Source organism: Gilliamella sp. Gris1-4, assembly GCF_001690335.1.
In the GTDB taxonomy this organism is placed as follows: domain Bacteria; phylum Pseudomonadota; class Gammaproteobacteria; order Enterobacterales; family Orbaceae; genus Gilliamella; species Gilliamella apicola_P.
In genome coordinates this window covers 1-82,277 of sequence record NZ_LZHA01000058.1, presented here as the reverse complement: position 1 = coordinate 82,277, position 82,277 = coordinate 1, and the positions used below count along the sequence as shown (strand labels likewise).

Annotated in this window: 81 protein-coding genes, 6 pseudogenes and 2 CRISPR repeat arrays; of the genes and pseudogenes, 18 read left to right on the top strand and 69 right to left on the bottom strand. The window is 35.2% G+C overall.

Features of this window, described 5'->3' with window-relative positions; genetic code table 11:
* The 6 genes and pseudogenes from A9G31_RS07905 to A9G31_RS07880 form a co-directional block, all read right to left on the bottom strand.
* A pseudogene (locus A9G31_RS07905) lies at window positions 1–521 on the bottom strand (hypothetical protein); the annotation flags it as partial.
* A 369-nt stretch (window positions 522–890) separates the two neighbouring features.
* Window positions 891–1,259 carry a hypothetical protein gene (locus tag A9G31_RS07900; RefSeq protein ID WP_065561184.1) on the bottom strand — a complete coding sequence of 123 codons (369 nt, stop codon included), beginning with the start codon at window positions 1,257–1,259 and terminating at the stop codon, window positions 891–893.
* Between the two features lie 3 nt (window positions 1,260–1,262).
* Window positions 1,263–2,798, bottom strand: coding sequence for a VENN motif pre-toxin domain-containing protein (locus A9G31_RS07895; RefSeq protein WP_176700377.1), 1,536 nt, complete (start codon window positions 2,796–2,798; stop codon window positions 1,263–1,265).
* A 345-nt stretch (window positions 2,799–3,143) separates the two neighbouring features.
* Window positions 3,144–4,727 carry a glutamine-hydrolyzing GMP synthase gene (gene guaA, locus A9G31_RS07890; RefSeq protein ID WP_065561182.1) on the bottom strand — a complete coding sequence of 528 codons (1,584 nt, stop codon included), beginning with the start codon at window positions 4,725–4,727 and terminating at the stop codon, window positions 3,144–3,146.
* Window positions 4,728–4,816: 89 nt separating this feature from the next.
* Window positions 4,817–6,967, bottom strand: coding sequence for a phosphate acetyltransferase (pta, locus tag A9G31_RS07885; protein ID WP_065561181.1), 2,151 nt, complete (start codon window positions 6,965–6,967; stop codon window positions 4,817–4,819).
* A gap of 66 nt (window positions 6,968–7,033) precedes the next feature.
* Entirely contained in the window at window positions 7,034–8,239 is a 1,206-nt protein-coding gene (locus A9G31_RS07880) for an acetate kinase (protein ID WP_065561180.1), read from the bottom strand.
* A gap of 195 nt (window positions 8,240–8,434) precedes the next feature.
* Here A9G31_RS07880 and yfbV point away from each other — a divergent pair, with 195 nt between their 5' ends.
* The 3 genes from yfbV (at window position 8,435) to cysK (ending at window position 10,866) form a co-directional block, all read left to right on the top strand.
* A complete protein-coding gene (yfbV, locus tag A9G31_RS07875) occupies window positions 8,435–8,899 on the top strand; it encodes a terminus macrodomain insulation protein YfbV (RefSeq protein WP_065561179.1) in 465 nt (154 codons plus the stop codon).
* 5 nt (window positions 8,900–8,904) lie between these two features.
* On the top strand, window positions 8,905–9,411 hold the full coding sequence (gene priC / locus A9G31_RS07870; RefSeq protein WP_065561178.1) for a primosomal replication protein PriC: 507 nt from the start codon (window positions 8,905–8,907) through the stop codon (window positions 9,409–9,411).
* Between the two features lie 489 nt (window positions 9,412–9,900).
* The gene (cysK, locus tag A9G31_RS07865; RefSeq protein ID WP_065561177.1) at window positions 9,901–10,866 is read left to right on the top strand and encodes a cysteine synthase A; all 966 of its coding nucleotides are present in this window, start codon (window positions 9,901–9,903) and stop codon (window positions 10,864–10,866) included.
* Between the two features lie 93 nt (window positions 10,867–10,959).
* Here cysK and ruvB read toward each other — a convergent pair whose 3' ends face one another.
* The 6 genes from ruvB to A9G31_RS07835 form a co-directional block, all read right to left on the bottom strand.
* Window positions 10,960–11,964, bottom strand: coding sequence for a Holliday junction branch migration DNA helicase RuvB (ruvB, locus tag A9G31_RS07860; RefSeq protein ID WP_065561176.1), 1,005 nt, complete (start codon window positions 11,962–11,964; stop codon window positions 10,960–10,962).
* 13 nt (window positions 11,965–11,977) lie between these two features.
* Window positions 11,978–12,586: a Holliday junction branch migration protein RuvA gene (gene ruvA / locus A9G31_RS07855; protein ID WP_065561175.1), complete on the bottom strand. Its 609-nt coding sequence runs from the start codon at window positions 12,584–12,586 to the stop codon at window positions 11,978–11,980.
* A gap of 181 nt (window positions 12,587–12,767) precedes the next feature.
* Window positions 12,768–13,106 (bottom strand): YbaB/EbfC family nucleoid-associated protein, encoded by a 339-nt coding sequence (locus tag A9G31_RS07850; protein ID WP_065561174.1) that lies wholly within the window; start codon window positions 13,104–13,106, stop codon window positions 12,768–12,770.
* A 31-nt stretch (window positions 13,107–13,137) separates the two neighbouring features.
* Window positions 13,138–15,345 (bottom strand): DNA polymerase III subunit gamma/tau, encoded by a 2,208-nt coding sequence (dnaX, locus tag A9G31_RS07845; RefSeq protein ID WP_065561190.1) that lies wholly within the window; start codon window positions 15,343–15,345, stop codon window positions 13,138–13,140.
* 580 nt (window positions 15,346–15,925) lie between these two features.
* The gene (locus A9G31_RS07840) at window positions 15,926–16,381 is read right to left on the bottom strand and encodes a DNA polymerase III subunit chi (RefSeq protein ID WP_065561173.1); all 456 of its coding nucleotides are present in this window, start codon (window positions 16,379–16,381) and stop codon (window positions 15,926–15,928) included.
* 16 nt (window positions 16,382–16,397) lie between these two features.
* Window positions 16,398–17,876, bottom strand: coding sequence for a leucyl aminopeptidase (locus A9G31_RS07835; protein WP_065561172.1), 1,479 nt, complete (start codon window positions 17,874–17,876; stop codon window positions 16,398–16,400).
* Between the two features lie 137 nt (window positions 17,877–18,013).
* Between A9G31_RS07835 and lptF the strand changes: the two genes are divergently transcribed.
* Window positions 18,014–19,117, top strand: coding sequence for an LPS export ABC transporter permease LptF (lptF, locus tag A9G31_RS07830; protein WP_065561171.1), 1,104 nt, complete (start codon window positions 18,014–18,016; stop codon window positions 19,115–19,117).
* Window positions 19,118–19,127: 10 nt separating this feature from the next.
* Window positions 19,128–20,192 (top strand): LPS export ABC transporter permease LptG, encoded by a 1,065-nt coding sequence (lptG, locus tag A9G31_RS07825; protein WP_065561170.1) that lies wholly within the window; start codon window positions 19,128–19,130, stop codon window positions 20,190–20,192.
* 60 nt (window positions 20,193–20,252) lie between these two features.
* Here the strand turns inward: lptG and msrB are convergent, their stop codons facing one another.
* Genes msrB through msrA form a run of 3 tightly spaced genes read right to left on the bottom strand, consistent with a single transcriptional unit; the run spans window position 20,253 to window position 21,818 of the window.
* Entirely contained in the window at window positions 20,253–20,696 is a 444-nt protein-coding gene (gene msrB / locus A9G31_RS07820; RefSeq protein WP_174798341.1) for a peptide-methionine (R)-S-oxide reductase MsrB, read from the bottom strand.
* A 48-nt stretch (window positions 20,697–20,744) separates the two neighbouring features.
* Entirely contained in the window at window positions 20,745–21,272 is a 528-nt protein-coding gene (locus A9G31_RS07815) for a cytochrome b (RefSeq protein ID WP_065561168.1), read from the bottom strand.
* A gap of 15 nt (window positions 21,273–21,287) precedes the next feature.
* Window positions 21,288–21,818, bottom strand: coding sequence for a peptide-methionine (S)-S-oxide reductase MsrA (gene msrA, locus A9G31_RS07810; RefSeq protein ID WP_141671414.1), 531 nt, complete (start codon window positions 21,816–21,818; stop codon window positions 21,288–21,290).
* Window positions 21,819–21,980: 162 nt separating this feature from the next.
* Between msrA and A9G31_RS07805 the strand changes: the two genes are divergently transcribed.
* Window positions 21,981–22,253: a DksA/TraR family C4-type zinc finger protein gene (locus A9G31_RS07805; RefSeq protein WP_065561166.1), complete on the top strand. Its 273-nt coding sequence runs from the start codon at window positions 21,981–21,983 to the stop codon at window positions 22,251–22,253.
* 63 nt (window positions 22,254–22,316) lie between these two features.
* Here A9G31_RS07805 and A9G31_RS07800 read toward each other — a convergent pair whose 3' ends face one another.
* From A9G31_RS07800 to ilvI, 4 genes are all read right to left on the bottom strand, one after another.
* Window positions 22,317–22,967 (bottom strand): DUF421 domain-containing protein, encoded by a 651-nt coding sequence (locus A9G31_RS07800; RefSeq protein ID WP_065561165.1) that lies wholly within the window; start codon window positions 22,965–22,967, stop codon window positions 22,317–22,319.
* Window positions 22,968–23,690: 723 nt separating this feature from the next.
* Window positions 23,691–25,868, bottom strand: coding sequence for an IgaA/UmoB family intracellular growth attenuator (locus A9G31_RS07795; RefSeq protein ID WP_065561164.1), 2,178 nt, complete (start codon window positions 25,866–25,868; stop codon window positions 23,691–23,693).
* Window positions 25,869–26,041: 173 nt separating this feature from the next.
* Window positions 26,042–26,536: an acetolactate synthase small subunit gene (gene ilvN / locus A9G31_RS07790; protein ID WP_065561163.1), complete on the bottom strand. Its 495-nt coding sequence runs from the start codon at window positions 26,534–26,536 to the stop codon at window positions 26,042–26,044.
* The gene (ilvI, locus tag A9G31_RS07785; RefSeq protein ID WP_065561162.1) at window positions 26,536–28,254 is read right to left on the bottom strand and encodes an acetolactate synthase 3 large subunit; all 1,719 of its coding nucleotides are present in this window, start codon (window positions 28,252–28,254) and stop codon (window positions 26,536–26,538) included. The genes ilvN and ilvI overlap by 1 nt, the downstream gene beginning before the upstream one ends.
* 284 nt (window positions 28,255–28,538) lie before the next feature.
* Here ilvI and ygfZ point away from each other — a divergent pair, with 284 nt between their 5' ends.
* Window positions 28,539–29,414 carry a tRNA-modifying protein YgfZ gene (gene ygfZ, locus A9G31_RS07780; RefSeq protein ID WP_065561161.1) on the top strand — a complete coding sequence of 292 codons (876 nt, stop codon included), beginning with the start codon at window positions 28,539–28,541 and terminating at the stop codon, window positions 29,412–29,414.
* Between the two features lie 68 nt (window positions 29,415–29,482).
* Here ygfZ and A9G31_RS07775 read toward each other — a convergent pair whose 3' ends face one another.
* The 5 genes from A9G31_RS07775 to ppdD all read right to left on the bottom strand — a co-directional run bounded on the left by A9G31_RS07775 (window position 29,483) and on the right by ppdD (window position 34,353).
* Complete coding sequence (locus tag A9G31_RS07775) at window positions 29,483–30,640, bottom strand: M20 aminoacylase family protein (protein ID WP_065561160.1); 1,158 nt, start codon at window positions 30,638–30,640, stop codon at window positions 29,483–29,485.
* A 211-nt stretch (window positions 30,641–30,851) separates the two neighbouring features.
* Complete coding sequence (locus tag A9G31_RS07770; protein WP_065561159.1) at window positions 30,852–31,601, bottom strand: prepilin peptidase; 750 nt, start codon at window positions 31,599–31,601, stop codon at window positions 30,852–30,854.
* Complete coding sequence (hofC, locus tag A9G31_RS07765; RefSeq protein ID WP_065561158.1) at window positions 31,601–32,776, bottom strand: protein transport protein HofC; 1,176 nt, start codon at window positions 32,774–32,776, stop codon at window positions 31,601–31,603. Before hofC ends, A9G31_RS07770 begins: the two co-directional genes overlap by 1 nt.
* Window positions 32,773–33,882: an ATPase, T2SS/T4P/T4SS family gene (locus A9G31_RS07760; protein ID WP_065561157.1), complete on the bottom strand. Its 1,110-nt coding sequence runs from the start codon at window positions 33,880–33,882 to the stop codon at window positions 32,773–32,775. The genes hofC and A9G31_RS07760 overlap by 4 nt, the downstream gene beginning before the upstream one ends.
* Before the next feature lie 39 nt (window positions 33,883–33,921).
* The gene (gene ppdD, locus A9G31_RS07755) at window positions 33,922–34,353 is read right to left on the bottom strand and encodes a prepilin peptidase-dependent pilin (RefSeq protein WP_065561156.1); all 432 of its coding nucleotides are present in this window, start codon (window positions 34,351–34,353) and stop codon (window positions 33,922–33,924) included.
* 200 nt (window positions 34,354–34,553) lie between these two features.
* Between ppdD and ampD the strand changes: the two are divergent.
* Together ampD and A9G31_RS12230 are read left to right on the top strand one after the other, a co-directional pair.
* A pseudogene (gene ampD, locus A9G31_RS12235) lies at window positions 34,554–35,102 on the top strand (1,6-anhydro-N-acetylmuramyl-L-alanine amidase AmpD); the annotation flags it as partial.
* Window positions 35,103–35,123: 21 nt separating this feature from the next.
* Window positions 35,124–35,432 (top strand): annotated as a pseudogene (locus A9G31_RS12230) (YqcC family protein); the annotation flags it as partial.
* Between the two features lie 74 nt (window positions 35,433–35,506).
* Here A9G31_RS12230 and mltG read toward each other — a convergent pair.
* From mltG to A9G31_RS07735, 3 genes are all read right to left on the bottom strand, one after another.
* On the bottom strand, window positions 35,507–36,529 hold the full coding sequence (gene mltG, locus A9G31_RS07745; RefSeq protein WP_065561154.1) for an endolytic transglycosylase MltG: 1,023 nt from the start codon (window positions 36,527–36,529) through the stop codon (window positions 35,507–35,509).
* A 16-nt stretch (window positions 36,530–36,545) separates the two neighbouring features.
* A complete protein-coding gene (alr, locus tag A9G31_RS07740) occupies window positions 36,546–37,631 on the bottom strand; it encodes an alanine racemase (protein ID WP_065561153.1) in 1,086 nt (361 codons plus the stop codon).
* A 206-nt stretch (window positions 37,632–37,837) separates the two neighbouring features.
* Window positions 37,838–38,167, bottom strand: a complete 330-nt coding sequence (locus A9G31_RS07735) for a nitrous oxide-stimulated promoter family protein (protein ID WP_065561152.1) — start codon at window positions 38,165–38,167, stop codon at window positions 37,838–37,840.
* 70 nt (window positions 38,168–38,237) lie between these two features.
* Here A9G31_RS07735 and A9G31_RS07730 point away from each other — a divergent pair, with 70 nt between their 5' ends.
* The gene (locus tag A9G31_RS07730) at window positions 38,238–39,068 is read left to right on the top strand and encodes a shikimate 5-dehydrogenase (RefSeq protein WP_065561151.1); all 831 of its coding nucleotides are present in this window, start codon (window positions 38,238–38,240) and stop codon (window positions 39,066–39,068) included.
* Between the two features lie 76 nt (window positions 39,069–39,144).
* On the opposite strand, the gene ycaO is transcribed toward A9G31_RS07730, so the two are convergent.
* Window positions 39,145–40,911: a 30S ribosomal protein S12 methylthiotransferase accessory factor YcaO gene (ycaO, locus tag A9G31_RS07725; RefSeq protein WP_065561150.1), complete on the bottom strand. Its 1,767-nt coding sequence runs from the start codon at window positions 40,909–40,911 to the stop codon at window positions 39,145–39,147.
* A gap of 125 nt (window positions 40,912–41,036) precedes the next feature.
* On the opposite strand from ycaO, the gene A9G31_RS07720 reads away from it, so the two are divergent.
* Entirely contained in the window at window positions 41,037–41,366 is a 330-nt protein-coding gene (locus tag A9G31_RS07720; RefSeq protein WP_081299382.1) for a DUF4282 domain-containing protein, read from the top strand.
* Between the two features lie 114 nt (window positions 41,367–41,480).
* Here the strand turns inward: A9G31_RS07720 and tsaD are convergent, their stop codons facing one another.
* The 4 genes from tsaD to coaE are packed head-to-tail and all read right to left on the bottom strand — an operon-like array spanning window position 41,481 to window position 44,103.
* A complete protein-coding gene (gene tsaD / locus A9G31_RS07715; RefSeq protein WP_065561149.1) occupies window positions 41,481–42,506 on the bottom strand; it encodes a tRNA (adenosine(37)-N6)-threonylcarbamoyltransferase complex transferase subunit TsaD in 1,026 nt (341 codons plus the stop codon).
* On the bottom strand, window positions 42,506–42,721 hold the full coding sequence (yacG, locus tag A9G31_RS07710) for a DNA gyrase inhibitor YacG (RefSeq protein ID WP_065561148.1): 216 nt from the start codon (window positions 42,719–42,721) through the stop codon (window positions 42,506–42,508). The genes tsaD and yacG overlap by 1 nt, the downstream gene beginning before the upstream one ends.
* A 29-nt stretch (window positions 42,722–42,750) precedes the next feature.
* Window positions 42,751–43,488 (bottom strand): cell division protein ZapD, encoded by a 738-nt coding sequence (zapD, locus tag A9G31_RS07705; RefSeq protein WP_065561147.1) that lies wholly within the window; start codon window positions 43,486–43,488, stop codon window positions 42,751–42,753.
* Between the two features lie 12 nt (window positions 43,489–43,500).
* Window positions 43,501–44,103, bottom strand: coding sequence for a dephospho-CoA kinase (gene coaE / locus A9G31_RS07700; RefSeq protein ID WP_065561146.1), 603 nt, complete (start codon window positions 44,101–44,103; stop codon window positions 43,501–43,503).
* 256 nt (window positions 44,104–44,359) lie between these two features.
* On the opposite strand from coaE, the gene lexA reads away from it, so the two are divergent.
* On the top strand, window positions 44,360–44,986 hold the full coding sequence (gene lexA, locus A9G31_RS07695) for a transcriptional repressor LexA (protein ID WP_065561145.1): 627 nt from the start codon (window positions 44,360–44,362) through the stop codon (window positions 44,984–44,986).
* Between the two features lie 75 nt (window positions 44,987–45,061).
* Window positions 45,062–45,454: a hypothetical protein gene (locus tag A9G31_RS07690; RefSeq protein ID WP_141671413.1), complete on the top strand. Its 393-nt coding sequence runs from the start codon at window positions 45,062–45,064 to the stop codon at window positions 45,452–45,454.
* 119 nt (window positions 45,455–45,573) lie between these two features.
* Here A9G31_RS07690 and hisM read toward each other — a convergent pair whose 3' ends face one another.
* The 3 genes from hisM to A9G31_RS07675 are packed head-to-tail and all read right to left on the bottom strand — an operon-like array spanning window position 45,574 to window position 47,775.
* Window positions 45,574–46,293 carry a histidine ABC transporter permease HisM gene (gene hisM, locus A9G31_RS07685; RefSeq protein ID WP_065561143.1) on the bottom strand — a complete coding sequence of 240 codons (720 nt, stop codon included), beginning with the start codon at window positions 46,291–46,293 and terminating at the stop codon, window positions 45,574–45,576.
* A gap of 6 nt (window positions 46,294–46,299) precedes the next feature.
* The gene (locus A9G31_RS07680) at window positions 46,300–46,983 is read right to left on the bottom strand and encodes an ABC transporter permease (protein ID WP_065561142.1); all 684 of its coding nucleotides are present in this window, start codon (window positions 46,981–46,983) and stop codon (window positions 46,300–46,302) included.
* A gap of 3 nt (window positions 46,984–46,986) precedes the next feature.
* Window positions 46,987–47,775 (bottom strand): lysine/arginine/ornithine ABC transporter substrate-binding protein, encoded by a 789-nt coding sequence (locus tag A9G31_RS07675; protein ID WP_065561141.1) that lies wholly within the window; start codon window positions 47,773–47,775, stop codon window positions 46,987–46,989.
* 1,521 nt (window positions 47,776–49,296) lie between these two features.
* Here A9G31_RS07675 and A9G31_RS07665 point away from each other — a divergent pair.
* The gene (locus A9G31_RS07665) at window positions 49,297–49,689 is read left to right on the top strand and encodes a hypothetical protein (RefSeq protein ID WP_065561139.1); all 393 of its coding nucleotides are present in this window, start codon (window positions 49,297–49,299) and stop codon (window positions 49,687–49,689) included.
* 899 nt (window positions 49,690–50,588) lie between these two features.
* On the opposite strand, the gene A9G31_RS07655 is transcribed toward A9G31_RS07665, so the two are convergent.
* Window positions 50,589–51,143 (bottom strand): hypothetical protein, encoded by a 555-nt coding sequence (locus A9G31_RS07655; RefSeq protein ID WP_065561137.1) that lies wholly within the window; start codon window positions 51,141–51,143, stop codon window positions 50,589–50,591.
* A gap of 330 nt (window positions 51,144–51,473) precedes the next feature.
* Here A9G31_RS07655 and A9G31_RS11830 point away from each other — a divergent pair, with 330 nt between their 5' ends.
* Together A9G31_RS11830 and A9G31_RS07650 are read left to right on the top strand one after the other, a co-directional pair.
* Window positions 51,474–51,707, top strand: coding sequence for a hypothetical protein (locus A9G31_RS11830; protein WP_176700376.1), 234 nt, complete (start codon window positions 51,474–51,476; stop codon window positions 51,705–51,707).
* 17 nt (window positions 51,708–51,724) lie between these two features.
* Window positions 51,725–52,297, top strand: coding sequence for a serine O-acetyltransferase (locus A9G31_RS07650; RefSeq protein WP_065561136.1), 573 nt, complete (start codon window positions 51,725–51,727; stop codon window positions 52,295–52,297).
* 6 nt (window positions 52,298–52,303) lie between these two features.
* Here A9G31_RS07650 and A9G31_RS07645 read toward each other — a convergent pair whose 3' ends face one another.
* The 10 genes and pseudogenes from A9G31_RS07645 to A9G31_RS07605 form a co-directional block, all read right to left on the bottom strand.
* The gene (locus A9G31_RS07645; RefSeq protein WP_065561135.1) at window positions 52,304–52,909 is read right to left on the bottom strand and encodes a tail fiber assembly protein; all 606 of its coding nucleotides are present in this window, start codon (window positions 52,907–52,909) and stop codon (window positions 52,304–52,306) included.
* 213 nt (window positions 52,910–53,122) lie between these two features.
* Window positions 53,123–53,366, bottom strand: a pseudogene (locus A9G31_RS12225) (phage tail protein); the annotation flags it as partial.
* Window positions 53,367–53,948: 582 nt separating this feature from the next.
* Window positions 53,949–54,305: pseudogene (locus A9G31_RS12220) on the bottom strand (prophage tail fiber N-terminal domain-containing protein); the annotation flags it as partial.
* Window positions 54,306–54,363: 58 nt separating this feature from the next.
* Window positions 54,364–57,375 (bottom strand): annotated as a pseudogene (gene gpJ, locus A9G31_RS07635) (TipJ family phage tail tip protein); the annotation flags it as partial.
* A gap of 253 nt (window positions 57,376–57,628) precedes the next feature.
* Entirely contained in the window at window positions 57,629–58,186 is a 558-nt protein-coding gene (locus tag A9G31_RS07630) for a tail assembly protein (RefSeq protein ID WP_065561133.1), read from the bottom strand.
* Window positions 58,129–58,842 carry a C40 family peptidase gene (locus A9G31_RS07625; RefSeq protein ID WP_218056418.1) on the bottom strand — a complete coding sequence of 238 codons (714 nt, stop codon included), beginning with the start codon at window positions 58,840–58,842 and terminating at the stop codon, window positions 58,129–58,131. Before A9G31_RS07625 ends, A9G31_RS07630 begins: the two co-directional genes overlap by 58 nt.
* Window positions 58,843–58,848: 6 nt before the next feature.
* Window positions 58,849–59,553, bottom strand: a complete 705-nt coding sequence (locus A9G31_RS07620) for a phage minor tail protein L (RefSeq protein ID WP_065561132.1) — start codon at window positions 59,551–59,553, stop codon at window positions 58,849–58,851.
* Entirely contained in the window at window positions 59,550–59,879 is a 330-nt protein-coding gene (locus A9G31_RS07615; protein ID WP_065561186.1) for a phage tail protein, read from the bottom strand. The genes A9G31_RS07620 and A9G31_RS07615 overlap by 4 nt, the downstream gene beginning before the upstream one ends.
* An 89-nt stretch (window positions 59,880–59,968) precedes the next feature.
* Window positions 59,969–60,271, bottom strand: coding sequence for an addiction module antidote protein (locus tag A9G31_RS07610; protein ID WP_065561131.1), 303 nt, complete (start codon window positions 60,269–60,271; stop codon window positions 59,969–59,971).
* A 2-nt stretch (window positions 60,272–60,273) separates the two neighbouring features.
* Window positions 60,274–60,567 (bottom strand): type II toxin-antitoxin system RelE/ParE family toxin, encoded by a 294-nt coding sequence (locus tag A9G31_RS07605; RefSeq protein WP_065561130.1) that lies wholly within the window; start codon window positions 60,565–60,567, stop codon window positions 60,274–60,276.
* 112 nt (window positions 60,568–60,679) lie between these two features.
* Here A9G31_RS07605 and A9G31_RS07600 point away from each other — a divergent pair, with 112 nt between their 5' ends.
* Window positions 60,680–60,952 carry a helix-turn-helix domain-containing protein gene (locus A9G31_RS07600; protein ID WP_218056417.1) on the top strand — a complete coding sequence of 91 codons (273 nt, stop codon included), beginning with the start codon at window positions 60,680–60,682 and terminating at the stop codon, window positions 60,950–60,952.
* Between the two features lie 109 nt (window positions 60,953–61,061).
* Here the strand turns inward: A9G31_RS07600 and A9G31_RS07595 are convergent, their stop codons facing one another.
* From A9G31_RS07595 to A9G31_RS07575, 5 genes are all read right to left on the bottom strand, one after another.
* Window positions 61,062–62,708: a hypothetical protein gene (locus tag A9G31_RS07595; RefSeq protein ID WP_065561129.1), complete on the bottom strand. Its 1,647-nt coding sequence runs from the start codon at window positions 62,706–62,708 to the stop codon at window positions 61,062–61,064.
* On the bottom strand, window positions 62,705–63,712 hold the full coding sequence (locus A9G31_RS07590) for a hypothetical protein (RefSeq protein WP_065561128.1): 1,008 nt from the start codon (window positions 63,710–63,712) through the stop codon (window positions 62,705–62,707). Before A9G31_RS07590 ends, A9G31_RS07595 begins: the two co-directional genes overlap by 4 nt.
* Window positions 63,713–63,992: 280 nt before the next feature.
* Window positions 63,993–64,535, bottom strand: coding sequence for a BRO family protein (locus tag A9G31_RS07585; RefSeq protein WP_218056416.1), 543 nt, complete (start codon window positions 64,533–64,535; stop codon window positions 63,993–63,995).
* A 73-nt stretch (window positions 64,536–64,608) separates the two neighbouring features.
* The gene (locus A9G31_RS07580) at window positions 64,609–65,487 is read right to left on the bottom strand and encodes a KilA-N domain-containing protein (protein ID WP_065561126.1); all 879 of its coding nucleotides are present in this window, start codon (window positions 65,485–65,487) and stop codon (window positions 64,609–64,611) included.
* A complete protein-coding gene (locus A9G31_RS07575) occupies window positions 65,474–65,656 on the bottom strand; it encodes a hypothetical protein (RefSeq protein WP_065561125.1) in 183 nt (60 codons plus the stop codon). The genes A9G31_RS07580 and A9G31_RS07575 overlap by 14 nt, the downstream gene beginning before the upstream one ends.
* Window positions 65,657–65,758: 102 nt before the next feature.
* Between A9G31_RS07575 and A9G31_RS07570 the strand changes: the two genes are divergently transcribed.
* A complete protein-coding gene (locus tag A9G31_RS07570) occupies window positions 65,759–66,421 on the top strand; it encodes a helix-turn-helix domain-containing protein (RefSeq protein WP_065561124.1) in 663 nt (220 codons plus the stop codon).
* 54 nt (window positions 66,422–66,475) lie between these two features.
* Here A9G31_RS07570 and A9G31_RS07565 read toward each other — a convergent pair whose 3' ends face one another.
* The 18 genes from A9G31_RS07565 to A9G31_RS07485 form a co-directional block, all read right to left on the bottom strand.
* Complete coding sequence (locus A9G31_RS07565) at window positions 66,476–66,949, bottom strand: hypothetical protein (protein WP_065561123.1); 474 nt, start codon at window positions 66,947–66,949, stop codon at window positions 66,476–66,478.
* Between the two features lie 38 nt (window positions 66,950–66,987).
* Window positions 66,988–67,452, bottom strand: coding sequence for a DUF4041 domain-containing protein (locus tag A9G31_RS07560; protein WP_065561122.1), 465 nt, complete (start codon window positions 67,450–67,452; stop codon window positions 66,988–66,990).
* 122 nt (window positions 67,453–67,574) lie between these two features.
* Window positions 67,575–67,902: direct repeats of the CRISPR family, unit length 28 nt.
* 67 nt (window positions 67,903–67,969) lie between these two features.
* A complete protein-coding gene (locus tag A9G31_RS07555) occupies window positions 67,970–68,536 on the bottom strand; it encodes a hypothetical protein (protein WP_065561121.1) in 567 nt (188 codons plus the stop codon).
* 125 nt (window positions 68,537–68,661) lie between these two features.
* Window positions 68,662–69,050: a CRISPR direct-repeat array (repeat unit 28 nt; unit sequence TTTCTAAACCGCCTATTCGGCGGTAAAC).
* A gap of 229 nt (window positions 69,051–69,279) precedes the next feature.
* A complete protein-coding gene (locus A9G31_RS07550; protein WP_065561120.1) occupies window positions 69,280–72,279 on the bottom strand; it encodes a tape measure protein in 3,000 nt (999 codons plus the stop codon).
* A 12-nt stretch (window positions 72,280–72,291) separates the two neighbouring features.
* Complete coding sequence (locus tag A9G31_RS07545) at window positions 72,292–72,879, bottom strand: DUF6246 family protein (protein WP_065561119.1); 588 nt, start codon at window positions 72,877–72,879, stop codon at window positions 72,292–72,294.
* A 1-nt stretch (window position 72,880) separates the two neighbouring features.
* Window positions 72,881–73,360 (bottom strand): phage tail tube protein, encoded by a 480-nt coding sequence (locus A9G31_RS07540; protein WP_065561118.1) that lies wholly within the window; start codon window positions 73,358–73,360, stop codon window positions 72,881–72,883.
* A 10-nt stretch (window positions 73,361–73,370) separates the two neighbouring features.
* Window positions 73,371–73,754: a phage tail termination protein gene (locus tag A9G31_RS07535; protein ID WP_065561117.1), complete on the bottom strand. Its 384-nt coding sequence runs from the start codon at window positions 73,752–73,754 to the stop codon at window positions 73,371–73,373.
* The gene (locus tag A9G31_RS07530; RefSeq protein WP_218056415.1) at window positions 73,751–74,125 is read right to left on the bottom strand and encodes a hypothetical protein; all 375 of its coding nucleotides are present in this window, start codon (window positions 74,123–74,125) and stop codon (window positions 73,751–73,753) included. The genes A9G31_RS07535 and A9G31_RS07530 overlap by 4 nt, the downstream gene beginning before the upstream one ends.
* Before the next feature lie 23 nt (window positions 74,126–74,148).
* Window positions 74,149–74,502, bottom strand: a complete 354-nt coding sequence (locus A9G31_RS07525; RefSeq protein ID WP_065561115.1) for a hypothetical protein — start codon at window positions 74,500–74,502, stop codon at window positions 74,149–74,151.
* Complete coding sequence (locus tag A9G31_RS07520; RefSeq protein ID WP_065561114.1) at window positions 74,495–74,878, bottom strand: DUF7370 family protein; 384 nt, start codon at window positions 74,876–74,878, stop codon at window positions 74,495–74,497. Before A9G31_RS07520 ends, A9G31_RS07525 begins: the two co-directional genes overlap by 8 nt.
* Before the next feature lie 2 nt (window positions 74,879–74,880).
* Window positions 74,881–75,060, bottom strand: coding sequence for a hypothetical protein (locus tag A9G31_RS07515; RefSeq protein ID WP_065561113.1), 180 nt, complete (start codon window positions 75,058–75,060; stop codon window positions 74,881–74,883).
* Window positions 75,061–75,063: 3 nt separating this feature from the next.
* Window positions 75,064–76,134, bottom strand: a complete 1,071-nt coding sequence (locus tag A9G31_RS07510) for a major capsid protein (protein WP_065561112.1) — start codon at window positions 76,132–76,134, stop codon at window positions 75,064–75,066.
* Between the two features lie 9 nt (window positions 76,135–76,143).
* Window positions 76,144–76,572, bottom strand: a complete 429-nt coding sequence (locus A9G31_RS07505) for a hypothetical protein (RefSeq protein WP_065561111.1) — start codon at window positions 76,570–76,572, stop codon at window positions 76,144–76,146.
* Window positions 76,572–77,744: a DUF2213 domain-containing protein gene (locus A9G31_RS07500; RefSeq protein ID WP_065561110.1), complete on the bottom strand. Its 1,173-nt coding sequence runs from the start codon at window positions 77,742–77,744 to the stop codon at window positions 76,572–76,574. The genes A9G31_RS07505 and A9G31_RS07500 overlap by 1 nt, the downstream gene beginning before the upstream one ends.
* Window positions 77,745–77,804: 60 nt before the next feature.
* Window positions 77,805–77,978: a hypothetical protein gene (locus A9G31_RS11825; protein WP_176700375.1), complete on the bottom strand. Its 174-nt coding sequence runs from the start codon at window positions 77,976–77,978 to the stop codon at window positions 77,805–77,807.
* Window positions 77,975–79,525, bottom strand: a complete 1,551-nt coding sequence (locus tag A9G31_RS07495; protein ID WP_065561109.1) for a phage minor head protein — start codon at window positions 79,523–79,525, stop codon at window positions 77,975–77,977. The genes A9G31_RS11825 and A9G31_RS07495 overlap by 4 nt, the downstream gene beginning before the upstream one ends.
* 37 nt (window positions 79,526–79,562) lie before the next feature.
* Window positions 79,563–81,011, bottom strand: coding sequence for an anti-CBASS protein Acb1 family protein (locus A9G31_RS07490; RefSeq protein WP_065561108.1), 1,449 nt, complete (start codon window positions 81,009–81,011; stop codon window positions 79,563–79,565).
* A 2-nt stretch (window positions 81,012–81,013) separates the two neighbouring features.
* Complete coding sequence (locus tag A9G31_RS07485; RefSeq protein ID WP_065561107.1) at window positions 81,014–82,243, bottom strand: PBSX family phage terminase large subunit; 1,230 nt, start codon at window positions 82,241–82,243, stop codon at window positions 81,014–81,016.
* Between the last annotated feature and the right edge of the window lie 34 nt (window positions 82,244–82,277).

Below are 82,277 nucleotides of genomic sequence, written 5' to 3'. Positions count from 1 at the left end.
CTAACCGCCATGTCAATGCCTTGACGGGTGTCACTGCCCATCGTTGACATCCCTTCGTTCATCGCTTTTTTGTAGGCGTCTTCGTAGATTTTTTGTTGCTCTTCTTCTGTTAGTCCCTTGTTTTTACTTTTTTCTTGTTCTTTTTCAACTGCTTCTTTTGCCTTGGATTCGGCTCTTATCCGGTCAATATGATTAAGCATCGTTAACGTTTCACCACCAATTTCACTCACTAATTGCGTTTGGTCGATGATGTCTTGCTCTTTTTGTTTGTTAAAAATGTGTTTGAGTTCGTTATTCGCCTGCTCAGTATCTCGGCTTAGTTCGTTGATATCTTGTTTTTGCTCATCCTTATTGCGGATAATTATCGTCCCTTCTGATACCGCTGAATGTGTCGTCGAATGTTCGCTTTCGTTTTTATTGCGACTGGTTGGCATCGATGGCATGCCACTAGAGCTTACCCCTGCACTGCTGCTACTGACTTGGTATTTCGATATCACTAAAGCTGATTGTGCCTGTGTCAAGGCGGTTTTGGCTCTTGTCTTTCGCTTCTGAGGCTATTATCGCCACGGCTAGCACAAAAACATCAAGAAAAACTCAAATAAAATCAATATCTTTCCTTACTGATTTTTTGTAAGTAAAAAATAGTAACTTAATGTATTTTTTATGTTTTAGATAGAAGGAGATATGACACAATGCGCAATGCAACAAGTAGGCTTTATTTTCTACAATAGTGTATAAAAATAATAATGGCTAAAGTGATGCTAAACTGAAATTAGTAACTAAAAAATTAATTATAGAATTTAGTGACAGTATTAACTGCCACTTTTAATAACGAATACACTAAGTAAGATACTGTTAGAATTGTCGGGTTAAGTTTGAGCTACTAGAGCTTAACCATGATTGATATATATTGCATCAGCTTTTGTTGGTACAATATTTTCCCAATTCATGATGAGTAATATATCAATAGCCATTTTTCTCATTTTTTGCCACTCAGCACTTTCACAAAGTGCGTCATTATTCCAATATTGAATATTAGAGGCTCCACTTATAGATAACATATAATCATCTAATTTTTTTACTGCTAGTTTTTGTTCTGATGTAAGAGAAGATGCTACTAGAGGATCATTAAGTTCATCTAAGGCCATCTCCCACTCAACTGCTAATTCATCAGCTATATTTACAAAATCAGGAAATAAACTCTTTTGTATTTCACAAGGTTGTGCTATTGCCTGAGTTACCCATTTAATCTTATTCATATTCTATCTCTTTGGTTTATTAATAATTATCGCTTTTTCTCCCACACTTGGTTTATAAGTGTTTGGATCAACAACTTTTATTGTACCTTGTGTTGTTGTTGATACTTTATAATAGCTACCTCCATGACGTCCTCCGCCTGGGTGTATCTGTATCTGGCTAATTTCAGGATGACCTTTAACTTCAATAATGACCACCTTTCCCGAACCTCTTGTTGATTGTCTAACATTAACTTGATAACCAGCTGCCTGAAAATCTTTTGCAATATCATCAGCAGATCTTCCCCAAATAGATTGGGGCGATTTTGTAAAATCATTTGCAACATTAATTTTTATAGGTGGTGTTAGAGTGGTTTTCCCCTTTCCAGCTCCTCTAGGAATCGATTTTGAAACAGCTACAGGTATAAATGTAAAACCAGCATCGATTAATTTCATCGCCATTTCAGTACTAAATTCTTCACCATTATTCAATCTTTTGGTTACATCAAATAACGCACTTGCTGATTCTACTGTATCCATCGTATTATAAATAAAACCTACTCCTCCAGGCAAAAAGTTCATTACTGGACGACCGACTTGTCTCTCCCATTCCGTTGCTTGAAGATACTTCTGAATATTATATTGTTCTCGATAATATTCTTCATTTTCATCCATTGCACGAGAGCTAAATAATTTTTCAAATAATGATTTATTTCCGATAGATTCCCAGTAAGCATCATTATATTGCTCTTGCTGCTCTTTTGTTCCTAAATATGGATAATCATAATTATGAGGCCTATATCCCCAGTTACCTGTTAATAAATCGTTAACTGATTGTCTGGCGGCTTCTTCTCCGCTCATTCCTTCCACTTGTTGGTAATAACGTGATAAAGATACAGCTAGTTGTTGAACCTCTGCTTCCGTTAATGAGTTCGGATCTTTATAATATTTTCCAACTAGATAATCTCCTTTTTGATCTAACTCATCAAGCATAAACATTTCTATTTTTTCTTGTTGAGTTAAGAATCCTTTATTTCGTTTATTTCTTAACTCTTCTAAACGATGCTGATCTTTTGGTCCCAAAAAGTTATTCTCAACCGCATTTTTCCCCGCAGCAACCCCTGTATTGACATCTTGGATATCACCGCCGGCAGCAGCTATTGCTAGGCCTGTGGCGAGTTGGGTTAGAGCGCTGATTTGTTGTCTTTCTTCTTGGCTTAGGTTTTTGATGTCTTTATCGGGGTAAAGGATGCCCGCAATCACTTCAGCACCACGTTCACTTGCAGCAGCACCCAAGCCACCCACTAGTGCAGAGTTGCCTTGCAGCTCGGCTACCACCGCACCGAGTATGGCATGGCTGACGGTGTTGGCGAGGGTGTTTCCTTCGGTCTGTTGTTTGATAATAGTCGCAATTTTTGAGGGGCAGTTCAATTTTAATGAATCCTCTAGCGCTTTTTGACGCTCTTGCTGGTGAATTAACTGCTGATCGCTAAGAGTTTGGGTTTGAGCTAGCAATGCAAACAAAATAGATACAGGAAAGATTACTAATACAAAACTTAACAAATATTTTTTCATCAAAACACTCTTTTTAGCTCGATATTTACATAAATATTATTTATTTTATATTTGTTTGTTCTGCGATTGTCGATAGTACTTTATCAAATACCTAATTTGAAAAAGGGTTTATCCCAATTTTAGAAAATGCAACATACAATCAAAATGGAATTTTTATTTTTTCCTTTTGTTTTACTAATTTAAACTTAGTTTTTGTTAGTGTATTTATTCCTGATTAAAGATACCTCTAAAAAAGTTGAGTCTAAGTGGGATTAAATGAGGTTAAAAAGCCTTGATAAACAAGGCTTAAAATAACAAAAAAGACAATATGAGATTACATGATATTAAATACAATTATTCCCATTCAATAGTCGCTGGCGGTTTTCCGCTTATATCATATACGACACGAGAAATACCATTAACTTCGTTGATAATTCGATTTGAAACTCGTCCTAGGAAATCATAAGGTAACTGAGCCCAATGAGCCGTCATAAAGTCGATGGTTTCAACTGCACGCAAGGATACAACCCAATCATATTTACGACCATCCCCCATTACACCTACTGAACGAACAGGTAAGAACACAGTAAAGGCTTGACTTACTTTGTGGTATAGATCAGCTTTATAAAGTTCTTCAATAAAAATGGCATCAGCTTGACGTAACAAGTCGCAATACTCTTTTTTAACCTCACCAAGTACACGCACGCCAAGACCTGGGCCAGGAAATGGATGACGGTAAAGCATGTCATAAGGTAAACCAAGTTCTAAACCAACTTTACGGACTTCATCTTTAAATAATTCGCGCAGTGGTTCAACTAAGCCCATTTTCATATCTTCTGGTAATCCGCCTACATTATGATGTGATTTAATTACATGGGCTTTGCCAGTATCAGCAGCAGCCGATTCAATAACATCTGGATAGATAGTACCTTGAGCTAACCATTTTACATCTTTTAATTTTGCCGCCTCTTCATCAAATACAGCAACAAATTCACGCCCGATAATTTTACGTTTTGCTTCAGGATCTGCTTCACCTTTTAGTGCAGCTAAAAAGCGGTCTTCAGCATTTACAGCGATGATATTTAAGCCAAATTTATTACCAAACATATCCATAACTTGTTGTGCTTCGTTCAAGCGTAACAAACCATGATCAACAAATACACAAGTTAATTGATCTCCTATAGCTTGGTGTAATAACAATGCTGTAACAGAAGAATCAACCCCTCCTGATAAGCCAAGTAATACTTTGTCATTGCCAACCTGTTCTTTAATTCGAGCAATAGCATCGGTAATAATTGAAGATGGTGTCCAAAGTTTTTCGCAGTGACAAATATCAATCACAAAACGTTGCAATAACTCGAAACCTTTTACAGTATGAGTTACTTCTGGATGAAATTGAACGCCATAAAATTGTTTTTCGTCATTAGCCATAATAGCAAATGGGCAAGTTTCAGTACGCCCAATCAGTGTGAAACTATCAGGTAATGCTGTTACTTTATCACCGTGGCTCATCCAAACATCAAGTTGATTAACGCCTTGTTCACTTGCGCTATCAAAAATACCATCAGTTAATTTTGACGATCCAACAAGATCCACTTTAGCATAACCAAATTCACGTTGGTTAGAACCAGTGACTTGACCGCCCTTACCAACTTGAATTGCCATAGTCTGCATGCCATAACAAATACCCAAAACAGGTACGCCAGCATTAAAAACATACTCGGGAGCACGAGGACTATTAGCATCGGTAGTACTTTCAGGGCCACCTGATAAAATAATACCCTTAGGATTAAATTGTTTGATTTTCCCTTCTGATACATCCCAAGGCCAAAGTTCACAGTACACACCAATTTCACGAATACGGCGAGCAATTAATTGAGTAACTTGTGAACCAAAATCAAGGATCAATATGCGCTGTTGATGGATGTCTTTTTTCATCAATTTTATTCCTAAAGTATGAAATAATATAAAAAATAAGAGGTGATATTGTATCACCTCTTATTTGTAGTTAGAACGCCTTGCTAAACTTATTTTGCAGCGTTTTGTTCTTGTGCTGATTGAATTGCGGTTAATGCAATAGTGTAAACAATATCATCAACTAATGCACCACGAGACAAATCATTCACTGGTTTACGCATACCTTGTAGCATAGGACCAATCGAAACAAGATCAGCAGAACGTTGTACTGCTTTATATGTGGTATTACCTGTATTAAGATCAGGGAAAATAAATACAGTAGCTTTACCTGCAACTTGTGAATTAGGCGCCTTTGATTTAGCTACATCAGGCATTACCGCTGCATCATATTGTAATGGGCCGTCAATCATTAGATCAGGACGTTTTTCTTGAGCAATGCGAGTTGCTTCTTTCACTTTTTCAACATCAGCACCTTGACCAGAACTACCTGTTGAGTATGAGATCATCGCAACGCGAGGTTCAATACCAAAGGCGATTGCTGTATCAGCCGACTGAATGGCAATTTCGGCTAACTCTTGTGCATTTGGATCTGGGTTAATTGCACAGTCACCATAAATATATACTTGATCAGGCATTAACATAAAGAACACCGATGAAACAAGGGAACTGCCTGGTGCAGTTTTAATTAATTGTAACGGTGGACGAATAGTATTAGCTGTTGTATGCACCGCACCTGATACTAAGCCATCAACTTCATTAGCTTCAAGCATCATAGTGCCCAATACAACATTATCAGCCAATTGCTCACGAGCAATAACTTCAGTCATTCCTTTATTTTTACGTAATTCAACTAGGCGAGGAACATATTTTTCACGGATATTTTCAGGATCAACGATCTCAACACCTTGACCTAAAGTCACACCTTGTGAAGCGGCAACTTTACGCACTTCGTCAGGATTACCAATAAGTACACATTTTGCAATGTTACGTTCAGCACAAATTGCTGCTGCTTTAACTGTTCTTGGTTCGTCACCTTCAGGTAATACCACCACTTTTTTCGCATTACGCGCAAGCTCAGTTAATTGATAACGGAAAGCAGGTGGAGACAAGCGACGTACAGAATTCACCACTTCATTTAATGATTTAATCCATTTAGCATCAATATGATCAGCTACATAATTTTGGGTGTTTTCCATACGCTCTTTGTCATCAACAGGGATTTCTAAATTAAATTGTTGTAGACTGATCGATGTCTGGAAAGTGTTGGTTTTAACCGTAAATACAGGTAAACCAGTATCAAAAGCTGGTTGGCATAATTTTGCGACTTTATCGTCGATTTCATAACCACCAGTTAGGAGTACACCACCAATTGCCACACCATTCATTGCCGCTAAACTAATAGTAACTAGCACATCAGCACGATCAGCAGAAGTCACTAAAAGTGCATTTGGTTGTAGGTGGTTAATAATATTTGGTACGCTGCGAGAGCAGAAGGACACATGTTTAATACGACGATTTTTAATACAACCTTCGTTAATGATTTTTGCATCAAAATGCTTAGCAATATCTATAGCACGACAAGCACTTAGATCGATATTCCATGGAATACAACCAAGAACAGGCAATGGACTGTGTGCATTTAAATCATCGATAGTAATTTTCTTATCGTCAAATTTAGGTGTATGATAAATCTCAGCAACATCAGGACGAGCAAGATTCTGCTCTTCAACTGGCGCATTGACTTTATTAACAATCACCCCAATAATTTTTTCATTTTTAATACCACCAAAATTAGAACGCGCAATTTCAATACGATCTCTAAGTTGTTCTGGCGTATCTTTGCCCATATTAACTACAAAAATAATTTCGGCGCCAAGCGTTTTAGCAATGTTATTATTAAGTTCATTAGCGAAAGGATAATCTGATGTCGGTACAATACCTTCAACTAAAACAACGTCAGCACCTTTCGTGTTTTCAGCATAAAGTGCAACAATTTCTTCCATTAACACATCTTGTTGATTTAAACCTAATAGGTTTTCAACATGGCTCATTTTAAGCGGTTTTAGTGTTGGAATTGATGTATTGTTGCTCACTAGGGTTGTTGTATTATCTGGCGCATCGCCACCAGCTCTTGGTTGCGCGACAGGTTTAAACACATTTAAATTAATACCTTGACGCTCCATAGCTCGAATAACGCCCAGACTCACACCTGTTAACCCTACATTAGTGCCAGTTGGGATGAGCATAATTGTACGAGACATAATTATTACCTCTTAAATCTTTATTGTATAAAAACAAACCGCCATTTAGGCGGTTTTGAATATTTATTAAGCAGTTAGACGCGCAGCATCTTGAGCAATAACAAGTTCTTCATTCGTTGGAATAACCATCGCAATAGTTGAACCATCTTTAGTAATTGTACCACCATTACCAAAACGAGCTGCAAGGTTACGTTCTTGATCTAGTTCAAAACCAAGAATACCTAATTTTTGTAATGTCATACGACGCACTTCTTCTGAGTTTTCACCAATACCACCAGTAAACACGATAGCATCTAAACGACCATCTAAAAGCATAGCATAACCGCCGATATATTTTACTAAGCGATGAACAAAAACATCTAAAGCATTTTTAGCATTTTCGTCTTTATCGTAATTATCGGTTACATAACGGCAGTCGCTGCTCACACCAGTCAAACCTAATAAACCAGATTTTTTGTTTAAAAGGTTATTAATATCAGCAACAGACATTTTTAAGTTATCATGTAAGAAGAACATAATCGCTGGATCAATATCACCACTACGTGTACCCATTACTAAACCTTCAAGCGGAGTTAAACCCATTGAAGTTTCAACACATTTACCATTTTTAACAGCAGTAATTGATGCACCGTTACCTAAATGACAAGTGATAACATTAGTTTGGTCAACTGGTTTATTTAATAATTTAGCAGCTTCGCGACTAACATAATAATGGCTTGTGCCATGCGCACCATAACGACGAACACCGTGTTTAGTATAAAGTTCGTTTGGAAGAGCATATAGATAAGCTTCTTTTGGCATTGTTGTATGGAATGCAGTATCAAAAACAGCAACGTTTTTAGTTTTTAGGTGCGGGAACGCTGCAAATGCTTCACGAATACCGATTAAATGTGCAGGATTATGTAACGGTGCAAAAGCAGATGCTTCTTCGATTCCTTTTAATACTGAATCATCGATAACAACTGACTGGGTATATTTTTCACCACCATGAACAATACGATGACCAATCGAGTTAATGCTATCTAATAATTCTGGTTTTTGTGGGAAGATGCTATTAACAATAAAACGAATTGCTTCACTGTGTGCTGCGCCAGCCCCTAAAGACGCTTCGTTCTTAACACCATCAAGCTTCCACTTAATACGAGCATCAGGAAGATGAAAACATTCAGCTAAACCAGATAAAAACTCATCACCATTTTCAGGGTTTATAATGGCAAATTTTAATGATGAACTTCCGCAATTAAGAACAAGAGCGTTATTACTTGATGACATAGTAATTCCTATAAATTGAATAAAAAGACATATACCAATCAAAGTTGGTAACTTTACACATGATTTAAAATCAATGTGACTACGCTAAGGTGACTTCTGATATCTTGCTTTTTGAGATAAAATAGAGAGAGTCCCCAATTTGAATGGGCTCTATTTTAAGACAATAAGAAGTGAATGTCGAGGAATCACAATAATATGAATTTAATAACCACATTTAAAGCAGGTCAAAGGTATATGAAGCTTTGCCCAATGGACAAACAACTAACACATTCATTTCCTGAATTAAAAATTATTAACCACATAAAAACCGCAAATAAATACTTGCCTCCTATCATTATTGGCTTGCTCCTTTGGCAATATTTCATGCCAGCACAAATTGCTGTAACAATAATAACCATACTATTCACCTTAAGCATGCCTTTGCAAGGAATATTTTGGCTAGGAAGACGTGCACTATCGCCCTTACCGCTTAATTTAATTGACTGTTATAACCAATTAAAAATAAAATTAATTGCTAAAAAAATTATTGCCGAAAAAAATAGTATAGAAGACAATAAATTAACATTTGAAGCATTTATGAAAATTATCAACCTAGCAAAATTGCATTTAGGTGATTATTTCGGTCAAGACAATAATAGCTCAACTTATTATAAAGAATAATCACAATGGCAAATTTACTCACTATACTACAAAAGCAAATTGACAAATTAGAACAGCAAATTAATTTAGCAAACGAGCAACAATTTCAAGAACCTTATTTTAACGAGCAGTTATTTCAAACTAATAAAATAGTAACAGATAAAACGTTTTATCTTGAAAAAATCAAACAAACTTATCAAGTGCTAGTTGCTAATATAAAATTAGAAAAAGTTGAACAAATAACTTTTTTATCTGACAAGTTAGTTAACCAAATTGCTGCCCTAACGCGTGAACTAGCAACCCAAAACCTACGCAAAAAAGGGTTCCAGAATATTATTACAGAAACCTTAGTCCAAAAACATATGCGTCACCTAGATTACTTGCGCCGACTACAAGATATGAAATACGAGCTAGACCTATCGTCCGAAATTATCAATCAAAGCAAAATAGCCGCACTTGATAACCGAATTTACCGCTGTGAACAGGCGATTAAAAGAATTGAATATGAAATGGAAAGTGATATTTTTGAATAAATTAATACATAATTACATCTTAAAGTACTTTAGTTTCATCATACGAATAAAAACCGGTTCCAAAATCAGCACTCTTATTAAATACAATAAAAAGAATATCGTGCTAAACATCATAAAGCGATTTCGTGAAAAACACCTTATAAGTTTTTAGAGAATTATTTTAATCATGAAGTATAAACAACTCGGTGTTATCCTACAGTTAGATTATATAATAATATAATGAAAAAGGTTTTTTATAGTAAGATTCGGTTGTTAGTGGATGAAAATATTTTAATGTCATTAGGTTTCTGCATTTTATTTTGGGTGAATAAAAATGACTATTGCTTTAACTTATCAGTAAACAGCAGTTTCCCTTATATCTTAAATGAATATCATTATAATAATAAATTAGTACCATCTTTTTAAGATGAATTTATAATAGCAAATATAATTAAGTAATTAGAAAGATGGGGCTCTCCTATCTAGCTTTGACTAAATAAGGATTCTAATATGAGTAAAATCTTTGATGATAATTCGCAAACTATTGGATATACACCATTAGTCAGATTAAAACATTTTGGTAACGGTAATATTTTAGCCAAAGTTGAATCTCGCAATCCAAGTTTTAGCGTCAAATGCCGCATTGCCTCAAATATGATTTGGGATGCTGAAAAGCGTGGTTTATTAACTACTGATGTTGAATTAATTGAACCAACAAGTGGTAATACTGGGATTGCACTTGCAGCTGTAGCCGCTGCTCGAGGCTATAAACTAACGTTAACCATGCCTGAAAGCATGAGTATTGAACGCAGAAAACTACTAAAAGCCTTAGGTGCTAACTTAGTATTAACTGAAGCTGCTAAAGGTATGAAAGGCGCAATCGAAAAAGCAGAGGAAATGGTGGCAAGGGATCCTAAAAAGAACCTGATGCTACAACAATTTAGTAATCCTGCTAACCCAGAAATTCATGAAAAAACAACCGGTCCTGAAATTTGGCAAGATACCGATGGAAAAATCGATATTTTTATTGCTGGAGTAGGAACTGGTGGCACATTTACTGGTGTAACACGTTATATCAAAAAAACACAAGGTAAAAATATAACTGCAGTTGCCATTGAGCCAACCAACTCACCAGTAATTAGTCAAGCACTAGCTGGTGAACCAATTAAGCCAGGACCTCACAAAATTCAAGGTATTGGAGCTGGTTTTATTCCTGCAAATCTTGATTTAAGTTTAATTGATGTGGTAGAAAAAGTATCAAATGAAGAAGCGATCGAAACAGCCCGCAAATTGATGGAAACAGAAGGCATCTTAGCAGGAATTTCATCTGGTGCCGCCGTTTATGCTGCCGATCGATTAGCAAAATTACCAGAAAATGCTAATAAAACTATTGTAGTCATTTTACCTTCTTCTGGTGAACGCTACTTAAGTACTGACTTATTTAGTGGCATGTTTACTGAAAAAGAGCTCGGTTAAATTCCAAATAGAATTAAACTTGATTAATAAAAAAGCGTGGCTGAGCAAATAGCCACGCTTTTTGTTAACATAAACTAGTATAATTTTAACTGTTCAATTATCCTGAATAATCCCAAAATGGTGATACGCATGAGGTGTAGCAATTCTACCGCGTGGCGTTCTTTGGATATAACCTTGCTGAATTAAAAAAGGTTCAAGTACATCTTCGATCGTTTCACGCTCTTCACCAATTGCCGCGGCAATGTTATCTAAACCAACAGGACCACCCATAAATTTTTCTATAATAGCCAGTAATAATTTGCGATCCATATAATCAAAACCTTCATTATCAACATCAAGCATATCTAGCGCTTGAGTAGCAATTTCTTTGTCGATAACACCTTTTGATTTTACATCGGCATAATCGCGCACACGGCGCAAAAGTCGATTTGCAATTCGGGGGGTACCGCGTGAACGTTGGGCAATTAAATGCGCACCTTCGTCTGACAGATCCATTCCCAAAAATTTAGCGCTACGGCTAACAATATATTCCAAATCCTCAACCCGATAAAACTCAAGTCGTTGTACAATACCAAAACGATCTCGCAATGGTGAAGTTAACGATCCTGCACGGGTTGTTGCACCTATTAATGTAAAGGGGGGAAGATCAATTTTGATTGAACGTGCTGCAGGCCCTTCACCAATCATAATATCTAATTGATAATCTTCCATAGCTGGATATAAAATTTCTTCAACCACAGGTGAAAGCCGATGAATCTCATCAATAAACAGCACATCGTTTGGCTCTAGGTTAGTCAGCATAGCGGCTAAATCGCCGGCTTTTTCTAAAACAGGGCCTGATGTAGTGCGTAAATTTACATTCATTTCGTTTGCGACAATATTAGCCAATGTGGTTTTCCCAAGCCCAGGAGGGCCAAAAATAAGCACATGATCAAGTGCATCACTGCGTTGTTTAGCGGCTTGAATAAATATCTTCATTTGCTCACGAACTTGCGGTTGACCAATGTATTCGTCTAAATATTTTGGACGAACTGCACGATCTAATGACTCTTCTTCCTTTTGCGCTTGTGGTGCAATCAAACGATCCGCTTCAATCATAATAAATCTCTATTTATAATGCTGATTTTAAGGCTTCACGAATCAGCGTTTCGCAATCCATATCAGGATTAATTACTTTATTAACAATACGGCTAGCTTCTTGTGGTTTATAGCCTAATGCAATTAAAGCTGAAACAGCCTCGCTTTCAATTTGATTAGCTGACTTTTGAACACTATCTATATCAGAAACCAAGCTAACATTTGATGATTGCTCACCAAAATGTTTAAGGCGATCTTTCATTTCAACAATTAATCGTTGTGCAGTTTTATTACCTACGCCGGGCAATTTAACTAGTGTTTTAATTTCACCTTGTTCAACAGCACTAATGAATTGTGCTGCTGACATGCCCGATAAAATGGCTAACGCCAACTTAGGACCAACTCCATTAACTTTAATGAGTTCTCGAAACAATTCACGCTCTTGTTCTTGATTAAAACCATACAGGATTTGGGCATCTTCACGCACGGAGAAATGTGTTAACACAATGACTTCTCGTCCATTTTCGGGTAATTCATAAAAACAGGTCATCGGCATAAACACATCGTAACCGATGCCACCGACTTCTATCAAGACTTTAGGAGGTTGCTTTTCAATAATGGTACCACGTAAACGACCAATCACAATATATCCTTAATAATAAAGCATAACAAATAAGCAAATAATAAGGTGTAGTTTACCCGATAGCAAAAAAATAATAAAGAAAAACTGTATAAATAGACAGGCAATAAAAAAACAATATTGCCGACTTGATACTCAAAGTCGGCAATATAAAAAGTTTAACTAACTAAATTAGTGCGTTAACTTAAAACGGCATTTTAAAACCTGGTGGTAATTGCATACCACCAGTAACCTGAGCCATTCTTTCTTTTTGTGCTTCATCTAAACGGCGAGCCGCATCATTATAAGCCGCAGCAATAAGATCTTCTAACATCTCTTTATCATCATCAGCCATAAGCGATGGATCAATTTCAACGCGCTTACAGCTGTGAGTACCATTAATAGTGACTTTAACTAAGCCAGCACCTGATTCGCCAGTAACTTCTAATTTAGCGATCTCCTCTTGTGCTTGTTGCATTTTAGCTTGCATTTGTTGGGCTTGTTTCATTAAATTGCCCAAACCACCTTTTCCACCTGAAAACATAATAATTCCTCATTAAAAAATATAGTCCGCATTATACAGGACGAATACTGGCTTCATCAATCTTAGCATCAAAATATCGACAAATTGTAGCCACTTTTGAATCTTCGGTAATGGCTATCTTCGCCTGCGCAAGTTTTTCTTGGTATAACTCTTCGCGCATTTCAACTGGTGTTTTATAATTCACATCATCAATAATAATATCTACATCAAGCTCTTGGTTACGATGTTTGCATAGCGCTTTTTTTACCTTGATCACATTCGATACCGAATTAATTAAATGCTTAACGGTTGAACGCAAATGCAACACAATCGTTCCACTATCTACTTGTTCAAAAGCTGAATTAACTACGATTTGCTTAATTAACGGCGGTAAATCTAATTGCTCAATCTCGGCACACCAGGCATCTTTTTGCGCCATTTCGGTAATTAATTTCTTAGTCATTTCAGGAGTTTTATCACCATTTAGTGACTCACGAAAAGCCTTAGTATCGACCAACAATTCTTCCTTCATTGCAATTAGACCACTGGCTTGCCATCGATAATTTTCAGCGGTAATTTCTTCTTTGCTATTGCCGTTATCGTTGTTATCGATATTGTTTACTGACACAACGCTCTGTTTAATTCGTGTTAATGATTTGTTTATTATTAAATTTTGTGGTTGATTTGCATCAACCGATTCAGACTTTTTTGGATTTTGTTCCTCTTTCATCAACTGCATACGCATTTCTAAAACACTTTTAGTCACTGACGACACATCATCAGGAATCGTTAGATCCGCCGTTACTGGTTTAGCTTTAGATGTTGAAGCTGTTTTTGAAGACAAAACAGTTAAATCGTTTAAGTCGTGGTGCTGACTTTGCTCATTTGTTAATGGCGAACTTACCACTGGTTGTGGTGTATTCTGTTCGGTATGATTAACTGGCTGGCTCACTGTTGCAAGTATAGGATCAGATTGCTGAATTCGAGATTGTTTTTTAGTTTGATTTACAGCCTGATTATTAGCTTCTGCTTGCCTTGATACATTCGCATGCATTACTGCTTGTGATTGCGATTGGGTATTAGGCGGCTCTTTAGTTTGCTTTTGAGTTTGAGTCTGCTTATTGCCTTGAACAGATGCCGAACTAGCCATAACTGGTGGTGTAACAGCATCAACCACCTTTGGCATAAAGGCTAAAGCGCGTAAAAAACTCATCTCGACACCAATTTTTTTATCAGGCGAAAAAGAAAGCTCTTTACGACCCATTAGCAAAATTTGATAAAACAACTGCACATCGTTAGGCGCCATATATTGCGCTAAAAAACGTATGCGCTCTTCATTATCAGTATAATCACCCAAAGCAGTTGGCACTACTTGTAATAACGCAATTTGATGCAATAAGGTAATGGTTTCAGCTAACAGATTATCCCACTCAGCGCCCTGTATAGCAGCTATTTCAACTTGTTGCATTAAGGCATTACCATCACTATTGTGTAATGCTTCAACAATTGCAAAAGGAACCGACTTATCAAGTGTACCAAGCATAACCGACACTGATTCTGCATCGACCTTACCATTACCAAAAGCAATCGCTTGATCGGTTAAGCTCAGCGCATCACGCATACTACCATTAGCGGCTTTAGCTAATAACCCAATGGCTTTCGGATCGCTGCTGATTTGCTCTAATTTCAAAATATGTTCAAGTTGCTGACCAATTAATGTTGTATCTAATACATTTAAATGCAAATGCAAACAACGTGATAAAATCGTTATAGGTAATTTTTGCGGATCTGTAGTTGCCAATAAAAACTTAACATGCTCAGGTGGCTCCTCTAGAGTTTTAAGAAGTGCATTAAAGCTACTGCGCGATAACATATGCACTTCATCAATCAAATAAACCTTAAAGCGCCCTTTAGTTGGTAAATATTGGATGTTATCAAGTATTTCACGAGTGTCTTCGACCTTGGTACGAGATGCAGCATCAATTTCAAGTAAATCAACAAAACGACCTTGTTCAATATCACGACAATTATCACAAACTCCACATGGTGTAGCTGTAATGCCAGTTTCACAATTCAGTCCTTTTGCTAACAAACGCGCAATTGACGTTTTACCTACGCCTCGAGTGCCTGAAAACAAATAAGCATGATGAACTCGCCCTAGCGAAAGTGCATTAGACAAAATTTTAAGGACATGTTGCTGCCCCACAACCTCAGAAAATGATTTTGGTCGCCATTTGCGTGCCAGAACTTGATAACTCATAATCACCATAACTCATTGCCATTGAATTTGGCTCTAATTATATCATAAACTGGCAAAATAGTCTTGATACAGTCAATAATCGATGCAATATTAATCAACAAAATTTAGCTTGAGAAAACCTAAATTTGCTATTAAAAAATAGAAGTGTAATAGTGCTAACCAAAACATACCTAACAAATTATAAAAGGGAATATATAAGAAAGCACAACTAAAAAGAGCATTTTTCTAAACAGCCTATACGGCGTTAATCCTCATCGATATCTTTTAAATACTGTTCAAATGTTTCTAAACAGCCTATACGGCGTTAATCTAGAAGCAGATATACTATAAACATAGTTTTGCAAAAGCAAAACAGGTTTTCTACTTTAAAATACCCTTTTCTACAAGATGATTTTAATTTATTGTTTTTCATTAATTTTTACCTGTCAATAAAAAAACGGTTGGCGTGAATTTTGAGTTTTTGGATAATGCGCAGATTTCACCATTAAAAAACATTCCAGTATATTATTGATTTTATTTAATTTTTATATTAGCTTTTAGAAAAAACAATCAGTAAAGAAATAAAAAAACTTCCCTAATATTATTCGCAATTAATTGAAATCGTTTTAAGATTAAATCCTGCCTCTTTATACAACCTGTATCGTTCCCTTGCTAATGACTTTAACTGCTCATCAACTGGCACAAAATCGATAATATCACGATAAACACCTGCAAATTCAGGAAATTGTTCTTGTAAATTAATAAGTAGCTGACGTGTGCCGCTACTGCGTTTTTGTGGCCAGCTAATTTCAACAGGTGATCCCCCTTTCATGCCTTCACCGGCCAAATTATGCGGAACAAAATTGTCGGTTTCGAGTTGCCATAGGTACTCGTCTATTCGTTCTGCTTGAGCCTGATCTTGACAAGCAACTTGCACACGCTGATTGGCATGCCATGCTTCAATTATTTTTTGGCATGCTAGTTTTTCATAAAAAAGCACGCCAGACTCGTTAGCTTCTGTTTGGTTTTCAAGTAAATAGAAGATCACTTTTTTCATAAAATCTTAGCTCGATTTATTGATCTAGCAGATATTGAATCAACATGGCAACTGGACGACCCGTTGCACCTTTTTTCCCACCAGATTTCCACGCTGTGCCAGCAATATCTAGATGTGCCCATTGATATTTTTCGGTAAAACGTGATAAGAAGCATGCCGCAGTAATGGTGCCGCCATCTCGACCACCAGCATTAACAATATCAGCACAAGTTGATTTGATTTGTTCTTGGAATTCACTATCAATCGGTAGCTCCCATGCTTTGTCGCCTGCTTTGTTAGATGATGAGATCAATTGTGCAATTAATTTGTCGTTATTACCCATTACTCCAGTATAGTGATGTCCCAATGCAACGATACAAGCGCCGGTTAAAGTGGCAATATCAATAACAGTTTTTGGATTGTAACGTTCTACATATGTTAAAGCATCACATAAGACTAAGCGACCTTCAGCATCAGTATTAATCACTTCAACTGTAGTACCTGACATGGTTGTCAATATGTCGCCAGGGCGATAGCTGTTGCCGTCAGGCATGTTTTCACAACCCGCCATGACTCCAACAACGTTAATAGGTAATTTTAACTCTGCCACAGCCTGCATAACACCATAAACGGTTGCCGCACCGCACATATCGTATTTCATTTCGTCCATGCCTGCAGATGGTTTGATTGATATTCCTCCTGAATCAAAGGTTAGTCCCTTGCCGACTAAAACATACGGCTGGGCTTTTTTATCTTTAGCACCTTTGTATTCAATAATGGTCATGATTGATTCGTTTTGCGAGCCCCGCCCTACTGCTAAGTAGGCGTTCATGTTTAATTTTGCCAATTCGCTTTCGCCAAGGCAGGTTACTTTTAATGATGAATGCTGTTTGCCTAGTTGTTTACCTTGTTCGGCTAAGTATTTTGCGTTACAAATATTTGACGGCATATTGGCAATTGTTTTTGTTGCGGTAATAGCATTAGCAATAATTTGCCCTTGTGACAAGTTATCAGTTAATGCTGATAACGCTTTTTCATCATGAATTAATAATGTCACTTTAGTTAGAGTTGGTACAGGATCTTTAGTCGTTTTAAACTCATCAAACCGATAAGTTATATTGCTAATAATTTGCGGCAATTGTTTGGCTATTTCAAAGCTACTTACTTCATTGAACGCTAATAGATCCCATGCGACATTTTTAATTTTTTTGGCTAGTAGTTCTTTTATTACCGCTTTAATAACGGTTTTAGCTTGAACTGAGTCAAATGTTTTTTCTTTGCCACAACCAACAAATAAAAGTTTTTGTTTTAAATTGTTGTTTGGATATAGCAAGGTAGTTTTACCTAGTTCGCAACTTATATCACCTGATTTGATAAGTTGACTAACTAAACCATTGGTTGATTTATCGATATCTTTGACAAAATCAGACTGGCTTTTTCCTGAATCAATTGAAACAACTAAACACTCTGTTTTTTGCTTAGTTATAATAGTGCTGTTTTTTATTTGAAATTCCATGGTGCTTCTCGTTTGTGAATTGGTACAGATAATTTATATTCTATCGGTTCATTGTTGGATAGCAACAAAAAGATAACTAAAACGAAACAAATCAGATTATAATAGTCCGGTTTTGTGCCAACAGATAAAGGTAAGATGTGATAATTCGTCGATATTTAGTGAAAGAAACATTGAAAACCCAAGGGGCAATTTTATTTATTTTGTTGCTAATTTTCTTTTCTCAAAAATTAATTAGAATTTTGTCGAGCGCAATTGATGGTTCAATTCCTCATGAATTAATTATGCCGTTACTAGTTTTAGGCGTATCAAATATGGCCGATATTATTTTGCCGCTGAGCCTTTTTCTTGGTGTACTTGTTACTTTCGGGCGACTTTATTCTGATAGTGAAATGGTAGCAATGCATGCATGTGGTGTTAAGAAAAACTTAACTTATCAAGTAGTATTTTTTCTTTGCATTTTAACTAGCATATTAACCGTAATGAATTCACTTTGGTTTGGTCCTTGGTCTAACGTTAAGCAAGATCAGTTGGTTGCTAATGCTAAGATCAATCCTAGTTTAGCTGGATTATTAGCAGGGCAATTCCAACAAACTCCAGATGGTAATTCAGTTATTTACATTGGTAATGTAGATAATAACAATTTAGACAATGTATTTATTGCTCAAATCAATCCAAAAGCGAATCAACGACCTTCGATTATTATTGCCAATAAAGGGAAGACAGGGCACGATAACGAAGGTAACCAAATTATTACACTTGAAAATGCTAATCGTTATGAAGGCACAGCACAATTAAAAGATTTTAGAATTTCAAACTTTCATAATTATTTAGGAATCATTAAACCCAAAGAGTTAAACACTAACGAGGATGCCGATAAAGTCGATGTTCAGCAGCTGGGAATATTAGAACTTCTTAACACCAATACACCTAAAGCTATTGCAGAATTTTATTGGCGGATAACGCTAATTATTTCAGTGCCATTAATGGCCTTTTTAGTTATTCCACTGAGCGTATCAAACCCACGACAAGGACGCCTTGCACAAGTTTTACCTGCTTTACTGCTCTATTTAGTTTACTTTTTATCAGCCAGTTCAATTAAGGCTAATGCAGGTAAAGGTCGGTTAGATCCCGAATTGTGGTTTTATATATTGAATTTAGGATATTTTGTGTTAGCGATAATATTGAATTGTTGGGATAACCTATTTATGCGTAAACTTCGCTTAAAATATTCTGCATCTTAAGGAGCAAAGCGTGTTTTCGATTTTAGATCGTTATATCGGTAAAACTATTTTAAGCACCATTGGTGTTAGTCTTTTTTTACTTATCAGTTTGTCGGGTATCATCCGTTTTATTGATCAGCTTCGAAAAATTAAAGTTGATTATGATGCGTTTTCTGTCGGTATTTATACGCTTTTAATGGCTCCAAAAGATTTAGAAGTATTCTTCCCGATGGCTGCGTTATTGGGTGCATTGATTGGTTTAGGATTGTTAGCATCCCGCAGTGAATTAATTGTAATGGAAACATCTGGCTTTAGTCGTTTCAAAATTGCATTTGCGGTGATGAAAACAGCATTACCACTAGTACTAATTACAATGGCGGTTGGTGAATGGGGTGCTCCAGTTAGCGAACAAACTGCACGCAATATGCGTTCTGAAAAGCTTTATGGTAATTCGTTAATGGCTGAACAAGGCAGTCTTTGGGCTAAAGATGGTAATGATTATGTTTTTATTGGCCATGTAAATAACGATAATTCGATTTCGAATGTTTATATTTATTCAGTTGACCAAAATAAGCTTCAATCTATTACCTATGCTGCTTATGGAGTGTATGAAAATGATACTTGGACATTATCGCAAGTTGAAAAAAATGATCTAACAGTGCCCAATAAAGTAGTTGGTGTAAATACGATATCCATGCCTTGGAAAACAAGCATTACTCCTGATAAATTAAATATTGTCGCATTTGATCCTGACTCGTTGTCGGCTTCAGGGCTTTATGAGTATTCACAATATCTAAAAAACTCTGGGCAAGATACTAAGTATTATGATTTGCTGTTTTGGAAAAAGATCATTAAACCAATTTCAGTTGCTGTGATGATGTTGTTAGCTTTATCGTTTATTTTTGGTCCATTACGTAGCGTATCAATGGGGATTCGTGTGGTGATAGGCATCAGCTTTGGCTTCTTATTTTATATTGCCGATAATTTGTTTGCCCAAGTAAGTATTGTTATTGGTATTTACCCTGTTATTGGTTCGCTTATAACCAGTTTCGTATTTTTATTGATTAGTTATATTTTATTTAAAAGGAAAAACTAGGTCTTTTAAAATTTTATCCTATCATCTGATTTAGATGATAGGACTTTTATATTTGTGCGATTATGCTGTCTGTGATTGTTTATCAAACAGGTTTAAATATTGCCCATAACCTGCATCTTCTAGTTCCTCTTTAGGTATAAATCGTAAGGAAGCCGAGTTAATACAATAACGTAATCCTCCTAACTCTTTTGGACCATCATTAAAGACATGTCCAAGATGAGAATCAGCTTCCACAGATCGCACTTCAATACGTCGCATACCAAAACTGGTATCCTTTTTTTCAACAATATTGCCCTTTTCTATCGGTTTAGCAAAACTAGGCCAGCCACATCCTGAATCGAATTTATCTAACGAAGTAAATAACGGCTCGCCAGATACAATATCAACATATATCCCTTCCTCATGATTAGAGTTAAATTCGTTTTCGAACGGTGGTTCAGTCCCATTTTTTTGAGTTACGTGATATTGCATAGGTGTTAATATGGACAGTGCTTTTTCCTTCATTGTTTTATTCATAAGTCACCTTTATGTTATTTATTTTAAATAATAGAATTAATTACGATTTAACATTGATTGCAATACTTTATCTTTAATCCAAAAATAATGATATAAGGCGCCAGCTATATGTAAAATAAGTAAAATTGCTAATAAATATGAGCTGAACTTATGCATAATATGAAAAAAATCATAAAACATGTTAGGCATATCAATAGCCGGAATAGAAATGATGCCAAAAAAATTCAGCGACCGACTACTCATTAAGTACCCAGACAGAGGCACAATAATTAAAAAAATGTAAATAAACCCTTGTATGGACTTCGATAAAATACGTTGTAGTTTTTGATTTTTGGGCAAGACATTAGGCACACCTTCAGCTTTAATAATTGTAAAACGCCACAAGGTTATTACAAATATCAACACGCCAAAAGATTTATGCAATAAATAAATAGTAAACATACCACCCAAATAATGTGACAACGTCACCTTAAATAACACTAATAAAAACGTTAATACAATCAGTATCAATGTTAACCAATGGTTCCATTTTTGTTTACTACTATATTGCGGATAGTTTTGCATAATTCAATTGCCTCTTTATTTTTGCCAATGCTGTACTAAAAACTTTGATCGCCCTGATAATTGATAATATTGATTATAATGCTGGGGTTGTTTTGTATAATAATTTTGGTGATAATCCTCAGCTAGGTAAAAAGCAACCGCAGGCTCGATAGCGACACCTATAGACTTATTAAACTTTTTACTATCTTGTAACGCTTGTTTAGACGATAATGCTAGTTTATGTTGATATTCATTATGATAAAAAATAACAGGACGATAAGAATCACCTCGATCAGCAAATTGCCCTTGTGAATCAGTTGGATCGATTTGTTTCCAAAAAATTTCAAGCAATTTTTTATAACTAATGACTTTTGGGTCAAACGTAATTTGTACCGCTTCAGTATGACCTGTTGTGCCTGAGCAGACTTGTTGATAAGTTGGATTGATTACATTCCCCCCAGTATATCCTGCCGCAACACTAATAACCCCTTCATACTTATCAAAGGGTTTAACCATACACCAAAAACAACCACCAGCAAATGTTGCTTGTTCATATTGTTGCATAATAACCTCCCACTTAATATGTTAAACAATTCTTCTATTTATTGCTTAACTTCGGCATAATCATTAACACTAAAATGCACTGTTTTAAATTAGCATACTACTTGAAAATATTTAAAAAAACACCATACCATTAGCCAACTATTTCAGTTATAGAAGGATTCATTTATGGCAAGTGGATGGGCGTCTGACGATGCCGTTAATCAACAAATCGAAGGCACTATTACTGATGCTATCGAAAACGCAAGAAGACAACTCAATCACGGTACAATTAGTGCTCATTTTTGTATTGAATGTGGAGAGCCTATTACAGAAGCCAGAAGGTCAGCATTGCCTGGCGTACAATCTTGTTTGTCTTGCCAACAAGAAATCGATAAACAATTAGCTAAAACATCAAGTTTATATAATCGTCGTGGTAGCAAAGATAGCCAACTACGTTAGTTTAAAGATACATTGAGCTAAAAGATGGGTGGATTATTACCCACCCTAAGATACAAACAATAGTTATTTTTTACCTTCACGAACAGCGTCATAAGGATAAACAATTAATTTATTATCAAACCATTCAGCACAAAAAATATCTTCTAATTTTTCATAACCTTGTTTTTCAATCTCTTGTTTAACCCAATTTTCATCTTTTTTAAGTTGTTCTAAATTGTCATGGCTAATACCGCCATTTTCAATAATAAGCAAGGCAATATCTTTATCACCTTTTTTGATAACAGTTAACGAACCATTTAGTTCATACCAAACCTCTTTTAACTCATCAAAAGAAGCTATGCCTTGTATATTGACTAAAGTTTCAAAATCCCTTACTGGTAAGTTGGCTTTAACAAAATTATCCGTTATTAAATGCCCATTTTTAACAAGTTGGATTGGTTCACCATCTATGACATCGCGTAAACGTGAGTTTTTAGATTTGATAAATCGAATTAAAACAAGTAGGCCAGCCCAAATAGCCACTAATCCAGCCGATTCCCAAGAAGATACTGTTGGGCTAAGTAAGGCCCCCCCAACTAGCGCACCAATGACCATACTACCGACCTGATCAAGCTGTGACATAGGTGCTATTTGGCTTTTGCCCGATAACTTCACATAAACAAGTAAAATAATTAAAGCTAATAAAAATTTTGGTGCCATTTCTAATAAATACATTTCCTTTCTCCAAGCTAAACAAAATATGTTGAACTACAATTCCAAATGCAGAATCAATAGAAACTTCTGTATCGAAACGGGTAATAATTTATGTAAAAACCGGTATAATTTCTGCTTAATCGATAATCAATGAGTAGCTGTTTTTTACTAAAACAAGGTATGATTATTAATACAATTTATTGATTGTATTTTACTCTAAATTTTAAACAAATTATAAGATTATTGCTTTGATTGCGATAACTAATTTCTATTATGTAGTATTGAAATCGGCGTTTTTATGTTTGCCTTTTACTGTTTAGAACAAAAGAACAAAATTTAAGTCTTGCTAGTTGGGGTGTTTTGTTATTCAATCATTTAAGTAATAAGTATAATACAAAGTTCGTAGCCAGTAGTTTTTTTAAAGAAACGTAAATAGAAGTGATGAGGGTTGTTTTGTAGTTGGGAGATATAGCGTGTTTTTTGATATGAAATATCTTCGGTAGAGTATTGGTTTACAAAAAATACCTGTAGCGTGTATCAGTTTGGTAGAGCTTCAATATTTTTTACGTTTTGAGGTTAATCATTAGCATTAGTTATTAGGTTCGATTTAAAAAATTAGTGAATAGCCTAGACTAAACCCTAAAAGTTGAATCTTATATATTTACTTTTAGAGTTTAGTTTAATATATATTATCGTTGGAACTTAGGATTAAATTTTCTAAAATAAAAAATTTAAAGGCAATCTTTATATTATTCTATTCTTATAAAATTTAATGATTTCTATTTGTCGTCGACGGTTTGCAATTAATTTATAACACATTATTATGCCATTAAAGAATGAGATTAAGCTAGTAACACTAAAAATAACAAGGCTTATTAAAACTGGCGATGTTAATGAAAATAGATCATTTAAATTCATACTGTAACAATAATTTGCATCAACCTTTAAACCTGATATTGTATCGTCATCTTGATAATAAATGTCTTTAACCAATCCAACAACATTAATTATTCCTGCTTTGGCCAATAGAACATCATAATAATGATTTAACTTTAATTCTAATAATGAATCTTGTGTAAGATTGCCATTATTTACATTTTCTAGAGTGCTTATATCTTTATAGCTATAATTAGATAAATCAACTTTTAAGCTTGATTTTTGATGCTGATAATTTGAAACCGTATCCTTTATTTTTACTAATATATCTTTCTTTAATGTTGAAATTAAGCTATCAAGCCTAGATATAAATTTGCTATCAACCACCTCATCATAATTTGGATACTGTTCAGCATTTTTAACTATTTCTTGCCAATTAGAACTATTATAAAATATAGATAATTCTTTTCTAACGTTATGACAATCCAATTCAAAAACGTTGCAAGCTTTATCTAAAGTAGTAACAATTTTTCCTATATTTTTTAGTTTTGTATAAAGGCTTCTGATATTCATGCTATAGACTGATGCTCGTCTATCATATTGTTTATACATTTCATTCAATCTGTCTTGATATTGCTGAACTCTCATAACATCACGATCGATACGAGTATCAATAAAATTATTATCAAACAAGCTTTTCATTTGATCCGCCATTGATGCTACGTGATTATTTTCAATAGGTTGATTGTTGATAAATAATGTATGGCATCCTTTTTCATTGCTCTTTTCATTGACATCACACGATACGCCACTCATTTTTATGTTAACCAAATCACCTTTTTTAATTGGGCTATTTTTTAAGGTTGATTCATCTTCTAGATTCCAAGATGTTATACTTTCATTAACAGTCCGATAAGCCAATAACGCATTATCAATAATACTTGCTTGAAAATAGACAACAATAGATAAAACAATGCCTGTAATAAAGAGGATTAAATTGCATTTAACAAATTTGGGTGGCCCAAATCGTTCAATTTCGTTGTTAATTGAAAGCATATTTTGATAACAAATTAAGTTTTTATCATCTACTGTTACCTCCATGTTAGCTGGAATAGACGATTTATCAGGAAGGAACGGCAACCAATAATGTGGAACGTTTAAAATATAATTTTTACCAACAGTCACTTTTTTGGTATTAGTTTGTTTAGAGGTAATTAAGCCTTTAATACATTTTACTTTATGTAAATCGTATTTAGACTTTGGCTGATACCAATAAAAGAGAATAAAAAGAATAAAACTAAAAATGACTAAAACAAGAATGGCAGAATTAGTCAAATGCCAATACATCAGGAAAGATACTGTCATTGATATCAAAAAAAACGCTGATAATATGCCATTCGTTTTTTTGTTTTTATTTTTTGATTCTAATGGTGTTTCTTCTCGCTCTAACAATTCAACATAGTTATTTTTGTTATCAGTTTCTGATTTTATTTTCGTTGCTTTACCGCTACTTGACTCCTCATCTTCTAAAGTTTCAAGATCAAAAGATTGTTCTTGTAGCCAAGGTTCATCGAGTTCTGAGTATATGCCCCCATTTTGAGACTCTGCAGCAGTTTTTATATCATAACCATTGATTTTAACAACAAATGCGTATCTTTGGGTAAAAACAACTTCAACCTCGTTAAAATCTGAAATATGATGATACATATTATAAGGAAAAAAGAGTTCAATGCCGCCAATCTCATAATAAAAAGATGTTTCTTCAGAATTTGTGTATAAACTATGTCGTACACAATTCCCTACTAACTCTGATACTTCTAAATCAATTAGAGAAGATTGATATTTATAAGGAAACACCAACCATTTATTATCCAAATAAGGTTTTAGAAGCTGAAATTCATCTTCAGTTAATTTTCTTATTGAAATGCGTTCATTAACAATATCATTTAAATTTTGTTTATTTTGATGTCTTTCTGACCTATAGCTAATCCAAGAAAATAAAGCAAGTCCTATCAAAAAAACTTTAAATAACCAATAAAACTCCATCCCTATATTTTCCTTATATTATTGCTAGTAATAAAGTTAACAATATAACTTTTCTTTTATATTTTATATTTTATATTTTATATTTTTTATTATTGTATCTTTGACAAAATTAAGGCGCATAATGCGCCTTTGATTAAATAAGTTATCTATAAATATGTTAATTATAAATATAGCTATTTAACTGTTTTTTCACTACGCGATAAACCAATAATGCCAGAGCGAACAATTTCAACAATGTTGCAAGTTTCGCGTATCGAAGCTAAAAATGAGTCTAGTTTTTCGCTAGTCCCTGATAATTGTACGATGTAATGTGTCGCTGTTACATCTACAATTGATCCTCTAAAAATATCAGCACAACGTTTAACTTCATCACGAGCATCAGATCCTTTTGCAGCGACTTTAACTAGCATAATTTCGCGCTCAACATGAGGTCCTTCGGTTAAATCATGTACGCGGTAAACATTAACTAGCTTATGTAGCTGTTTTTGGATCTGTTCAAGGACGTGTTCGTCACCACTAGTCTGTATTGTCATGCGGTGCATGGTAGGATCTTCAGTCTGCGCAGTGGTGATAGTTTCGATATTAAAACCACGTTGCGAAAACAAGCCGATAATTCGTGACAATGCGCCCGGTTCGTTTTCGGTTAAAATTGATAAGATATAACGCATTAGGTTCTCTCCGTTTTGCTAAGCCACATTTCGTTCATTGCACCACCACGAACTTGCATTGGGTAAACATGTTCAGTAGCATCGGTCATAACATCAACAAAAACTAAGCGGTTTTTAATGGCTAAGGCTTGTTTGAGTTTTGGTTCTAGTTCTTCACGTTTAGTAATTACCATTCCAACATGACCATAGGCTTCGGCAATCTTGGCAAAATCGGGGAGTGATTCCATATAAGAGCTAGAATGCCTGCCTGCATAAATCATATCTTGCCATTGCTTAACCATACCTAAAAAACGATTATTTAAATTTAAAACAAGCACAGGTAAGCCATATTGCAACGCGGTTGATAACTCTTGAATATTCATTTGAATACTGCCATCGCCCGTTACACAAACTACAGTCTTTTTAGGGAACGCTAATTTAACCCCAAGCGCCGCTGGCAATCCAAACCCCATTGTGCCAAGGCCACCCGAGGTAATAAAGTGACGCGGTTTATCAAATGGGTAATAAAGCGCAGTAAACATTTGATGTTGACCAACATCGGTCGTCACAAATGCATCACCTTTGGTTAGTTTATATAACACTTGTATCGCTTCTTGTGGTTTAATGCTTTGCCCTTCATGGTTATAAGCTAAGCAGTGACGTGATCGCCAGTGTTCTATCTGTTTCCACCAATCAATTAATGCGTCAAGATCACGTTCTGTATTTAACTCATCTAACATAGATAGCAACGTTTCAAGAACAACTTTTGCATCACCAACTACAGGAATTGAAGCTGATATAGTCTTTGAAATAGAAGTCGGATCGATATCAACATGAATAATTTTGGCTTTTGGACAAAATTTTTCAACATTATTGGTTGTTCGATCATCAAAACGTGCACCAATTGCAAAAATTACATCGGCATTATGCATGGCCATATTAGCTTCATAAACACCATGCATGCCAATCATACCAAGATAATGTTTATCGGTTCCTGGAAAAGCACTAATACCCATTAACGTTGAAGCGACAGGTAAGTTTAATTTTTCTGCAAGTGTTTTAATTTCGCCACTAGCATCGGCAGCAATAACCCCACCACCAATAAATAACACCGGTTTTTTAGCCGATAACAACGTGGTTAATGCTTTTTTGATCTGTTTTTTATGGCCTTGAATAGTTGGGTTGTAAGATCGCATTAAAACTGATTTTGGATAGTGATAATTGTATTTGTTAGCCGGATTAACAATATCTTTCGGTAGATCGATAACGACTGGACCAGGCCTACCTGTCGATGCAATATAAAATGCTTTTTTAATGGTTTCTGGAATATCTTTACTATCTTTGACTAAAAAGCTATGTTTAACAATCGGACGCGAAATTCCGATCATATCACACTCTTGGAATGCATCATTACCAATTAGGTTACTAGCAACTTGTCCAGACAATATAACCAGTGGAACCGAATCCATGTAAGCTGTTGCAATGCCCGTAATAGTGTTTGTTGCCCCTGGTCCTGATGTAACTAAAACAACACCAACATTTCCTGTTGCTCTGGCGTAACCATCAGCCATATGTACCGCAGCTTGTTCATGACGAACTAATATGTGTTCAATGCCTCCTAACGTGTGAATGGCATCATAAATATCAAGAACACTACCACCGGGATAGCCAAATATCTGTTTTACTCCTTGGTCAATCAAAGATTGAATAACCATCTCTGCGCCTGACAGTTTTGCCATGGTTGTTGCCTCCAATGTAACTGATTAGTCATTTAGTGGTTCATTTTGCATCAACTTATAAATAAAATCAATTAAAGTCAATTGCCTAAGGGATCTATAGAAAAAATAATCTACTAACAAATTTAATTTTTAAAATATTATGAATAATATCTGTAATCTATCTATTTTATTTAAATATTGCTAATTGATTTTATTGTTATTTTTTTATTTTTTATATAAACTCAGAAGATAAGTATTTCTAGCCATAACGGTACTAGGATTCTTCATCACCCAAAGGTACAAATATGAGCAATATTTCTTCTAAACCAACCTCTCTTGCTGACTGGCAATTAGTTAAAGTTACTGGTGAGGATAACCGCACTTTCCTGCAAGGTCAAATAACCAACGATATTAACCGACTTTCAGAACAATCTACGCTTTATGCTGCTCATTGTGACAATAAAGGCAGAATGTGGACTACTTTATTGTTATTTCAACGAGGTAATGATATTTACTATATTGAACGTAAAAGCGTTGTAAAAAAACAGGTTGCCGAACTAGCAAGATACGCTGTTTTTTCTAAAGTAACTATTGAACCAGTCGAAGATTTAAATATGGTCGGCTTGGTTGGAGATGCAATCCCTTCTGAAATAGCAGAAAAATTAAACGATAAAAATTGTTTTACTGAAAATAATATCACCTATATCAAACTACCTTTACCACAAATGCGCGTTATTATGGTAACACCGGATCCTATTTCTGAAGATTTACATCCATGTAGCGACTGGCTAAAACTTGATTTGCAAGCTGGTTACCCTATTATTGACAATGACAATATGGCAATATTATTACCACAAGCTTGTAATTTGCAATCTTATGACGCAATCAGCTTTGAAAAAGGTTGTTACTGTGGTCAAGAAATGGTAGCTAGAGCGCAGTTTCGTGGAGCAAATACTCGTGGGATGTATGTTATAAAGGGCACGAGTGATGTTCTACCTAAAATAGGCAGTACGCTTGAGTATAAACTTGCCGGTGGTTGGCGAGAAGGGGGACTTGTGTTAGCTGTGGCAAAACTAGACGAAAAAGACGGTGTTTGTGTCCAAGTGGTACTTAATAATGGAATTGATTTAAATACGCCATTTAGAGTATATGGAAATGACAATAGCCGAATGACATTTTAATTGTTTTCGACTAATAAGCTGGAATAACACAACGTTTATTCCAGCTGTGGTTGGAATCTCGTTTTAACTTAGTTAGTAAGTTCTTGATTAACTATTTCAACAAAATAGCTTACACCAGTTGTTAACACTTCATCATTAAAGTTAAAAGCTGGATTATGCAAATTAGCCCCTTTACCAGCACCCAACCATACATAAACACCAGGGATTTTTTGTAGCATAAAAGCAAAATCTTCTGAACCCATTGAAGGGAGAGGATCAATAATTAAGTTATCTTGTCCCACAACTTGTTTAGCAGCTGCAATAGCAATCTCAGCTTGTTTAGCGTAATTGATGGTAGCAGGGTAACGGCGTTGATAATCTACTTCCGCCTTGGCTCCAAATGTTGTGGCAATACCTGTTGCTATTTGTTTAATACGATTTTCAGCCATATCTTGTACTTGTGCACTAAATGTCCTAACAGTACCGCGAATAACCGCTTCCTGAGGTAACACATTCCAAGTATCACCACTATGAATTTGTGTTACGCTAACTACCAATGAACTTAAAGGATCAGCATTACGGCTCACAATACTTTGTAATCCATTTACGATTTGCGTAGCTGTCAAAATTGTATCTTTTCCTAGATGAGGCGCAGCGGCATGAGCACCAACACCCGTTATTTTGATCTCAAATACATCATACGATGCCATCATTGGACCATGATTAATATAAAAGTGATTTAACTCCATATTAGGCTGATTATGCATGCCATATACTGCTTCAATCGGAAATCGTTCAAATAAGCCATTTTCAACCATTACTCTGGCTCCTCCTTCGTTTTCTTCAGCCGGTTGAAAAATAAAAACAACAGTACCAGCAAAATCACGGTGTTCACTAAGATATTTAGCCGTTCCTAATAACATAGCAGTATGCCCATCATGACCACACCCATGCATTTTGCCAGAAATGGTTGAGCAATAATTAATATTATTTTCTTCAATAATATCTAATGCATCTATATCAGCTCGCAGAGCAATCCATCGTCCATCACGATTACCTTTAATAATACCAACAACTCCTGTTGGAGCAAAATCAGTATATAACTCGGTAATACCAAAGGATTGTAACTTTTCGATAATAAATTGCGTGGTTTTAACCTCTTCAAAGGCTGTTTCTGGATGGGCGTGAATATGATGACGCCATGCTATCATATCGGTTTTCAATTGATTAATGCTATTAGATATCATAAGTAATTCCTTAGTTACTGAATAACTTGCAGTTCAACAAGCTAGCTAACAATATAACGCAATTTTTACTTTTATAAAAATAACTAATTTTACTATGGATATCAATTTTAGTTATATATTACATCTATTGAAAAAATAATAGCTTTATAAAATTTTAATACTTTCTTGATTAACAATAAATTGATTAAAACACAAGTTTTCCTGAAACTTTTTAACAAAAATAATAAATCACATAACCAGAAATTAATAAGAAAGGACCAAATGGAATAACTTTTGATTTTGGTTTATTGATCACATATCGCAAAAAAAGAAAATATATAATCCCTAATAAGGAAGCAAAAAATAATAACATTGGTAATAATGTATAAGGCAACCAAGCGCCAAGAGCGGCAAGCAATTTAATATCGCCTCCCCCTAATCCCTGTTTTTTAGATACCAAATAAAATAAAGTAGCAGGTATTTTTAATAATAGATATCCCCAAAAGATACCTAGCAAAGCATCGGTTAAAACGATGTTTGCCAAATCAAAATAGGCAAGCATTACACCTGTCCACATTAATGGTTGGGTAAACAAATCTGGCAATAAATAGTATTTAAAATCGATTAAAGCTAAAAGTAAAAAATAACAACCAAGAATCATTAAAATACCGCTTTGATAATTGATGCTTTTATCAATATAGATAAAAGTAAATAAAACAGCGACAAATAATTCAACAATAAGATATTGGCATGAAATATTGGTATCGCAGTAATAACAACGTCGTTTTAATATTAACCAAGAAATAATCGGTATCAATTGCCAAGCTTTCAGCTTACTATGACAATGTGGGCAAGCAGATCGATGAAAACTAATTCGACATAAATATTGGTATGATGTCAGTGTTGGCAAATAACGATAATAAGCAACATAAACAAAGCTACCGATACAAAGACCTAAATAGTTAATAATAAATACTAACATTAGTGAATTACATCGCCCATTTGGAATATCGGTAAATACATAGCCACAATTAAACTGCCAATAATTAAAGACAAAACAAGCATTAATAATGGCTCAAATGCTTGCGACAAATTATCGGTTAAGGTTTGATTTTGTTCTTGATAATAAGTTGCTAATTTATCGAGCATTAAATCTAGTGTGCCTGACTCCTCTCCCACATGAATTAACTGTGAACATAAATTAGGAAAATATCGTTGCCCATGCAATACATGGCTAAATGAAAGCCCTTGCTCAATACCTACAATAATTTGCGAAATACTATCACGATAAAGAAAATAATTAGTAGTATTAGCCGCCGCAGTTAAACCAGTCAATAATGGTATACCTGCTTTTTGAGTGATTCCAATTGTTTGGAAAATCTGAGTTAAGCAAGTGGTTTGAATAATTTTTCCAATAAAGGGAAATTTTATTACTATCATTTCGATTTTACGTCGATAACGCACTTTTAAATAGCGCTGATAACAAAAATAACTAATAAAAAATACGATACACCAAATTAACCAGCTTTGTTGCAAATAACTCGAAAAATCAATAAAACCTTGTGTAAAAGCTGGTAGTTCAGCATCGAAATTTTGATAAATATCTGAAAATTTTGGTAAAACAAATAATAACATCACCAAACTTGCCATCATTGCAATCAATAATAAAAACAACGGATAACGCATTGCTTTTTTTATACTTTTTTGTAGTTTGATTGATTTTTCAAGCAATAATGCTAACTGCTCAAAGCTTTCATCAAGCTGTCCTGTCAGTTCGCCTGTTGCAATAATTTCACAATACAGGGCAGAAAATACCGAAGAATGTTGGCGTAATACTTGAGATAAAAATTCGCCTTTAGCTATTTGTTGTTTAATATCAAGTAACAAATATTGCCAATGCGGTTTAGCTTGTTCTTGAGCAAGCAATTGTAATGTATCAATAATAGATAATCCCGCCTTTAGCATGGTAGCTAATTGTTTGGTAATCATCAGCAGATCTGTACGATTAAAACTGTGTGGGGTGATAATTTTACCGGCTTTAATCTTAATGGCTATTTTACCTTGCAACAATAGCTGCCTTTTAATAGCCTGTGATGATTCGGCAATAATTTTGTGTTGATTAAAATCAACATCATACCAATAATAGAGCCGTTTCACGCTGTATCACCCAAGACTCGATTTAATTCAGCTAATGTTGTCACGCCCTGCCTCACTAATTTTTGTCCTGCTATTTTTAGCGAAGTCATATTTGAAGGTAAAATAGTTTGATTGGCTAATATTTGTTGTTGAATATCGGGCGTGATAACTAAAAACTCGTATAACCCAATTCGTCCTTTATAACCGCCAATACAATTTGGGCATCCTGAAGCTAAATAATGCGGTTCGTATTCATTGCCCAGCTTAACTAAATCACTCGCCACAACTTTGCAGTGTGAGCACAATTTTCGAACTAACCGCTGAGCAATAATTAATTTTAAACTTGATGACAATAGATAATTTTCTATCCCCATTTGCTTTAATCGTGTTATTGCCTCGACACTTGAATTAGTGTGCAATGTAGATAGCACCAAATGCCCTGTTTGCGCAGCTTGAATGGCAATTTCGGCGGTTTCACGATCGCGAATTTCGCCGATCATCATTACATCAGGATCTTGCCGTAGTAAAGCACGCAATACAATAGCAAATGTTAAGCCAGCCTTGAGATTAATCGCAGTTTGATTAATACCCTCTAGGGGAATTTCAATGGGATCTTCAACGCTACAAATATTACGTTCGGTTTTATTTAACCGCTTTAATCCACTATATAGTGTTACCGTTTTACCGCTACCTGTTGGCCCTGTAACTAAGATCAAACCTTGTGGATAGTTTAAAATTTGCTTGAATGTTAACAGATCTGCATCCGTTAACCCTAAATCATTAATGGTTAATTCAGATTCATGGTTATCCATTACTCTTAAAACAATTTTTTCGCCATTCATCACAGGCAAAGTGGAAATACGCATGGTATAACGATCAATCCCAAGTTGACCATCTTGAGGTAATCGATGTTCAGCTATATTAAGTTGAGACATGATTTTTAATCTTGCTGTTATCTGTTTAGCTAATGCAAGAGGCGGTGATAACATATCATGTAAAACACCATCAATACGCATGCGTATACGGTAACTATGTTGATAAGGTTCAAAATGAATATCCGAAGCTCGATTATTCAATGCTTCAAGTAACAATTTATCGATACTTTCAATTAACTGTTCTTCTTGCATAAAGGCGGTTCCTTATCCGTCAATTATTAAATACGAACATTAGAATTTAAAAATATCTTCACAAGCACTGGTTAAACTGGTATCCGTTGGAGATGTGGTACAAACTCGACTCCAATCTAAATTTCCATGAGTAGCGTTAATTGTTGGTGTCAGTGTGGTAGTTAACCCTGTTAAGGCGCTAGTTCCAACCAAAGTAATAACTCCGTTATTAACCGTAATAGAAGTAACATAATTTGATGTACGACTAGCTGGTACGCCATTATTACCATTACTACAATTGGTTAAACTACCCTGCTCTACAGCACAAATTTCGACAGCTGTTTTATACGAAGTCATCGTTTGTAACATATCGGTTAAGGCAGCTTTTTTTACATATCCTTGATAAGCTGGAACGCCGATAGCGGCTAAGATAGCGATAACAATAATAGCAATCATAAGTTCAAATAACGTAAAGCCCGATTGATTAGACATAAATACCTCTATTTTTAGTCAATGATTTAATCTAAGAGCCTTTATAGCAAAACAAAAAAATGGAATAATAACGAAACAACAAAATTGGAAAGTAAAATCCTTAATGGAGTTAATTATTACGTTGTATGTTCAATTTTTGCGAAGCAAATCGCAAAACAGACAAATCCATACATCGGTTTATAAAATAAGTTGGAGTCACTATGTCCCTAAAAATTGTTAATGGCTGGTTACAAGGTATAAAGCAAGTTGTTTCGCCTTTTTATAATGAACGACCTATTAATAAACCGATATCACTACTTGTTATTCATAATATAAGCTTACCGCCCAATGAATATGGAGGTCCTTATGTTGAGCAATTATTTACTGGTCGGCTCGATCCCAACCTGCACCCGTACTTTGCTTCGATTCATCAACTTGAAGTATCAAGCCATCTATTTATTCGACGTGATGGTGAAATTATTCAATTTGTTCCATTTGATAAACGTGCCTGGCATGCAGGAAAATCAGCATTTGAAGGGCAAGAAAATTGTAACGATTTTTCGATCGGTATTGAAATGGAAGGATGTGATAACGATAACTTTACCGAACAACAATATCAGCAATTAGTAAATGTTACGTTATTATTACAACAAACTTATGCCATCAAAGATATTACTGGCCATAGCGATATTGCCCCAGATCGAAAAACAGATCCAGGCCCTTTTTTTGATTGGCAACATTATCAGAATTTACTAACACAAAAATCGCAAGGACAAAAGCTACTAAATCAGCTTGAACAAATTATTAAAGAATTACAAAAAATCGACTTATGGCAAGCTATACCGCCAAATCCCGATGCATTTTTAAGCCAAGAACCTTTTGCTATTGACACCATGCAAGCACACGAGTGGTTACAATGGATTTTTATTCCACGAATACAAGCAATGATTGACGCCAAAACAAATTTACCCAAATTTGCTCTACACCCTTATTTTGAAGAAGCGCTAAAAGAGCAAGAACAAAATGTTAATCATCTACTTTATCTAATTAAGCAACTTGATGATTTAGCGCAATTTAATCATGACAAATTACCGCATTAATATGCGGTAATAATTATGATAATCACAACCCCAAAAACATTTCGGTAGATTATTGATTTTATTCAATTTTTTGATTAATTTCCACTATTATTCATTCGTCGATACTGATTAACCGCTTGTTGATGGTTACTGTAAGTATTTGAGAATGTGTGTCCCCCGGTTCCATTCGCCACAAAAAACAGATAATTAGTTTTAGCAGGGTGTGCTGCTGCTTCAAGCGAGGCGAGGCTTGGCATTGCAATTGGAGTTGGCGGTAATCCTTCAATAATATAAGTATTATAAGGATTTCCAGTGTCAGTTAAATCAACACGTCTAATAGTACCTTTATAGTCATCACCTAAACCATAAATAATGGTGGGATCAGTTTGTAACTTCATTTTTCTTTTTAGACGATTAACAAATACCGAAGCCACATTTGCCCGTTCAGAACTAATGCCGGTTTCTTTTTCAATAATTGATGCAATAATAAGGAGTTCATAAGGCGATTGGTAAGGAAGATCCTCATCGCGATTGTCCCAAATTTTTTGCAGATTACTTTTCATCGTCATATGTGCACGTTTTAGAATATTAATATCTAAAGTATCTGCGGTATAAAGATAAGTATCAGGCGATAACCAGCCTTCAATCGATCCTTCAATGCCTAACAACTTAGCAATTTCTTTATCTGTTTTTCCAACTAAGGTTTGCTCAATGTAAGGAGCATTTTGAATAACATTCAACCAATCTTTAGCACGTTTACCTTCCACAAACTGAATTGAAAAATTGCTTTCTTTGCCCGACACTAATAATTGCAAAAACTCTTCAACAGTCATATGCGGGTGTAATTGATAAGTTCCTGCTTTAATGGAGCTTAATGAGGGTTCTAATTTACACAAATAAGGGAGCAAATATGCCCTTTCGAGTAATTGGCTTTCTTTAACTTGCTCAACTAACTGATGCATGGATGTGCCTTTTTTCAAAACAAACATTTGATTTTCGGCAGTAACTTGCATCTGTTGTTTAGAAAACTGTTGTAAAAAGTAATAACCAATACTGATCGAGCCACCAACAATTAATATAAGGGTGAGTAAAGTGTATAAAAATATTTTTTTAATCATAACCTAATTTATTTATCTATTTACTATAATGAATTTTTGCGCGTGAAGTTAAGCGCGTTATTAATTCGTAAGCACTAATTCCTGTGTGCTTTGCAATTTCTTCAACAGGAAGTCCAGGTCCCCAAAATATGACTTCGTCACCGGGTTTTTCAAGGCAATTTATACCTAAATCGACCACAATCATATCCATTGAGACGCGACCTACAATTGGTACTTTTCGCCCATTAATCAATACAGGGGTATTTTCTGGAATATTTCGTGGATAACCATCACCATAACCCATTGCAACCACACCCAGTTTAGTATCTTGCTGACTACACCAAATTTGACCATAGCCAACTGATTCACCTTTTTTGTGTTTCCGCACAGCAATTAATTCAGATTTAAACGTCATCGCGGGTTGTAGCTCAGCAATAGATTCATCAAAAGGTGAAACGCCATATAAAGCAATACCTTGACGCACAACATCGCGCTGAGCTTCTGGCCAGGCTAATATACCGCCCGATGCAGCAATTGAGCACTTGCCAATAAGTGATTTATCATCAATGGAATCAATAAACTGATCAAATAGTTCTATTTGCTTTAACGTTTGTTTTGAAGTGAGATCATCAGCCGAACTAAAATGACTCATAATATTAATTGGTTTGCAAACCACTGAACAACTAGCCAAACGATAAAATTCGTCCTTTGCTTCATCAGGACAAAAACCTAAACGATGCATTCCTGTATCAAGCTTAAACCATGTGGTAATTTGATCTTTACGGAGAGATGTTTGCAATATGTCAATTTGCCATTTGCTATGAATAGCTGGTTGAATGTTAAAATCAATAAAATAATCCAAATCATCATGCGGGAAGAAACCTTCCAAAGCCAGAATCGGTGTGTTAATACCATTGTTTCGCAATTGCATAGCTTCGGTAAGGCGTGATACACCAAAATAATTCACTTTATCATGTAATAATTGAGCAATCTCCTCACTACCGTGTGAATAAGCATTGGCTTTTATAATCGCAACTAGCTGACTATTAGGAGCCATTTTTTTGAGATACTCTACATTATGAATAACTGCTTGACGATTAACTTCAACAACTGCAATAGACATTTCTTTGATCCAGACTCTTATCGAGCCATTATTTTAAATTCTGTTTCTAATAATAACAAATTTTTCACAGTATACAAATCGGTGGAAGTTTTGGGCTATTTTGGGAATTAGTATTTTTAATCAATAGAATATACTAAACCGTAATTTTAACTTTATGACAAATTAATATTTGTTTTGTCATGGTAGACGTTAATAATGGTAATAACTTACCTATTCACCAAGTTTTTATAAAGATGCCTCAATGCCATTGTAGGATGATAAATTAACATTCTTGGACCAGAAAACCGCATTACCTGTTTAATTTTTAATTTATAATCTTTACGATAACAATGTTTAGGACAACGTTCACATGTCGTTTTTTCTTCACCAAAACGGCACATTGTTAAGCGTTGCATAGCATATTGCAATAGATCGTTGCATTCCTCACATAACTGATGATGTTGGCTATGATGTTGTTTAAAGCAATATAAATAGATCATTGCTATTACTGTTGCTTTTTCTTGCTGTATTTTAGGACCGTTATTGTTTGCAACCATAATTACATACACGTTAATTAAGAAAGTGGTAAAATAAAATCATCTAATATGATCACAAGGATTTGTTGTAATGGCAAGAACTATCAATAAAGATACAACTGTTTGCATGTCCCTTTCGGCAAGACCAAGCAATTTTGGTACTCGCTTTCATAACTATTTGTACGAAAAACTTAATCTTAATTACTTATATAAAGCCTTTACTACCAATAATTTGAAAGATGCGATTTATGGCATTAAAGCCTTAGCTATTAGAGGTTGCGCCATTTCAATGCCTTATAAAGAAGCATGCATTGAGTTTATTGATGAATTAGATGGCTCGGTAAAATCTATTCAGTCGGTAAATACTATTGTTAATACCAACCATCATTTAAAAGCTTATAACACTGATTATATTGCCGTTGCTAAACTCATTGTAGAAAATAAGATTGATAATACAACACCATTTGTATTAAAAGGCAGCGGAGGCATGGCTAATGCGGTCATCGGAGCTTTTTATGATGCGGGATTTAAAAATGGTATTATTGCCGCACGTAACCAACAAAAAGGCGAAACATTAGCCAAACGATATGGCTATAAATGGGTAAAGGATGAGCAAGAAATATTGTCACACCAAGCAAAATTGATTATTAATGTTACCCCAATTGGTATGTTTGGTGGTATTGATTCTGAGGCGCTTGCATTTCCCTCAACTATGATAAAAAATGCCGATATTGTGTTTGATGTAGTTGCCCTTCCCGTTGAAACTCCCATGATAAAATATGCCCAAAAACTAAATAAAATTATTATTTCAGGTGCCGATGTTGCTGTTATACAAGCACTTGAACAGTTTGTTTTATATACTGGTGTAACACCAAGTGAAAAGTTAGTAAGACAAGCAGGAGAATTTGCAAGGCAAGGTTAAATAATATTGTCCATTCCACCGTGTTCAGCGGTGGAATTTAAATAAAATAAAATAAAATAAAATTTAATTTAATAATTTATAACATTGTCTGATGCAATTTATTATATACAACTAATAATTTTTGGTGCATATCAAACTGTTCTAGATTGTTATTGGTCTGTTTTTCGATTTTCGTATAATTAGCTAAACCAAAAAATGTTTTGTCACCATTAGCGTATTGCCACATATCATCAACACAGGTTTTACCATACATTTTATTAAATGCGGCTTGATAGTTATTAAACTGTTTTTTGTCTCGTTGTAAAATAAAATTAACTAATGTCTGTAAACAACGATAAGCATGATTGCGTGATGGCGTGAATATAGACTCGTTCATTTCAATCGTCCAATCAATCCACTGTTGTGCTTGTATTAAGTCTTTACCTGCCAATGCCAGCATTGCTTTTAACTCGCCAACGCGAAGAGTTAACCAAGCATTATCGTTACCTGTTGCTATGCCTAGCAGTTCTCGAATTCGAGCATAATCATCAAGCCCTTCATCATCAAGCTGTTCAATAATTGCTAGGTACTGTTTAGCTGTACGTTTTTGGTAAGGTAATGACAAAATAAGCTTTCGTAATCCAATAGCCATATTGCTATTGGCAATTATAAGATCTTCAGGAGGATAAATTTCAGACATACCAACGGCCAGAATTCGGCAAGCATATACACCAAGGTGTTCGTAGTCCATAATTAACACTTCAGTATTGTGGCGGGTAAAAATATCCATCAAATTAGCAAATTCTTGCTCAGTTGAACCGGAAAAGTCCCAATCGACAAATTCGTAATCTGTTTGCTCATTAAATAGATCCCATGAAATCAAACCGCTTGAATCAATAAAATGCGTTTCTAAATTGCTAAGGTCGGCAATATCATCATTATCAAAACTTGGAGGTGAAAACACATCAAGATCTTTTAAACTGCGTCCTTGTAGTAATTCTGTTACTGTTCTTTCAAGCGCAACGCCAAAATTTGGATGCGCGCCAAATGAGGCGTAACACGTTCCATTTTGTGGATTAAATAACACTACACAAATAACCGGAAACTCGCCACCCAATGAAGCATCAAAACAATAAAGCGGAAATCCTTCATTTTCAAGTGCATCAATTGCAGCTAAAACGGTGGGGTAACGGTTAATCACTTCAGTTGGGATAATTGGTAAGCTAATGCCTTCGGCTATAATCTTATTTTTAGTATAACGCTCAAAAATTTCAGATAACCCTTGTACTCGAGCCTCATTACGAGTATTACCGGCTGACATTCCATTAGAGGCATATAAATTAGCAATTAAATTAACTGGCACATAAATAGTTTTTTTGTCAGACTGCTGTTCAAATGGTAAAGCGCAGATACCTCGATCACCATTACTTGATTGTAAATCAATTAAATCTGTTGCACTCAATTCCTGATTAGGATCATAAAACTTAAGTAGTTCTTTGGATAATAGTCCTTTAGGTAGGGAATTATCTTCAGGAATAGTGAACCATTTTTCACTTGGATAATGCACAAAATCGGCATTCGCTATTTGCTTTCCTAAGTAAAAATCTGAAAAAAAGTAATTGGTTGATAACCGTTCAAAATACTCTCCTAAAGCCGATGCTAATGCCGCCTTTTTGCTTGCGCCTTTACCATTAGCAAAGCACAATGGACATTTAGTATTTTGAATATGCACTGACCACACATTAGGTACCGGATTTAGCCAAGAAGTTTCTTTTACTTCTAAATCATATTTTGCTAATTGCTGCTGAAAATAGTTGATCGAATCTTCAAGAGCAGCATCTTTACCGGGGATATAAGTTTTCATAAGTTAATCTCAAAATAATTTTATGTTATAATTGTTGTTGCTTACAGATTTTAAAAATTATAACTGTATATGCAAATTTAAAAAATAGAACTAATAAAATTAACTCCCTTTATAAAGGAAATATAATGAACAATAAAATTAAATTTTCAGATCTTACTATTAAAGATTTTTTATTTTTTAACCGAATGATAACACCAACATTTATCACTATCGTATATTGGATTGCATTATTTTGTATTACAATTACCTCATTAACGATGGTTTTAGGTAGTTTTGCTTTATTCGCTTATAGTTTTTCAGCTGGTTTATTTACTTTTTTTACAGGTATTATCACTTTTGTTGCTGGCTTTATTTCAACTCGTATTGGTTTAGAATTGATTTGTGTTTTATTCAACATTAACCACAATATCCAAAAATTAGCCAACGAAAAGACCGATTCAGAAACACAAGAATAATCATCTAATATCAATGTTATTAATCAATAGCATTGATTGGGCTTCAATAAAAAAGTGGGACTTATTCCCACTTTTTTATTTTCTATTTTTTATCGCAAAATCTAAAATAATTCCCTAACCTACATTAAGCTCATTAAGAGGCCATCTTGGTCTCACATTGATGGTCAAATCAGAATGTTGCCCTGCTTTTAAGTGGAGCATTCCCGCATAAGCAATCATAGCACCATTGTCAGTACAAAATTCAATTCTTGGATAATAAACCTGCCCTTTTCGTTGCGCCATTAATTGTGCAAGTTTATGACGTAATGTTTTATTGGCACTGACACCGCCCGCAATAACTAAACGCTTAAATCCTGTTTGTTCAAGTGCACGGCGAGACTTGATAACAAGCGTATCAACTAAGGCATATTCAAAAGCTCTTGCGATATCTGCTTTTGTTTGCATGTCAATAAGTTGGTCATGTGTATTTTGATGGATGATATTAGCCGCCGCAGTTTTAAGACCTGAAAAACTAAAATCGAGCCCAGGTCTGTCTGTCATTGGCCTCGGAAAGTGGAAGCGCGAGTCACAACCTAGCTCTGCTAATTTTGACAACTTTGCACCACCTGGGTAATCAAGTCCAAGTAGTTTAGCTGTTTTATCAAAAGCTTCACCTGCCGCATCATCAATTGATTCACCCATCAATTGATATTGTCCAACACCAGTTACTTTAATTAATTGCGTATGCCCGCCTGATACCAGTAATGCTACAAATGGGAATTCGGGAGGATTATCTTCTAACATTGGCGCAAGTAAATGCCCTTCCATATGGTGCACAGCAACAGCTGGCACATTCCAAGCATAAGCAAGCGATCGTCCAATTGATGCACCTACCATTAACGCTCCAATCAAACCTGGACCAGCAGTATAGGCAACCCCATCAATATCTTGTGCGGTTAAATTAGCTTGTTTTAAAGCTGCTTGAATCAATGGTACAGTTTTACGAATATGATCGCGCGATGCCAGCTCTGGTACCACCCCACCATAATCAGCATGTAATTTAATTTGTGAATAAAGCTGATTTGCAATTAAACCGTTGACATCATCATAAACGGCAATGCCAGTTTCATCACATGAAGTTTCAATACCAAGGATCTTCATTAATGTCTACCTAAAAAATCGGCAAGATCTTGTTCACTCCAAAGATCTTGCTCTGTTATATCTTTATCGGGAATGCGATGTTCTTCAGTTGCCCAATCACCTAAATCGATAAGCTGGCAACGCTTACTACAAAATGGACGATAAAGACTTGTTTGTCTCCATTCAACTTCTTTTTGACAAGTTGGGCACTTAACAAACGTAATATTTTTATTCATTTCAACTCTTTTTTAATAACAGTATTCGATCAACAACAGGCTAATTCAAATGCAATTTCATTAGTATTGACGTTATCGTAATTCTCAAGTGCTAAAAAGCGAATACTATAACGCGACAAATGACCAGATACTTGAGGATATACATTTTTATCTAACGAAATCCGAATACGAAGCAAATTAACATCACCATTGGTTTCTTGAAAAAAGTTATTGGTATAAACAAACGGTTTAAATTCACCTAACTGTCTGATTAATTGCATATAAAATGTTAGCGATTTATCAAGTACAGATAAGTGTTGTAACCAATTTTCTATTTGACTATATCGCCTTTCTTGCGAAATTTTGAGCCATAAATGAAACGAAGGCAAATCAAAACTACAACATCCCCCTGGAATCATTAAACGTTGACGGATGGCAGTAATAAATCGATCATCTTTTAATGGTCGTCCTAAGCGCTCAATTGCGTTAAATTGGGTGATAAAATCATCAAATTGGTGGATCAGGTCATTGAGTAAATCATGATCCACTCCATCGATATTTAGCCACAAGATTAACTTTTGTTTTTGCGATTCAAGATCTTTAACTAAATCGCCTTTAATATCATTACGTTCAATAATCTCTAACAACTCGGACAATGCATGAAAAAAAATCAACGCATTCTTGTCATTAAAATGACAATGTGTATTTAATTGATTTAATAAAAATTCAACACGAAGCCAAGTGCGCATTTTTTCATTTAATGGGTGTTCAAAAATAATATTATTCATCTATTCTAAATCTTACTTTTTAAAGCTATCTAAGTATTGTTGATGCAGTAGATTAACTTGTGTTGTTAGCGACGATAAATTACCGTCATTAACTATAATATCATCAGCATAAGATAAACGTTTTTTTAAAGATACTTGTGACAGTATCATCTTTTCAGCTAATGACTCACTAATATTATCCCTTTTTACTAATCGTGCCAATTGTAGTGAAACAGGAGTATCAATTATCAGCACACGATCAGCTAAAGTATGCAGGTTATTTTCAATCAATAATGGCACAACCCAAATTAGATAGGTTGTACTTTTTTGCATAGCAATTTGTTTTTGAGTTTCTTGCTTAATGATTGGATGCAATAAATCATTAAGCCAAAGCCTTTCATGATCATTATTAAAAATAATCTCGCGAAGTTGACTACGATCAAGTTCGCCATTAGTAAGTAAAATTTCTTGGCTGAAATGCTTAACAATTTGATTAAATGCATAACTCCCTATTTGCACAACTTGCCTTGCAATAATATCTGCATCAATAATAGGTACACCTAATCTACCAAACAAATCAGTGATAGTGCTTTTGCCACTGGCAATACCTCCACTGAGCGCAACAACATAAGGCATAAGGCAAATTCCAATCCAACAAAAATTGCTTTATTATAGCATATATGTCATTTGATTAAATAATACTAATAAGGAGAAAGATTCAGTTGTTATTTAACTATTGCATTTCCACAATAATTCACAAAATTAGCACATAATAACAACAATCCCCCCAAAAATTTACCTCCAATTGAAAAATAAATTAAATAAAACAGTTGTTTTATATTATTAGCTGTATATAATCACATGTATCTGTATATAAAAACAGGAATATGTAATGAGACCGTTAACTGAGCGCCAACAACAAATTTATGATTTAATAAAAGATAACATTCAAACTACTGGTATGCCACCTACACGTGCTGAAATTGCCCAGAAATTGGGTTTTCGATCCGCCAACGCAGCCGAAGAACATCTGAAAGCTTTAGCTAAAAAAGGTGCAATTGAAATGATCGCCGGCTCATCACGTGGTATTCGCCTTTTACTTGAAACGCCTATTGAGCAAAATGAACTAGAAGGTTTACCACTCATTGGGCTAGTCGCGGCTGGATCACCAATATTAGCGCAAGAGCATATCGAAAGCCATTACCAAGTTGATCCTTCACTATTTAAACCTCGCGCAGACTTTTTATTAAGAGTACAAGGTATGTCAATGAAAGATATTGGTATATTTGACGGCGACTTGTTGGCTGTACATAAAACCCAAGATGTTAAAAACGGGCAAGTTGTGGTTGCTCGTATTGATGACGAAGTTACGGTTAAACGTTTATCACGTAAGGGAAAACATGTATACCTTATTGCCGAAAATGTCGAATTTTCACCAATCAAAGTCGATTTAGAACATCAAAATTTTGCCATTGAAGGACTAGCTGTTGGTATTATTCGTAACGGATCCTGGATGTGAGTAAACGCATATACGCAAGTATATAGAAGTATAAGCAAAGTTAGTATAAAATAGCAATTAACTAACGTGTGGGAGATGACTATGTGGCTATTTTGGTTATACGAATTTTTAGGGTTTATTGCAGTTATATTACTCGTTTCTGGATATTGCCGTTTTAGAGGAATTGGTTTTTGGTCTTTTATTTGGAAACATTTGAAATGGATCGCTTTAGCGGTATTAGTTGTTTGGTTAGGTATTGCACTACTTTGTCGAGTTGATTTATACAATGCAGCTCACTGTTATTTTAGAGGTGAGAGTATGCGAGCTAACACAAAATATTCTATCTTTTTAGGTGAGTGCCAAGTAGAAACGCCTAGCGGCAGTTATGTTCCTATCGAACGAGCTAGAGCATTACCTGGCTCAAGTCACCATGATAACGATGATGACAACAATAGTGACTCTACAAGCGAATTTTATCCAATAAATTAATGTTTTGACAAATCAATAAAAATCCGGCAAATGTTATCGCAATTGTCGGATTTTTTATTTGGAAAAACCAATAAAATTATAAATGAATTACAAAACCATCTGATGCTTAAATCAAATTATTAATTGTCTTGCTTATTAGCTTGCTGAAAAGCCAAATAACGTTGCTCCAATTTTTTAAAACCAAAAATTAACATAAAGCTCACACAAAGATAAATCACTGCTGCAATACCAAAGGCATGAAAAGGTTGATAGGTTTCGGCATAAATATCGCGCGCAATCTTCATCACATCTGGCACAGTAACAGTAAAAGCCAGTGCAGTTGAATGCAACATAAAAATGACCTCGTTACTATAAGCTGGCAATGCAATACGAAATGCTCTTGGAAAAATGATATAACGATAGAGTTGAAAACGATTAAAACCAAGTGCTGTTGCGGCTTGAATTTCGCCATTTGGTACATTCCGCATGGCACCAGCAAAAACCTCAGTAGTATAGGCGCAAGTGTTTAAGGTGAAAGCTAACACCGTACAATTTAAACCACTTTGAAAAAAAAAACCTAACCAAGTATTATTTTTAACCACACTTAAGGTATATATGCCAGTATAAATAATCAATAACTGCACATATAAAGGCGTACCTCGAAAAATATAAGTAAATAGCCAAATAGGTAATTTAATCAGTTTATTTTGCGAGTTTCGCCCTACCGCTAACGCTAGTGACAAAATCCCCCCCATTAAAACCGATAAAATCAAAATCCACAGCGTCATCGCAAGACCAGTGATATTATAACCATCGGTCCATAATAGTGATTGCCAATATTGTTGAATAATTTCTAACATGAGTTCTTATAACTTAGTTTTTGTAATGCCAATAGAATAATGCCGTTCAAGCCACCATAAAATGATATTAGATATTGACGTAAAAAACAGATAAAACGCCCCAGCAATCAAAGCAAATAACAAAGGTTGGTACAGAGCTTCGCCTGCATTTTTAGTAGCTTTGACTAAATCCGACAACCCCAATAACGACACTAATGCTGTAGCTTTTAACACCACTAACCAATTATTAGCAATACCTGGCAGGGCAAAGCGCATCATTAAAGGAAACATTATATACTCAAATACTTGCACTTTACTTAAACCAAGCGCTGTTGCTGCCGCTAAGGTGTTTCTAGAAACCGCAAGATAAGCTCCTCTAAAAGTTTCGGTAAAATATGCCCCATAAATAAAGCCTAACGTAATAATACCAGCGATTAAAGGATCAACTTCAATAAAAGAAGCGTTAAAATAATCAGTTATATTATTAACCAAAAACTGCAAGCCAAAAAAGATTAGCATCATCAACACTAAATCGGGTACACCTCGAATTAACGATGTATAAGCCTGACAAAGCACATTACATACTTTTGAATGACTCAGCTTACCTAATGCACAAACAATACCAAGTATCATGGACAGTAGTAGCGATGTCAATGCTAAAATAATAGTCAACCATGCACCTTGACAAATTAAAGAAATATACCCCTGCATGGTTTATTTTTTATTACCGTACACATTAAAATCAAAATACTTATTGTTGATTTTTTGGTAGGTGCCATCAGCTAAAAGGTCTTTTAAAGCTAGGTTAAAGGCCTCGCGCAACTCATTATCATTTTTACGAAAACCAATCCCCACTCCGACATCAAAGTAGTTCACATCGGTTAGAGCATCCCCAGCAAAAATAAAACCTTTACCTTGTGGCTGTTTTAAAAAGGCATAACTGCCAGTGACTTCATCTTGCAATGCCGCATCTAAACGACCTGCCACTAGATCAGAAAATACTTGTAACTGATTTTGATAAGGCACAATAACTACACCGTTCGGACGCCACATCTCGTTGGCAAAATGCTCTTGCGATGTACCTTGCTCAACACCAACACGCTTACCTTTCAATGACTCAGCATTAGGCATTAAATTAGTACCCTCTTTAACAATCAAACGTGAATAAGTCATAAAGATTTCGTCAGAAAAAGCGATCTGTTTTTTACGTTTTTTGGTCATCATTAGCGAAGACGAGATAATATCAATCTTTCTTGATAATAACGACGGGATCAACGCATCGAAGTCGGTCGATTGAAAAGTACATTTAATATTGATCTTTTCACACAATGCTTTCGTGATTTCAATGTTGAATCCAGTAACTTCACCATTAGCATCAATAAAATCAAAAGGCGCATAGGACGTATCCGAACCAACTTTAATCGATTCAGGTAACGCAGAATAACTTGCCATTGGCAAGCTTAAACAACCGAAAATAACTAATTTTTTTAATAAATTCTTCATGTTTAATCTTTCCTTTTTTATTTAAGGCAATAATATAACGTGTTCTAAAGTAATTTTATAATAAAAAAAAGTTATTATTGTTGCACAAGAAATCAAAATTATTTAATGATAAACATGTTATGTAATAACCATACCGTTAATTTTTATTTGAAAATTCAATTGGTTGATTATTTTATTCTTGAAATAAAATTAGCATCTTAACTAAACTAATTTTACAAAATCATAGTAATTCAAAATACTCTTTTACCTAAAATTAGGAAATAAAAAACAACATTTAAGCGGTTTGAAATAATTATTAATCTTATTGTTTTTCAAGGAAAAGAATAAAAGGCGTTTTTTTATATTCTTGTGTCTTTTTATCTCACTCCTGTAACTTAAATATACAAAGGAATTTTTTCTTATTCTTTGTTGGGTTAGCGCCGATAGATGACAAATAATCTTTATCTTTTTTAGGTATAAATACTATTTTTTTGCCATTCCATTTACAACTAACTAATTCTGTATAACCGTGATGAAACCAACCAGTTTCGACTATAATATATGTATCGACAGACACATTAAAAATAAATGCTTTATTTGGCACAATATTAATTTGATTTAAAGGGTTAACATAATCATTTGGAACATCATCCCATGAATACCTGAGGTGACGGGCACAAAACCGTCATCACCAAAGCGATAAGGAACTAAATATTCAGATTCATATTTTTTATTTGATCAAATATAACCAAACCTCGTACGTTAAAATCATTTGCTCCAACTTAAATAACTGTTATTCGTGCTTTTGTTGATTTCCTTTCGGTTTAATCTCTGAATAAAAAAGTTTTTAGCTAAAAATTCCGATTTGGCTTTCTTACCTACTTTTTCATTTATTACCTTACTTATTTTTTCGAAATGTTTTTTTGTGTACACGATACAATTAAGAGTATAGCCACAATAAAAGCGGTTAATTTTATAAATTTATGCATCATATACCCTTATTATTTCTAAAAGAGAAATTAAAGATAATGTAAATTTAACCTTAAAGAAAGAATTTATATTCTGTATAAAATTATATTTTTTCCGACTTGACAATTCGTTTGTTAACACCATTTTGTAAAAAAATATAACCAAGATTTAATATTTAAATTGACAATATTGGAATAAAATAGCATCCATTACAAGATTAAAATTAATAAAACATTATTAAAATAATAAACGAAGATCCAACTCATATTTGCGACCAATTTACATAACTAATTGCCGATTTGTGGTGCTACATGATGCTATTGAATAGTGTAACTTGAAGATTGATAGTGTCGTTTGTTAATATCTAAGTTATCAAATTAAATTGAGTAGTACTATGAAATACATACATATAATTAAATTTTTAATGACTCACGATTTGACGCATTTGAAAGAATATTGGTCAATAGAAGCGACAAATAATAAAAAAATAAACTTCTATCAATTATTAAAATTATTCGTTAAACCAATATGTAATAAAAAAAGTATTTATTTTGGTGGCGTTTAGCTAATGAAATGTATATATGCGGAAATAAAAAACAAAAAGAAATCGCACGGAAAATACAAAAAAAATTAATATATAGATTTAAAATTGATATAGAGCTAGGAACAATAATTGGTAAAAATTTAATATTAGCCCATCCGTACTGTATAACAATAACAAAAAACACTGTAATAAGTGAAAATTGTTACATTCTTCAAAATATAACAATTGGTGGCGCGAGTGAACCTATTGAGATAATTATTGGTGATAATGTTTCGGTTGGCGCCAATTCCGTTATATTAGGTGGCAAAATAAAAATAGGTAATAATGTAAAAATCGGCGCAATGTCATTTATAAATAAAGATATTCCAGATAACAGCACTGCTTATACACAAAAAACAGCTACAATCATACGGAATGTTTGATTATTACTGTGGCTTTTCTGACTATTCAATTTCAGGTTCAGCATCTAGAACAATGCGATTTAATAACGCGCTATTTTTTCATTCTTTTAGCTGAACTTCTTTATCTGATAATTGTAACACAAAATCAATAATTTGCTGAATTGTATTATTAAAGGTTCTTATTACATACAGATGGAACCTTATATCAATCAATATTATATAAGCATAAATTATAGGATTTACTATTATTTAATAAATCAAAGTGTTTATATGACGTTAACAAGGATTGAAATTAACGAACACTATAATAAGAAAAAGGCCTTAAAAATATGTTCTGGCAATGTTAACTCGTTAAGATAACGCCTTGGACTGCCACATATTCAACAAGAGCAAGGTGCTGATGTTGTCATGTGTTTTTAAGTTTCTTCCTAGAATTTCCTGAATAAAAATCATGCTTTCTGTTGTCTAGGCATTGTTTAAATTGATGTCTTCTATATGCTCTTGTTCTCATAAAATTACTCACATATGGATAGCAAAGAGCCCAACTATTTTAGTGGACTTAAATTCTATGCATTCAAATGCTATATCTGTTCTGCCCAAAAGATTGATTATACATACCACCAAAATTCTAATTTAAACCAATGATATAGTTTAAATTGAAAAAGCATATAACAAAGCGAACTGTTTATGTCAAATTGCCAGATCATTGAACCATTCTTCGGTAACCTTTCTTGCTTATTCCAAATTATTGCGGGTGAGGTACATACCGATTTTGATAACAGGGGTAAAAAAAGACTTGGCATAACAACTAAACGCACTTTTATAAAGCCTAAATACAGGAAAGCTTATGACCTGATAATGGGTTTCGCTCGTAACAAATTAAACATTATTGTTGAACTGCTGAAGTTCTATAGTTTGAATTAAAACGTTATCGTGCTATAAGGTGTCCGCCCTATTCTTTTGATAGTTAAGTATTGCTCAATATCATAATAACCATCATAACAATCATCATTATACTTAAGTATTTTTTCTTTTAGTTCTTGAATATCTTTACTCCTAGTAAATCCGACACACCAATAAGATCTAACATCAATATTTTCATTTTTTCTTATACTAAGTATTTTTTTTAAATCAAGAAACATATTTTTTATACAATCAGAAGGAGAAGCATTCTGTTTAAATTCAATAAATAAAAAATAATTTTGTGACCAACCTTTTTTTCTCACAACAAAATCCGGGATAATGCTACACCGATTTTTCATAGCTGCATATCGTTTGTCAGGTAAACATCTCAACTCTCTGTACCATTCAATATTGTCTTCTAACTCAGTTAGGAAATACGAAAACTCAATTTGTAACCATGTCTCCCATCCTCTAATATTCTGTTTATCAATTATCTTTAATTTTTGGCGAAATACACGGTTACTTGTAAATGTATCCAATAATTCAATTAGAAATGCATGATCTCTTTTCATAATAATTAAGTTGAATTCTATTCTAAAATAAATATTAGAAATTGATTTAAATTGTTGATTTTAATGGCGTCCCCTACAGGATTCGAACCTGTGACCTACGGCTTAGAAGTGCCTTAATATACTAAAATATATTAATTGAAAAACCTTAACAACACTAGAAACAACAAGGGCTAGCCATGATTTCAATTAGTAGATTTTAATAGATTTTAGTATATATTAATAAATATTTGTGTCACAAAATGGTCACACTATCTTACAGCCGACCTTCCAAAATTTTACATCAAAATACAATCAATATAAAATACCCCCAAAAATCTAACTTTACTTATCATGATAACAATAAACTACACACTACCAATTTACATACGTCAAACGCCCGAAGACTTCGAAAATGAAATTACGGGCGAATGCTACATTATCAACAGCGACGACGAGAACAATTTTGTGCTATATCAAACGCAGAAAACACTATATGGTATCGCCGATTTTGTGATGTTAGAAGACGCTGTTGAATATTGCAAGTTGAAGATTGATAGTGTGTTTGTTAATATCTCAATTATCTAATTAAATCGAATAGTCCTATGAAATACATACATATAATTAAATTTTTAATGACTCACGATTTGACGCATTTGAAAGAGTGTTGGCAAGCAGAATTTACTAGACGTAAAAGGGTATCTATTTACCGTATTTTAATATCACATATCAGAATAAATTCAACACATAAAAAATACCTATTTTGGTGGCGTTTAGCTCATGAAATGTATATGCATGGAAATAAAAAACAAAAGGAAATCGCTTGGAATATTCAAAAAAGATTAGTATATAAATTTAAAATCGATATTCATCTCGGTGCAAAAATAGGTAAAAATCTACATTTCCCACATCCTTATTCAATAACAATTGGAGAAAATGTAACAATTGGTGAAAATTTATTTATTCATCAGAATGTTACCATAGGCTATGGTCATGGGCACATGCATATTATTATGGGCGATAATGTTTATATTGGCTCAAACTCCGTTATTTTGGGTGGTGAAATAAAAATAGGTAATAATGTAAAAATTGGTGCAATGTCATTTGTAAATAAAGATATTCCAGATAACTGCACTGTTTATACGCAAAAAACAAATACAATTATCCAGACTAATTGATTTTTGCTATGGTTTTTCTGGCCAATCAATTTCTGGCGCAGCATCAACATCAATACGATTTAATAACGCACGATATTTTTTCCACGTCGCATACAATGCTTTTTCTTCATCAGTTACTATTTCTGTGTCGATTGCATCTTGTAGATAATCAATCTGTGAGCTAGCTTCGCTTAATAGCTGTTTTTTTTGCACTGATGCTAACATGACATAATAATGATGTTGTTTTTCTTTGTCTAATACCCATTCTTCACCGTTCCATGTGTCAAATTCGCTTGACGGCTTTAACAGCGTGTAATCTGCGGGAATATCGCCGATTTCTGTTACTGTTGATTCTACACCTGTTTCAGTTAAATAGATTTTCTTGCCACGATGATCGCTTGGGTATGTCCATTTGTCACCAACTCTAACAATTGCTTTACCGCCCTCAATCGGTTTTGGGGCGTCTAAACACGCATGTTCGGGTAAACCAATACCGACAACAACGTATTCGTATGTAGCATTGATAAATTCACCTGTTTTCAGATCTGTGTTATAAATTAATGCCCAGCCCTCAGTTGTTACAAAACCGTCTTTGTCAAACTGTGCAACTTTCGGTGTTAATTGATATTTCATTATAAATCTCCTACTCTGCTTTAACTATATATAAAAACGCTACACTGCGTACTCTGTTTTCGTTAGCTGTTGGGACTATATTTGATGCATCAAATACAACGCCGCCGACACTGCCTCTATCGACGCTTGTGGGGGTGTGACCCGCGTGCTTTTCAAAATATTTAAATGCGCCTGTTGCTGTTGGTTCTGATGCAAACGTCTCGGAAATCGGTGATATTTCACCCCAAATATTTCTAATTGCATCACCCTGCCAACTCAAGATTTGTCTTCCCGGATCTACTCCTCGCCCGTCATCCCAGCCACGAATTGTCTCACCTCTCATCTCTGGCAAAAAACCAGATGGGTATGCGTTAGCTAATTTCGGATATTTATTTTTATCAAATTTCCATCCGTTGCATTTTAACCAACCTGCTGGCGGTGTAGCTGTTGGCCATGGCTGAGGTATCCCAACTGGCAAAAAATTATCAACATTCGCTGTTGTGATTTGTTCAATCCAAGGTTCCCATGACTTAGATCCTCCGCGATAGTTTCTAATAAACTGCCGAGCATTTCTGTAAGCAGTGTAGATTTGACAGCAACCAGCTCCGTCTGCACCATTTTTTAAAACTTGTAATGTGCCAGCTTCATTAATAGGATAGTTGTTTTCAGATGTGGCTTGAACGTTTTTACCTTGAAAATAAATGCCTTCGTTAAAGCCAGTCAGGTTGTTTATGTTTGTATTCGCTAAATCACCAAACAACTGTACTGCGTCACCCGTTTTTAACACTGATTTATTATTAATTGTTACATCATCAACATCTAGAAAACACCATTGTTTTTTATCTGTTATATATGCTAATTTTGTTGACCATTTTTCTATTTGCTCATCGTAAAAAATAAATGACAAGCTATTACTCAGCGTACGTAATACAAACTCGTTATTACTATCTACATATTTAAATTTAATACCTGCCGACTCAGCAGACATACGTAATTGCCCCGTCATTTCATCACCCGATTTTTTCAATAGCTGAGATGTATCAATTGTCGATGCGAATTTTTTAGCATCATCAGCCGATTTTTTTGCTGCATTGCGAGCGTTAACAACTTGTTGCAACACTTCTGGCGTAATTTCACTCTCCAACGGATTCAGTAAAAAATCATTTAATGAGCCATCTTTTGAGTCAGAAAACACCTGAATTGTACCAAGACGTTTCGGCGGAAATCCGTTTATAATCAGCTTCACATCGTAATCACACGGCAACACGTTCATCATGTAACTGCCGTTGTCTGCGACTTGAAACGCTTGCGTTTGTGTTAACACTTTGTTTGTTGTTTTTTTTGCGTATAACTCGATAGTGCAATTGTTAATAATTTGTCCTGCACCATCAGTTAAAATACCTGATATTTTTGCCATAATTTTCTCCAGATAATAAAAAACCGCAACTAAGCGGTTTTTCCTAATAGATTGTTAATTAATCGAGAAATCCATTTGAATTGTTCATTAACAGAGCTAACGAATTGAACGAAACTATACATTGAGTCATTCTTGAATATTTATTGCGTTCACCAATTAATTGAATATCAACTCGACTTCCCGCAGGGAAAGGAGGAACTGGCAAACATAGATTATCTATTTTTCCGTTATTAATTAAATGATTAATATTAAAAGAGAATTGATTGTTAAATAAAAATTGTAACGTCACTTCAGATACATTGCCGTTCTTGCATTCAACTCCTGTTGTTCCAACAAAGCAAAGAGTTTGCCAGCATCCATTCCCCTCAACTGTCATTATGTGCGCCGAATTTAGCGGAGGATTAAATCCAAAGCTCAAATAAGCATCACGAACGTAGTTTTTGGCTGAGAGTATGTTGCCTTTAATCTGTCCAACGTTTAACGTGCCTTTTATCTGACAATTCTCATTAATCACAACATTATTTAATTGCCCTGAACTTGCATAAATGTTACCTGAAATATTAGCCCGTCTTGCGTTTAATGTACCGTCCTCAAGCAGTTCAAAAGCAGGCGGATTACCTGCACTGATAACATTACCCGCAACCATCCTGCCTCCAGCAATTTGAGGTGCTCTGATTTCAGTGCCAGCAATTAATCTATCGCCTCGCATTGTGCCAGTAGCGATTAAATCACCATCCAAAAACATAGCAGGTTCAACCCAATAAGCGCCGTTATACATTCTTGCTTCTGAATGTGCTACCTTGCCTGAGCCATCTAGCGAGTAAACGATCAGCGTAGTATCTCTGGCTGGATAAAAACCAAACTCACGATAAAACATTTGAGTAGCATCATCGTTATTTGTCGGGAATTTGCCGTCTTGCGTTTGAATTCTAAATAATCCCCCTGCGCCATTTTCTGCAATTAACGTCTTGGTATTAGCGATAAACATCTCTGAACGACCAACAACATTAATTGCGTTTACACCGTACCAATATTCGGTATCAGGCAGACAATCAACATCGGTAAGTGACATCGCTCGGCCAAGATAATTACGCTTCGATTCAACCTCGGCTTTTGTTGTGCCTTTATAAAATTCGAATTGTGTACCCAAGCTAGACACCGCTGTCATTACTGGGCGAATAGCGACATTGAATGCGCTTGGTGTTAGTACTAAACCTGATGGTTTAGACGGTGGTAAAATAGAAAATGCAATCGTGGTTTCATCGCCCAATCGTCCGTCTTCTGCTACCCCTCTCACCGTTGCGCTAAACTTGCCCTGTTGCAGGTCTGATAAATAATATTCAGTATCATTAACAGTTTCACGGTTAATTAATTTATCATCACGGTACACTTTTACTTCAAACTTCAAGTTTTGAATTGTTCTCGGTGTAGACCATGATAAGCGAGCTTGATATAAATCAGATTCGGGAATGACTTCGGCCTGTAGTTGCTCAACGGGTGGAATCGACCAGCCAAAAATAGCACCGCTTTCTACCTCAAATTTAGCCCCGTTATCAACAATCGCTTCTTTTTGTGGCTCATGTTGTAGCGCAGTGATTGAGTAAGTGCCGTCGCTGTTTTCAGCGATTGTTATTGCTTTGAACAAGCGTGGTTTGATTTTATTGTCATATAAGCCCCAGACAGAATACTCATCGACACTAACGCTGCTAACTAAAACAATTTGATTGGGTTTAATCTGTGCCTGAATTTTTACTTTTTGTAGCAGCATATTTGTATCTGTTACGCTCAAATACGCATTTTTCAGATTTTTAATATCAATGTCACGATCTAAGGTAATCGTGCTATCATTTACTGCTAAAATTCGCCCGCCGATTGTAGTTCCTGTGAAATCATTATCCGCAATACCAATAATATCACCCGGTAAATGACGGATGCCCTCACGACCTACTGAAAATGTTACCGTTTGTGTTTCTAATTTTTCGGTTTGAATCAACCATTTTCCTACTCGATGAGCCTGTCCTCTCGACGTGCAACCGAATGCGTCAACTTGAGCTACATTTAAGCCAAACCGTTTAATTAAATCATCATCTGCAACGTACTCAGTCGTTGGTTCCCAATTATTATTTGGGTCAATATAACGCACATGCACAGCAGTATGCCGTGATTTTTGTGCTGCTGATGTGTAGTTGAACTGCCCATCCACAACATTAGCATTTGCATAAATTGCTACAGGGTCACTTGGTCTATCCATCACTGCTGTATACTGCGTGCCGTCCCAGATTGGCATAGCTCGGAATATTGAACACAGGTCGTGAATAACATCGTACGCTTGTCGTTGCTCTGTGATATAACAGTTACAAGTAAACCTTGGTTCTTTGCCGCCGAAACCGTCATCGACTAACTGGTCACAATATTGTGCAATCGTGTATAGCGCAAATTTATCAACACCGAATTGGCCAATTCGATTACCCATACCGTAACGTGTGTTAGTTAGTATGTCGTAAAATATCCACGCAGGATTATTGGTCCAAGCCAATTTAAAATTACCTGACCAAAAGCCTTTATACTCTCTCGTTTCGGGAGTGTAATTGTCAGGTACTTTAACTATCATCCCTTTAATAAGATAATTACGGCGAGGCACACCGCTGAACTGCGATGAATCAAACTTCAAGCCAACAACGGCCGTATTCGGATATGAAAATTTAGTATCGTAGATTTCAGTGTACGAACTCCATAGTGTGTTATTGACTAATAATGATGATGTACTATCTGGCGTTCTGCGAACTACACGAATATTAAACGGTTTCGGTGGTAAATCGTCTAAAATAACTGATGTTAAATATTGTGAGCGTGTTTTTTTATCAATTAAATCAACCGTTTTTACCGTTTTCCATATACTGCCCACGCCAATTTGAATTTCCATTGATACCGATGTTCGGTTGATATTGCCTTTGTTATCCGTTGAGCTTAACGACTGCACCCCAACCGTAATCCGCACTCTGTCAATATTTGGGTCGGTAATCGTACGCACGATTGGCGTTGTTGCTTTTACTTCCAAATTAACAGGCACTTCATTTTCGGTTGCAGGAAAGCCCTCAAGCGGTGATTGAGCCTGAATGCCTGCCGTCCATTCAACATTAACGCCGTTGAAATTGTACGAACCGTCGGGCGCTTGAATTGGTGTATCGTTTAAAAAAACGCTCTGTAGTCCATTTGATGGACCTTCTATTTGTCCTTCACACAGCAAATCAATAATACTTAACTGTTGATGTGACTTAAGATTGTCACGAGCTTCGCTAGGCGTTTTTGCCTTTTTTGAACCTTTACCCATCTATTGTATCCAACCCTTGTGATAAAACTTTAGAGCCTATTTTTGTTAATCCGTAGCAAAGTGGCACAGGTGCGCCCTGCGCTATTGTGTTGTCCAGATTAGAAAAATAGGTGTTTTTATTTGTGCCGCCATCTGCTGATTTGTCGGTTTTTGGGAGTTTGGTTAGCATCATGGCCACACCGCCAATCATTAAGCCCAAGCCTGCTGCCATTAATGGATAACCTGCAGGTGTCCAATACAAGAAAGCCCCAACAACAAACATCACCGCGCCAGCGATAAAGCTGAATGCTCCACCTTTTGCACCCTCTGTTTTGGGTACAATATGAATAACGGCATTTTGTGGGATTCGGCTGTGTAGACCAAACTGTAAATTGTCCTCGTTCATATCTACGCCGTTAATACGAACCCGAAAATAGCCGTCCATGATTTGCTTTTTCAAGCCTTTAATTTGGCAGTACAAGCCGTTCAATGCTTCCGCTGCTGTTTCAACGCTCATATTGAACTTATCGCCATATTGTTTAAGATTGCCGTAAAAGCGAATGATTGCCATTTTTTATGCCTCCAGATTGAATGAGTGTAGTTTCGCCAAAAACCGCTATAGAAATCGCGTTTTGATAGCCGTTTTGGGCAATGATGTAGAATGAATTGATTGCCGATATAAATGGCGGCGTGATTTGGTGTTGTTGAGCCAAGACAAACTAATATGACATCGCCCTCTTGGATGTCCTTAACTTGTTCAAACTCATTTTTAGGCAATAATTCTAAGTAGAGATTTTGCCCGTTATGCCACCAATCGTTTTGGCGTTCGTAATCGGGCAAATCGATACCTGCTAACATGTACGCATCTCGTACTAGTGTTAAACAATCGGTCTCACCGTGATTAAATTCACGACCAAGCAGTGGCTTGATATACCTGAACTTATGAATTTGGTTATCACAAACTAGCCACCAATCTACTCCCGTTTGTTGCTGATAAAACTGGTCGGCTTGGCTGAGTATCGATAAACCGTCGGGGTGAGAGTGAACTACAGCAGTTATCTCCCCTTTTTGTTCTGCGTCTATCCAATCCTCGGTTGCTATTTCGAATGTTTCGGTTGGTGTGGGTGAGATGTTGTTGCATGGCAGATAGGATTTATTATCAATAACAAATCCGCAGCACTCAGCCTCACCGCATTGTTTAGCGTGATTGAGTATTTGATTTTTCATGATTATTTAAGAGAGTTTTGCAGCAGTTGGAAAACCGCCGAATGGAAGAATACCGTGTTGTCCAAATCGTAATTTACAGCCAGTTAAACAACGGCTACATTTATCTTTTGTGATGTCGTTTGTCGGTTTATCAAATTCATCAGCTACAGGTCCACCAGTGTAACCACACTCTGACGAACGATATATCCAGCTACAGGTATTAGCGATAATAACACGAGCAGGAATTAATGCCCCATCTGATTCACACGGCAATGCTAATTCAAACGTAACCACCATTGAATTTTGTTGCTTTACCTGCTCAATCACATAATTTGAGATGATTTCGCAAAACGGATCAGCATATTGATTGCCGTTCTCGAAGTTAACAGCGTCTAAGTATTTAACTGGCACTTCGTGGCGTGTGACAACTGCGCCAAGTAAACCATCAAAATCAGCAATTAAGCCTGTAATAAAGCCCATGGCATTGCTAACGCTCATGGTTGGACGGTTACTAGTGCCCTGCCCGTTTTTTTGAAAACCCTCTACTTTAATAGGGTATGGCTCATAGATATTGCCTTGCCATGTAATTGGTCGCCGAAGCTCATTTAATCCGTTATGAAATCGGAATATTGTTTTATTACCCACGATTTTCGTTAAATCAACTTCGTACAAATCAATAATCGTATCTTGTGCTATTTTCGTAATATCAAGCAGCATTTTTTTGGGGATCATGCGACTACCTCCTCGAATGTGGCGCTAATTGTTTTAGTCATGCCGTCATGCGTTGAAGTCCACGAACGACAGACCACTTTGATAGTTTTGTGAGTATTAGTCTCTCGCCATAAAAAGGCTTTAACCGCATTGTGTCGGCTAAGAAAATCATCAATCAAGCTGATATCTTCTGATAATCCAACAAATGTTACGTTGTATGAGCGCAGATCGTTGTTAATACCGTCCCGAATGCGTTGCTCATAGCCATCACCGAACTTAATTACCTTCACTTTCGGTGATACTGAAATCGTGGAGCTGTTTTGCGGTCTCCAATAAAATGTTTCCATAGTTTTCTCCAGACATAAAAAAAGCCCGCAATTGCGAGCTTTAGGTTTGATTTTATTTTGTATATCTACATTAGATTTTCCATACTCAGTTAACAACAATCAGCATGTTTTTGTGAGGAAAACTGCATTTGCAAACCTAATGCTTGAACAATTTTAAAGATTGTATTAAAAGTAGGATTCCCCTCACCTGATAACGCTTTATAAATACCCTCACGGCTTATACCTGTATCACGTGAAAGCTGACTGATGTTTTTAGCTCTAGCTATATCACCAAGCGCAATAAATAAAAATTTAGGGTCTCCTTCTTCTATTGCGGCATTTAAATATTCTTGCATTTCTTCATCAGTATTTAAAAAATCAACCACATCAAAAGTTTTTAGTTTTGTAGTCATAATTAACCCCATTTATTTGCTAATTCTTTAGCAATTTTAATATCTGTTTGTTGTGTATCCTTGTCACCGCCACACAATAAAATAACAATTTCATTATTGCGGTTAACAAAATAAACCCTATACCCTTTTCCACAGTGAATACGCATTTCTGATACACCGCTGCCTACAGGCTTAACATCACCAAAATTACCTTCTTGCATGCGACGAATTCGAACTTTAATTTTAGCTGCTGCAGTTTTATCTTTAAGCGACTTCAACCATTTTTCCATTTGCGGTGTATAACTTACAGTAATCATGCTTTATTCCTGTTTTAATTTAAAACTATTATATCTTACACTGTTAGAGTGTCAACTATGGTTATCAATTATAATTATTTATATTTTTACTAAAACTTATATAATGCTTATATTGAGGTTAATCATAAAAATAATAATTAATAAAACAATCGATATTGAAACGGGCGTACCAAACGAAGTTGTTAACATGGTTTTTGATAATAACTATTCTCCAGCACAAGCATGGCGTGAATATTTAAAGCTATCTCAAGTTGAAGTTGCGAATAAAATAGGTATTAGTCAATCGGCTTATTCTCAATATGAAAAAAGCCAAAAGTTGAGAAAAGCAACACGGATTAAAATTGCCGAAGCGCTACAAATCAAACCTGAATTGTTAGATTTTTAATAAAAAACCAGCCGAAGCGGGTTATTGATGTTGTTCACATACAAAATATTTATGTATATATTTGAATCTAATATTAATTTAAAAAGTTTATTAAAATATAATATATTTACTAAACTACAATTTCACTTTTTAATTTTTCATAACTTTCTTTATTTAAAAGTTTTTGGTCACTTTTAATTTCAATCCTATTACATTCACCTGTTAAATATTGAAATTTATCATTGAGAGCCGCAAAAAGGGTTTGTTTTTGGGATGATAAAAGTACTTTATTAATAAGAAGATAAGAACTTGATATTACACCTGGGTCAAGTTCATCTTTTATTATTGAATCCATAACAAAAGGAAGTTCTACAGAAGAATATTTCATTAATATCTTTATATAAGTTAAATAAATAACCAAGTATGTTTGATTTAATGCTGAACCACTATTTTTTATTTGATTAAATTTTAAAAATATAAAATCACAATCTACAGATGGCAATTTATCAGCCAGTTCATTAAAAAAAACAGTAAAATCTGAATCTATTTTAGCTCTATTCTTATCTTGTTCTTTGGTTAATATTTTTATATCTGCATTTATAATTTTTAAATCATCATTAATTTTGGATATTTTAATTTTTAAATCGTTTAGTATTGCATAATATTTATCTTGAGATTTTTTCTCACCTACACTTTGGATATACGCATCAATCGATGCTTTACTTGAGGTTATTTTCAGCTGATTAGATAGGGTTTTATACTCTTTATCAAGCCCAATTTTTTTATTCAATAAAGAGTTTAGGTCTTGTTCAACTTTTTCAATTTTTGATTGAGTATCCTTTATATTTTCGGCTAATAGAAAAGAACTATAATCCAGTTTCATTCTTTCTTTGGATTGTTGTTCAGTTAAGAAAGAATCGCACTTACTGCATCTAATTGAGTGATTTTCATACAATTCATTATTGTATTTTAAGATCTCTTCAAGCTCTCTTATTTCTAATTTAAGAGAATCTAATTCAACTTGTTTTGAATATATTTGCCCATTATAAGTAGACAGTTGCTGATTAATCGTATTAATTATTGATAAATACTTCCTCAGATCTTCTTTATACTCATCTTCATTCACAAAAGAATTGCAATTTTCAGTTAAAATAAATTGGTCTTTAAGTGTTAACAATGAATTGTGATTACTTGTTAATTCACTATGTTCCTTTTTTAATTTTCCTTTTTTCTCTTCTTTTTCAAGATGTTCATTACTTTTTAAGTTAAGAACATATTCAAAAATAGATTTTGGCATATCTTTTGAGTCATACCAAGTTAAACTAGCTGTATTTCTAAATGGCGTTCCTTGCCAAGAAGAATCTTGATCTATATAAAACAAACTAAGGATAGCTGCAGCAACAACTTGGCTTAGATTCTCACTATTTTTGGTGCGTAATTTAATTTGCATATTCAATAAATTGGCAAACCATTTAGAATATTCGCCCTCATCTAAAAGTTCGTCTCTATCATATACTTTATAGTACCGATGATGACGTATTATCCATCCCTCTTGATTGTTATGAGTGAAATATAACTTAAACATCATTTGTCTATAGTTCCAAGTTTTTGTAAAACTTTTAATATTCATTCCCAAACAATAGTAAATTGATTTCAGTAAGCTTGATTTACCAACAGTACCCTTTTTAGAATAGATAACATTAGAATTAGGTGAAAAATGAAACTCATTAGCTAATTTATTTTTTTTGTCTAAAATAACAAAGCGCTTAATAATCATTTATTACGCTCCAAAAACTTTTCCGAAACAATATCAATAAGAACGGCATAAATATCTGCTTGAAAATTATCACTTAATTTTTGATAAATACTATGTATAAAGGAAAAACCATTACTTTCTAACTCTTTAATATAGAAATCACTATTAGCTATTCTAGCTAAAATATCTTTTCTTAAATCCCTTAATTTGCTATTAAGCATATAGAATTTTAACTCTATATCTCTTCTTTCTTTTTTACTCAATAATTCATCTTCAACTAATGATTCTAAAAAATTAATTCTAAGCTCTGGTATCTTAGTAATTATGCTACAAAGACTAAAAATGTTTTTTAGTTCTTTGGAGGTTATTTTTTTACTTTCAATCACATTTTTATTATGAATACTTGCTTTTTGTTCACTTTTTAAATCTATTTGTGTAAATAGTTCATTGAGCGCATTAATTCCAGCATAGTCATCCATAGTGATTCCCTTCTTTGTCATATAACCGAGAAGTATTAGTTCCGCTTGTGATAAATCATTTTTAAAATTAGAAAAAACTATTTTAGTTTTATCTAATTCATTTTGAATTTTCTTTTCATCACCAGAAAATAAATTTTCTTGCTGCAGACATTTTAAAAATTCTTCCTTTTGTTTTTCAGAATAATCATAAACAAAATCATCGAATATATTACAACTAGATTCAGATAAATCTTTTATATCTTTTTTACTGAAAGTATCTAGAGTTACAACTTTATAATAATCGACTTTTTCTTCCTTGTTTAAAAGTTTATATAAAATCGAATTTTTATTCTTTGGAACTTTAATTAAACTTTTAATACTTAATGTTTGCCCTTTTACTTGCAGGTGGAAATTTTTTTCTGAGAAAAAAACAACAATGTCCTCTTGATTTTCAACAATGATATAAAAATTATCCACGTTAAAATTATTAATAGCAATTTGAGCAATTACTGCTTTCTGGTAATTAAAACCTCTTATACTATATGCACCACCACTATCAATAGTCATAAATAACACACAATATTTAATCAATAATGGTGATTATATATAAATAAGAATGCATTTTCTTTATGTTTATACAAACAGTGTGTTTTTATACAGTACATCTTTTTTATAAATTTTGATAATTTTTTTTAACTATTAATTGAATTTGTTGAGAATAAAAAACTTAATTGATCAATAAAACCATCTTCGGGTATGCTTTTATTCCACTTGACAGCAGAGTATTGGCTTCCACAAAAAATGGAAGCCAATCTTTCTAAACTGCTTATATAATAATTATTTATACTTACTGTAATTGTTTCTTTTCTAACTGTCGTTTAAACATCGAGGCAACAAAAGCACCATCGCCAAAATGATCGTGAAGTCTTACACCGAAATTAGAGCCTAGCATTTTAAAAACATCATATAAACGATTGTCTATGTAGAAATCATTCAACCAAAGCATATGATGTACCAAACAAATTAAATTAGTCCTGTTCACCTCAATCATATCTTTTCTTGTTTGCGAATGACTTGCCTCTTTATCAGCTAAATCTAGCAACCATTTACGCACTTCTTTTGCTACATTTGTACTAGCAAACATTGCGATTAGATGCGCTCCACGAAGTGAGAAAATTCGTACTGATTTCTTGCGTAGACTGTTGTTTATTCCATTGGTAGTCAATTTGACCACCATTGTCATTTTATCGGTGAACTCATCCTTGTTCCGACTATAAATCTTTGTTACTGATTTAGAATCAGCATATTGTAAAAGCTTAGATAGCTCGGTGGACGTGATCCAAATTTGATTATTACGTTTAACTGGTTGCACTACTGTGCTGTGAAACATTAATTGATTTGACATGCTATATCCTCGTAATTGCCCCCTTTTTTAGAGGGCTTATAATTTGTTGGTTAATTGGTTAAGCGATTTCTTTATTAATAAGATGATTTTTGATTACATCTATTGCTTTTTCGTTATATCTAAAAGTTTCAACTTGTTTATCAGAAGAACGTGACTTATCGAGTACGAAAATTCCGTAGTCTTCTGTTTTTAAGTTGAGCTTATTAGCTATACGACCAATTTTATTTGAGGATACGCCAAGTAAATCTCCTACTTCACTAGCTGAAAATGTTTTGTTTTCAAGCTTAGGAAGTGGAATAACATTTTTACCAGCAATTGGGTTAATTGTATCGGCATAGATAGCTTGCTTAGACTGTTCGCTCAAATGTGGCAGATTGCTAAACATCTTATCTAATGCTCTGACTGATAATTCTATCGCCTTAGCTTGTCGATATTCAGGTAAATAAGATTTAGAAGTTTTTTGAATGTTTTTCAATTCACCTTTTTTATAGTCTAAAAATACTTGATTTACCATTAACTGAAATTTTGGACTAATCCAACCTGCGTAAGATACTGCTAAAAGTTCGTGGGCAAATGTACCTTGATCGATGCCACCTTTAACAGTAATTATGGGCGATGTGCATTTTTGCACATCGGTTGCAACTATGCGATTTTGCACAGTTTCTTTTTTTACTTCTTCAATTAAATCTTTCGCAGTTTGTGTTCTTAACCATTGAGCTGGAGCCTTGTTATTACCCAATCCACTAGCTTTATGTAGCGCATTAAGATTATATCGACCCTCTTTATCGGTTGTGATAGAGATTCCAGCTATTACTGGACAATTTGAATTAATTGTGTTAGTGTTTCTCATGTTGTTAGTTCCTTTTCTAGTGGGATTAATTATTGAGACCTCAGGTGTTGGCGCACTTGGGGTTTTTGCTTTATTAGATGTTCTCATATTCTTTTATTTCACCTCGTTTTAACATCCTTTCGAAGATTTCCATTCGATAATCAATTTCTTTTGGAACAGTTCTCCCAAATCTTGTCGCAGTTTCGATAATAGAATTATCCGTTTCCTCTTTAAATCTTACTTGCCTAAATTTTGTTGATAGTTTATTTTGGTTCATATTTTCTCCTATGTTATTAGTGAATAATTCACTATAATTAATAATTAATCACATATTAACATGAATAATTCACATGTCAATATTAAAATTAGGTAATATTTCATGTCATTCGAAATAGATGATAACTTTAAAAATAGGTTTAAAGATTTAAGAAAAAACAGCGGAACACCATTAACGCAAAAAGATTTGTCGTTACGATTAGGAATATCATCAAGACAAGTAATTGCTTATGAAAATGGGACAGCAAAACCTAGAAAAGAATTACTATTAAAAATAGCAAGATTCTTTAATGTAACCCCTGGTTGGTTGGCTTGTGGGCTTGATTCTTTAGGAATTGTCGAGTATGAAGATTTCACACCAAAAGGTGAAGTCGAGCAAATTCCTCTTTATCATTGGAGTGATTTTGAAAAAAATTTGTTATCATTTAAACCATTTCCTGTAATAAATAATTTATTTCATCCTTGCTCATTAAGTGTGAAAAATTCCTTTTTTGCTTTAGAAATAATTGGAGATTCCATGTCATTAGAAAGTAATTTAGGGTTCCCAGACGGTGCTATTGTTATATTTGATACTGAATTTGATAAAGTTAGCGGTGGTTTTTATTTACTTATGATTAATGATGAATATTCATTTAAACAACTTTTCTTCGATACATTAGGCACAAAAGTTTCATCTTTAAACAAAGATTATCCAACAATAACATTAAAGAAATATGAATATACTATTCTAGCAAAAGCAATTAATGTTGAAATTAAACTAAGATAAATAATAAAAAACCCTCTTAGAGGGTTTTATGATGAATTCAAAGTTATCTGCACTTCAATTTGTACATTCTTTTTCGAGACGTTCATAAGCTTTTGTGTAGCCCGATAAGGGAAAATTAAAATCACTAGTCGATTTATCACCAAACCTAATGATAAATTTTTTTGAGTTTTGAATTTGTTGATGTAGCATTTGTTTCTGATTAGTCATAAATACGGCCCCTTTTTTCTCCCATTCCATCTCTACTGGAGCTTTTTTGTCTGCTCTGAAAATAACTTTAATTAACCCATCCTCATAATCTTTCAAATTATTATGAACGGAGAATGGAATAATAATGACTGAATCACAACCAACTGTAAAAAAAGCGCTACTTATTGAAGTGCTGTCTGATACATAAACTGAATTCATTGACACTGTTTTTTTATCGGTAATCGGATCAATATTAATATTAACCGTCCAATCGTTATAACTGATTTCTTTAGCGAAAAGACTTAAAGGAAAAAATAAAATAACTAACAATAATTTCTTCATACAATACCTATAGTTAAAAAATATAAAATCAATACTATTTAAAGATCAACCAAGTGATCGATTTTATGGTCTGGGTTTAAATAGTTGTAGTACAAAACCAATTCATCTAATTTCAAATTAAAATACTCAAACGAAATAGATACACTGAAAAAGTTTTGTTTAAATTCACCCAATCCGTTTAATTCATAAAATGATTTTTCTATCATTTCACCCAAGACATGTATATTGATCTGCTTTATTTTGGACATAATAATGTGACAATCACAATTAAATGCTCTTATTAACAAAATGCACAACCTATCAATGAAATCATCTTCTACATTAAAAATTTCATAAGGCTCACTCAGATTTACATCACAAGCAGACTTTTGGCGAATCATTAATTTTTGCCTGTCTTGAATTTTTTTTATTTCAAGCTTTATCCCCTTAGGAATTTCTTCCGTTATTTCTATTGAACTAGGAAAATAACACTCTTCAAGCAAATCTTCTTCAATGCTAGACATATAATAATCCTATTTTATATTAAATTTTACGTTAATATTATTTGATCATTATGTTAAGAGCAATAAAAAACCGCCTACTCGGCGGTAATCCGTCTGCTATATCTTTTTCTGTCACTGAGCCCTTTCTAAACCGCTTATGCAGCGGTGAACATATTGACGCATGGCTTGCGGGCACTGTAACCTTTCTAAACCGCTTATGCAGCGGTGAACCGCTTTAATTCAAGAGTTCGAGAATCAAAAATTTTCTAAACCGCTTATGCAGCGGTGAACGTGTATTCACAATCGCCTTGTTTACCTTGAATTTTCTAAACCGCTTATGCAGCGGTGAACCTTTAAACAAGTTTCGGGTCTATGCGATCAAATTTCTAAACCGCTTATGCAGCGGTGAACGTGTTAGCACAGTTTAGATTGCAATATCCAGATTTCTAAACCGCTTATGCAGCGGTGAACAAAAAACCTCTTAGAGGGTTTGAATTGCTTTGGTAGTCAATAACAAATAAATAAGCCCTAATGGGTTTTATTTATAAACTGAATCATCTAGATGTTTTATCTTCCCTGATTTAATTCTATCAATATCATTGAGGATATTTTTTACATTCTCTGTATCAAATGCTACGCTTTCTACACTACATCCAGAACTATCGACCATAGAGAAACAAATATCCAGATAATTATTGCTTTTATTTCCTGAATGAAATGTGTAATTTGAATAGCCATTATAAGCCTTAGCTCTTCCGAGCTCTTTCGTAAACATATCCCCTCGGCTTAAAGCTTTCTTATCCCATTCCAAAAACTTTTCAAGTAAAACTCTGTGATCATCAATATTGTTAATAGGAATTGAGAAAACGATAAATTGAGGAACTCCATACAATGATTCGTATGTTTCCGTTTTGTATGTTAAAAACTCACTTCCATCTGCGAACTCAGATAAAGATACAGTTGTTAATCTAGGTAAATAACTTGATGATACTGAATTATAAATAAGACCTTTGACATTAGAACTTATGTTTGTAGTTCTTTTTGCCGATTGACACCCTGTTATACCCATACACGCTATCAGTAAAAATAATATTATTTTTTTCATACCATCTCCTATAATTTTATTAAATAATTATTGATTAATAGTATGAAATTTATTAACCAAGTGCAATAAAAAAACCGCTTATGCAGCGGTGAACTGGGTATTACATACGGCGGAGGACGCTTACGATTTCTAAACCGCCTATTCGGCGGTAAACTTTTATCAACTTTGAAAGGCATCACATACGGATTTCTAAACCGCCTATTCGGCGGTAAACATGGTGATTTTGTTGCGACATGGATTGTGAACTTTCTAAACCGCCTATTCGGCGGTAAACATCGAATTAGCCGAACTATTGAATGAGGCATCTTTCTAAACCGCCTATTCGGCGGTAAACACCGCTTGATAATTCGACCAAGATCTCCGTATTTTCTAAACCGCCTATTCGGCGGTAAACGGAACGAACTAGAAGATCGCATACAAAATACTTTTCTAAACCGCCTATTCGGCGGTAAACGATTCCAGATTTGATTTGTGCAATACCGTTAATTTCTAAACCGCCTATTCGGCGGTAAACTAGATTATATCAAATATAGCCTTTTGTTTTAACTAGAATTTAACCATTTTTTCGAAAATAACCCTTTTTTCCAGTGCTTAAATTAATCTATATTTTTCAATGGATTAAAAAAGCGATTAAAAAAAGGGTTTTTGAGTTTAACTCCAAAAACGCCCAAAAAAACATTAATAAAATCAATACCTTTTCTGACAAGTTTTTTGGGTGAAAATATGAAAATTCATCTATAAAATCAACGCCGATTTAGCAGCCCTCCTGGTCTTTGTTCTTCTTGAATTACACTTCTTAGTGCTTGTTTCAGCATTCTAGCTGTCTCGTTAGCGGCTTCTTTATTGTCTTGCCCTTCACCGAAAGAGATATTTTGCGTAATATTATTTATGATTGTTCTGCCTGCTGAGCCTCTTAGTTTGTTGGACGGAATAACTTCACCATTTTTGTTCGGTATCATGTACTGTTTTCCATGAGCAACAAATAATTCAGGTTCTCCGCTTTCGTTAACCCTATAAGCTTTCCCAACATCAACACCACCGCCTCGAAGTCGGCCACCTCCGTAGGTAAGTCCTTTGAGTGTTGATAAAACCTGCCCGCCAGCGCTTGCTACAGCAGCCATATTTGCCATTTTTGCTGATGTTGTAACCGCCGTCGGATCGTTCATTGCTTTCATAATTGCGGAATTTAAATTAAGCATAGCGTCAGCTATCGCAAACCCTTTGCTAATAGCAAAAAGTGCTTTATATGCTGAACTTGATTCACCAGCAAAAGCGCCCAGCATATCAGACATTCCACCGAATAAATCTGCAGATGATTGCAATATAGCGCTTGTAGATTTTAGTTTAGCTTCTGCGGCTTCGTCTTCAAGTTTCTTTCTTTTATCTACAGCATCTTTAGTTATTGCAGTTAAAGCATCTTGATAAGTTTGCTCATTTGCAAGCCCCGTTTCTCGCCATTTGCTTAATTTATCTAACTTCTCTTGCTCGTCAATGTCGATTTGCTCAAGAAGTGATTTTTTATTGTAGATTTCTTGTTTTGCAAAATCTTCACCTGCTTGCGAATTTTGCAAGTTTTCTTGCTCTTGAATTAATCGCTTTAATTCATCAGCCTGAGCTTTCGTTGCTTTTGTGCCAATTTGCTGGCTAATTGCTAATGCTTTCGCTTCAACTGTTAAATGTTTAGCTTCTAACTTAGCGACTTCTAGCTGATTTTTAAGATTTTTTATTTCTTCTGCATAAGTTCTTGTTGTGCCTCGTCCACTTTTTTTGCTTGCGTTTAGCTTTTCGTTTGCGTCAAACATTTTACCTAACGCGTTAAGTAAAGGCTCTAATGTTTTTATTACTTCATCTGACATGTCAGCCCATTCGGCGGTTCCATTGATAAGTCCAAGTAAGGCAACTTTATACTTATCGGATTTATCTCCCAGTTCACTTAAAGCATTTTCATAAATATAAGCAGCTTTTTTATTCCCATCTAGTTTCATTTCTGAAATTTCAAGCTCAGTTGAAAGAGATTTTATTTTTTCATCAATTTTTGTCTTTGTAGTTTTATCGAGTGAATCAATAAATTTATCCGTTTTTTGTGTCGCTTGCTGTGTCGGTCCCGTTAATGCGCCGAGAGCATCTCTATAACGCTGTAACTTTGTTGTCAATTTATCTTTTGATTGAGAAAATGTATCAATGTCAGACTTTAATTTTCTAATCTCTTTTTCTAGCCGATCAAGCCCCTTTTCACCGACATATCCTTTGACAATAGCTTCGTTTCTATCTTTTTTATAACTTTCAAGTTTTTTCAGCTCGGATTGAGCTTTTTTTGTCTGCTTTTCAACTAAACTCAAGTCATCATTGATCTGATCTATTTGATTTGCGAGCTGATTTGCGCTTAAATTTTTCAGAGAATCATTTACATCATCAATTGCACTAGCAAAATCTAGCGCTTTTTGCTTGGCTTCATTTGCTTTGCTCGCCCAAGTCATTAATGCACCAGCAGCCATGATCGCAATTCCTGTTGGTCCCCCAAGTAAACTTAACCCTCCTTTTAGTAGATTAACAGCTGTATTAGCTCTAGCTGTAGCTGCTGATAATGCATTTTTAGTCGCAGTCTCGGCTTTATCTAATGCAATCATTTTTGCTTGTATAGCCGACATTCTATTTGCTTGAATAATGCGATCTTCAACTGATTTTGCAGCTCGATAATTCGCTTCAGCAAATTGCAGTGAAATAGATAAACTCTGACGTTCTATATCAATTCGTTTTAATTCTGCTCTAGCTAACTCTACTTCTTCTTTAGTCTCGTTTCTAGAAGCTATCGCTGATGCAATTTTTGCTCTTGTGGCTGCGGTTAACGATGTTAAATATCGTCCAGCAAGAATTGCCGACAAGAAACCAGCACAACCGATAAGCACATTCATATTTTCAGCAAGCATTTTTATGCCACTAACTAAATGTTGAGTTGCTCCTGTTGTGTTATCTAGTGAACCTAATGCCTCTTTTAAGCGATTAGTGAAATGATTAGAGGCATCACCAAGATTATTACGCATATTATCAGCAAGTGCCGCGGTTTCATCTTGTGCCGCTATCATCGCATCAGTAAAGTCTGACATAGATAACTTGCCATCAGAAGCCATTTGTCTAACTTCTGCTTCTGTTTTCTTTAATCGTTTACCTAAAGTTTTAAGCACGCTCGGCATAGCTGCGAATACTGACATCGCATCAATACCAGCTAACTTACCTTTCATTTGCGCTTTGGTTAGCGCATTGATAGCAGATTCTGCGCTTATTGCGTTAGTTTTATTGATTGTAAATAAGTTAGATAGCGTATCAATATAAGATAGCGTACCCTGCGTACTATAACCTAGTTCGCTCATTGAATTTGAAAGGCGTACATATAACTCGGTGGATTCTTCTATGGTGCGACCGTTTCGGTTTGATGTTGTCATAAGCTGTTCTTGAACATCTTTTAACGCCATTCCAGCTAATCCAGTATTTTTTAGTCTATCTTCTAAATCTTGCCAAGCATTAGCATAAGCAAAAACTTGATTAGTAACTAAAGCAGCAACAACACCTTTTGCTACTTGGGTTAATTTACCCATTGAACCATTTAACGAATTTACCGACCTATCTGTTTCGTTAAACCCCTCTTGTGCTCGTTGGTTGAAACTAGATACTTGTTTATCCGCTGTTAATAAAGCGCCAGTTTTGGCTTCAATTGTGTAATATATACTTCCCGCTTCAAATGACATAAAAACCTCGTATTAAGCAGTGTTTTTTAAACCAATAACAGAATCTGCGTAATTCATCGCTAAATCGTAATCGTCTTGTGAAATGATATCTTTATCGTTAGTAGGAAATTTCGCTTCCATAGCCTCTTGAAATGCGGTCATTGACATGTTCCATGCATCAACTTCACTCATCCCAAGATGAGCAACAGCCATGTAAACAAATTTTTTAGCATGAAATTCATCGCTATAGCTTGCATCTTCGCTAGTTTTTTTAGGCGAAATATCACCGATTAAGCCGTGTTTTAACAAATGCTGAGATAGAATCAATTTATCTTCAACAGGTATTGCCGCCTCAACATTAACCAGCTTGTCTTCGCCTTTGAGATAACCAGTAATAACAGAACAATCCGTTGTACAACAAGCCTCAAGTATTTTGTCAGCGCATTCTATGACAGATGTGAAATTGTCATTATTTATTTCGCCAAAAATTATAGAAAAAATCTCAACTATTTCATCTGGTTTACCTAGCTTTGTCATATTAAGAAAAGATGGAATAAACAAATAATCAATTTCATTATGCTGGATTATAAATTCCCCAATGTCCTTTATTACTGGTTTCATTCTACATCCTCTTTGGTGAAATGCCTGTTCTAGTTACGTTATTTGCGCTAGTTCCCTCAATAGACCATGTGCATACATCGTCATACGGGTATTCCTCGTTTAATGAGGATAACAAATAACAACCCTCAATTACTCTATTAATAATAGGATTGACAATTTTAATCCAAGCGTATGGCTGCCCGTCGGTGTCCTGTGATGGGCTTTCGATATGATCTAGCAAAACGCTTTGGTTTTGGATATCATCACCTCGAGAAATACCATCAAATGATACCGTTTTTTCTTTGGTTGTTACCATTGATTCGGTTGTACCATCCTCTGATGTATCGGCTGTAACATCAATGGTGTTCCAGTTGACGCCACGTGATTTACCTCGAATCATGCCAAGTCGTTTATAATCCGTATCGTTTGGTTTTTTGTCTGGGTTACCAATTGCATAATAAACAGCGACCTTTCTACCTGTTCCTGCATTACTTTTAGCCATAATGTACCTCTTATCTTGATATAATCATTTGAGCGGTAAATTCAAAAATAAACCGCCCTTCTTCTGTGTTTGATTGAGTTATTCCGCTGATTGGAGACATGGAAATAATCTCGTTTGTTTCAAAGTCATCTAGCATAAACTGCCTGATTTCATCCGCTCTATCATTAACCTCTACAATATTCGAATCATTAATCGCTGAAATAATTACAATCCTAAAATAATCTCGTGTTACTGCCTCACTAGCATTACCGCCACCAGCAGGGACAATCACAATATATCTATTGGATTTTGTGTTTTTTACTTCAACCCATTTCCGAAATTGTAAGATGTAATCATCAAGTAAATTATGTGAATTTAGCCAGTCTTTGATTGAGTTATATGTATCAGAAATCATATTTTGTAACCATCTTTAATAACTTGCTCAATAGCCTGCTTTCCGTCCCTTTCAAAACCCTTTTCAACAAAGTGAGGCTCTGCGTTGGGAGACCAATAATCCCCCTGAGATTTCTTACCGGTACGCTTACCTTTTGCTGTACCTTTGGCATTGTTAACAAATGCTGCGTAATTAGCAGTATAACCAACTCGACCAGTCCAGCCTTTTGGTATTGGTTTTAGCTCTCTATACTGCGAATTAATTAGCGTTGAAGTGTCTCTAGGTGTGATTGGAGCTACAAAAGACATACCAACAATCATAACTTGCTGGATAATCCTTTGAGTTCTGATGTTGGCAATTTCATTAGTTATCCTGTGAATATTTCTGTTCACCTTTGAAACGCCTTTAACTGCCATTATGTAACCACCTCATAATCAGGGATTTCACCAAAAGCGCTCATATCATATTCAAGCACAAACTCCACTTTTTCAGCGTTTGAAGCTTCTAACGATAATGAAGTTTTATCGCCTTTTACTATGAAGTCACCCTGTTTAATTCGATTGTCTTCGGTGTAAAAAGTTGTTTTTCTTACCCTTTCAACACCTAGAGAATCAATGTAAGCACCCAGTGCGTTTGGTGCTTCATCTTTCCATGTGCATTTCACCAAATAAGGTTGACCGTAAGTATCAACATTGTTTTCTCCGTCGTATCCCATGTGAGGATATACGGTTGCAACGTTTGTATAGCTCCAATTCGCCGTATTACTCACCTCTACCTCCTACAACTAAAAAAAATGGTTTCTTTGAGCAAGAAATACCTAGGCAATCAGTACAGCCGTGAACATCAAGATTTTTTAGTAGTGAGTACATAGATTTAAAACCCACGTCATCATATTTAAATGACCTTGACGCGCCGCTTGGCGCTGATTGTGAGGTAATTTTCCTTGTTCCTTGCATTTGAGCCAGTAAACAAGCTGAGTAAATCAGTATCAAAAGTTGGTCGGCTTTTGAATAATTATGAGCAACCAAGCAATCACTGATTGAATTCACCTTGTTAAGGATTGCGTTAATAACAATGCTCGGTACAGAATAACCAAGCTCTGATAACATTTGATTAACGTCTTCTGAGGTTACCTGTACTGACATGATTATTTACCCTTTTTCTTTTTGTCTGCTTCAACTTCAACAGATTGCTGCTCTAACACAATTACACGCCCAATAAAAGCAGTAGGAATGTCTATAGCATGGAATTCATACCCAACAGGCAGTTCAGCTACCACGCCATCAATGCGACCAAAACAGCCGCATTTAGTCACCCGTAATTTCATCAATTACCCCCTAGCGTTAAAGACTTTGCTTTTGCCGTTAAAGTCGCGTTTGATTTGTAAACCAAATGCCGACCAAACCAGTGTTTGATAGTTATCATGTGGATTGATTCGTTGCTTCATGAATGAGCCGATTGGTGCTGCAATACGTGTTTTGATATATTGAGCATTACGAACGTAACCAATAAAGTGATTGCCTTTTAACTCAAATGTTTTGGTGAATGAACCAATGTGCGCTGAGTAACGTAAAATATAGTCTTTTACTGTTCCCTCTTTGAATCCATTTGAATTAGAGTATGGCAGATTTAAGCGACGCTCAATTTCAGGCGAAATAAAGATTTTTAACTGTTCTGACACTAAATTAGCATCAAGAATGACAACAAAGTCTTTTGTGAAGAAATTAATAATATCGTCGTTACTTGTGGCTGTTGATGTTAAGTCAATATTTAAACCAGACGCACTTAAATCCACTTGATTGGTGTGCGGATGATTAGTGATGCCTTTGCTTTCAAAGTTTTGTACTTTGATTTTTTCATCACCGGTTAAAATGTATTGCGCCATATCTTGGCGTAATGCTGCCACTGCCGCTTCTTGGTCATCTGACATTGCGTCGATGTTTTCAGTTTGCAAACCTAACCATTCACGCCATTCACGGGCATAACCTGTTTTAAAGATTGGTACAGGGTCACCGTAATGGTCATAAACAACCTTATCTAGCGTTTCTGGCTCTTGCCCTGACATTGAACGATTAACATATCCTGCATCGCTTGAAACACGGTATAGCGCAGCTGTTTTACCAATGGAGATAGGCGTACCTAACGATAACAAATCATCAAGTAATGGTGCGCCCTCGTCATCACGGATAACGCGGGTAGTTACATTATCCACTTCACGCCAGTAATCTTGGGTTAAGATTGCGGCTTGATTAACTTCAATAGCATTGCCGTGTGTTGCGCTCATTTGGTTTTGAGCATTGTTAAAGATTTGACGGCTTGCTTTTAACTGATTCCAAGCCTGTGCCACTTGGGCAGAGTTGGTAATTAAATTTTTATTAAAAATAATCTTTTCGTTCTTCATTATTGCTCCTTAAGCTTTACGAACTCGAACTTGTTCAGCGGTTGTGCCAACGGTATAGGTTTCAAATGCATAAAACAGCACCGCATCAGTACCGCTTGCTTTTTTTAGTGTACCGTCACCATTAGATGTTAATTTGTCGCCAACTGTTAACGCTTCACCTGCTTTTACTAAAACATGGTAAGTAACATCATCTTCACAAATAATGGCGATACCTGATGTGTCATTCGGTACATTGTCACGGATATCATGACCACCTAGATAATCATTTGTGATGACTAAGGCTTGGGTTTGCTCACCTGCCGCTGAATGTTTCATTAACTTGTTGTTAACCACGGCAACCAAAGAACACGGCGCAATCGTTTCACCTGTTTTTAAGTCAATTGTTTGTGGGTCGTTTTTACGTGCAGGACCACCAATCACGGTTTTAAATCGAATCATTACTCTGGAGCCTCCATGTTTAATAGTGAATTATCTGAATTATTAGCAAAACCACCGCTAATAGGCGCTGTTTTAATGCACTGTGCGTATAAGGCATCTAATGGCTCACCAGATAGCGCATTGACTGCGGTTTGTGTCATGTTGAACTTGGCTTTTACCGCTTCCCGTTTAGCGGATAGTTCTTTTTCTGTGTTTGCATTTACTGCTAATTCAAGACTTGTAACCTTGTTCATTAATGTTTTAGCCCACGCTGGTGCATCTTCGGCATTAGTTGCGTTTTTCTTCTCCTGTTCGGCTTTTTTCTTGGCTGCTTCCTCATCCGAAGCCCCCTTTTTCTCTAAAGCCTCTTTTACGGTTTGCTCGTTGTACGCCGTTAGCAGTTGTTCTTCTGATAGTCCGTCGGTTTTTACGCCTGCGGTATTCAGTGCCAATAAGATTTTTTTCTTCATCGGATCTTGTTCCTCTTTTTTATTGAATTGAAATTTATTAAAAGCATCCCTGATTGTTTGCCCAATAAAATGACCTAAAGATTCTTCTGTGCAATCATCAAGACTAGCGTTTTCAAGCGGTGATTTTTCACCGTTGGAGTTAACAAAAATACCCACTCCGTCATCTGGCGTGGCAGCACCTTGTTTATCGGGTAGTATTGCGACATGATCGAACTTCATATTTCGAGCTATTGACTTGTACCGTTTACCTTTTGATGTGCCTGATTGATTATCTGGCGTGTAAGTAAGCCCTGTTGATACATGAATTGGCGTAGTGTTTTTTCCGCTCATCATATCGTCAAGACGATTTACTAATAACCGACCTTTTTCGGTGCTTTCAGCAAATTTTCTATCGATATAAGCATCCATAAGTACCCTATCGTTAGATTTGCGGACATTTCTTCCCCATGCGCCAATATAAAAATTGTTGATAGCCTGAGGATTTAACGCTGAAACATTCTCGTTATTTATTCGTGGGTGGTCTAATGGCATTAAATTATCATTCAATGTCATGTACGATTTGTTAATTTCATCTGCCGGATAGAAAATTCCATTCATGACAATATCATCAACAATTGGCACAACGTCTTTAATAACGATGTGCTCTTTACCGTCGATGATTTGCGTTGATATTTTGGATTTACTATTAACGACAGATAAAACATTTACACTTTTAAGTGTCATGCTTTACCTCGTGTGGATTTTAGATATAAAAAAACCGCCGAAGCGGTTTGGGTGATTGGGTTATGAATGTCTTTTCACAAAAAGAGATTCAGCAAAACTGGCCAGCATAAATTTTTCAGTTTCATTATCTGTCTGCTCAATTATTTTCTCCAATTGTTCTTCTGCATCATCAGGAAGCGGTGATGTGTTAACCAATCGAGAAGCTTGCTCTATTAATGATTTAAATTTTTTCATTTCACACCTTTGTCTAATGATTCAAAAAATTTAAATAATTCTGGATATAGTCGTTTTTTAGCTTCAATACGATTCTCAATATAAAGCGAAAATGACTCGGCAAGAAACTCACTTTTACTGTCTTGACCATATTTACTAATAGCATATTGCCACCCTCGTTCCCAACCTTTAGAGACAATATTATCAATTTTTATTCGGTATTTGTTGTGTAGTGCATGACCCATTTCATGAGCAAAAACTCCTTTAGGTGTCGGCACTGAGTTCCATGTAACGAAATCCATTTCGTTTATTATGCTAATTAATTTTTCATTGCGTAGGTTAATCACGGAATTTAATGATTCACTCTTGAAATCCAGTGTTTTACTATATAAATCGACTAACATCAATTCATTTTTATCAACACTACCTAGCGTAATAATGAGGGCGTTTGTTTTAGGGGCGTATGCAGCAGTCATATTTTTGCTACCATCACCGTAGTTATAAATATCGCCTCTTATTGAGCCAGCATATCTAAATCTAGGTAAGTCAAATCGTTTCTGTATTTCTGATACCAACTGTAAACATGGAGCTAATTCTGTAGCATCAATATCACTTGGCAAGTTTGAAGTTTCAGTAATATTTTTTCTTGCCCATTCATTAGCGTCTTCAACAGAATTTAAGCTTTGCTGTTTAGGTTTGTTTTGCTCACGCCAGTCATCAGATTCTTTCAATAACCTATCAATACTAGCTTGATTATAGGGTTCACCTTTTTCATTAAGTAGTACCGTTATTTGAGCGCAATAACAATTAAATCGGTTACCATTCTCCTCATACCAATCAGCCACTTGTTCAACAGTATAAATTTTACCGTGTCTATCAACATGCGTGGCTCTTGAAGTAGGTTTTAAAGCAGACATATGCAATAAGCCTGTTTTTAACCCTAACTCCTCTTGTGTACGTTTAGTTTCATCCCATGTAGCTTGACGAAGTGCGCCTACTTGTTCAGTTTGCGCCAAGGCTTTAGCTCTGCTATATGAAACATCAATACGCTTACTGATGATATCTGCCGTTTCTCGGGGGTTAATCCCTCTAGCAACTGCACTACTTAAAACCGTGCCTAAATCGCTTTTTAGATTGTCAGCCAGTCCTTTCCAATCATTAAATGTTGCTGTATATGCCAGCCCTATTCGGCGAATATACGCATCACTAAATAACAAAGATTCCAGTGATGTGGCTTGTGAATATAGTGGTGATTGAGCGGATAAATTATGAAACGTCCGATTAGTACCCATTTGATACATATCAGCAACAAACTTCCCCGCCCAAAACTTCTCAATACCGCCATTAATTAAGCTTTCATCAACAATTTCTTGAATGCGAGTTAACACCCTAGCAAGTTGATTGCCGTCAACAGTGTAATTAACACTGGCGTTAACGACATAAAGCGTGTTATCAACAAATATCGCTGTTTTAGTCGGCTCTTTAGCATAATAACCTAAACTTAATTCGATATACTCAATAATTGATTGCTTGATTGTTTTGTAGCGTTTTTGTGTTTCGCTACGCATTTGGAGGATTTGTTTATTTGTCAGTGTAGGGTTGTTCTTACTTCTCGGTAGTATCGGATTCTTTGGAATCGGCTTTATTATCTTCGGTCTTTTCAATATCGATATCCTCTAAATCAGGATCGGTTTCATAACCGCCAGCTTCTCGTATTTCGTTTGGTGTAAACACAGGAATGCCTATAGATTGTTGCGCTTTGACGTTCACGTCTGACATTTTGAGCATTAATTCGATTTTTTCGGCTTGGCTCGGCGCTAATAAGTCGGACCATTTAAGAGTGAGCGTGCCGTTCACTAATGGCTGGATTACTTTCAGCTTAATAAGCTGATTGACAAGTTCTTTTATTAATACACTTAAAAAACCATTACGGCGTGACATTCCACGTTTTGCATAATCAGCTTTATCTTCATCTGATGCTAACCTCCCTGTTTGTTGGCCAAAAATAATTGTAAATGGCATTCTAACGGAGGCAGCAAAGCTATTTGCGGATACTGACCATCCTGAACTCGGATCGGCAGGAGCAACCGATAGAATATTCGCTGTCGCACCTGCTGTAATTAGTGCGCTATCAGTGCCCGAATTTAACAATGCGATTTGTTTATTCAATGCATCAGCCGGTTGTTCAAATCCTCGTCTGCGCAACTCTCGCTCTAGCTCGTCCATATCGGTATCTGCATCATAATTAACATGGACTTGGCGACTGGCATTTTTCAGGAAACCTTCCGCGCTACCGCCAGAGTATTTCATCATGTCGATTAAATCGTTATAACCAACCTCTAGCTGTGATTCACCGTCATCTATTGAATTAATAACGGATGTTTCGTTTAGAATGATTATGCGGTCGGGATGTATCCTGCGCGATAAATTAGGTTTACCAGAGTTATTGCCGATAGATGTTTCATTGAATTGATACATCGTAACCTGCCCGTAGTTTTCGTCAGATTCGTCATTATTCCACTCGCACGCAGTGAGTTGCTCCTCCCATGCTGGGATAATTTTAACGATAGCATCAATTGGATTTAATCTATTCATTACATTAACATCAACTGGCTCATCCCATTTTTTACCATCGCGCAGTTGAATAATTAACCCAGCGTAACGTCCTACTATTCCGCGTTTGTCCGCCTCAATAATTGACGCCCACAATTTGTCATTAAATAAATCGGTTACGATTTTTTCCCACGCGGTTAGTTTTGTATCTTGCTCTCGAATATCGCCATCAATAAATTTTGGATAATCAATCCAACAAATATCGCTCAGTCTCTCTACAAAACCACGCGCAGCACTGTTCCTTTTGTAGAGTTTATAATAATCACTAAAAGTGAGGTTTTCGGGATAGCCAAATTCGCGATCGATGTATGCTCGTTTGCTGTTATTCATCAGTCCGTGTGACGCATACGCTAACCGTTGCCGTTGCACATCTCGGTTACTGTTAATCGCCATTTGCGCACTATTTAACAGTTGCTCATCCGTTAATTTTGTATAATTCATTATTACCTCATAAATAGCCCTGCTGAGCGTTTATGTTTAATATAACCATCTAGGCTATATCTGACCGCATCCCAACAATGATTGTTTTTATCCTCAATAATTGGTAGCACTTCACCAGTCATTTTGTCAGTTTTATAGCTATATAACCGAGCTTCGGTTGCGGTATGTTTACAGCGAGGATGGATAATAATTTTTTTAAACCCTCGCAGATATGCGATACCGTCCTCAACACTGCCCTGCCATTTTTTTGCTGCTGAGATATTAAAACCCTTGCGCTTGATGTGACTGATTGTTTCAGGTCTTGAGCAATCACCTTTAATCGGCCATTTTCTTGACTCTGGCACTGAATCATAAAAAGCTGGCATTTCGTCGAGTTCGATATTAACGCCGTATGCTTCATATTCGATATACAGACAATCGTTCAAAATAAATGAGCGGATTAATGTGTTTGGGTCATTTGCAAAGCCGAAGTCAGCACCGAACAATAAACGGTCTGCTTGTTTGTGCAGGTTGTCATCAAATTCTTCAACAACATATCGACCACTTAAAACTTGTTTATCTGAATTCTCTAGGTATGCTCCCTCCCACACCCAAGCATATGACGCATAATCCAATCGGGCCAAGTCGTTTAATCTCTCTTGCTCTAACACATCAGGGAAAAATGGATTATCGTTATAATTCATCTCAACGATGATGGCATTATCTGGCGGGGTTTGTCTGAATCTTATATCTGTTGGGCTTCCCTCTGTTTCGGGGTTCCACGTTACCCATATTTCGGAGTTAGTCTCACGAACCGTAGGGGTTAACTTTCGCCATGCAATTTCCGAAACATTTTCCGCTTCATCAACCCAGCATAGCAATATACGCGCTTTTGATTTAATACTGTCTAGATTATGACGTAATCCGCAGAACACATAACTAACCAATCCATTTCTTGTTCTGATATAGTTTTGACCGATGTCGTAGTAATCAGCTAACCAATCAACCGAGCGAATAGCCTGCTTTACTTCTTCCATAGAAGAATCAGCTAACGAGTTCATAAACTCACGGGCGCACAGTATTACACCGCTTACACCGGCTTCTGCAAATTGATAGCCTTTAATCGCTGTCATTAATGCAAATGAACGAGTTTTAGCGCTCCCTCGACCGCCGTACGCACCACGATATCTGACATTTTCGGCTACAAACACAGATATCAATTTTTTAGGTAACTGTATTTGTGCTGTTGTCATGACGTTTACTCTGCGGGTGTGACTAGCTCTATTC

What these genes read in the sequence shown, in the direction of transcription:
- A9G31_RS07800 (WP_065561165.1), bottom strand. Translation starts at nt 22,967, where the DNA reads ATGTATTTATTAGAAATGGCACCAAAATTTTTATTAGCTTTAATTATT.
- A9G31_RS07485 (WP_065561107.1), bottom strand. Translation starts at nt 82,243, where the DNA reads ATGACAACAGCACAAATACAGTTACCTAAAAAATTGATATCTGTGTTT.
- hisM (WP_065561143.1), bottom strand. Translation starts at nt 46,293, where the DNA reads ATGTTAGAAATTATTCAACAATATTGGCAATCACTATTATGGACCGAT.
- A9G31_RS07690 (WP_141671413.1), top strand. Translation starts at nt 45,062, where the DNA reads ATGACTATGTGGCTATTTTGGTTATACGAATTTTTAGGGTTTATTGCA.
- A9G31_RS07735 (WP_065561152.1), bottom strand. Translation starts at nt 38,167, where the DNA reads ATGGTTGCAAACAATAACGGTCCTAAAATACAGCAAGAAAAAGCAACA.
- A9G31_RS07615 (WP_065561186.1), bottom strand. Translation starts at nt 59,879, where the DNA reads ATGGAAACATTTTATTGGAGACCGCAAAACAGCTCCACGATTTCAGTA.
- A9G31_RS07520 (WP_065561114.1), bottom strand. Translation starts at nt 74,878, where the DNA reads ATGTCAGTACAGGTAACCTCAGAAGACGTTAATCAAATGTTATCAGAG.
- ilvN (WP_065561163.1), bottom strand. Translation starts at nt 26,536, where the DNA reads ATGCGTTATATCTTATCAATTTTAACCGAAAACGAACCGGGCGCATTG.
- ilvI (WP_065561162.1), bottom strand. Translation starts at nt 28,254, where the DNA reads ATGGCAAAACTGTCAGGCGCAGAGATGGTTATTCAATCTTTGATTGAC.
- ycaO (WP_065561150.1), bottom strand. Translation starts at nt 40,911, where the DNA reads ATGAAAACTTATATCCCCGGTAAAGATGCTGCTCTTGAAGATTCGATC.
- A9G31_RS07595 (WP_065561129.1), bottom strand. Translation starts at nt 62,708, where the DNA reads ATGATTATTAAGCGCTTTGTTATTTTAGACAAAAAAAATAAATTAGCT.
- A9G31_RS07515 (WP_065561113.1), bottom strand. Translation starts at nt 75,060, where the DNA reads ATGAAATTACGGGTGACTAAATGCGGCTGTTTTGGTCGCATTGATGGC.
- A9G31_RS07760 (WP_065561157.1), bottom strand. Translation starts at nt 33,882, where the DNA reads ATGCAAGAAGAACAGTTAATTGAAAGTATCGATAAATTGTTACTTGAA.
- zapD (WP_065561147.1), bottom strand. Translation starts at nt 43,488, where the DNA reads ATGAATAATATTATTTTTGAACACCCATTAAATGAAAAAATGCGCACT.
- lexA (WP_065561145.1), top strand. Translation starts at nt 44,360, where the DNA reads ATGAGACCGTTAACTGAGCGCCAACAACAAATTTATGATTTAATAAAA.
- mltG (WP_065561154.1), bottom strand. Translation starts at nt 36,529, where the DNA reads ATGATTAAAAAAATATTTTTATACACTTTACTCACCCTTATATTAATT.
- coaE (WP_065561146.1), bottom strand. Translation starts at nt 44,103, where the DNA reads ATGCCTTATGTTGTTGCGCTCAGTGGAGGTATTGCCAGTGGCAAAAGC.
- A9G31_RS07545 (WP_065561119.1), bottom strand. Translation starts at nt 72,879, where the DNA reads ATGAAACCAGTAATAAAGGACATTGGGGAATTTATAATCCAGCATAAT.
- pta (WP_065561181.1), bottom strand. Translation starts at nt 6,967, where the DNA reads ATGTCTCGTACAATTATGCTCATCCCAACTGGCACTAATGTAGGGTTA.
- A9G31_RS07625 (WP_218056418.1), bottom strand. Translation starts at nt 58,842, where the DNA reads ATGAAAAATCAAATACTCAATCACGCTAAACAATGCGGTGAGGCTGAG.
- A9G31_RS07650 (WP_065561136.1), top strand. Translation starts at nt 51,725, where the DNA reads ATGAAATACATACATATAATTAAATTTTTAATGACTCACGATTTGACG.
- msrB (WP_174798341.1), bottom strand. Translation starts at nt 20,696, where the DNA reads ATGAAGGAAAAAGCACTGTCCATATTAACACCTATGCAATATCACGTA.
- A9G31_RS07590 (WP_065561128.1), bottom strand. Translation starts at nt 63,712, where the DNA reads ATGACTATTGATAGTGGTGGTGCATATAGTATAAGAGGTTTTAATTAC.
- yfbV (WP_065561179.1), top strand. Translation starts at nt 8,435, where the DNA reads ATGAATTTAATAACCACATTTAAAGCAGGTCAAAGGTATATGAAGCTT.
- A9G31_RS07610 (WP_065561131.1), bottom strand. Translation starts at nt 60,271, where the DNA reads ATGACTACAAAACTAAAAACTTTTGATGTGGTTGATTTTTTAAATACT.
- A9G31_RS07880 (WP_065561180.1), bottom strand. Translation starts at nt 8,239, where the DNA reads ATGTCATCAAGTAATAACGCTCTTGTTCTTAATTGCGGAAGTTCATCA.
- A9G31_RS07505 (WP_065561111.1), bottom strand. Translation starts at nt 76,572, where the DNA reads ATGATTCGATTTAAAACCGTGATTGGTGGTCCTGCACGTAAAAACGAC.
- A9G31_RS07570 (WP_065561124.1), top strand. Translation starts at nt 65,759, where the DNA reads ATGTCATTCGAAATAGATGATAACTTTAAAAATAGGTTTAAAGATTTA.
- A9G31_RS07645 (WP_065561135.1), bottom strand. Translation starts at nt 52,909, where the DNA reads ATGAAATATCAATTAACACCGAAAGTTGCACAGTTTGACAAAGACGGT.
- tsaD (WP_065561149.1), bottom strand. Translation starts at nt 42,506, where the DNA reads ATGAAGATCCTTGGTATTGAAACTTCATGTGATGAAACTGGCATTGCC.
- guaA (WP_065561182.1), bottom strand. Translation starts at nt 4,727, where the DNA reads ATGAAAAAAGACATCCATCAACAGCGCATATTGATCCTTGATTTTGGT.
- A9G31_RS07580 (WP_065561126.1), bottom strand. Translation starts at nt 65,487, where the DNA reads ATGAGAACATCTAATAAAGCAAAAACCCCAAGTGCGCCAACACCTGAG.
- A9G31_RS07555 (WP_065561121.1), bottom strand. Translation starts at nt 68,536, where the DNA reads ATGAAAAAAATAATATTATTTTTACTGATAGCGTGTATGGGTATAACA.
- A9G31_RS07815 (WP_065561168.1), bottom strand. Translation starts at nt 21,272, where the DNA reads ATGCAAAACTATCCGCAATATAGTAGTAAACAAAAATGGAACCATTGG.
- ruvB (WP_065561176.1), bottom strand. Translation starts at nt 11,964, where the DNA reads ATGATTGAAGCGGATCGTTTGATTGCACCACAAGCGCAAAAGGAAGAA.
- A9G31_RS07680 (WP_065561142.1), bottom strand. Translation starts at nt 46,983, where the DNA reads ATGCAGGGGTATATTTCTTTAATTTGTCAAGGTGCATGGTTGACTATT.
- A9G31_RS07540 (WP_065561118.1), bottom strand. Translation starts at nt 73,360, where the DNA reads ATGGCTAAAAGTAATGCAGGAACAGGTAGAAAGGTCGCTGTTTATTAT.
- A9G31_RS07620 (WP_065561132.1), bottom strand. Translation starts at nt 59,553, where the DNA reads ATGATCCCCAAAAAAATGCTGCTTGATATTACGAAAATAGCACAAGAT.
- A9G31_RS07500 (WP_065561110.1), bottom strand. Translation starts at nt 77,744, where the DNA reads ATGACACTTAAAAGTGTAAATGTTTTATCTGTCGTTAATAGTAAATCC.
- ppdD (WP_065561156.1), bottom strand. Translation starts at nt 34,353, where the DNA reads ATGTCTAATCAATCGGGCTTTACGTTATTTGAACTTATGATTGCTATT.
- A9G31_RS07835 (WP_065561172.1), bottom strand. Translation starts at nt 17,876, where the DNA reads ATGGAATTTCAAATAAAAAACAGCACTATTATAACTAAGCAAAAAACA.
- A9G31_RS07840 (WP_065561173.1), bottom strand. Translation starts at nt 16,381, where the DNA reads ATGAAAAAAGTGATCTTCTATTTACTTGAAAACCAAACAGAAGCTAAC.
- A9G31_RS07575 (WP_065561125.1), bottom strand. Translation starts at nt 65,656, where the DNA reads ATGAACCAAAATAAACTATCAACAAAATTTAGGCAAGTAAGATTTAAA.
- A9G31_RS07665 (WP_065561139.1), top strand. Translation starts at nt 49,297, where the DNA reads ATGTATATATGCGGAAATAAAAAACAAAAAGAAATCGCACGGAAAATA.
- A9G31_RS07585 (WP_218056416.1), bottom strand. Translation starts at nt 64,535, where the DNA reads ATGTTTCACAGCACAGTAGTGCAACCAGTTAAACGTAATAATCAAATT.
- A9G31_RS07605 (WP_065561130.1), bottom strand. Translation starts at nt 60,567, where the DNA reads ATGATTACTGTAAGTTATACACCGCAAATGGAAAAATGGTTGAAGTCG.
- A9G31_RS07535 (WP_065561117.1), bottom strand. Translation starts at nt 73,754, where the DNA reads ATGATTTCTGATACATATAACTCAATCAAAGACTGGCTAAATTCACAT.
- A9G31_RS07675 (WP_065561141.1), bottom strand. Translation starts at nt 47,775, where the DNA reads ATGAAGAATTTATTAAAAAAATTAGTTATTTTCGGTTGTTTAAGCTTG.
- A9G31_RS07850 (WP_065561174.1), bottom strand. Translation starts at nt 13,106, where the DNA reads ATGTTTTCAGGTGGAAAAGGTGGTTTGGGCAATTTAATGAAACAAGCC.
- A9G31_RS11830 (WP_176700376.1), top strand. Translation starts at nt 51,474, where the DNA reads ATGATAACAATAAACTACACACTACCAATTTACATACGTCAAACGCCC.
- yacG (WP_065561148.1), bottom strand. Translation starts at nt 42,721, where the DNA reads ATGAATAAAAATATTACGTTTGTTAAGTGCCCAACTTGTCAAAAAGAA.
- A9G31_RS07565 (WP_065561123.1), bottom strand. Translation starts at nt 66,949, where the DNA reads ATGAAGAAATTATTGTTAGTTATTTTATTTTTTCCTTTAAGTCTTTTC.
- cysK (WP_065561177.1), top strand. Translation starts at nt 9,901, where the DNA reads ATGAGTAAAATCTTTGATGATAATTCGCAAACTATTGGATATACACCA.
- A9G31_RS07775 (WP_065561160.1), bottom strand. Translation starts at nt 30,640, where the DNA reads ATGATATCTAATAGCATTAATCAATTGAAAACCGATATGATAGCATGG.
- A9G31_RS07560 (WP_065561122.1), bottom strand. Translation starts at nt 67,452, where the DNA reads ATGTCTAGCATTGAAGAAGATTTGCTTGAAGAGTGTTATTTTCCTAGT.
- A9G31_RS07770 (WP_065561159.1), bottom strand. Translation starts at nt 31,601, where the DNA reads ATGTTAGTATTTATTATTAACTATTTAGGTCTTTGTATCGGTAGCTTT.
- A9G31_RS07900 (WP_065561184.1), bottom strand. Translation starts at nt 1,259, where the DNA reads ATGAATAAGATTAAATGGGTAACTCAGGCAATAGCACAACCTTGTGAA.
- ygfZ (WP_065561161.1), top strand. Translation starts at nt 28,539, where the DNA reads ATGAGCAATATTTCTTCTAAACCAACCTCTCTTGCTGACTGGCAATTA.
- A9G31_RS07550 (WP_065561120.1), bottom strand. Translation starts at nt 72,279, where the DNA reads ATGTCATTTGAAGCGGGAAGTATATATTACACAATTGAAGCCAAAACT.
- A9G31_RS07730 (WP_065561151.1), top strand. Translation starts at nt 38,238, where the DNA reads ATGGCAAGAACTATCAATAAAGATACAACTGTTTGCATGTCCCTTTCG.
- A9G31_RS07510 (WP_065561112.1), bottom strand. Translation starts at nt 76,134, where the DNA reads ATGAAGAACGAAAAGATTATTTTTAATAAAAATTTAATTACCAACTCT.
- A9G31_RS07495 (WP_065561109.1), bottom strand. Translation starts at nt 79,525, where the DNA reads ATGCGTAGCGAAACACAAAAACGCTACAAAACAATCAAGCAATCAATT.
- A9G31_RS07490 (WP_065561108.1), bottom strand. Translation starts at nt 81,011, where the DNA reads ATGAATTATACAAAATTAACGGATGAGCAACTGTTAAATAGTGCGCAA.
- A9G31_RS07805 (WP_065561166.1), top strand. Translation starts at nt 21,981, where the DNA reads ATGGCAAGTGGATGGGCGTCTGACGATGCCGTTAATCAACAAATCGAA.
- dnaX (WP_065561190.1), bottom strand. Translation starts at nt 15,345, where the DNA reads ATGAGTTATCAAGTTCTGGCACGCAAATGGCGACCAAAATCATTTTCT.
- A9G31_RS11825 (WP_176700375.1), bottom strand. Translation starts at nt 77,978, where the DNA reads ATGAAAAAATTTAAATCATTAATAGAGCAAGCTTCTCGATTGGTTAAC.
- priC (WP_065561178.1), top strand. Translation starts at nt 8,905, where the DNA reads ATGGCAAATTTACTCACTATACTACAAAAGCAAATTGACAAATTAGAA.
- A9G31_RS07795 (WP_065561164.1), bottom strand. Translation starts at nt 25,868, where the DNA reads ATGGAGTTTTATTGGTTATTTAAAGTTTTTTTGATAGGACTTGCTTTA.
- A9G31_RS07655 (WP_065561137.1), bottom strand. Translation starts at nt 51,143, where the DNA reads ATGAAAAGAGATCATGCATTTCTAATTGAATTATTGGATACATTTACA.
- A9G31_RS07630 (WP_065561133.1), bottom strand. Translation starts at nt 58,186, where the DNA reads ATGGCAATCATTCGCTTTTACGGCAATCTTAAACAATATGGCGATAAG.
- alr (WP_065561153.1), bottom strand. Translation starts at nt 37,631, where the DNA reads ATGTCTATTGCAGTTGTTGAAGTTAATCGTCAAGCAGTTATTCATAAT.
- A9G31_RS07720 (WP_081299382.1), top strand. Translation starts at nt 41,037, where the DNA reads ATGAACAATAAAATTAAATTTTCAGATCTTACTATTAAAGATTTTTTA.